The following is a 111,645-nucleotide window of genomic DNA, read 5'->3' as shown; positions in this document are numbered from 1 at the left end:
GCTGCAACGCCCGGTGTACCAGCCACGCGGCGCCTCGCCGACGACTTCGGTATGCAGCCGCACCGCCTCTTCAATGGCGGTACGCTCCTCGTCCTCGGGCATGTCCTTGTGCTCGACCCACTTCAACCCGTGCGAGGCGATCTCCCACCCCGCGTCCTTCATCGCCGCCACCTGTTCCGGCGACCGCGCCAGTGCCGAGGCGACACCGTAGATCGTCACCGGTATGCCGGCCCCGGTAAACAGCCGATGCACCCGCCAGAACCCGGCCCGTGCGCCGTATTCGTAGATCGATTCCATGTTCCAGTGGCGCTGGCCCGGCCACATCGCCGCGCCCGGAATGTCCGACAGAAACGCCTCCGAGGCCGCATCGCCGTGCAGCACGTTGTTCTCGCCGCCCTCTTCGTAGTTCAGCACGAATTGCACCGCCACCTTCGCGCCACCCGGCCACTTGGCGTCGGGGATGCGGGGGCCGTAGCCGATCATGTTGCGTTCGTATCGTGTCACGTCTGCCTCCAGAATTTGGGATACAGTAATTCAGAACAATCTTGAAAATTACCAAAAAGCGTTTGAAACACTCTTCAGAACTCTGGGTTTCCTTCCAGCGCCGGAAGGGGGCAGATTGGCGGCAGATGCAGGGGCGTCCGCGAAGGACCCCTTTTGTACAAAACCACATGCTGTTTTGTACAAATTGTACAAAACTCAGGAGGCCCAGATGTCCGGCTATCTCACCACCCACATCCTCGACACCGCGCGCGGCTGCCCGGCCGAGGGCATCCACATCATCCTATACCGCCTGTCAGGCGGCAGCCGCGAACAGATCGCCGAAACCGTCACCAACGATGACGGCCGCACCGACGCCCCGATCCTGCCCGCCGAGGACTTCGCCACAGGCACCTACGAACTGGTATTCCATGCCGGGGACTACCTGAAGAAGACCGGGCAAACGTCTGACAACATTCTGTTTCTTGATGAAATCCCGCTGCGCTTCGGGATGGATGACGCCGAGGCGCATTATCACGTCCCGCTGCTGCTGTCGCCCTACGGCTACTCCACCTATCGCGGCAGCTGAACAGCTCGCACGACAGTCCCGGACCTGATCCGGGACCTAAACTCCCCCTTATAACACCCTGTAGAGCCAAGATTTTCAGACCTCGGCTCCCTGCTCCATCCCGCGCACCTTGGCCCCCAGTCGCTCGATCATGAACTCCATGAACAGCCGCGTCTTCGGGTCTTGGTGTCGCCGGTGGGTGTACAGAAACGCCATCTGGATATCCTCCGGCGGCGACTTGCGCGCCACCGGCACCAGAGCGCCCGAGTTGAGGTGATCCACGATCTCGAAAACCGGTTTCAGAACAATGCCTTCGCCCGCCAGCGCCCAGTCCGTCAGGACATCGCCGTCGTCCGATTCGAACCGCCCCGAGACGCGAAACCTCTGGGTGCCGGCCTCGGTCCGAAGCCGCCACTGGAACTCCGGCGCGCCGGGATAGCGCAGGTTCAGACAGTTGTGCTTGTCGCGCACAAGCGCCTCGCCATCCTCCGGCATGCCCCGCGCGGCGATGTATTCCGGCGCCGCGCAGACCACCCGTTTGCAATCGGCTATGTTCCTGATCCGCAACGTGGAATCCTCTGGCTGCCCGAGGAAGAAGGCGACGTCCAACCCCTCCGCCGTCAGGTCCACGTTCCGATCGGTCAGCCGCAAGCGGATGTCGATCAGCGGATAATCCGTCGCAAACTCCGGCACCATCGGCGCAATCAACCGCCGTCCCACGCCCAGCGGCGCCGCAATATGCAGCACACCCTTCGGATTTTCGGTGATCGACGACACCTGCGCCTCGGCCTGGTCCACCGCCTCCAGAACCGCCACCGCCCCGCCATAAAAGGCTCGCCCCTGTTCCGTCGGCGTCAAGGACCGCGTGGTTCGCTGGAAAAGTCGAACGTTAAGATGCTGTTCCAACTGAGAAATCCGCGCCGACGTCACCGCAGGCGAGATCCGCAGATCACGCCCCGCAGCGGACATCGACCCAAGGTCATAGACACGGACAAAGGTACGGATATTGTCGAGATAGGACATTGTTCGTCAATTTTTGATGCAGATGCGCCTTTCTCTGCAATACAAGAAAAACGCGACTTCCGCTAGTCTGGCAAAAAAGACAGGAGTTCACCCATGTTCGAAGCTGCAATTCTCTGGGACTGGCTGGCCTTTGCGGTACGCTGGCTGCATGTCGTCACCGCCATTGCCTGGATCGGAAGTTCTTTTTATTTCATAGCCTTGGACCTCGGTCTTCAGAAGGCGCCGGACCTGCCGCCCGGTGCGCATGGCGAGGAATGGCAGGTCCATGGCGGCGGCTTCTATCACATCCGCAAGTTCCTCGTGGCGCCCGAAGCGATGCCCGAGCACCTGACCTGGTTCAAATGGGAAAGCTACGCCACATGGCTGTCCGGCGCGGCCATGCTGGCGATCGTCTACTGGGTCGGCGGCGAGCTCTACCTGATCGACGCCGCCAAGGCCGACCTCGCGCTGTGGCAGGGCATCGTGATTTCGGCCGCCTCGCTCACCATCGGCTGGATCGCCTACGACTTCCTCTGCAAGTCGAAATTGGGCGAAACGCCGACGCTGCTGATGCTGCTTCTCTTCGTCATTCTGGTCGCGATGTCATGGGGTTACAACCAGATCTTCACAGGTCGCGCGGCCCTGCTGCACATGGGCGCCTTCACCGCCACGATCATGACCGCCAACGTGTTCTTCATCATCATGCCGAACCAGCGCATCGTGGTCGACGACCTGAAAAACGGCCGCACCCCCGACTCGAAATACGGCAAGATTGCCAAGCTGCGCTCAACTCACAACAACTACCTCACCCTGCCGGTGATCTTCCTGATGCTCAGCAATCACTACCCGCTGGCCTTCGCCACCGAGTGGAACTGGCTGATCACCTGCCTTGTCTTCCTGATGGGCGTCACCATCCGCCACTACTTCAACTCGGTGCACGCCCGTCTGGGCGCGCCCAGTTGGACCTGGGCCGTCACGGTGATCCTTTTCATCCTCGCGGCATGGCTCTCGACCCAGCCGGCCTGGGGCACCTACGACGAAGCCGAGGCCCGCGCGCTCACCCCTTATGAGGAGAAATTCGCCCAGGCCCGGCACTTCGACGATGCCGCCAACATCGTCACCGGCCGCTGCTCCATGTGCCACGCCCGCGAACCGGTGTGGGAAGGCATCCGCTGGGCCCCCAAGGGCGTCTTCCTCGAAACCCCGGGGGATATCGCAAGCAATGCCCGCGCCATCTATCTCCACGCCGGCGTCACCCACGCCATGCCGCCCGCCAACATCACCGAGATGGCGGACGAGGAGCGCCAGACCCTGGTTGCCTGGTACAAGGCGGCAGACGCCTACTGATCCAGGTCCTTCTCTTGGCCGGAAATATCCCGGGGGTTTGGGGGCTGGCCCCCAATCGGACAAACCTGCGCGGCGCAGCCGCTCAATGTGAAAAGGGCGGCTCACAAGAGCCGCCCTGTCTCATTGCAGAACCAGGGGTTTACCCGGCCGCGGCAACCGCCCGCCGGGTCAGCACGCCAACCAGATGCGCGCGGTACTCGCCCGTGCCGTGCAGGTCGCTAATCATGCCGTCGCCCGACACCGACAGCCCCGACAGCGCGTCGCCCGAGAAGTTGGCGCCCAGCACCTGTTCCGCCTCGCTCCAGCGGAACACGCCGTCCTCCGAGGCGCCGGTGACGCCCACGCCGACGCGGTCCGCGAACTTCGCCACGAAGACCCCCACCAGCGGAAAGCGCGAGGCGGGCTGTTCGAACTTGATGTAAGCCGAGGTCTGCGGGATCGGGAACTTGACCGCCGTGACGATCTCGCCCTCCTCCAGCGCGGTGGCGAACATGCCTTGGAAGTAGTCCGCCGCCGCGATCTCGCGGGTGTTGGTGACAACGGTGGCGCCGGTGGCCATCATCGCCGCCGGGTAGCAGGCCGACGGATCGTTGTTGGCGACCGATCCGCCGATGGTACCGCGGTTGCGCACCGCCGGATCACCGATCTTGCCGGCGAGGTAGGACAGCCCCGGAAAGCTGTCGCTGGTCTCGCGCGAGATCGTGCCATGGGTGGTGCCGCCACCGATCTTCAGGCTGTCGCCCTCGCGTGTAATGCCCTTCAGTTCGTCGATGGCGGAAAGCGACACCAGCTTCGAGGGCATCGCCAGCCGTTGCTTCAGCGTCGGGATCAGCGTCTGACCGCCGCCCAGCGCCTGCGCGTCCTCGTCGGCCAGGGCCGATACCGCATCGGCCAGCGTTTTGGGCCGTTCAATCTCGAATGCATACATGGGTCAGCCCTCCCGTTGAGCGTCATGGATCGCCTGCCACACCCGGCTGGGCGTCGCGGGCATGTCGATGTGGTCGACCTTGTGGCCACCGGAGTTGAGCGCGTCGAGGATCGCGTTGATCACCGTTGGAGGCGAGCCGATGGCGCCGGCTTCGCCGCAGCCCTTCACCCCAAGCGGGTTATGCGTGCAGGGCGTCTGGCAGGAATGGTCGACGGTGTAGCTGGACATCGCCGGCAAGTCGTCGGCGCGCGGCATGGTATAGTCCATGTAGGAGGCCGACAGGAGCTGGCCATCGGCATCGTAGACGCAGTTCTCTAGCAGCGCCTGGCCGATGCCCTGGGCGATGCCGCCGTGGACCTGGCCCTCGACGATCATCGGGTTGACCACGTTGCCGAAATCGTCCGCCGAAACGAACTTCTCGATGGTGGTCTTGCCGGTCTCGGGGTCGACCTCGACCTCACAGGCATAGGCACCCGCGGGGTAAGTGAAGTTCGACGGATCGTAGAACGCCGTCTCCTCCAGCCCCGGTTCAAGGTCTTCCAGCGGGTAGTTGTGCGGCACATAGGCGGCCAGGCACACATCCCCCCAGGCCACCGACTTGTCGGTGCCCGCGACCGAGAACTGGCCGTCCTTGAGCTCGATATCCGCCTCGGAAGCCTCGAGCAGGTGGGATGCGATCTTCTTGGTCTTGGCGATGATCTTCTCGGTCGCCCGCACCATGGCCGAGCCGCCCACGGCGATCGAGCGCGAGCCGTAGGTGCCCATGCCCATCGGGGTGTTGGCGGTATCGCCGTGCACGATCTCGACCTGCTCCTCCGGGATGCCGATCATCTCGGAGATCACCTGCGGAAAAGCGGTCTCGTGGCCCTGGCCGTGGCTGTGCGACCCTGTCATGACAACCAGCCCGCCGGTGGCGTTGACCCGCACGGTGGCGCTTTCATAAAGGCCTGCACGGGCGCCCAGCTGGCCCACGAGGTTCGACGGCGCGATGCCGCAGGCCTCGATGAAGCAGTTGATGCCAAGACCGCGCAGCTTGCCCTTGGACTCGCTCTCCTGCCGCCGCGCGGCAAAGCCGTCACGGTCGATCAGTTCCAGCATCTTGTCCATGGTGGCGTGGTAATCGCCGGTGTCATAGGTCACAGCAACCGGCGTTTCATAGGGGAACTGGGTGATGAAGTTCTGCCGGCGCAGCTCTACCGGGTCGACCGCCAGTTCACGCGCCGCCTTGTCGATCACCCGCTCAAGCTGGAAGGTCGCCTCGGGCCGGCCCGCGCCACGATAGGCATCGACGGGCACGGTGTTGGTGAAGACCGCCTTGACGTTGGTGTAGACCAGCGGCGTCTTGTAGTTGCCCGCCAGCAGCGTGCCGTGCAGCCAGGTCGGGATCGAGGGCGCAAAGGTGCTGAGATAGGCGCCCATGTTGGCGTAAGTCAGACAGCGCAGCGCGGTGAAGTTGTTGTCGGCATCCAGCGCCAGTTCGATCTTGGTCACATGGTCGCGGCCGTGGGCGTCGGACATGAACGCTTCGGAGCGGGTCGAGGTCCATTTGACCGCCCGGTTCAGCGCCTTGGCGGCGAAGGTGCAGAAGGCCTCTTCCTGATAATGGAAGATCTTGGTGCCGAAGCCGCCGCCGACGTCCGGCGCGACCACCCGCAGCTTGTGCTCGGGAATGCCGAGGACGAAAGCGCCCATCAGCAGCCGGATGACATGCGGGTTCTGGCTGGTGGTGTAGAGCGTCGAGTCGCCGGTGCCGCGGCTGAAATCGCCCACTGCGACGCGTGGCTCCATCGGGTTGGCGACGAGCCGGTTGTTGACCAGTTCCAGCGTAGTCACATGCGCGGCCTTCTCGATGGCCTCGTCCACCGCCGGCTTGTTCTCTTCGACAAAGCCCCAGTCGTAGCAGAGGTTGTCTGCGAGATCGTCGTGCACCTTGGTGGCGCCATCCCGCAGCGCCGCCTTCATGTCGACCACGGCAGGCAGCTCCTCGATGTCGAGGACGATCGCCTCGGCGGCATCGCGCGCCTGTTGCAGGCTGTCGGCGACCACGGCGGCGATCGGCTCGCCCACGTGGCGTACCTTGTCGCGGGCCAGAACCGGGTGGGCCGGTTCCTTCATCGGTTCGCCGTTCTTGTCAGTCACCTGCCAACCGCAGGGAATGCCGCCCACACCTTCGAAATCCGTGCCGGTGAAGATGCGGACGACGCCGGGCATCGTGGCCGCGTCGGATGTATCGAGGTTGGTGATCGTGCCATGCGCCACGTCCGAGCGCAGGAAGTGGACATAGGCCTGTCCGTGTACGTTGATGTCGTCGGTGTAATTGCCGGCGCCGGTCAGGAAGCGCACGTCCTCGCGGCGCTTGCTGCTGGCTCCGATCCCATGATCCTTGGGCATGGTAGGTCCTCCCGAAAATGTTGTCGTGGACGATGGGTGACGATCACCCATCCTACGGGTCAGGCGGTGGGATGGGTGGTTTTACCCATCGCTGCGGTCACTCGGCGGCAACCGCCGGAACCTCCTGTCCCGAGGCCGCCATGATCGCCCGGACAATGTTGTGGTAGCCGGTGCAGCGGCAGATGTTGCCTTGCAGGTAGGTGCGCACCTCCTGCTCGCTGGGTTTCGGGTTCTCCTTCAGGAGCGCCGCCGCCGACATCACCATGCCCGGCGTGCAGAAGCCGCATTGCAGCCCGTGATAGTCCTGAAACGCCTGCTGGATGGTGCTGAGCGATCCGTCCGCCCCGGCCATGCTTTCGATGGTTTTGACTTCCGCGCCCTCGGCCTCGGCCGCGAACATGGTGCAGGATTTCACCGCCTCGCCGTTGACATGCACCACGCAGGCGCCGCACTGGCTGGTGTCGCAGCCCACGTGGGTGCCGGTCAGCCGCAGGTCCTCGCGCAGATATTCCACAAGCAGCGTGTTGCCCGCCACCTCTCCGCTCACGGATTTGCCGTTCACGGTCATTGATACCTTGGTCATCAATCCCTCCCTTGGTGTGTCTTTGGCTGCAATGGCCCGATCTTTACGAGATCAGGCGCTTGAACCAACCTTTTTTCTTGGTTTCGCCGTCCTCGGTGGCGACCGCTTCGGCCTGTTCCGGCTCTTGCGGGCCTTCGACCGCGTCCTTGAAATTCTCGAAGAACTGGTCGGCCATCTTCTTGGCGAATCCGTCGACGATGCGGCTGCCCAGCTGCGCCAGCTTGCCCCCGACCTTGGCGTCGACCTCGTAATGCAGGCGGGTGCCGCCTGCCTCCATCGGCTCAAGCGTGACGTCGGCCGCGCCCTTGGCAAAGCCAGCCGCCCCGCCCTTGCCTTCGCCCGAGAGCCTCAGGCTTTCGGGTTCGTTCATTTCTGACAGGGTGACGCGGCCCTTGAAGGTGGCCTTCACCGGGCCGACCTTCTGGGTCACCTTGGCCTCGAAACCCTCGTCGGGGGTGCCGGCCAGTTCCTCGCAGCCCGGGATGCAGGCCCTGAGCACCTCGGGGTCGAGCAAGCCGGCCCAGACGACCTGAGGCGGTGCGGAAATCTCGCGGGAATCGGAAAGTTGCATGTGTGATCAAGCCTCCTCGACATGGACCTTGGCCCCATTCGGACGCCGGGGCTATCCTACCAAAGTGCTGCAAGCCGCCCGGCGGGGGCACATGCGACCATTGGAGGGGTGTCGCGGTTTCGCGCAAGTCATAAAGTGGGTGCATGGCTTTTGCAGACAGAAAGATGACGGCAACCGTGTCCCTGACCCCGCTCGACAACCTGGCTGACGCGCTGGTCATCGATGACCACCCGCTGTTCTGTGAAGCGCTGGTGCTGACCCTACGGTCGATCTGCCCCAGCTGCCGGGTGCGCACCGCCTCCAGCCTCGCCGAGGCGCTGACCGTGATCGAGGGCCCCGAGGCCGTGCCCGACGTCATGCTGCTGGACCTGAACCTTCCGGACGTGAACGGGCTGGACGGGCTGATGCGCCTGCGCAGCGCCTCTGGCGGCAAATGCCCGGTGGTGGTGGTCTCTTCGATGGCCGACAATGCGATGATCGCCAAGGCGATTTCCGCCGGGGCCGCCGGTTTCGTGCCGAAGCACAGCCAGAAGCACGATTTTCACGAGGCGCTCGACGCGATCCTGAAGGGCGGCAGCTACACGCCGCAGAGTTACGTACCCGACGCCGAAGGCAGCGCGCAGGAAGACGCCGTGGCGCTGCTGGCGACACTGACCAACCAGCAGATGCGCATCCTGCAACTGATCTGCGAGGGCAAGCTGAACAAGCAGATCGCCTATGACCTGTCGATCGCCGAAACCACGGTGAAGGCGCATGTCACGGCAATCATGCGCAAGCTGGGCGTTCAGAGCCGGACACAGGCGGTGCTGGTGGCACAGGATGCGCGTTTCTCGGAAGCCTTGCAGGCCCCGCCGGAACAGGCGTAACCTGTAGCCTGCCCTGTCTGCCCCTGATATCCGGTGACCCACATCCTGGAGACGCTCAAGACCGCCGCGCATGATCCCGACGCCGAGGCCGCCGGCCTCTGCTGCGTGCAGGTATCGTTGCATGATCCCGATCCGGTCGGAGCCATTGCCGAACTGCTGGGAAACCGCAGGTTCGAGCTGGTGCTGCTGTTCATTGCCAACCGCAGCGATTTCACCCTGCTCTCGCGTCGCGCCCACGAATGCATCGACGCCCGTCATGTCGCCGCCTGCACCACCGCGGGCGAGATCGGGGCCGAGGGTTATGAGCATGACCAGATCGTCGCCCTGGGGTTGCTGCCGTCGCGGTTCCGGGCGGCCTGCTACATGATCGAGGGGCTTGACCGGATCGACGCGCAGGCCGAGATCGATCACCTGATCCGTACCCGCATCGAACTGGCAGATGCCGCGCCGGACCATGGCTCGGAGTTCGCCTTCCTCGCGGTCGACGGGTTGTCGCTGCACGAGGACGAACTGGCCGCCGTGCTTTCGACCGGGCTGGGCGCGGTGCCGCTGTTCGGCGGCTCGGCGGGCGACGGCAATGACTTTCGGCGCACCTTGCTGTCGCTCGACGGCGAGGTGCAGGACAACGCGGCGGTGATGTCTGTGGTGCGCTCGACCTGCGGGCTGCGCGTTTTCAGCCTCAATCACCTGACCCCCACCGAAACCAAGATGGTGGTCACCGACGCCGACCCCAAGAACCGCATCGTGCGCCAGATCAACGCCGAGCCCGCGGCGCGGGAATATGCCCGCATCGTCGGCAAAATCCCCGAGCAGCTGGATCAGTTCACCTTCGCCGCGCACCCGGTCGTGGTGCAGTTGGGCGGCCGCCACCACGTCCGCGCCATCCAGCGCGTCAACGAACATGGCGAGCTGGTGTTTTTTTCGGCAATCGACGAGGGCATGGTGCTGACGCTGGCCGAGACCGAAGCCATGGCGCCGCACCTTGACGCCGAGTTGGCGCGCCTGTCGGAGAGCCGCGCGCCCGGCATGATCCTCGGGTGCGACTGCATCCTGCGCCGGCTTGAAGCCGAACAGCTGCAACAGACCGGCGCGGTGTCGGACGTGCTGCGCCGCCACAAGGTGCGGGGTTTCTCGACCTATGGCGAACAGCTCGGCGGACTGCACGTCAATCACACCATGACCGGCGTCGCCTTCTATCCGCCGGATGGCGCGGCATGACGCTGATCAACCCGGCAGACAGCATCGAGCGGCAGAACGAGAAGCTGCTCCGAATCACCGAATCGCTGATGCGCCGGGTCGAGCAGCAGCAGGATCCGGCCGGCTTGGCCTATGCCCAGTTCGAACGCGCCGCCATGCTTGAGGATCAGGTCCGCACCCGCACGCTCGATCTCGAGCGCGCGCTTGACCTGCTTCACGACAGCAACCTGCGGCTGGAGCAGGCCAGCGCCCAGACCGAGGCCGCGCGCGACAACCTCGCCGATGCCATCGAAGCGGTGAACGAGGGCTTCGCACTGTTCGACGCGCAGGACACGCTGGTGCTAACTAACAGCCGGTTCTGCGAGGGGCTGCAGGACATCCTGCATCAGATCCGTTCCGGTCTGAGCTTCCGCGACTATGTCGATCTTATCAGCACTTCCGCTTACCTGACCCTGCCGGAGGGCGCAACCACCGCTGGCTGGGCCGCGATGCGCATGACGCGCCACCTGCGCCGGCAGGGCAGCGATTTGTTCAACGTACAACTGCGCGACGACCACTGGCTGCAGGTCTCCGAACGCCGCACCCGCACCGGCGGCACGGTGGTGCTGCAGACGGATGTGACCGAGTTGGTGCGGCTGGAGCGCGAGGAGCGCAGCCGGCTGGAAAGCCAGCAGACCCGGCTGATCACCGCGACGCTGGAACACCTCAATCAGGGGGTTTGCATCTTCGACGGCGACGCCCGGTTGATGGGCTGGAACACCCGCGTCGCCGAGCTTCTGAGATTGCCGCTGAACCGGATCTATCGCGGAGCCCGGTTCGATGCGATGGTCGACGAACTGCCGCGCGGGCTGACATTGTCCGAGGGCATGCGGCTCGACCGTCTGCGGGCCTGGGCGCTGCGTCCCGAAGGCGCCTTGCGGTTCGAGGCGACACAGGGCGCGGACCTGATCCTCGACACCTTTGCCCAGAAGCTGCCGGACGGCGGATTCCTGATTTCCTTCACCGACGTCACCGCCGAGCGCAACGCGGCGCGGGCGCTGCAGGAGATGAACGAACGGCTCGAGGCGCGGGTGGCGGAGCGCACCACCGAACTGGCCTCGGCCCTGTCTGCCGCCGAACGCGCCAATGCCTCGAAATCGCGCTTCGTTGCCGCCGCCAGCCATGACCTGCTGCAACCCCTGTCCGCCGCCAAGCTGTTCATAGACTCGCTTCAGGGCGAAGCGCTTTCGCCCGGTGGCCGGGACACTCTGGCCAAGGTCGGCTCGGCCCTCGGATCGGTGGAGCATATCATCGAGGCATTGCTGGACATCTCGAAGCTCGATGCGCGCCGGGCGGTTTTCGATATCCGCCCGATTAGCCTGTCACGCATCTTCTCGGCGCTGCACACCCAGCTTGAACCGCTGGCTGCGAGAAAAGACCTGTCGCTCACCGTGGTGCCGACCTCGCTCGAGGTGGAAAGCGACCCGTCCTACCTGCGGCGCATCCTGCAGAACCTGCTGGGCAACGCCGTGCGCTATACCGAAAAGGGCCGTGTGCTGATGGGCGTACGCCGCGCCGGCTCCGAGGTGAGGATCGAGGTCTGGGACACCGGCCCCGGTATCGCCGAGGAACATCAGGGCGAGATCTTCCGCGAATTCGCTCGCGTGAACGCGCCGGCCTCGGCCACCGAGGGGCTGGGCCTGGGGCTGGCCATCGTCGAACGTGCCTGCGCCGGGCTGGGCCACCGGCTGGACCTGCGCAGCGAGCCGGGGCATGGCACCATGTTCTCGGTCACCCTGCCCCTTGCGGGGGCGGCCGTCGCGCCGGACCCGGACGCCTCTGCCCCGCGACACCGGCCCCGCGCGCACGCCCGTGGCCAGATGGTTTTCGTGGTCGAGAACGACGAGACCATGCGCCGCGCCCTCACCATGGCGCTGGAGAGCAACGGGGCCGGCGTGATCGACGTGAGCAATGCGGCGGAGGCGCTCGGCCTGCTGGCCGAACTGGGGATCACCCCGGATGCGCTGTTGCTCGACGACGACCTTGGAACCGGCCTGTCCGGCACCGCGCTTTACGGCGAGATCACCCGCCGTCACGGGCCGATCCCGGCCCTCATCCTGTCGGCCAACCGTTCCGAAGACCTTCGTCGGCGCTGCACCGACCTTGGCGTGCCGCTTCTCCAAAAGCCGCTCGACACCGCCGAACTGGATCGCTTCCTGTCCGAACTTCCGTGACACCAGCGGCCTGATCTTCGTCTGTCCGCAAATCTTCGCGGGCACAGCCGCCATCGTCGGCCGGCCCCGTGCCTGCCCTTCGACCAAGGTCGCCCCCTGTTCCACAAGACAGCGCCTCGCAAGCTGCTAGACTGCGCCACGAAAGGAGCCATCATGCAAGGCATACCGGAAACCGCACTGGAGTGGCACCGCCAGGGCAAGGGCGCGGCCCTCGCCACGGTAATCGAAACCTGGGGCAGCGCGCCGCGCCGCACTGGCGCGCAACTGGCGATCAACGGCGAGGGTGAGATGGAAGGCTCGGTCTCGGGCGGTTGCGTCGAGGGCGCGGTTGTGGTCGAGGCGCTGGAAGCGCTGGAGACCGGCGCGGCACGGGTGCTGGAATACGGCGTCTCGGACGGCGATGCGTTTGCCGTCGGGCTGGCGTGCGGCGGCACCATCCGCGTATTGGTCGAACCCGTGGGCGCGGTGCTGCCTTCGGACATGCTGGCCGCGCTGGTCGAGGCCCGCGCGGCCCGGCGCCCGGCGGCCTATGTGGTGGACATCGCCAGCGGCGAACGGCGGTTGGACTTCGAGGGGCACGACACGCGTTTCCGCAGGGACCGGTCCGGCTTTGAGGAGGACGGCCAGACCTTCGTTGCCATCCACAATCCGCCGCTGCGGCTGGTCGTGGTGGGGGCCGTCCACATCGCACAGGCGCTGGTGCCGATGGCCCGCGAGGCGGGCTATGACCCGGTGGTCATCGACCCGCGCGAAAGCTTCGCTTCGCCGGCGCGCTTTCCCGACACACACCTCAGCCACGACTGGCCCGACGACGCGGTGGCCGAACTGGGGCTGGACGCGCGCTGCGCCCTTTGCCTGCTGACCCACGACCCCAAGCTCGATGATCCGGCGCTGAAAGCGGCCCTCAAGGCGGAGGTCTTCTATATCGGTGCGCTCGGCTCGACACGCACCCACGCCAAACGGCTTGAACGCATGGCCGCGGCAGGGTTCTCGCCGGAGGAGTGCGCCCGCATCCACGGGCCGATCGGGCTTGATATCGGCGCGGCCACGCCGGCGGAAATCGCGGTGTCGATCCTGGCCGAAATGACGCGGGTGCTGAGGACAGGCGCATGAAGTTCGGTCCGGTCCCGGTCGGCCAAGCCGAGGGCGCCGTGCTGGCGCATTCGGTGCAACTGGAGGGCCGCAGGCTGCGCAAGGGCGCGGTGCTGACCGCCGCGCAGGTGGCGGCGCTGGCGAGGGCTGGCGAGACCGAGATCATCGTCGCCCGCCCAGACCCCGGCGACGTGCTTGAAAACGCGGCTGCCGCCGAAGTGGCCGCCGCGCTGGTGCCGGACCCCGCCGGTGCGGGCCTGCGGTTGACCGAGGCCTTCACCGGCCGCGTCAACCTGCTGGCCGAGGGTCCGGGGGTGGCGGTGCTTGACGTGGCCCGGCTGGAGGCGCTGAACCGGATCAACCCGATGATCACGCTGGCGACGGTCCCGGCCTTCCAGCAGATGCGGGCGGGCGGCATGGTCGGCACGGTCAAGATCATTTCCTATGCGGTGCCCGAAGCGGACCTGCGCCGCGCCTGCGATGCCGCCCGCGACGCGGTGCGACTGGCCAGGCCCGTCCTGCGCAGTGCCACGCTGATCGTGACCGAGATTCCCGGCGGCGCGGGGGAAAAGGGCGTCCCGGCGATCCGTGACCGGCTTGGCGCACTGGACATGCACCTCGACGAGGTCATCGACGTGCCGCATCGGACGGCCGAAATCTCCCGGGCGCTGGCCGACGCAAAGAGCGATCTGACCCTGATCCTGACCGCATCGGCGACTTCCGACCCTGCCGATGTCGCGCCCGAGGCCGTGCGTCGCGCCGGAGGCCGGATCACCCGCTTCGGTATGCCGGTCGATCCCGGCAACCTGTTGTTTCTGGGTGAGATCGGCACTCGCCCGGTAATCGGTCTGCCCGGATGCGCCCGTTCACCGGCCCTGAACGGCGCCGACTGGGTGCTCGGCCGCGTGGCCTGCGGCATCGAGGTCCGGTCCGAGGACATCGCCGCCATGGCGGTGGGCGGGCTGCTTAAGGAGATTCCCACCCGCCCGCAACCGCGCCGCGGCGATCGTTAGCATGGGTGCTTCTTAGCCATCAAAGGCAACGAAAAAACCGCGCCCGATCAGGGGCGCGGTTCTGTCTTTCTGCCGGCGGCGGACGGCTCACTCGGTCGCGTTATCGCCCGCTTCGGCGCCGAGCGCGTCACGCAGACCCGAAAGCATCTGCTCCAACTGCTCGGGATCGTCCTTCGCGCCCTCGATATCGTCGAGAACGGCCATGAACACGGCAGCGCGCGCGGGCTCCATGTCGCTGGCTTCGATCAGCGCCAGAACCTTGGCGCGGTCATAGCCCTCGATGGTCAGCAGCTCCGCCTTCTCCGCCTCGGTCATCGCGGCGACCTCTTCGGCTGCCTTTTGGGCGGCATCGGCATCCCCTTCGGCGGATTGGTCTTCGCTCCGTGCGTCGCTGTCGGCCTCAGACGCAGTGTCGTCAGCGCGCGCTGCATCGGTGGTATCGGTGGCAGGCTGGTCCCCACCGTCAGCTGTGCCGGCGTCGTCCGTGGCAGGCTGGTCGCTGCCATCCGCCGTCGGAGCGGGGGCGGTCGCCGCTGCGGCGTCTTCCGAGGTCTGCGCGCCATCGACGGCGTCTTCAATGGCCTCGGCAAGGTCCTCCGAGGCTTCGCCCGCAGCTTGCAACGCCTCGGCCGCTTTGGCCAGCGCTTCCTGTTGCGCCTCGAGCGCTTCGGTGACCGAGGTCCGCGCCTCCTCATCGCTTCCACCGAGCACTGCGGCCAGGTTCTCGGCAACGCCTTCCGCCGTTTCGGCAACCTCTGCGCCCGCCGTTGCAGCCATCTCGGTCACGGTTTCCGTGGCCTCGTTCATGTCCTGCGCAAGCTCTTCGGTCGCTGCTGATCCGTCGGCCTCTGTTGCTGCCGTATCGCCGGTCGGTTCCTCGGCATCCGCACCGGTATCGGCCTCGGCTGCTGCGGTGTCTTCGGCAGGGCCCGTCTCGGCAGCTTCTTCGCCGGTCGCCGTGGCGGTGTCGGAAGCCATCGCTTCGGCGCTGTCGGCACCTGCGTCGCCAGCCTCGGCCTCGGCTTCCGCGTTCATCGCCGTGTCGGTCTCGGTCGCGTCCTCGGTGGTTTCGGCGTCAGGTGCGGTGGTGTCCGCGTCGGCCGGGGCCTCCGTTGTCTCCGCGCCGTCTTGCGCCTCTGCCGCTGCGGCGTCTTCGCCGGCCGCGGAGGGTTGTTCGGCCTCTTCAGTCGTGTCTGCCTGAGCGACCTCACGCGTTGCATCGTCGCCAGAACCCGGTTCCGTTGAAACAGCGCCTTCGGCGAGTTCGGTCTGGGTATTCTCCGTCACGTCTGTCGCATCCGCCTCGGTGGCTTCCGTGGCGTCCGTTTCTGCGGCCTCGGCAGTATTTTCCTCGGCCATGGCAGCGTCGGCTTCGGTTGCTTGCGCGGTCTCTGTGCCCTCATCGGCGGACTCCGCATCCGTAACGTCGGTGGTCTCCGAGCCCTCTTCGGCGGGTTCGGCGTCCGCGACCTCGGCGGTCTCCGCGCCCTCTTCGGCAGCGTCGGCTTCCGCAACCTCAGCAGTCTCCGCGCCCTCTTCGGCGGTATCGGCTTCCGCGACCTCGGCGGTTTCCGCGCCCTCTTCGGACTCCGCGACTTCGGCGGTGTCTTCCGTCTCGGTCTCGACCTCGGCCGCGGTTTCTTCGGTTGCGGCGGTGTCCTCGGCCACGACGGGCGCTGTTGCCCGGCTTTCTGTCACGGGCGTTTCGGGCTCATCGGCCCGGGTGAAATAGAAAACGGCGATGATGGCCACAACCGCGCCCCCCGCCCAGAGAATGCTTTTCATGTTCTCGTACCCCTGAAATTGAAAGTCTGTCGGACTGCGGAACTCCGCTGCCTTCTTACATAGAAGGGCCGCGGCGCAAGCAAAGCGTATACGCGCGGAAAACCGGAGACAGGCAGGCGAATCTGCGGATTCAGCGCTTGAAAGTGCCCTCGTGCCCAACTACCTTGCAGCCTCAATTTCGGTAATGATCAAAGGAACAAACCCATAGCCCGCAGACCGCACAACGCGCCGCCGACCCGTGATACCGGCCCCCGCGTCAACGAACGTATCCGTGCCACCGAAATCCGCCTGATCGGCGCTGAAGGCGAAAACGTCGGCGTGGTGTCGCCAGCCCGGGCAATGGACATGGCCGCCGAGGCCGGGCTCGACCTGGTGGAAATCTCGCCCAATGCGACCCCGCCGGTCTGCAAGATCATGGATTTCGGCAAGTTCAAGTACGAACAGCAGAAGCGGGAATCCGAAGCGCGCAAGAAGCAGAAGATCATCGAGGTCAAGGAGGTCAAGTTCCGTCCGAACACCGACACCCACGACTACGAGGTCAAGATGCGCAACGTCTTCCGCTTCCTCGAAAACGGCGACAAGGTGAAAGTGACCCTGCGGTTCCGCGGCCGGGAGATGGCGCACCAGAACCTTGGGCGCGAGTTGCTCGAGCGGGTGGCCGAGGACACCAAGGAAATCGGCAAGGTCGAGAACATGCCGAAGATGGAAGGCCGCCAGATGGTCATGATGATTGGGCCGCTGCCGCAGAAGTGACTGCACGGCCCGGCACGCAAGTCGGACCTTTCCACATGAACGACGAGACGCCGGGTTTGACGATCCGGCGTTTTTCGTTTCACGAAGCCCACGTCCGCCGCGTCACCCTCGGCGCAGCCAGATTGGAAAGACCACCGTGGACATTGCCTTGAAAGTTCTGGAAATCGTCGCCCCCGTCTTCGGGCTGGCGGCGGTGGGATTTGTCTGGGTGCGGCTGGGCTATGAGTACCGCGTGCAGTTCGTTACCCGGCTGGCCATGTCGCTGGCGGTTCCCTGCCTGATCTTCGTGTCGCTGATGCAGACCGAGATCGCGCCCTCGGCGCTTGGCGCTCTGACATTGGCGAGCCTTGCGGCCTATTTGCTGGTAACGCTGGTCATGTGGGCGGTGGTCAGGATCGGTCGGTTGGACAGCCAGACGTACCTCGCGCCGCTGATCTTCAGCAACACCGGTAACCTCGGCCTGCCCTTGGCGCTGTTTGCCTTCGGAGACCTCGGCCTTGGCTATGCGGTGGTGGTGTTGGCGATCTCGGCGGTGATCCAGTTCACCTTCGGCATCTGGCTGGTGTCAGGCGGAGGATCGCTGCGGCGGCTGGTGCAGGAACCGTTGGTAGGCGCGACGCTGCTGGGCGGGGTGTTCATGTGGCAGGGCTGGCAGACGCCGGTGGTTTTGACAAACATGCTGGAATTGATCGGCCAGATGGCGATCCCGATGATGCTGATCACGCTGGGGGTCGCCGTGGCGCGGCTGCAAATCGGGCGGATCACAGGGCCGCTGGTGCTTTCGGCGGTCAAGTTGGCGGTCTGTGCAGCCTGCGGCGTGGCCACGGGGCTCTGGTTCGGGCTGGAGCCGGTGGCCTTCGGCGTGCTGGTGCTGCAACTGGCGACGCCGGTTGCGGTGACGTCCTACATGCTGGCCGAGAAATACGGCGCCGACAGCGAGGCCGTCGCCGGGCTGGTGGTGGTGTCGACGCTGATGTCGGTGGCGGCGCTGCCGTTTTTGCTGGCGCTGCTGCTCTGAGTGTCGCGGGGCAAGACCCGTCGACGGACGTGCTTAACGCCGTCGATGGACTTGCCCCGGAAAGTGGTCAGTCGAGGAATGCTTTCTCCACGACGTAATGCTGCGGGTTGGAGTTTGCGCCTTCCACGAGGCCATACCCCTCCAGCATCTCCTTCAGCTCGAGGTTGAAGGCCAGATTGCCACAGATCATGGCACGGTCGGTCTCTGGCGACAGCACCGGCACCCCCAGATCAGCAAAGGCCTCGCCCGAGCGCATCAGGTCGGTGATCCGCCCCATCTTGGCGCTCTCTTCGCGGGTGGTGGTGGGGTAATACTTGATCTTCTTCCAGAAGCCTTCGCCGATCACTTCGTTCAGAAGCTCGTCGTCCTTGAGGCTCTCGATCAACTGGCGACCGTAGGTCAGTTCGCCGGCCTCGCGGCAGGTGTGGGTGATGACGATCTCGTCGTAATCTTCGTAGGTCTGCGGCTCGCGCAGGAGGCTGGCGAAGGGGGCAAACCCGGTGCCAGTGGCGAAGAACCACAGCCGCTTGCCGGGCAGCAGCGCATCGTGCACCAGCGTGCCCACCGGCTTGGGGCGCAGGATGATTTCGTCCCCCGGCTGGATGTGCTGCAGCTTCGAGGTCAGAGGGCCGTCCTGCACCTTGATCGAATAGAACTCCAGCTCTTCGTCCCACGACGGCGAGGCGATGGAATAGGCACGGAGCAGCGGTTTGACCTTGCCGGTTTCGGGGTGCGGATCGCCCATCAGTCCGATCATGACGAATTCGCCGGAGCGGAAGCGCAGGGATTGCGGCCGGGTCACGCGGAACGAGAACAGGCGGTCTGTGTAGTGCTGTACGTCCGTCACCTTCTGCGCGTCGGGCAGCGTGGGTACCTTGATGGCTTTGGCTTCGGTCACTTTGGTCAACTCGGTCATGTTTCGTCCTTGGCCGGTCCGGGCCGGTCCACTGTCATGTAATGAATTGGGCGGGGCAGCGGAAGGGTCGCAGTGTCGCGGGGACGCCGCGGCCCTTCCCTGCCACACGGGAGCAAGGGTCAGCCGCGGGCGCGCAGACGGGACTGGTAGTCGCCGGTCGTCCAGTCGGCACGGAACACCCACTGGTCCTCGGGCTGGCGTTGAGCGAGGTCGGCGGAAATCTCAACCTCATCGAAACCCGAGCGCCGCGCCATGGCGTATTGATCGGCCAGCACGTGGCCATGGGCGCGCAGCCGGCCCGAGTACCCCTTGAGCCTGAGCAGCCGCGCGAGGGTAAAGCCGCGCCCGTCGGCAAAGCTGGGAAAGTCGATACGGATCATCCGCAGAGTGGGCAGGTCGCCCACCACCTCTTCGATGTCGGCATCCGATGCCAGGTCCAGCGCCCCGGCGCCGTCGAAGCCTTCGGTCCAGTCGTCGGGCACGAAGCCCTCGTCTTGCACGATCACGTTGATAGTCATGCCGTTTCTCCTTTTCGCACCATCTTGCCGTTCACAAAATGGATGCCGCATTCTTCCTTGTCCTTGCCGCGCCAGCGTCCGGCGCGCGGGTCTTCACCCGGCGCCACCTTGGAGGTGCAGGGCGCGCAGCCGATGCTGGGATAGCCCTGCGCCACCAGCGGATGCCGCGGCAGGCGGTTTTCGTCCATGTAGGCGGCCACGTCGCCCGGGGCCCAATGCGCCAGCGGGTTGACCTTGATCCGGCCGGTGGCGTCCTCGATCTCGAAGAACTCCATCCGTGCGCGGCTGCCGGACTGGAACCGTTTTCGTCCGGTGATCCAGCCATCGAAGCCTTGGAGCGCTCCTTCCAGCACCTCGGTTTTGCGCAGGCTGCAGCAGGCGTCGGGATCGGTGAGGTGCAGCGCGCCGTGCGGGTCACGCTGGGCCACCTCGGCCTTGTCGGCGCGGATGATCTGAACGTTGCGCAGGCCCAGCCGCTCGGCCATCTCGGCCTGATAGACGAGGGTCTCGGTGAACAGCATCTGGGTGTCGATGAACAGCACCGGCGTATTGCGGTCGGCGATGGCCACGAGGTGCAGCAATGCCACCGATTCCGCGCCGAAGCTTGAGACCATGGCGATGCGCCCGAACTCGGGCCGCGTCAGCGCCGCCTTCAGCACAGAAGTCGCGCCGTGGTGGCGGAACTCCGTGTTGAGCGCGGCAATGGTATCGCGCAGGTCCTTTATGTCGGTGACATGGGTCACGTTGGGGAGCCTCCGGCGGGAGTTTACTTTGCAAGATGAAGGGGGCGGTTTCGCCCCCTCGCCAAGTGTGGGCGCGGGATTAGGCAGCCTTCTCGCGTGCTTCGGGATAGAGCAGCGCCTTAAAGGGCTCCATCCCGAGCCGACGGTAAGCCTGCAGGAAGGTCTCGTCGGGGCCATCGCGCAGGTCGAGGTAGCCCACGACCAGCCGTTCGATGGCCGGGATGATCTCATCCGCCGAAAAGCCGGGGCCGGCGCGGGTGCCGATGCTGGCGGTCTCGGTGCCGTCGCCGCCGAGGGTGATCTGGTAGTTCTCCACCCCCGCCCGGTCGAGCCCGAGAATGCCGATGTGACCGACGTGGTGGTGGCCACAGGCGTTGATGCAGCCGGAGATTTTGATCTTCAGCTCGCCGATCTCATGCTCCAGCTTAAGCTCGTCGAAGCGGGTGGCGATCTCTTGCGCGATGGGGATCGAGCGGGCGGTGGCCAACGCGCAGTAGTCCATACCCGGGCAGGCGATGATATCCGACACGAGACCGATATTGGCGGTGCCCAGCCCGGCAGTCTTGAGCGCCTGATAGAGCTGCGGCAGCACGTCCTTCGGAACATGCGGCAGGATCACGTTCTGCTCATGGCTGATGCGCAATTCGTCATAGGCATAGGCCTCGGCGAGGTCGGCCATGACGCGCATCTGCGCATCACTGGCGTCGCCCGGGGTCTTGCCGTGCGCCTTGAGCGAGATCGAGACAATGGCATGGTCGGCGCGGCGGTGCGCCGTGATGTTGGTGTCGATCCACGAGCGGAAGCCGGGGTTGTTGGTGTATTCGGCCTCGAAATCGCCGGTCGCGGCCTCGCGGAACTCCGGTGCGGCGAACTGCGGTTCGATCCGGGCCAGCATCTCCTGGTCGATTCCGCCGAACTGCGGTTTCAGCAGGGCGAAGCGATCTTCGATGAGGTAGCGGATCTTCTCGAGACCGTTCTCGTGCACGGTGATCTTGATGCGCGCCTTGTACTTGTTGTCGCGGCGGCCCAGCAGGTTGTAGACGCTGACGATGGCCTCGAGATAGGGCAGAAGGTCCGCCTTGGGCAGGAAGTCGCGGACCACCTTGCCCAGCATGGGTGTGCGCCCAAGCCCGCCGCCGACGTGGATGCGGTAGCCGCGTTCGCCGTGCTGCTCGGTGATCTCGACGCCGATGTCATGCGACTTGATCACGGCACGGTCGTTGGGCGCGCCGATCACCGCGATCTTGAACTTGCGCGGCAGGAACTGGAATTCCGGGTGGTCGGTGGACCATTGGCGGATCAGCTCGGCGGTGGGGCGCGGGTCCTCGATCTCGTCGGCGGCGGCCCCGGCGAAATGGTCCGAGGTCACGTTGCGGATGGTGTTGCCGGAGGTCTGGATAGCGTGAAGGTTCACCTCGGCCAAGGCGTCCAGCATGTCAGGGATGTCGCTGAGCTTCGGCCAGTTGTACTGGATGTTCTGGCGGGTGGTGAAATGGCCGTAGCCCTTGTCCCACTTCTCGGCCAGCAGGGCGAGCTGGCGCATCTGGGCCGAGTTCAGCGTGCCGTAGGGAATGGCCACACGCAGCATGTAGGCGTGCAGTTGCAGATAGACGCCGTTCATCAGGCGCAGCGGCTTGAATTCGTCCTCGGTCAGCGAGCCGTCGATGCGGCGTTCCACCTGGGCGCGGAACTGGCGGTTGCGCTCCGCGAGAAAAGCGCGGTCGAAGTCGGTGTAGCTGTACATGTCGTGTCCTTGCGTTTCGGCTGGGCGCGAAAATCCATCGATGGATTTTGCAAAATCCGTTGACGGATTTTCAGCGCTCCGCCTGTTTGCCGTGGAAATAGTTCGAGGGTCCGGTGCGGCGGAAATCCTCGCGGAAGTGGGTGGGCTGCGGCCGGCCGCCTTCGACCTTGACGTCGGCGAGGTAGACGCCCACCGCCTCGGCATGACGGGACGAGGCGTCCAGAAGGCGCAGTTCGGCGTCGGCCTCATCGGTCAGGACGGCGGCTTCCTCCAGCTTGCGGGTCCAGCTGTCGTCTTCGGTCAGGTAGATCACGTCGCCCTCGATCAGGGCGTTGGCGGTGACCACCTTCGGGATGAATTGACGGGGCATCAGGCAAGCTCCTGTATCAGGTCGGTCTGTTGTTGGGCCACCAGCGCCGCGGCACGCGGGGCAAGGCCGTAGAAGGTGAGCGCGGGGCCGGTCATCTCGGCCTTGGCGAGGTCTGTGGGCAGGTCGGCCAGGCAGGTTTCGACGATGCGTTGCTCGGCGCGAGAGGCGTTTTCGACCAGCGTCACCGGGGTCGCCGGGTCAGCGCCGTGCATCAGCAGGCGGCCCTGAATGAAGCGGGCGGATTTCTTGCCCATGTAGATCGCCGCGACCTCTCCTTCGCGGGCCAGGGTCCGCCAGTCGTGATCGGCAAAGCCCTTGGTGTCATGGCCAGTCAGGAAGCGGACCGAGGAGTTGCGGCCGCGTTTCGTCAGGCTCTGGCCGATGGCGGCGACAGCAGCGGAGGCCGAGGTGATGCCGGGGACGATGTGCCAGGAGATGCCGGCGGCGTCGACGGCATCGATCTCCCCGTCGAGCCGGCCGAAGACGGTGCTGTCGCCGGATTTCAGGCGCACGACCTGGGCGCCTTGGCGGGCGTGTTCGACGATCAGGGCGTCGATGTCTTCCTGCGCGGTCGAGGGGCCGAAGCCTTCCTTGCCGACATCAACAAGCGTGGCTTCGCGGCGGGCCAGTTCGAGGATCTCGGGGCTGATCAGCCGGTCATGGATCACCACGTCGGCCTCGTCCAGCGCGCGGCGGGCCTTGAGCGTCAGCAGCTCCGGATCGCCGGGGCCGGCACCGACGAAGGCGACATGGCCCTTGCGGGACTGGCGCGAGAGGTGGTCCGAGAGCAGCGTTTCCAGCGCCTCTTCGGCGCCGGCCTCGCCGCCTTCGTCATGGGCGCGCGGGCCTGCGGAGAAGTAGTAGTCGGCCCAGAAATCGCGGCGGGCGCGGCCATGCGGCAGGCGATCGGCCATCTTGCGGAACGCCTTGCCGATGCGCGCCAGAGGGCCCAGGCGGACCGGCAAGCGGGCCTCCAGATCGGCCTTGATGGCCCGCGCCAGCACCGGGGCCGCGCCCTCGGTACCGATGGCGACGGTCACCGGGTCGCGGTCGACGATGGCAGGGGTGATGAACTGGCTGTCGCCGAGGTTGTCGACGATATTGGCCAGCGCGCCTTCGGCGCGGGCGATGGTGGACGTTCGGGCGTCCTCCAGACCGTCCTCGTCAGCGGCATAGAACAGGCGGGCGCCGTCGACGTCGCCCTGCGCGAGGGGACGGCGGAAGAGGGTCAGGCGGCCGTCATCCGCCCATTGAACGATTTCGGGCGCGGGATCGGCGGCATGAACAACCAGCGCGGCCTCGGTTTTCATCAACAGGCGCAGCTTGGCCAGCGCCGCATCGCCACCGCCCGCGACAACCACACGCTGTCCGGCGAGGTTCACGAAGATCGGGAAATGCTGCATGGTAGGCTCCTGCGTGGTCTTGGCTTCGTATATAGGAAATTTTCCCAATTTTGCGCTAGGTGCTTGCAGGAATAAGGATGTTTGTTCTAAGCAAGGCAGCAAGACGGACAGATGTTTCCCGAAACCTGCAGAGGCCGAAACCATGGTGCGGATAGACGAGACTGACCGGAAAATCCTCAACGCGCTGCAGCAGGATGCAGGGCGATCACTGGACGAGATTGCCAAGGAAGTGGGGTCGTCCAAGACCCCGGTGTGGAACCGGATTCGCAAGATGCGCGAGGCCGGCATCATCGGCGCGCAGACCGTGCAACTGGATGCCGAGAAGCTGGGGTTCGAGGCCTGTTTCTTCGTTCTGATCCGCACCTCGGAGCATGACGCCGGCTGGCAGAAGGCGTTCCTGAAAGCGTTGCAGGAGCGCCCCGAGGTGCAGGAGGCGCACCGGCTGGCGGGCGATATCGACTATATCCTGAAGGTACGCGTCGCCAATGCGCGGGCCTATGACACCTTCTATCAGGCGCTGATTTCAGAGGTGAAGGTTCACAACGTGACGGCGCTTTTGTCGATGGAAGAGATCAAGTCGACCACGGCGCTGGCGTTGTGAGGAGAGTGCCGGGCTAAAGCCCGGCCTACATCGTTTTCCGTAGGCCGGGCTTCAGCCCGGCAAGCCCTGCGACTGCAAATCCGCCATCAGACGGGCCTTTTCACCCGGATCATCGGGTTTCGAGATTGCCTCGGCCAGCGCTTCCAGGCTTTCGATGGAGTGACCGGCGCGGAAAGTGTCGACGTGGGGCAGCATGGTTCGGATGCCGGTGGCGCGGGCGGCGAAGCCCTCCCACCGCAACAACGGGTTGATCCAAATCAGGTGGCGGGCGGACAGGTGCAGGCGCTCCATCGCGTTCTCCAGCATCCCGGGCGCGCCTCGGTCGAGGCCGTCGGTGATCAGGAGCACCACCGCCCCCTGCCCCATCACGCGGCGCGACCAGTCGCGGTTGAAGTCGTGCAGGCACTGGCCGATGCGGGTGCCGCCCTCCCAATCCTGCGCCTCGGCCCCGGCGGCGGCCAGCGCCGCGTCGACATCGCGGGTGGCAAGATGGCGGGTGATGTTGGTGAGCCGTGTGCCGAAGGTGAAGGCATGGACCTTCGCCCAGCCCGCCCCCTTTTCGTTCGAGACGGCGTGCAGAAAGTGCAGGATGGTGCGGGAATAGGTGCTCATCGAGCCGGAAATGTCGCAAAGCACCACGAGGTTGGGCCAGCGCAGGCGCGGCTGTTTGAGCGCCAGTTCGCGCAGTTGACCACCGCGCCGCATTGATAGGCGCAGGGTCTTTCGGAAGTCGTAGCGGTGACCGGTGTAGCTGGCGCGGGCGCGGCGCGACTTGATCGGCGGCACCGGCAGCGTAAGCCGGGCAATGAGGCGTCGTGCGCGGGCCATTTCGTCGTTAGACATCTGCTCGAAATCGAGGGTGCGCAGCTTTTCCTCGGCGCTCATGGTCAGGCTGGCGTCGATCTCGAGGACCGCATCCTCGTCGGGGCCGTCCGGCTGGTCGAGATCGGGCAGGTCGGCGCCGTCCAGCAGCGCCTCGGCGGCCCGTTTCTCGGCGGCCTGCGCGGTGCGGTCCTCCTGCACGCCGCGCATGGCTGGCAGGAGCATGGCCATCATATGCTCCATGTAGCGCGGATCGCGCCAGTAGAGCCGGAAGACCTGCGCGAAGACCGCCCGCTGCTCGGGCTTGTTGACGAAACAGGCGTGCAGCGTCCAGTAAAAGTCGCGCTTCTCGGTGAAACCGGCGGCTTCGACGGCACGGATCGCCTCAATCACCCGGCCCGGGCCGATGGGCAGGCCGGCCTTCCTGAGCGCGCGGGCGAAATGGGTGATGTTGTCGCTCAGGCGCGGGGTGTCGGGCAGATCAAGGGGTGCGTATTCAGGCATCTGGTGCGGCTTTCGGGGGCTCTGCCCGTCGTCCCTTATTCTTGACCCAATGGCGCCCGAAGGACCGATCTTCGGGAAACCGAGTCAGGCGGGTTCGAGAGAGGCGCGGGCCTCATCGAGAATGCGCTTGGCTTCGGAGCCCTGCAGGCGGGCGATATCGTCCTGATATTTCAGGATCGCGCCGAGGGTGTCGGAGATTACCTGCGGCGACAGCTCGATCACGTCAAGGGCGAGCAGGCACTTGGCCCAGTCGATTGTCTCGGCGACGCCGGGGCGTTTGAAGAGGTCCTCTGTGCGCAAAACCTGCACGAAGGCGACGATCTCGCGGCTCAGGGTCTCGGCGGCTTCGGGAACGCGGGCGTGGATGATTTCCATCTCGTGGGCGAAATCGGGATAGTCGACCCAGTGGTAGAGGCAGCGGCGCTTGAGCGCGTCGTGGACCTCGCGGGTGCGGTTCGAGGTCAGTATGACGATGGGCGGCTCGGGGGCCTTGATGGCGCCAAGTTCGGGGATGGTGACCTGGAAATCGGACAGGGCTTCGAGCAGGAAGGCCTCGAAGGGCTCGTCGGTGCGGTCGAGTTCGTCAATCAGCAGCACCGGCGGGCCGGCGGCGTCGGGCCGCATGGCGTCGAGCAGCGGGCGCTCTATCAGGTAGTCCGGACCGAAAAGCTCGGCCTTCAGCAGGTCGCGGTCGGTATGGCCGCTGGCCTCGGCGGTGCGGATCGCGACCATCTGGGCGGGGAAGTTCCATTCGTAGACCGCCGAAGCGGCATCGAGCCCCTCGTAGCACTGCAGGCGGATCAACCGGCGGCCCAACCCGGCTGCGATGGCCTTGGCAATCTCGGTCTTGCCGGTGCCCGGCTCGCCCTCAAGAAACATGGGCTTGCCAAGTTTCAGCGCCAGAAAGGTCACCGTGGCCAGAGCCCTGCCGCAGACGTAATCCTGCCGGGTCAGCAGCGATTGCACCGCGTCGATGCTGTCGGGTGTCTGGCTCATGGGATCCTCCTTGCGCTTAACAGCTACATGGGGGGGCCGTGGGGTCAAGGCGACAAAGGTCGCGGGCCTGCCGCGCCCACGATTGACGCAAGCCCGGCAAAATGCGATTCTTTTGCGAAAAGATAACCAGAGGCGGCTATTTCGCGGGTGATCCGCGATCGAGGGGCAGCGATGCAAAGGCAAAACCGTTCGGCGGGGGCGGCGCAAGAATGCGCATAACCGCCGTGACCTGCGTCAAGAACGAAGGGCCGTTCCTGCTGGAATGGATCGCCTACAACCGTGTCATCGGTGTAAGCGACCACCTGTTCTATTCCAACGATTGCACCGACGGGACCGACCGGCTGCTCGACCGGCTGGCGGAACACGGACTGGTCACGCATCTGCAGAACCCCGCGCAGGGGCGCAACTACCAGATGGAGGCGCTGAAAGACGCGCGCAAGCAGGCGGTGGTGCGCGAGGCCGACTGGCTCTGGGTGGCGGATGTGGATGAATTCCTCAACATCCAGGTGGGTGACCACACGATACCCGCGCTGATTGCAGCCTGCGGCGATCCGCAGGCGATTTCGGTGACGTTCCGCTTCTTTGCCAGTGGCGGGGTGGAGAAGTTTGCCGATGTGCCGGTGATCCAGCAGTTCACCCGTTGCCACAACCCGGACATCTGGTGCGCCGAAACCGCGATAGAGGTCAAGACACTGGTGAGAAAAGACTTTCCGGTGCAATACTACGGCGCCCACCGGCCGTTCTTCAAGGGCTCTCTGGCACGTGAAAAGCGGCCGAGCTGGACCGATGGCTCGGGCCGTGAGGTGCCGGAGAATTTCCTGCTGGCCGCGAACAAGCGGCGCATCCGCAAGTTCCCGGCAGCTGGCGCGCGCGGCTTTGCCACGCTCAACCACTACGCTCTACGCTCGCTCGACAGCTACCTCGTCAAGAACGACCGTGGCGACGTGAACCGCGACAATCGCGATTTTGATGACACCTACTGGCGCGAACGCAACGATGATGCCTGCGCGGATCGCTCGATCCTGCGGCTGCTGCCGAAGTTGCAAGCCCAGATCGCGGCCTTGAAGGCCCTGCCCGGAGTGGCGGAATTGCACGAGGACTGCGTGCACCTGCATCGGTCGCGACGCGATGCACTGCTTGCGCAAGACGGCTACAAGGTAATGCGCGACCAGTTGCGCGCGGCCCCGACCCTGCCGCCGGGCGAGGGCGAGTTGATGAACGAGCTGGGCGACAGCCCGCTCCTGGCGCTGCCATGAGCCGGCTGCGGGTCATCAATCTGGGACTGCCGAAGTCAGGCACGACGACACTGGCGCGGGCGCTGCGCAAATCCGGTCTGCATGTGGCCGATCACCGGATCAAGCCGGTGCAGACCGCTGACACCGCATTGCACGGACGGTTCGTGGGCGAGATGTTGTATGACGGTTATTTCCTGCGCGGCGACCCGCTGGAGGGGCTGGACGACTTCGACGGTTTCGCCGAGGTCAACGCGCTGAGGGGCGAGCGCTCGATCTGGCCGCAGTTCGATTTCGGGCTGATCGAGGCCATCCGCAAGCATCATCCAGGCACGCGGTTTCTGGCATCGTGGCGGGCGCCGCGGGATATCTCGGACAGCATGCTGCGTTGGTCCAACCTCGGGACCGAGCGTATTCCCGCAGCGGATATCCCCGGCCTGCCGGCTGGTTACGGGGTGACATCCCGCGAACGCGAGACCTGGATCGCGGGACATTACCGGGCGTTGGATCGGTTCTTCGACGGTGCCACGGATTTCCTGCAATACGACGTCGCCGATCCCATGGCCGCTGCCCGAATCGGCGCCTTCATAGGCCGCGATCTGCCCTGGTGGGGACGCACCAACGTCAACCGGGACAACCGGGCCAGCGAGGGCGCGTACCCATGAAGATCAGCCTGCACATCGGTCCGGACGTCTGGGCCACCACGCGCCTGCAAGAGGTGCTGGATGCCAAGCGAGGGCAATTAATCAGGCGCGGCATCCTCGTGCCGCGCACACCGGGGGCCAAGAACCACACGCGGCTTTTCATGGCGGCTTCGGACCCGGAGGTCATCGATGCATTGCGGTTCAACAGGGGCTATGCCGATCCGGAAGCGCAGGCGATGCTGCGCGACGACGTGACGACCGCGTTGCTCAAGGAGGTCGCCGCGCAGCCGGTCAGCCACCTGATCCTCACGGCGCATCAGTTCGGATCGTCGCTGGTGACCGAAAGCGCGTTGACCCGGCTGCGTGACATGCTGGTGCAGATCTCGACCCATATCGAGGTGATTGGCCATGTCGAATGTCCGGCGCGGATGCTGGTACGGCATTACGCGACTCAGGTGCTGGACGGGCGCACCCGCCCGCTCGAAATGGAGTTGCGGCTTGCAGAGAAGGACGATTGGTGGCGTGCCGCGCTGGCGACCCGGCCGGCGGCCCAGCCCGACTGCGGCCTGTTCCCCGAGGTACAGATGGCTCCGCCCTGGCTGGATTTCCTTGCGCTGCGGCAGCGCTGGGAGGGTGTCTTCGGCGCGGGGTGTTTCCGTTTCCGGCCGCTCGACCCTCAGGCGCTTGCTCAGACCGACGGCACTGAGGAGCTGCGTGCCACCTTTGGGCTCGATGGCATCGGCAAGCACGAAACTGCTGCCTTGCCCGAGCCTGTCGCCGCCGCCCATCTGGCACGCGCGCGCGCCTTCAACGACATTCTGACCCGCTTTCTGTCCCGTGGCGAGCATCAGGTGCCGCGGCTGCTTTGGCGGCGGCTGCTCGGCGAGGTCGGCGGCAGCGGTGCGCCGATAGCAGCGGGCTCTCTGGCAGCCATTGCCGAGCGTTTCGCGGACAACTCGGCGAAGCTTACCCTCGACGAGCCGGACCTTGCCCCGGTGCTGACGCCGGATGCGCCCCTGTCTCGCTGGCAGGAGACCGAGGCGCAGGACGGATTCCGCGCGTCGCAGTACCTGATGGCCGCCCTGCCCCGGATCGACCGAGCCACCCGCGCTGCTCAGCGGCAGCAGGCGGTCGAGGTCACTGGCCCCGACGCCGCAATACCCGGTCTGTCGAAACAGGCCGCGAAAATCATGCCCCGGCTCGCCAAGCAGAAGTTTCTGCAGTTGATGGGCGGGCCGTTCCAGCCGCACAACCTATTGGGCCGCGTCAACGAGGAAGAACTTGCCGCCGCCTTCACCCCTATCCCTCCGCGCAGGCTGGCGCCCGGGTCCACCGGCAACGTGATCGTCGGCTGCATGAAGAACGAGGGGCCCTACATCCTTGAATGGATCGCCTATCACCGCGCCATCGGCGTCGACAGTTTCCTGATCTATGCCAACGGCTGCGATGACGGCACGGACGCCATGCTTGCCCGGCTGCAAGAGATGGGACTGGTCCAGTACCGCGACAACGCCGGCTGGAAGGGTAAGTCGCCGCAGCAATATGCACTGAACCAGTCGCTGAAGGAACCGGTGATCCGCGATGCCGAGTGGATCATCCACATCGATGTTGACGAGTTCATGAACGTCCGCTGCGACAATGGCACCCTGCCCGATTTCCTGGCGCGGGTGCCCGATGCCACGAATGTCGCCATGACCTGGCGCCTGTTTGGGCACAACGGTGTCGAGCGGCTGGCGGATCGCTTCGTGATCGACCAGTTCGACGCCTGCGCGCCGAAGTTCTGCCCCAAGCCGCACACTGCCTGGGGCTTCAAGACAATGGTGCGCAACATCGGTGCCTACCAGAAGCTGTCCTGCCATCGGCCCAACAAGCTGATCCCGGAAATGGAGGGCCGCGTGAACTGGGTCAACGGCTCAGGCCAGCCGATGGGCGACGAGGTGAAGAAGAACGGCTGGCGCAATTCCAAGCGTTCCATCGGCTACGACCTGCTGCAGCTCAACCACTATGCCCTGCGCTCGGCCGAAAGCTTCCTGATCAAGCGTCAGAGGGGCCGCGCGCTGCATGTCGATCGCACCATCGGGCTGAATTACTGGATCCGGATGGACTGGAACGATGCCCGCGACATCACCATCAAACGCAACATTCCCAGGGTCCGGGCGGAATACGACAGGCTGCTGGAAGACCCCGAATTGCGCCGGCTGCACGAGGCCGCGCTCGACTGGCACCGCGCCAAGGCCGAGGAACTGCACGCCACGCCGGAATTCCGCGCGATCTACGAACAGGCCGTCGCTTTGCGGCTGACCGAAACCGAACGCGCCGCCTATGCGCTGTCGCTAGACATGGAGACCTGAGAGATGAACGCAGAAGTGCCCCGCCGCAAAGGCTTCATCCCCTCGCGTGGCATGAAAGTGCCGCGTCATCCCGACATCACGACCGGCCGCATCCGGGCCGCGCTGCGCGCCGACACATACGAGCGCAAGGAATGCGATGCGATCATGCGGGTGGTGCAGGAAGGCGACCGGGTGCTCGAGCTTGGCGGCGGCATCGGCTATGTCTCGACGCTGATGGCGACCCAGCGCAAGGTCGGGAGACTGGTCAGCTACGAAGCCAACCCAGCGTTGATCCCCCACATTCGGCGCATGCACGAAGCCAACGACGCCAGCCATGTCGAGTTGCGCAATGCCCTGCTGACACCCACGGCCTCCGATCCGGTGCCGTTTCACGTGCGCCGCAACATCCTGTCATCATCGCTCGACGGCAGCATTTCGCCCGAGGGCATCGTGCAGACCGTCATGGTTGACTGTCACGCCATCGGCCCGGTGCTGGAAGACGTGAAGCCCGATGTCCTGATCTGCGATATCGAAGGTGGTGAGGCCGACCTTCTGCCCGCCGGCGATTGGTCTTGCCTGCGCGCGGCGGTGATCGAACTGCACCCGCAATGGATCGGGCAGCCGGGCGTGCAGGCGGTCTTCGATGCGATGCAGCGCGCCGGCCTGACGTATTTTCCGCGCTCCTCCGAGGGCAAGGTCGTGGCCTTCCGCAAACCGTGGTGAGCTGATGCTGGCCACCGCCGTTCTCTGCCTGCGCGACGAGGGGGCCTTGCTGCTCGACTGGCTGGCGCATCACCGGGCCGTGGGATTTTCGCATGTGGTGATCTGCACCAACGATTGCTCGGACGGCACCGATGCAATGGCCGACCGGCTGGCAGCATCGGGTGGCGTGACCCATATCCGCAATGACGGACCCTACGACAAGGGCGGAATCCAGTTCACCGCGCTAAAGAGCGCCGGCAAGACCAAGGCGGTGCGGCAGGCCGACTGGCTGCTGGCGCTGGACATTGACGAATACGTCAACATTCACGCTGGCAAGCACCGGCTCGAAGACCTAATCGCCGCCCTGCCCGAGGCCACCGCCATCACCCTGACCTGGCGGCTGTTCGGCAATGGCGGCGAGGTCTCGTACCGCGACGAACCGGTGACGCAGGTCTTTACCAAAGCCGCGCCGCAGATCATGTACTGGCCGTGGCGCGCGGCGATGTTCAAGACGCTCTACCGCAACGACGGCAGCTACCGCCAATTGGGCGTACATCGCCCGCGCGGGCTGAAGGACGCCGCCACCCCGCGCTGGTTCGATTGCGAAGGGCGCGAGCTTGATACGCAATTTCACGACCGCCGGGTGTTCTCCAATTTCGGCCAGCCGATCCATCGCTTTGCCCAATTGAATCACTACGCCCTTGGCGCGATGGAGAGCTACGTGCTCAAGGCGGCGCGCGGCCGCGCGGTGCACTCCGACCATGACCTTGGCCTCGACTATTGGGTCGAGCGCAATTTCAATACCGACGAAGATGCCTCTGTCCTTGCCCTCGCCGACACGGTTGCCGAAGAACGTGCCCGCCTGATGGACGATCCAGAGCTCGCGCGCCTTCATGCCGAAGCGGTCGCGTGGCGCCACGCGAAGTTCCGGCACCTGGTCGAGCAGGAACCCTACCGCGCCCTTTTTGGCCGGCTCCTCATGACGCCGCCGTCCCGGCCTTTGCCGCGCGACACCGCCGCCAGCCTGATCGCGCATGCCAACCGCGGCAAGGCCCGCGAGTGAAGCTTGAGGCCATGCGGCAGGCCACCGTTCCCTGCATGGCTGTCAGCAAATCGCCCAGATCCTTGCCCCTTCCTTCAAATTTTCGCCTAAGTTCACACATACGATTGGAAAAAAGCGCGGGATCCGCCTGCGTGATCGAGGATGAGTGATGCAGGATACGCCGAATACTTTCGACGCGCCCATGGCTGCTTTGCCCAAGGTGAAGTGGTTCCGCGCGCTCAAGCATATCTCCGAGGAAGAAGGCTTCTACGCCCCGCTCGGCCCCAATCACGCTGCCGCCTTCGTCGAGGAGGGCGATACCCTTCTGGTGACCTTCGAAAGCCATCAGGGCATCCAGGCCCTGTCCGAGACCGGCCAGCCGCTGGGCTGGGACATGGTGCGTTCGATGGGGTGGTCGCATCTGGGTGTGATCTGCGACGGCGAGACGTGGTTTCGCAACGAAGAGGTCTATGCCTTTTTCGACGAATTGACGGATGACGGCTTCTTCGACGAATTCGACCGCGTGGTGTTCTATGGCGCAGGTCCCTGCGGCTACGCTGCGATGGCCTATTCCGTGGCTGCGCCGGGATCGACCGTGGTGGCGGTGCAGCCGCAGGCGACGCTCAATCCGGGGCTGGCCGGATGGGACGATCGCTTCACCGACCTGCGCAGCCTCGATTTCACCTCGCGGTACGGCTATGCGCCGGACATGGCGCAGGGGGCCTTGGCGACCTTCGTGATCTACGACCCGCGCGAGTCCCTCGACGCGATGCATGCGGCGCTGTTTCACGGGCCGCAAGCCACGCTGTTGCCGGTGCCCTTCTTGGGCGACACCATTCAGAGCGACCTGCTGCAGATGTCGGTGCTGTTTCGCGTGATCGCCAAGGCCGGAACCGGCAAGCTGACCCGCAAGGCGTTCTACAAGCTGATGCGCGCACGGCGAAGCCACACCTCGTACCTGCGCAACCTGCTGTCAGCGCTCGACCGCGACCGGCGCAGCGGGCTGGCGGAACGGCTTTGCCGGTTTGTCGTCGCGCGCCAGAACGCGCCGCGCTTCCGCCGGAGGCTCGACGAACTCGAGGCGAGGAAGCAGAAGGCGGGCTGACGCCACCTCTGCCCTCTGGTCCCTCCGTCAAGGCTGGTGTAAGCGACAGCCATGACCCAGAGCCTCACAATCCGCCGACCCGATGACTGGCACCTGCACCTGCGCGACGGCGCGATGCTGCGCGCCGTCCTGCCCGAAACCGCCCGCCATTTCGCCCGCGCGATCATAATGCCGAACCTGGTACCACCGGTGGTAACCGGGGCCGATGCGACAGCCTACCGCGACCGCATCCTGGCCGCGATGCCCGAGGGCGCGGATTTCACCCCGCTGATGACGCTCTACCTGACCGAGGACACCGACCCGGACGATCTGGCCGCTGCCCATGCCTCCGGCCTGATCACCGCCGTCAAGCTCTATCCCGCTGGCGCCACCACCAATTCCGCCAGCGGCGTCACCGACTTCGACAAGGTCCGCCCGGTGCTGGAAAAGATGGCCGAGATCGGCTGTCCGCTCTGTGTGCATGGCGAGGTCACCGACCCCGACATCGACATCTTCGACCGCGAAGCAGTGTTCATCGACCGCGTGCTCGACCCCGTCCGCCGCGCCACGCCCGGCCTCAAGGTGGTCATGGAGCACATCACCACGAAGAACGGCGTCGATTACGTCAAGGCGAACGACGCCGGACTGGGCGCGACGATCACCACACACCACCTGATCATCAACCGCAACCATATCCTCGTGGGCGGTATCAAGCCGCATTACTACTGCCTACCGGTCGCAAAGCGTGAAGACCACCGGCTGGCCCTGCGCGCTGCCGCCACCTCAGGCGACCCGCGCTTCTTCCTTGGCACCGACAGCGCGCCGCACACCGACCCCAACAAGGAAAGCGCCTGCGGTTGTGCCGGCTGTTTCACCGCTACCAACACCATGTCGCTGCTGGCGCATGTGTTCGAAGAGGAAGGCGCGCTTGACCGTCTTGAGGGGTTCGCCTCGCTCAACGGTCCTGCCTTCTATGGACTGCCGGCCAACAAGACGAAGATCACGCTCACCAAGGGCGAGGCGGTCAGCTTCCCCGACAAGATCGACACCGAGGACGGCCCCGTCACCGTCTTCGATCCGGGCTTCCCGGTGCATTGGCACGTCTCCTGATCTTCATCTAGCCAGATAAACTCCCGCCGGAGGCTCCCCCGGCCAGCCACAAGAGAAACCGCCAGCCATGATCCCGACCACCTATCCGCCCCGCGATGAAATCGCCCGCCTTACCGCCCGCATGCTGCTGGAAATCGGCGCCGTCAACTTCAACACTGATGAGCCCTACACGCTGGCCTCCGGCCTGCCCTCGCCCAGCTATATCGACTGTCGCCAACTGATCTCGTACCCGCGCATCCGGTCGACGCTGATGGATTTCCTGACTGTCACCGTGATGCGCGACGCCGGTTTCGAGGCCTTCGACAACATCGCCGGCGGCGAAACGGCGGGCATCCCCTTTGCCGCCATGGTGGCCGAGCGCATGGCGCTGCCAATGAGCTATGTCCGCAAGAAGCCCAAGGGCTACGGCCGCAATGCCCGCATCGAGGGCGCCATGTCCGAAGGCGAGCGCGTGCTGCTGGTCGAGGACCTGACGACCGACGGCGGCAGCAAGCTGAGCTTTGTAGACGCGATCCGCGAGACCGGCGCAACCTGCGGCCACACGGCGGTGATCTTCTATTATGGCATCTTCCCGGAAACCACGAAGACGCTGGGCGACCACGGCGTGCAACTGCACCACCTCTGCACCTGGTGGGACGTTCTGGCAGAGGCGAAAGCGCAAGGCAATTTCACCCCGGAGACGCTCGAGGAAGTCGAGACCTTCCTGCGCAATCCGCGTAAGTGGCAGGAAGCCAACGCAAAATAAATCCACCTGTGGATAGCTGGGGACAAGTCCCCCGCGAATCCCTAATCAAATCAACATTTGGCATGAGGCGTCGGATCGGCTACCATATCGACCGAGGCAACAAACCTATGCCGCTGGGTCAGGCAAGTTATCCCTGCGAAACGTCCACAGACTTATCAAGATGGATCGGCGGGGCACGCTTGGCTAGAACAAGCGTCAGGGACAAGGGACGGGCAGCAATAATATGAACGAGATCACTGCGATCAATCCGACCGGCGTGGACATCCAGGCCGAAGAAACGATGCCGCATTCGATCGAGGCCGAACAGCAGCTTCTGGGCGCGATCCTCACCAACAATGACATCTACGACCGCGTTGCCGCGATCATCGCGCCGCGCCACTTCTACGACCCCGTGCACGCCCGCATTTTCGAGATCGCAGCGGCGCGTATTGCGAAAAACAACCTCGCCTCCCCGGTCACGCTCAAGGCCTTCATGGAGGACGATGAGGGCCTCAAGGAACTGGGCGGCGCGTCCTATCTGGTGCGCCTCGCTGGGGCAGCGATTTCCGCTTTTGCGGTGCGCGACTATGCGCAGATGATCTATGACCTCGCGGTGCGCCGCGACCTGATCGGGCTGGGCCGCGACATCAGCGCCAAGGCGGCGCGGGTCGACGTGGCCTCCGAACCCAAGGAACAGATCGTCGAGGCCGAGCAGAAGCTCTACAAGCTGGCCGAGCAGGGCCAGTCCGAGGGCGGTTTCCAGTCCTTCCTGAAGGCCGTCACAGACGCGGTCAATCACGCCAACGCTGCCTATCAGCGCGAGGGTGGGCTTGCTGGCATCTCGACCGGGCTGATCGACATGGACAAAAAGTTGGGGGGGCTGCATCCCTCGGACCTTCTGATCCTCGCCGGGCGGCCGTCGATGGGCAAGACCTCACTGGCCACCAACATCGCCTTCAACGTCGCCAAGGCCTACAAGCGTGGTGAGCGCCACGACGGTTCCGAAGGCGCGATCGAAGGTGGGGTAGTGGGGTTTTATTCGCTGGAGATGAGCGCCGAGCAGCTGGCCGCGCGGATCCTTTCGGAAGCGTCCGAGGTGCCGTCGGAGCAGATCCGTAAGGGCGACATGACCGAGACCGAGTTCCGCCGCTTCGTCGATGCCGCCAAGGCGCTGGAGGCCTGCCCGCTCTACATCGACGACACGCCAGCCATTCCTATCGCGCAGCTTGCCGCACGGGCGCGGCGGTTGAAGCGAACCCACGGGCTGGACCTGATCATCGTCGACTACGTACAGCTGGTGCGCGGCACCGCCGACAACCGGGTGCAGGAGATCGCCGAGATCACGATGGGCCTCAAGGCCATCGCCAAGGAGCTGAACATCCCGGTGATCGCCCTGTCGCAGCTGAGCCGGCAGGTCGAAAGCCGCGAGGACAAGCGGCCGCAGCTGTCGGACCTGCGGGAATCCGGTTCGATCGAACAGGACGCAGACGTGGTGATGTTCGTGTTCCGCGAGGAATACTACGTCGAGCGCGAAAAACCTTCGGACGACCGTTTGGAGGAAGTCGCCGCGTGGCAGGAACGGATGGAGCGGCTGCACGGCAAGGCCGAGGTCATCATCGGCAAGCAGCGGCACGGACCGATCGGCTCGGTCGAGCTGAGCTTCGAGGGCCGGTTCACGCGCTTCGGCAACCTGGTCAAGCCATGGCAGCAGGACGGCGGCGGAGAAAACTTCTGACGATACGCGGATAATCGAGCGAGGGGCAGGCGCAGGTGCGGGCCGGACAGGGCAAGTCCGGCCCGCTTTTTATGGCGCGGGCGTCGGACCGGGGGCCAGCCCCCGGACCCCCGGAGTTTAAGGGCAAGATGAAGACAGGATCATCGTGGTGCCGAACGGTTGGCTGTGGTCCCAGGCGTCGGCATGGCCGTGCAGGTGCCGGGCGGCCTTGATGCAGCCCATGTGGGTGACGACCAGGCAGTTGCCCCGAGGCAGGGCTGACAGAGCGCGGTCCACGCGGTCGCGAAGCTGCGCAACGCTCTCGCCGCCATGGGCGCGGTAGTGCAGGAAATCGGCAGACCAGGCGTCGAGCGCGTCGCGCGGCAGCGCCGACCATACCTGACCCTCCCAGGTGCCGAAGTCCATCTCGGTCCAGTCGGGCGCAACCTGTGCCACGATGCCTGTATGGGTGCCGATCCTCTCGGCCAGCAGGCGACATCGGTCCAGCGGGCTGGTGAACAGGTGATCGATTTGCGGCAATGTTGCGAGGACTTCATTTGCCTCTTCGCTGAAGCTTTCGGCAAGGGTAAGGTTGCTGCGGCCGTAGCACGTGCCGGGGGTGACCTCGGGCGTGGTGTGGCGCAAAAGTGTTATGCGACCCATGCTAGCGCCCCGATATAGATCCCGCATTCCGCCAGTTGCTGGCTCGCGCCGAGGCAGTCGCCGGTGTAGCCCTTCAGGCGGCGGAGGTAGAGGCGCGCAAGCAGCCATGCGGCAAGCGCCCCGGTTGCAAGCGACGTGACGGCGAGGCCGGGACCGGCGACGATCATCAGCGTCAGGGCGACCAGCAAAGCGGTGATCGCGGCAATGCGCCAGGTTTCGGCTGTCACCTCCGGCGCGGCGAACTTGGCCCCGCTCTCGCGGGCATAACCATGGCGCGCGGCGATCAGCACCGGAACAAAGCGGCTGAGGCCATGCGCACAGACCAGCAGAGTGGCGCCAAGCCAGACCGGCAGGGCGGACAGCGCTGCCACCTTGAGTGCCAGCACCAGACCGAGGGCGAGCAGGCCGAAGACGCCGATGCTGCTGTCGCGCATGATCTCGAGGCTGCGGGCGCGGGTCATGCCACCGCCCAGACCGTCGGCGCAGTCGGCAAGGCCGTCTTCGTGCATCGCCCCGGTTGCCAGTAGCGTGGCAACGGTTGAAACCAATACCGCGACCGTGATTGGCAGAACGGTGGCGCAGACCAAAAGCACCGCAGCGGCGATGCCGCCGATCAACAAGCCGACCAGGGGATGCCAGCGCATGGATCGCGACTGTGCGGCATCGGTGAACGTCGCCGCATCCGGCACCGGCAGACGGGTGAGGAACTGCATCGCCAGCAGGATACTCTGCCGTTCCTCGCGCCAGTTCATCGGGCCCGATCCCCTATGCTTTGTCCGACACGCCCGCCTCGGCGAAGGAGGCCATGTCGTTGAGCATCGCGGCGGCGACTTTCACCAGCGGCCAGGCCAGCAGCGCCCCGGTGCCTTCGCCGAGACGCAAACCCAGATGCAGCAGGGGACGGGCCTCCAGCGCAGCCAGGATGGCGCCATGTCCAGCTTCGGCCGAATGGTGCGCGAAGACCATGGCGTCGCGGGTGCGGGGTGCCATGCGAACGGCCAGCAAGGCCGCGGCCGAGGCGATGAAGCCGTCGACCAGCACGACGCGTCTGGCTTCGGCGGCGGCGATCATCGCGCCGGTGATCATGGCGATCTCGAAGCCACCAAACTGGCGCAGGACCTCTTGCGGGGACAGCGTACTGGGCACCCGGGCGGAAGCGCGTTCCAGGATATGCTGCTTGCGCTTCAACCCGTCGTCGTCGACACCGGTTCCGCGACCGACGAGGTCGGCGACAGGCAGGTCCAGCAGGCGGTGCGCGATCAGCGTCGCCGCCGAGGTGTTGCCGATCCCCATCTCGCCGAAGGCCATCGCATCCCATGTGCCGGCGCGCGCGAGGCGAGCGCCCTCTTCCAGACCCTGCGCGCAGGCATCCACGCTCATGGCCGGCCCATGCAGTGACGATGCGGTGCCCTCACCCAGCGGCAGGTCGAAGACACCGGGCGTCGCGAAAGGGCCGCCCTTGACGCCGGCGTTGACCACCTGCAGCACGACATCGTTCGCACGCGCAAACACGTTTGCCGCGGCACCGCCGCCCGCGAAGTTCAGCACCATCTGCCGCGTGACCTCGGCCGGAAAGGCAGACACGCCGTCTTCGGCCAGGCCGTGATCGGCGGCGAAGATTGTCAGCTGGCAGGTGTCCATCCGCGGGGTCAGGCTGCCTTGCAGCGCGGCGATCTGTGCGGCAAGTTCTTCGAGCCGTCCCAGACTGCCCGGAGGCTTGGTCTTGGTGTCGATCTTTTGCTGAAGCGCGGCGGAGAAGGTATCTGTGATCTGTTCCATGACAATGGACTAGCCTCAGCGCCCCCGGCAGACAATCGCGAATGCGACCATGCGCGTCCAATTCGGCCTTGACCTCGCCCCCTGCCCGGCTCACCAAGCCTGCATGGCACAGGCGAAGCTGACAATCGACCTCGATGCGCTGCGGCACAACTGGCGCGCGCTCAATGCCCAATCGGAGACCGAGACCGCCGCGGTGGTCAAGGCCGATGGCTACGGGCTGGGTGTGGCGCGTGTCGGTCGGGCGCTGGCGCGCGAAGGCGTGCGGCGATTTTTCGTGGCGCTGGCCGAGGAAGGCGCGGCCCTGCGCGAGGCATTGGGACCGGGGCCGGAGATCTGCGTGTTCTCAGGCCATATGCCCGGCGACACCGACATGATCAGCGATCTTCGCCTGATCCCGATGATCAACAACATCGACCAGATGCTGCGCCATGTCGAGGCGCTGCCGGGCGCGCCCTTCGGCCTGCAACTGGACACCGGAATGAACCGGCTGGGGATGGAGCCCGCGGAATGGGGCGCACTGCGTGACATCGCGCTGGCGCAGAACCCGGTGCTGATCATGAGCCATCTGGCTTGCGCCGACACACCTGATCACCCGATGAACCCCTTCCAGCTTGAATCCTTTCGCGAGATGACTGACGGGCTCGAGGTGCCGCGCTCGCTGGCTGCGACGGGGGGCATCCTGCTCGGGCCAGAGTATCACTTCGATCTGACCCGCCCCGGCGTCGGGCTTTACGGCGGCCTGCCCTTCGTCGATGCAGCGCCCGTGGTCACGCTCGACCTGCCGGTAATCCAGGTGCGCGATGTCTCGCCCGGCGAGGTGGTCGGCTATGGTGCCGACTTTACCGCAAAACGCCTGACGCGGATCGCCACTGTTGCGGCCGGCTATGCCGACGGCATCATTCGTGCGATGGGGCCAGAGGCCAGCCTGATGGCGGGCGAGACGCGCTGCCCGGTCGCGGGCCGCATTTCCATGGACCTGATCGGGGTGGACGTGACCGAGGCGAAAGAGGTCCCCGATACCTTGGAGTTGATCGGACGGCATCAGTCGATTGACACCGTCGCCGGCTGGGCCGGCACCATCGGCTATGAAGTCTTGACGTCGCTGGGGGCCCGGCTGAACCGGGTCTATCGCGGCGAATGACCCCGCTGCATCACGGACCTGACGCGACCCTGTGCAGGACGGCGCGATGAACGGTTTCCTCCAACCGAACCCTGCGGTGCTGGCTTTGCTCAGCCTGCAGACGTTCCTGTATCTGCCGATCCTCGGAATACTGGCGGCGACGCGGGTCGGCACATCGCGGGGGCCGGCGCGACTGCTTGCGGCGGCTTCTCTCGTACTGTCACTTGTCGGCATGGCCGCACACTTCGGACCACCGCTGCTGAAAATTTACACCGGTCCGTTGCCGCAGGTCGCCTCGATGCTGACCAAGACCGCGGGCGGAATGGCGCTACCGCTGGCGGCCTCGCTGCCACTGCTTGTCTCGGTCTTTGTCGCGGGGCGGCGATGGAAGTGGATCGACGCATTGCACGTGCTGCTGATACTCAGCCTTGTCGGGCTCTGGGGCTGGACGCGGGTGGTCTGAGGGTGGACCGCGCGGCAAAGTGGCTGAACCTGTCGTTGCTGGTGCTTTTTCCCATTGCCTGGTTCGCGCCGCTCATGCAGGCGGGGCTCCTGCCACTGTTCGGGCTGGAACAGATCAGCGTTGTTACCGGGTTACAAGCGCTGTGGTCGACTGACGTGGTTCTGGCACTGATCGTGACGGTTTTTGCGCTCTTCGCGCCGTACCTCAAGACCATCGGGCTGGCGCTTGTCCATTTCGACCTGGCCGATCGCCGGTTGCTGCCTGCCCTGACCATTCTAGGCAAGCTGGCCATGGCCGATGTCTTCCTGATCGCCCTATACATCACCGTCGTGAAAGGAATCGGTGTGGGCCGGATCGAGACGCAATGGGGTCTTTACCTGTTCACCGCATGCATTCTGGCGTCAATCGGCTGCGCGCTCGTCACGAATCGTGTCGAATCGAAATAAAATTCACAACTTTGGTAAAAAGATTCGACTTCTTAAAATATCCCCTAGGTCAATACGTCGCGGCTCGGCATAATCGTTAAGGCCGCTTCCTGATCAATTTAGGGGGACCAGATGCGTAATTACCGTGCCGTTCTACACCTGACAACTGTCGTATTTCAAATGGTCTTCATGACGGTTTTCGCCGTCACAGGACTGATTTTGCTTGGCTTTTCCATTGCAGCCGCCTTTGGGGCGGTGCCTTGGCTGAACCTGCCGCTCCAGTTTGGCGAAAACCCGCCGATCGAAGCCGGATGGATGGTTCAGATCGCCGTCACCGCGCTCGTGCTCGGGCTGGCCGTCTACCTGCCCGCGAACCATCGCATTCTCCGGCTGGAGACCTCGCACCGCCGCTTCGCCATCAACATGGCGGATGTGGCCCGCGCTTATGATGCGGTCCATCAGGCCGACCGTAATGGCGTGTTCGAAATGAAGTCCGAATTCGATGCTGTGCGCGAACGTATGCTCTTCCTGCGCAACCACCCCGACCTCGGCGATCTGGAGACAGACCTGATGGAGGTCGCCGCGCAGATGGGTTCGATCAGCCACGAGCTGGCCGAGATCTACAGCGACGAGAAGGTCGACCGCGCCCGCGCCTTCCTGACCCAGCGTCAGCAAGAAGTGAAGCTGATGGAAGACCGGCTTGAAGAGGCCAAGGTCATCGCCAATGACATCCATCGTTGGGCGATGCGCGTCGAGATCGAGGAAGACGTGGCCCGGTCCGAGATCCAGCGCCTGCGGGACCTGCTGTTCGATGTCCTGCCGGAAATGGACCCTGCCGCAGAAGAGGCCGAGACTGACGCCACCATCACCAGCCTTGCTTCCAACGGTCGCATGATTGACATCGCGTCACGACAGGCGGCGGAATAACGCCCGCTGCACACACACGCTTGGCAAGACCCCGGCCATGAGGCATGAGACCTCATGGCCAAGACACGACAGACCTTTTCCTGCAATGCCTGCGGCAATGTCACGACCAAGTGGTCGGGCCGCTGCGAAGCCTGCGGCGAATGGAACGCAATTTCCGAAGACACGGGTATATCCACCGGCCCCGCCGGCAAGTCGCTGGGCGAGGCGCGCGGTCGCGCAGTGGCGCTCTCGGACCTCTCCAGCGAAGAGGCCCCCCCGCCCCGAACCATTTCGGGCATGGACGAGCTTGACCGGGTGCTGGGCGGCGGCCTCGTACCCTCCAGCGCCATACTCGTCGGGGGCGACCCCGGGATCGGAAAGTCGACGCTGCTGTTGCAGGCGGCGGCTAAGTTCGCCGACAGCGGGCTGAAGACAGTCTACATCTCGGGCGAAGAGGCCAGCGCGCAGGTGCGGATGCGGGCCCAGCGGCTGGGACTGGCGCAGGCGTCGGTCAGGCTGGGCGCCGAGACCAACCTGCGCGACATCCTGACCACGCTGGAGAAGGAAAAGCCGCAGCTTGCCATCATCGATTCGATCCAGACGATGTGGGCCGACAACGTGGGGTCCGCCCCCGGCAGCGTCAGCCAGGTCCGCGCGGCGGCACATGAGCTGACGTCCTTTGCCAAACGCAAGGGTATGTCGGTGATCCTTGTCGGTCACGTCACCAAGGACGGCCAGATCGCCGGTCCGCGCGTTGTCGAACACATGGTCGACACCGTGCTATATTTCGAGGGCGAGCGCGGCCACCAGTTCCGCATCCTCCGCGCGGTCAAGAACCGCTTCGGACCGGCGGACGAAATCGGCGTCTTCGAAATGACCGGGCGCGGGCTGCACGAGGTCACCAACCCCTCGGCCCTGTTTTTGTCGGAACGCGGCACGCCTGCCCCCGGCTCGGTGGTCTTTTCGGGTATCGAGGGCACACGACCGGTGCTGGTCGAGTTGCAGGCGCTTGTCGCGCCCTCGCCCCACGCGCAGGCCCGGCGCAGCGTTGTCGGCTGGGACGGAAGCCGGCTTGCGATGATTCTTGCCGTGCTCGAGGCGCGCTGCGGCATCCCTTTCGCGGGTCTGGATGTGTATCTGAACGTCGCCGGCGGCATGAAGGTCAGCGAACCGGCCGCAGATCTGGCTGTGGCCGCAGCGCTACTCTCGGCGCGCGAAGATGCGGCATTGCCGCCTGAAACAGTGGTTTTCGGAGAAATCAGCCTATCTGGTGCGCTGCGGCCGGTCAGTCAGAGCGAAAACAGGTTGAAAGAAGCGGCCAAACTTGGTTTTACGTCGGCGATTGTGCCAGAGGGCGGCAAGGCAACCGGCGACGGCGGGCTGAGCCTCAACCGGATGGCGGATCTGACCGCCTTAGTGGGCGAAACGTTCGGGGCCGGGTAAGGCTCCATTGAGGCAGTGAAGGGCAGGACATGGAAGGTTTCACTCTGGTAGACGGCATCGTCGCCATCGTTATCGTGCTCTCTGCACTTCTGGCATATTCGCGTGGCATCGTGCGCGAGGCCATGGCCATCGCGGGCTGGATCGCTGCCGCGATCCTCGCCTTCATTTTTGCGCCGCAAGTGGAACCGCTGGTCAAGGAAATCCCGGTGGTGGGCGATTTCATCCGCGATAGCTGCGAGTTGAGCATCATCACGGCCTTCGCCGCAGTCTTTGCGCTGGCGCTGGTAGTGGTGTCGCTGTTCACGCCGCTGTTTTCCTCGATCGTCCAGCGCTCGGCCCTTGGTGGGCTGGATCAGGGGCTGGGCTTCCTGTTCGGCGTCGCGCGCGGCATCCTGCTCGTGGCGATTGCGTTCTTCGTCTACGAGACGGTGATTACCAGCCAGGACATCCAGATGATCGACGACAGCCGATCGGCACAGGTGTTCGGCAAGATGACCGCCGCGATCGAAGAGCAGAACCCCGAGCAGGCGCTGGGCTGGGTCACCACTCAGTACGAAGAGCTTGTCGGCGTCTGCGATACCCCGGCCGAATAATCATTGATCGGACGCCAGAAAGGCGTCCACGGCATCCATCATTTCCGCAAAGGCCCTCTCGTCGGGCAGGAGCAGGTGATTGACGCTGTCGAGCATGTGCAGTTGCGCGTCCGGCAGAAGACGCGCCAGCAGCTGCCCCTGCGAGAACGGATGCAGGCTGTCCTGCCCGCAATGGGCAAGGAACACCGGCACCTGCACTTGCGGCAGGATATCCTTGACGTCGAAGCGCGATATGACCTCGCGCACCTCTACCGCCCGTTCCGGCGTGGCCGAGGCGATCTGCAGGTCGACGAAGCTGCGCACCTGTTCCTGTGACGCCGAGGGCATGAAGAACGAGGCGAACGACTGCATGTAGCCGCCATCCGGTTGCGCCCAGCCTTTGCGAAGCATGGTGCCGATGGCCTCGGTCATCAGCTTGCCCTCGCCGTCGTCACGCACCCGACTGCCCTCGGCAAAGCCGCCGTAGGAAAAGATCCGCGTCACCCGGTCGGGGTATCGGGCTGCGAAGGCACAGGCCACGGCCATGCTCTGCGAGGTGGCGAAGATCGGAAACCGCTCCAGCCCGGCGGCATCCGCGACCGCCAGCATGTCGTCCACGAAGGTTTCGAGGGTCAGCGGTCCGCAATCCGGCGGTGACATGCCGGTACCGCGCAGATCGTAGCGCACCAGCCTGCGCCCGCGCCCCAGCCGTTCCAGCCACGGCCCCCAGATCGGGCTGGCAACATCCATCTCGAGGTGGGTGAGCCAGTGCCCGGCACGCATCAGCGGCGGCCCCTCACCTGATTGTGTCCAGGCGATCCCGCTGCCGTCCCGTGCGCTGGTCATCCGCACCACCGGCGGCGGCGCGGCGGGCGCCTGAACGGACGTCGACGGTTCGGTCTGGTCTATCCGTTCCACCTCGGCCACGCATTGCAGACCGACGCAGGTGACGGTGCGGATGATGCGCTGGTCGTGTCCGGTATCACCCACCGCGGCACGCGCGGCGCTGATCCGGGCGCTGATTGTCGCCTCGGACACGATGCGCCCGCCCCAGACCCGATCGATGATCTTGTCGCGGGTCACCACCGTGCCCGCCCGCCGCACCAGAAGTTCCAGCAGCGCGAACACCTGCGGCTCGGTGTGTACCTCTTCGCCGTCCCGCCGCAGCGCGTGACGTTCGATATCAAGGCAACATCCGGCAAAAGCGAATTCCATGTGCCGATTAAACCGCAGGCTCAGGGGTTTGGCAAAAGCATTCAGGTGCAAATCAGGGCCATGGCAAGCCATCAGAAGGGTTTCTCAAGACAGTCTTCAAGCCGCGTGGACCGCCGGGTGGCAAGCTGGTGTCAGACAGAAAGGACCCCGCCATGACCCGCTTTACAGACCCCGATATCCGCCTGCGCCCCGATGGTTCGATCGACACCGCCTATTACATGGACCGAGGCCGCCGTCTGCGCAGCGAACAAGCCCACAAGTTGGCCAGATCGCTGATGCCCGAAAAACGCGGCCGAGCGCACGGCTGGCTGCGCCCGGCCTATTGATCGGACCTCCGATCGGGCCGAGCCGCCCCGGTTCCGGCCCGCCTGGCCCGTCCGCCGAAACCCTTTGCAGACGCTGAGGATCTTCGGCGCGGCGGGCCGACCGCGCAATCCAAGCGCGAAATTCGCGCGTCCGAGCCTCCTATGGCAGACTCAGAGAGGGCGAACACATTCCGTCCGTGTGATAGTTCCGTGACATGTTCGCGCTCAGGGCTTAAGACACCCCCGTAAGCGAACAAGGATTCGGAGCCCGCCTTGGACCAGGCCCAAATGCCCCCCGCCCATCCCTTTGATGATGACAAGCTGAAAGAGGAATGCGGCGTCTTCGGCGTTGTCGGCGTAACCGACGCCGCGAACTTCGTCGCCCTCGGCCTGCACGCGTTGCAGCACCGCGGGCAAGAGGCCGGCGGCATCGTCGCACACCACCCCGACCACGGGTTCAACTCGGCCCGGCGCTTCGGCTACGTCCGCGACAATTTCACCAAACAGTCGTTGATGGAGACGTTGCCCGGGTCACTGGCCATCGGTCACGTGCGTTATTCCACCGCGGGATCGAAGGGCCAGACTGCGATCCGCGACGTGCAGCCGTTCTTCGGCGAGTTCTCGATGGGTGGTGCCGCCATCGCCCACAACGGCAACATCACCAATGCCGAGGCACTGCGGCGGGAGTTGATCGAGCGTGGGTCGATCTTCCAGTCGTCGTCGGACAGCGAATGCATCATCCATCTGATGGCACGGTCTTTGCAGCGCCGGGTGCCTGAACGGATGCAGGATGCCCTGCGCCGGGTCGAGGGCGCGTTCTCCATCGTCGCCATGACCCGCACCAAGCTGATCGGCGTGCGCGATCCGCTGGGCGTGCGCCCGCTGGTGCTGGGCAAGATCGGCGACGAGGGCTATGTGCTAAGCTCCGAGACCTGCGCGCTGGACATCATCGGTGCGCGGCTGGTCCGTGAGGTCGAGCCAGGTGAAATGGTGGTGGTCGAAGGCGGTCAGGTGCATTCGCACCGCCCCTTCGCGCCGGCCAAGTCGCGGTTCTGTATCTTCGAACACGTCTATTTCTCGCGTCCTGACTCGATCCTCGGAGGCCGCTCCGTATATGAAACCCGCCGCCAGATCGGCGTCGAACTGGCGCGCGAGTCACCGGTCGAGGCCGACCTGGTCTGCCCGGTGCCCGACAGCGGCACCCCGGCCGCGATCGGCTTTGCCCACGAATCGGGCATCCCCTTCGGCATGGGCATCATCCGCAACCAGTACATGGGCCGGACCTTCATCGAACCGACCGAGCAGATCCGCAACATGGGCGTGCGGCTGAAGCTGAACGTCAACCGCGCGCTGATCGAAGGAAAGCGGGTGATCCTGGTCGACGATTCCGTTGTGCGCGGCACCACCTCGCGCAAGATCAAGGAAATGATCCTTGATGCCGGCGCCGCCGAAGTACATTTCCGCATTGCCAGCCCGCCTACTGCCTGGCCCTGTTTTTACGGCGTAGATACCCCGCAGCGCGAAAAGCTGCTGGCCGCGACCATGTCCGAGGACGAAATGCGCGATCACCTTTCGGTCGATTCGCTTAAGTTCATCACCCTCGACGGGCTGTACCGCGCCGTGGGTGAGGCCGAGGGCCGCAAGAAGGAGTGTCCGCAGTACTGCGATGCCTGCTTCTCCGGCGAATACCCGGTAACCCCGGCCGACATGATCGAAAAAGGCTTTGAAATGAAGGCTGCGGAGTAACGCTCCGCAGCTTTTCAAGCACCCGTCCAGCGCGACGCAACGCCGCAATAAGCGACAACCTGCCAAAGCTTACGCTGCGTCGCAGCACCTTCCCGCCTATGCACAACCTGACGCTTCTCATATGCGAAAGGGTTCCTTAAACGCCTTTTGGCATCATCGCTTTGCGACGACCTGATCTTAAGGTCAGCGATGGATGTACAGCTGGGGAAAACCAAATGTCACAGAACGTTAAGATCACGCCTGAAACCCGGGCGGCGGCCACTCAGGCAGCCGAACTGCCCCTGATGGAAACCGTATTGCTTGGCACGATCACCACACCATCGGGACCCAAAGCCATTCTGCGCAATGGCTATGGAGGCGTCGAAACTGTGGGCATCGGCGCACAGATCAACGGCGGCGAGGTGACCGCGATCCGTGATGGCGAAGTCTTCATCTCGCGCAGCGGTCTGGGTCTCAAGCTGACCATCCCGGGGTCCTGAACCGGCAACCTTTCAAAAGCGGCGGCCCGAGGGATACCGCCGATTTCGTTCTAACGGGCGCGCGGCAGCGTCCGCCCACCGCGCCCACGCCTGCCTTCCGGAAATTCACTTGCTTGCCCGCCTGATCCCGCGCGACGGCTTGACCTCGGCGCGCAACCGGGCAAAGACCGCGCCATGACCGAGAAAACCGTCCTCATCACCGGCGCCTCCCGCGGGCTTGGCGCTGCGCTGGCCGAAGCGCTGGCGCCCACCCATCACGTGATCGCCGTTGCCCGCACCACCGGGGCGCTGGAAGAGCTCGACGACCGCATCCAGCGCGCCGGGCACAAGGCGACGCTGGCGCCGATGGACATCACCACCGAAGCCGCGATGGCGCAGCTTTGCCGGTCGATCCACGATCGCTGGGGCGGGCTCGACCTGTGGTGCCACACGGCGGTGCATGCCGCGCCGCTGACCCCGGCCGATCACCTCGATCTCAAGGACTGGCAGAAGAGTGTCGAGATCAACGTGACCGCGCTGGCCAGGCTGGTTCCCTTCGTGGCGCCGCTGCTCGGCCGCGAGGGACAGGCGCTGTTCTTTGACGATCCGCGCGGTGGCCAGAAGTTTTTTGGGGCTTACGGGGCCACCAAGGCCGCGCAGATTGCGCTTGTGCGCAGCTGGCAGGCCGAGACCGCCAACATCGGTCCGCAGGTCCACATCCTCACCCCCGACCCGATGCCCACCGCCACTCGGGCGCGGTTCTTCCCTGGTGAAGACAGCGGGCACCTGACAGCGCCGCGCGATGCTGCGGCCGGGCTTCTGCGCAACCTTGACCTGACCTGACACGCCGGCGCCCGTTCCGTTGATGGATCGGGACCTGCTCCGCCTTGCTCCTCGGGGCCTGCTCCACTAAGCAGAACCCGGGACTCCGGGGAACGACATGCGCATTCTCATCACAAACGACGACGGTATCAACGCGCCGGGCCTCAAGGTCCTGCACAGCGTCGCGACCGAGCTTGCCGGTCCCGACGGCGAGGTCTGGACCGTTGCGCCGGCATTCGAGCAATCGGGCGTGGCGCATTGCATTTCCTATACCCACCCGATGATGGTCAGCCAGATGGACGAGCGCACCTTCGCCACCGAGGGCAGCCCGGCGGATTGCGTGCTCGTGGGCCTGCACGACGTGCTAAAGGACAATGCGCCCGACCTTGTCCTGTCAGGTGTGAACCGCGGCAACAATTCAGCCGAGAACGCGCTTTATTCCGGAACGCTTGGCGGCGCGATGGAGGCCGCTCTGCAGGGCCTGCCCGCGATGGCCCTGTCGCAGTACTACGGGCCCGGCAACCGCGAGCTAGCCGATCCGTTCGACGCTGCCCTCATGCATGGGGCCGAGACTGTGCGTCGTGTACTGAGCGCGCAGCTGGTCAACAGGTCCGACTACCGGCTGTTCTACAACATCAACTTCCCGCCTGTTGCAGCGGCCGACGTCAAGGGCACCCGCGCCGTGCCCCAGGGCCTGCGCAAGGACACCTGCTTCAGTTGCGAGCCGCACCTGTCGCCCTCCGGCCGGCGTTTCCTGTGGATCCGCGGGGGCGACCAGCGGGCGGCGGTAGCGTCCGACAGCGATGCCGGGGTCAACCTCGACGGCTACATCTCGGTCACACCGATGCGGGCCGATCTGACCGCGCCCGACGCGCTTGACGGTTTGAGGGCCGCTTTCGCATGACGCCCGAGGCCGAACGCAAGATGCAGTTCCTTTACACCCTGCGTTCGCGCGGGGTGACGGACAAGCGCGTGCTGACGGCGATGGAAAAGATCGATCGAGCGGAGTTCATCCAGGGGCTCTTCACCGAGCGCGCCTATGTCGACATGCCTCTGCCGATCGCCTGTGGCCAGACCATATCCCAGCCCTCCGTTGTGGGACTGATGACGCAGGCGCTTGATGTGCAGCCGCGTGACACGGTGCTCGAGGTCGGCACCGGCTCGGGTTACCAGGCCGCGATCCTCAGCCACCTTGCCCGCCGCGTCTATACCGTCGACCGTCACAAACGGCTGGTGCAGGGCGCGCGCGGCGTGTTTGACAAGCTGGGCCTGACCAACATAACCGCCTTCACTGCCGACGGCTCTTTCGGCCTACCCGATCAGGCGCCGTTCGACCGGATCATTGTCACTGCCGCTGCCGAGGACCCCCCCGGCCCGCTGCTCACACAGCTTCGCGTCGGCGGGATCATGGTGCTTCCGGTCGGGCAGTCCGATGCCGTGCAGTACCTGATCCGTGTGCGCCGCGACGAAGACGGGCTGCATTACGATGAAATCTGCGCCGTGCGCTTCGTGCCTCTCGTCGAGGGGCTTGGGCGCGACGCCTGATGTATGTATAAACGGTTAACTCTAAAATCCGGGATAACCGGACGATTGTTCGAGGATATCGAGATGTGGACTTTCCCGCCCCGTAGCCCCCTGATCGCGGCAGGGTCCGCGCTTGTGCTGATTGCCGGCTGTGACGGCCTGCCGCGGGATTTCGACCTGCGGGGCAAGATCGGCGAAAGCGCCTATGACACATCCAGTGCCGCGCAGAACGCCACGGCCGACCGGCCAAGCCCCGATGAACGCGGCATAATTTCCTACCCCAATTATCAGGTCGCGGTGGCGCGGCGCGGCGATACACTAGGCGCGCTGGCGACTCGGATCGGCATCAATGTCGCGGACCTCGCGCGTTTCAACGGAATGCGCGCCGACGATCCGCTGCGCGCCGGAGAGATCGTCGCGCTGCCCTACAAGGTCACGGAGCCTGCCAGCGGACCGATCCGGCCCGCCGGTGCCGACCGCATCACCGAGATCGCCGGACGCGCCATCGACGCTTCGGCGGCCACGCCGGTCAGCACAAGCGAACTTCCGCCGGCTCAGACCGGGGCCGAGCCGGTGCGCCACCAGGTCGAACGCGGCGAGACCGCCTATACCATCGCGCGGCTCTACAGTGTCTCGGTGCGCTCGCTGGCCGACTGGAACGGCCTTGATCAGGAATTCACCGTGCGTCCTGGCCAGTACCTGCTGATCCCCACGGTGCGCGAGGCCGCCAGCCGCGCGATTTCAGCAGCGCCTTCGCAGCCGGGCAGCGGTTCGCCGACGCCAACGCCGCCCAGCGCGACCCAGCCGCTGCCGGCCGAGACGCCCGTGGCGGCCGCCACCCCTGTCGAGACACCGCCCTCACCCGACCTTGGCAGCCAGCAAACCGAGGCCAGCAAGCCCGCCTCGCGGATGCAGATGCCGGTCTCGGGTTCGGTGATCCGGGAATATTCGAAGGGCCGCAATGACGGCATCGACATCGCCGCCAGCGCCGGCACCCCGGTCAAGGCCGCTGATGCAGGAACCGTGGCCGCAATTACCGCCAACGCCGACCAAGTGCCGATCGTGGTGGTGAAGCATGCCAACAACCTGCTGACGGTCTACGCCAATGTGTCGGATATCACCGTCAAGAAGGGCGACACCGTCAGCCGCGGCCAGACGCTCGGCAAGGTCGCGGTCGGCGATCCTGCTTACCTCCACTTCGAGGTCCGCGACGGGTTCGAGAGCGTCGACCCGCTGCCTTACGTGCAATAAAGCCGCTGGATTGAGGAACCTCCGCAGTGCGGAGGTTCGCCCATCATGGCTGCCCTACAGCGACACGCCGCGCCGTCCGGCCAGGTCGGTAAAGAACTGCCAAGCCACGCGGCCTGAGCGGCTGCCCCGCGTGGCTTGCCATTCTATCGCCTGGTCCCGCAATGCCTCGTCTGACACTTCGACCCCATAGGCGTCGCAGTATCCCCGAATCATCGACAGGTACTCGTCCTGCGAACAGGGGTGGAAACCCAGCCACAGCCCGAAACGATCCGACAGCGAGACCTTCTCTTCGGTCGCCTCCGACGGACTGATTGCGCTGGCCCGCTCGTTCTCGATCATGTCCCGCGGCATCAGGTGGCGCCGGTTCGAGGTGGCATAGAAGACCACGTTCTCCGGCCGTCCTTCGATGCCGCCATCCAGCACCGCCTTCAGCGACTTGTAGTGCTGATCGTCATGGCTGAAGCTCAGGTCATCACAGAACAGCACGAAACGCACTTCGCGCCCCCGCAGCAGGCCCAGCAGACGCCCGACCGAGGGCAGGTCTTCACGCTGCAATTCAACGATCTTGAGCGCCTCGCCTTGCCGCAGCACCTCGGCATGGACGGCCTTGACCAAGGAAGATTTGCCCATGCCCCGCGCGCCCCAAAGCAGCGCGTTGTTGGCGGGCAGACCCTTTGCGAACTGCATCGTGTTGGCCAGCAGGGTATCCCGCGCCCGGTCGACACCGATCAGCAGCCCCAGTTCGACCCGGCTGACCTCCGGCACCGGTTGCAGCCTGTCCGGCTCCACGTGCCACAGGAAAGCGTCTGCCGCGTCGAAATCCGGGGCTTCGGTCGGCGCCGGGCTCATCCGCTCCAGCGCCGCCGCGATCCGCGCGAGATCAGCGCTCATCTGTCGCCGCCCAGTTTCGGGTCCTCGTCGTCGTCATGCTCGAATTCCTCGGCCAGAGGGTCATCGGCGAAGGCGTCGAAATCCTCGTCCTCTTCTTCGTCCTCGAACCACAGACCCTGCGCTCGCAGTTCCTTCTCGCGTTTGGCCTCGACCCGGCGCACGAGGAAGATCGACACCTCGTAGAGCCCGTAGACCACCACGAAGAGGATCACCTGTGTGATCACGTCGGGCGGCGTTACCAGCGCAGCCAGCACCAGGATTGCCACCACAGCATATTTGCGCACCGCGCCCAGCCCCTCGGCGCTGACCAGCCCGGCCTTGCCCATCAAGGTCAGCAGCACCGGCAGCTGGAAGCAGAGCCCGAAGGCCACGATGAACTTGATCGTCAGGTTCAGATATTCCTGGGCCGAGCCCTGGAACACTACCGAAAGGCCCTGCGTCACCTCTTCGCCCACCACGGCCTCGCCCTCGGCGCCGAACTGCTGGAACCCGAGGAAGAAGTCGTAGGCCAGCGGCGTCACCACATAGAAAGCAAACGACGCGCCGAGGAAGAACATGAAGGGCGAGGCGATCAGGAAGGGCAAAAAGGCACCCTTCTCGGACTTGTAGAGCCCGGGCGCCACAAACCGCCACAACTGGTTGGCAATGAAGGGAAAGGCCAGGATGAAGCCGCCCAGGAACGATACCTTGATCGCGACGAAGAAGCCCTCTTGCGGCGAGATGAAGATCAGGTCGCAATCCTGCCCGCGATCGGCCAGCACGGTGCAGAGCGGCGCGGTCAGGAAGTTGAATATCGGCGTCGCCACGGTGAAGCAGATCACCATGCCGATGATGAAATACACCACCGAGTGGATCAGCCGCGTGCGCAGTTCGGCCAAATGCTCGATCAGCGGGGCCGAACTGTCCTCGATCTCGTCATGTGGGCTCATGCGGGTCTGTCCGTCTCGTCCTTCACCGCCGCTTCCGCGGCATCGGCAGCCTTCAGCGCTTCATCGGCTTCGCGCTTTTTGCGCTCGGCGGCGGCGCGGGCCGTGGCGGCTTTGATCTTGCGGGCGTTCTCGGCGCGCTCGGCGGCCTCGGCGGCGTCCGCCTCGTCGTCGTGGGCCTCTTCGACTGGGCTGTGCCGCTTCTGGCTCTCGCGCAGCTCGGCCAGCGGATCGGCCACCTGCCGCGCCGCATCCTTGACCCCGTCCATGGCCGAGCCCAGCGGATTGGCGGCGCTCTTCATCGTCTTCTTGAGATCGCTCACCCCGGCTTCGTCGGCCGCATCGTTCATCGCGCGCGAGAATTCGCGCGCCATGCCCTTGGCTTTGCCGACGAACTGTCCCGCCTTGCGAAACAGCACCGGCAAGTCCTTCGGGCCGACAACGATCAGCGCCACGACGCCGATGACCAGAAGCTCGGACCAGCCCAGATCAAGCATCGGGGCTTACACCTTGTCCTTGTCGCTGGGCGGGGTGACGTCCTTGGCATGCTCGCCGGTGTGATCCACGTGATCGGCGTGCTTGCTCTTGTCGTCAAGCTCGTCGTCGCTGTCCTTCACGCCGCGCTTGAAGGCTGTGATGCCCTTGCCGACCTCGCCCATCAGGGACGAGATCTTGCCGCGCCCAAAGAGCACCAGCACCACGACAGCAATCAGCAGAAGGCCGGGAAGACCGATATTGTTCAGCATCTCTCAAAACTCCGTTGTCGGACCCGGGCCGCAGGCCGGCCCCGGGGATGCCCTGTCTTAAAGCCTGCGCGGGGTCCGTAAAAGCGTCAATTGCCGGGGTTTCGGGGTTAATTGAGATCGCCGCCTCACGCTTTTTGACATTAAACTGTCAACTGCCAGAATACTGTCAGAAACCTTGTTCTGAATGTCCTCGAATCACCATGAAACGCGCCGACCGTTTGTACCGATTGATGGAGTCCCTGAAGGACGGTGCCCTGCACCGCGCCGAGGACCTGGCACGCGATCTGGGCGTGTCGGTGCGCACCATCTACCGCGATCTCGACACGCTGATCGAAAGCGGGGTGCCGGTGATCGGTGAACGCGGCCTGGGTTACTCGGCGCAGGCGGCCATAACCTTGCCGCCGATCAACCTGACCGAGACCGAGCTGGAGGCGCTCCACCTCGCGCTCGCCATTCTGCACGAGGCTGACCAAGGCGCACATTCTGCTGCCGCAGCCACGCTGCTTGAACGGATCGACGCACTGCTGCCCGAAGACCGCACGGCCCCCGCGCAGTTCGCCTTTGCCGCCTATCCCTTTGAATCCGCCGCCCGCGGTTTCCGACACATGCCGGCCTTCCGCGCAGCCATCCGTGCCCGCCAGAAACTTCGCGTCGCCCTGTCGGACGGGACCGAGCACCTGCTGCGCCCGCTCGACCTGCGCTATTGGGGTCGCATCTGGGCCTGCACCGGGTGGAGCGAAACCGCAGGGGACTTCCTCGACTTCCGTATCGACCAGATCGAGACGCTCACGCCCGTGCCCGGCCTTTTCGTGGATGAACCGGGAAAGCGGCTACAGGACCACCGCGCATCCGGCGCGCGGGACTGAAACTCAGTATACAATGATTTCCAAAAGGTCTCGGGCGAAGCGCGTCCGAACTGCAGATCGGTGCAGGGTCAGCTTAACTTCGGAAACACGAAGCACCTGTCGCGCCGGATAGTCAGCCACAGCGCCGTTCCCGGTTTCGGCAGGAACACATTGGGCACCGTCGCCTTCAGCATCGAGCCATCGTGATCCATGCGGAACTCGACAAGGCTCTCCTTGCCCATGAACCGTGCCCGTTCAACCGTGCCCCGCGCCGCGATCCCGTGCTGGGCGGTCGGCTGCGGCCCCTGCCCCGCGCGGTCGAAATCGATGCCCACATGTTGCGGCCGGAACACGATCTCCACCTGCGCGCCGTCCGGCAGACCAGGAGCAAGGAAATCGCCAAACGGCGTCTCTGCCAGTGCGCCCTGAACTTCGCTCTCAATCACATTGATGTCGCTGAAGAAAGCGACCGCCGCCTTGTCCGCCGGCGAGCGGTAGATGTTGTAGGGCGCGCCCTGCTGCACGATCTTGCCGTCGCGCATCAGCGCGATTTCATCGGCCATGCGCATTGCCTCTTCCGGCTCGTGCGTGACCAGCAGGACGGCGGTGTCCTCTTCCTTGAGCACCGCCAGCGTCTCGTCGCGAATACCGTCGCGCAGCCGGTTGTCGAGTCCCGAGAACGGCTCGTCCATCAGCATGATCTTGGGTTGCGGCGCCAACGCCCGGGCCAGCGCCACGCGCTGCTGCTCGCCCCCGGACAGTTCGTGCGGGTAATGGTCAATGAAGCGCTCGAGCCCGACCTTGGCCAGCATCTCTGCCGCCCGCGCCCGCGCTTTGGCGCCCCGCTCCTGCAAGCCGAAGGACACGTTCTTGCCGACGGTCAGATGCGGAAAAAGCGCGAAGTCCTGAAACATCAGTCCGATCGAGCGCCGCTCCGGCGGCACGCGGAACACGGTGTCGCAGATCAACTCACCATCGACGTGGATCTGCCCGGCATCCTGCATGTCGACGCCGGCGATCATCCGCAGCGTCGTCGACTTGCCGCAGCCCGAGGGCCCCAGCAGGCAGGTCACTTGGCCCGGCTGGATTTGCAGCGACACATCGTCCACCACCCGCCGCCCATCGAAGTCACGGACGAGATTACGGATTTCCAGTCGGGGAGGAGCGGTCACTGGGGGCAATGCGGCCTCATGCAGGTTTCCGATCAAAACAATCGGCTATCAGCGCAGATAACAATCCCTGCCCCGACCCGCAAGGCTCAGGCCGTGCGCCGCTGGACCCCGCCAAGCACGGCAGCGAAGCCCACCGCCAGCACCGCCACGCATATCACGAGAAGCTGCTCATACTTGTGCCCTTCCGGCAGGAGCGCCATGGCAAGCTCGCTGCCGCGGGCAAAATACAACCCGGCCCCCAGCATGGCGGCCCCGAAACTCACCAGATAGGACCAGACCGCGATCCTGCGTCCCGCAATCAGGCCGACAACCAGTACCGGCGTCAGGAACATGCTCGCGGTGCCACTGACGGCCACCGCGTCGAACAGGCTCTGGTTGCCCCAGAACGTCAGCGCCATGCCCAGCGCCATAAAGACGACCATCACCAAGCGCCCGCCGGCCATGCTGCGCGGCGCGAGGCGCAGTTCTTCGACCGCCAGCCGCGCCGCGCTCGACAGCGCCGAGTCAAGCGTGCTGAGCGCGCTGACCAGCAGTGACACCATCAGCGCCGCAAAAACCCATCCCGGCAGGATCGCGCCCCATGTGCCGATCAACTCGCCCTCGTATTCCGCGCCCGCCAGTGCCGCCTGAATGCCGAACAGCCCGAAGGCAAATATGCAGGCCGAGGAGATCCAGAAGGCATGCAGGAAAGACCGCCGCGTGGTGTCACGGTCAGCGATAAAGCCGCGGTCCATCATCACCGGGTCATGCGCCGGGTAGGAGAACACCTGAAGAAACGCCACCAGAAGCAGAACCTGCCCATTGTAAGCCCCTGCCGTGCCCTCTGCCGTCAACACCGCGCCGATATCGAAGCCCGGGGCCGTCACAAGCGCCACGAAGGCAAGCCCGAATACCACAAGAAAGACCGTCATTTGCAAGACGTCCGTGCGCAGTGCCGCGCTCAGCCCGCCCCACGCGCTGTAGGCCAGCCCGATCAGCGCCACCGCCAGCATTGCCCCTTCCCGAGCGAAACCGGCTTCGGGCAGCAATGCGGCAAAGATCAGCCCGACCACCAGCAGGTTTGCGAAGACTTCCGACAGAAGCCGCAGCGCGATGACCAGATTGTAGCACGCAGTGCCCGATGCCCCGAACCGCGCCGACAGCCAGAACTGCACCGATGCGGCGCCCGTCGCGCGCAGCCGCGCGACGATCAGCCCGCCGGTCAGGAATGATCCGTAATAGGCAGTGTAGGCCAGCACGCCCCAGATGCCGTAGAAATAGCCAAGGATCGCGGCGTTCATCAGCGAGCGCGCGAAAATCCAGGTCGTCACCTGGCTCAGCACCAGCACCCAGAGACCCGGCGCCCGGCCCTCGGCGCCTTCGCCTCCGAAAAAGCCCTCGACGGTGGCGCGGCGCGGCGCGGCCAGCAGGCTCGCCAAAAGGATCAGGCCGAAAAGGCCAGCAACGTAAAGGGTTTGCAAAGGGCTGTCTCCGATGAGTGAGCTTTCGGAATAGCAGCGCCCCCGCTGCCCGCACAGGGCGTTTCAGCGGCCTTACGGCCTTGTGAACCGCCGCGAGGTGACGACGGGGGCCGCAGCCCCCACCCGTCCTCACATGGTTGTATTTACCGCGCCGCCGTCCAGCAGAACATTCTGCCCGATAATGAAGCCGGCATATTGCGAACACAGGAAGGCGCAGGTGGCACCGAATTCCTCGGCCGTGCCGTACCGACCTACCGGGATGGTCTCGTAGCGTTGCGCCTTGGCCTCCTCGACGCTGATCCCCTTCTGGCTGGCCACGCCTTCATCCAGCGACACCGCCCTGTCGGTCGCATGAATCCCCGGCAGCAGGTTGTTGATCGTCACCCCCTTGCCGGCCACCTGCCGCGATGTCCCCGCCACGAAGCCGGTCAGCCCGGCACGCGCCGAGTTGGACAGCCCCAACACCGGGATCGGAGACTTCACCGATTGCGAAGTGATATTGACCACCCGGCCCCAACCGCGCTCCATCATACCGGGCACCAGAGCCTGGATCATTGCGATTGGCGCCAGCATGTTGGCGTCCAGCGCCTTAACAAAGTCCTCGCGGTTCCAATCTTGCCACATGCCGGGGGGCGGGCCACCGGCGTTGTTGACCAGGATGTCGACCTCGCCCGCCGCATCCAGCACCTTCGCACGACCCTCTTTTGCGATGATATCCGCGGCCACAGCGGTGACTTCGACACCATGTGCCTTGCGAATCGCGTCGGCGGTTTCATCCAGCGCATCGGCGCCGCGGGCGTTGATCACCAGATTGACGCCGGCCTCGGCGAGGGCCATCGCGCAGCCGCGCCCCAGCCCCTTTGAGGCCGCACAGACCACCGCGCGCTTGCCTGCAAGTCCCAGATCCATAACGATAACTCCCTGTTTTACTTGATGCAGATTCCGGCCTAGTCTGGCCGCTGCCGGGAAATTGCCCGGCGCCAATCCCTTTGGTGCCATATTCCGCGCGGATAACAAGCCCCGCGCGACTGAATAACGCGCGCTTCGGTGATGGAGATGTACATGCCTCGCGGAACCCCGCAGACGCTCTCGGTCTTTCGGTCCGACGATCTGACCGTTGTGGACGGCGCAAATCTCGGCGACGTGCTGGGCAACGGTGACGAGTTGCAGCACGACGACGTCTATCACCTTGCCGAGGACGCGATCCCTGCGGACCTGTCGGTGCGCCAGTCCGGGCCCCGCCGAATGGAACTGACCGAGGCCACGCGCCTTGGACAGGCGGGCGCCGGGTGCCACATCGACTGCTGCATCACCTTCATGGGCAACGACGGCGCCACCGTCGACCTGATCGTTCTTGTGGAGGTCGATGACGACGGCATGGTCGCGGCGGTCTATGCCCTGCCGCTGGGCAGCCTTAAGGCGAAGACCGATTACCGGATCATCGGCATCGACACCCAGACCCCCGAGCGACGTTTCGCCGAGGTCGCTTGTGTCTCCTTCACGCGTGGCACCATGATCACCATGGCCTCGGGCGCGCAGACACCTGTCGAGGACCTTCGCGAGGGCGATTTGGTCCTGACCCGTGATCACGGGCCGCAGCCGGTGCGCTGGATCGGCCAGTCAACCACCCGCGCGACCGGTGAGGGGGCCCCGATCCGCATCCTCGCCGGAACGCTGAACAATGCCGACGACCTGCTGGTCAGCCCCGATCACCGGCTGTTCGTCTACCAGCGCCGTGACGCTCTGGGCGCCGGTCGGTCCGAGGTGCTGGTCAAAGCCCGCCATCTGGTGAACGGCGACACGGTTCGCCGCGTCCAAGGCGGGTTTGTCGATTACTTTCAGCTGCTCTTCGACGACCACCAGATCATCTATGCCGAGGGCATTGCTGCCGAGACCTTGCTGGTCGATACCCGCACCCGCGCGGCGCTTCCCGAAGCACTCGACAAGAAACTTGGCACGGCATCGCGTGTGCACGACAACCGGCTGAGGGAAGAATTCGAACTGAGTGAGAGCCTCGCCCGGCGCCCGGACGCAGTCGAACTCCTCCGCCGCGCCTCTACCCGGTAACACTGCGCGTTAAGACCTGCTTGGGACTGATCTTGAGCTCTCTGTTCAGGTCCAAGAAAACGGGCTTACCTCCGCAATGCCTCGATCAGCTCATCCTTTGTCATGTCGCTGCGACCGTCGATGTCCAATTCCTGCGCGCGGTCATAGAGCTCTTCTTTCGTCCAGTCCTCGAAGGGCGGTTTCTTACCCCCCTTCTTCGAGGGCTCCTGCTTGTCATTGGCCTGTGCATTGGCGATGCGCGCCGCCTTTTCCTTGGACGCACCCTCTTCGCGCAGGCTCTTGTAGGTTTCTTCGTCCTTGACGCTTGGGTTGGGCATGGTGTCCTCCTTCGCTTGACAGGTGAACAACGCGCGAGGCTTGCGAGCCGTTCCTTGCCAGCGCCCGCGCCACCGGCTAAAGCGGCGCCATGCTCGACGCTTTGCCCAACCGCCCCGATCTGCCGCCGGAAATTGCCCGGAGGCGCACCTTTGCCATCATCTCGCACCCCGATGCGGGCAAGACCACGCTGACCGAGAAGTTCCTGCTCTACGGCGGCGCGATCCAGATGGCCGGACAGGTGCGCGCCAAAGGCGAGGCGCGGCGCACGCGGTCGGACTTCATGCAGATGGAAAAGGATCGCGGCATCTCGGTCTCGGCCTCGGCGATGTCTTTCGACTATCGCGACTATCGTTTCAACCTAGTAGACACCCCCGGCCACTCGGATTTCTCCGAGGATACCTATCGCACGCTGACCGCGGTGGATGCCGCGGTGATGGTGATCGACGGCGCCAAGGGGGTCGAGAGCCAGACGCAGAAACTGTTTGAAGTCTGTCGCTTGCGCGACCTTCCTATCCTGACCTTCTGCAACAAGATGGACCGCGAAAGCCGGGACACCTTCGAGATCATCGACGAGATCCAGGAGATGCTGGCCATTGACGTGACGCCGGCCTCGTGGCCGATCGGCATGGGCCGGGACTTCATCGGCTGCTACGACCTGCTGAACGACCGGCTGGAACTGATCGACCGCGCCGACCGCAACAAGGTTGCAGAATCCATCGAGATCAACGGGTTGGACGACCCTCTTCTTGCGGAACACGTGCCGGCTGCACAGCTTGAGACATTCCTCGAAGAGGTCGAGATGGCCAAGGAACTGCTGCCCACGCTAGACCCGCAATCGGTGCTTGAAGGTCACATGACCCCGATCTGGTTCGGGTCTGCCATCAACTCCTTCGGCGTCAAGGAACTGATGGAGGGCATCGGCAACTACGGTCCCGAACCGCAACCGCAGCGCGCCACCCCGCGTGAGATTTCCCCCGAGGAAACAAAGGTTTCCGGATTCGTCTTCAAGGTTCAGGCGAACATGGACCCCAAGCACCGCGACCGGGTGGCTTTCGTCCGGATGGCCAGTGGCCACTTCAAACGCGGCATGAAGCTGACCCATGTGCGCACCAAGAAACCGATGGCGGTGTCGAACCCGGTGCTGTTTCTCGCCTCCGACCGCGAACTGGCGGAAGAAGCCTGGGCCGGCGACATCATCGGCATCCCCAACCACGGCCAGCTGCGCATCGGCGACACTCTGACCGAGGGCGAAGCCCTGCGTGTGTCGGGCATCCCCTCCTTTGCGCCGGAACTGCTACAGACCTGTCGCGCCGGCGACCCGATGAAGGCCAAGCATCTTGAAAAGGCTCTGATGCAATTTGCCGAGGAAGGCGCGGCCAAGGTGTTCAAGCCCGCCTTCGGCTCGGGCTTTATCGTAGGGGTCGTTGGGGCGCTCCAGTTCGAAGTTCTGGCCAGTCGGATCGAATTGGAGTACGGCCTGCCGGTTCGGTTCGAGCCGTCGCAGTTCGCGTCGGCCCGCTGGGTCACGGGCGACAAGGCTGCGGTCGAGAAGTTCACCGCCGCCAACAAGCAGCACATAGCCCATGACAACGACGGCGACATCGTCTACCTGACCCGGCTGCAATGGGACATTGACCGGATCGAGCGTGACTATCCTGACGTGACCTTGTCGGCCACCAAGGAGATGATGGTCTAAAAACCGCCATGATGCACCGTTAGGCTCCGGCAATTGCCAGTTGCCGGAAAAACCTACACAGTCGCGCCATGAGTGATGAGTCCACCCGCAAGCCAACATTTGAAGGCGGCATCGACGGCGTCCTGCAACAGATGGAGGGCCGGCGCGAGCCGCTGACCTTCTCCAAGGGCGAGGCGCTTTTGCCGCTTGACGTGGAGCTCGCGCCGCTGAAGACCGCCCTCGTCCCGCAGCCCGGAGACGACCCGGAACGCGCCGGGCCGGTCAAGTCGTCCAATCGCCGCAAAGCGCTGGAAATCCGCGAGGAACTGGCCGGCAAGCCCGAGCTTTGCGCGCTTCATGGCCTTTTGATCGCCCACCTGCGCAAACGCGGCCAGCCCGAGCACACCGCTGCGCTCTTCCACCGGCTCTGGGCAGAGGAAGCCGACTTCCTGCTGGCGCACCTCGACCAGCGTTGGCTAGTCTCTGCCCTCACCACTTTCGGTGACCACGGCGAAACCGACGTTCAGCGCCGCATCGGTCAGGCGATGACGGTGCTTTTTGGCACGATGAAGCTCTACGAGAGCGAGCGTCGCTACTCCGGGACGCCGGCCGACCGGCCCTTCCCGCTAAAAGGCAAGGACACCGGTCCGCTGCCGATGCAGATGGACGCATTCCATCTGCCCGCCGGGGGGCTTGACGTGAACATGTTGGGCCGGCTGTGGCTGGATGCCGCCGAGGACGCGGTGCTCAAACCTCTCGCGCATCACCTGCTCGACCTTCTGATCCACGACCCGCGCACTGTCTTCCGCCGCTTCCGCATCATGCGCAAACGCAGGGAAAAGCGTGACGCCACCAAAGCGGGTGAGAAAGATGGAGGCCCCGAGCCAAAGGTCACCGCCCCGGTCCCCCACGCCCCGCCGCGACGTGGTCCGCCGCCCACCTGGGGCGTCGTCTGCACCACCAATGCCGCCCTGTCCGACGTCGCCCGCTTCGCCGCGCATTACCTGTCGCTGGGCGCTTCGCAGGTCACGATCTACCTCGACAGACCGGAGCGCGAGATCGAAGGTTTCTTGGCCGCGCATCCGCAGGTTCAGGTCACCCCCTGCGACGACGCATATTGGCAGGCCGCGGGCAAACCCCGCCCCGAGGCGCACCAGCTGCGCCAAGCCCACAACGCCACCCGCGCCTACCGCGCCTGCGCGTTGGATTTCCTCGCTCATGTCGACACCGACGAATTCCTCATCTCGGAAACCGAGGTCTCACGCGGGCTCCGCTTTGTCCCCGACACCTGCGCCCAGGCCCGCGTCCGCCCGGTGGAGCTGCTGGCCCCACTGGATGGCCCGCCCCGCCACTTCAAGCAGACCCACCGGCAGGCCGGCCAGAAACGCGCCGTGCTGGATGCGATCTATCCCGGCTACGGCGCTTACCTAACTGGCGGTTTCATCAGCCACACCAGCGGCAAGGTATTTGCCCGCACCCGCATCCCCGATGCCCGTCTCGGCATTCATGGGCTCAGGCTGGCGGGCGCAAGCGTCGGCAACGAGACCGAACTTCCCAAGATGAAGCTTGCGCACTTCCACACTGACGGGTTCGAGCATTTTCGCGAACGGGTGATGTTTCGCCTGACCCGTGGCTCCTATCGCAAGCCCGAGGACGACGACGCCATGCGCCTTGCGGACGTTCTCGATTTCGTGCTCGAGACTGAGGGCGAACACGGACTTCGCCACTTCTTCGACGAGGTTTGCACCGACAGTCCCGAGTTGCGCACCCGGCTCGAAGCACACGACATGCTTTTCACCCATGCGCTTGATCTTGACGCGCAGGTTGCGCAGGTCTTTGGCCCCGCAGCGCTGGACGGCGCCGCATGACCCGCTGGGGCATCGTTTCGACGGTCAAGGCACCCGGATGCGACATCCTCAATTTCGCGGCCTATCATCTGGAGCGAGGTGCTCATCGGGTCTACCTCTATCTCGATGCGCCCGAGACTGCAGTTTACGACCGGCTCAAGGCCCACCCAAAGATCAAGGTCGTCGCCTGTGATGATGCTTGGTGGAAGAAACGGAACGGACGCCCCGACAAGCACCAATCCCGCCAGTTTCTCAACGCCCGCCACGCATATAACCGCAAGACCGAGGTCGACTGGCTGGCACATATCGACGTCGACGAATTCCTCTGGCCTGCGCGCCCCATTGCCGAACAACTGGCAGCGCTGCCCCCTGATTGCCTCTGCGCCCGCGTCCGACCGATCGAGGCCCTCGCCGCGCCTCCCGGCGACGACCGGCCGGAGACCGCATTCAAGGCCTTTCACCTCTGCCCCGCCGACCGCCGCCGTGCGTCCGAGACGGTCTTTCCGACGTTTGGCCGCCACCTTTCGGGTGGCTTTCTCAGCCATGTTGCGGGCAAGATGTTCTATCGTACCGGGATCGACGGGCTGCAGGTCAAGATCCACAACGTGCTGTTCAACGGCACGCAGAACCCCGGCGAATGCCCCCTGCCCGAGACCGAGCTCTGCCATCTGCACGCGCAAAGCTGGGAGGATTGGCAACGCACCTATACCTTCCGGATGCAGAAGGGCTCTTACCGGGCCGAGCTGAAACCGCAGGTGAATCGCGTCGCCGGCGGGCTGTCGCTTCATCAGCTCTTCTCGCGGATTGAGGCCGAGACCGGCGTGGCCGGGCTCCGCGCTTTTTACGACGAGGTCTGCGTCGCCCATCGCGAAGTCTGCACCCGACTTGAGGCCGAAGGGCTGCTTCGCCGTCATGATCTGGCGCTGGACGCGGCGCGGACGGCGCAATTTCCCGAATAAGGCCTGGAAACAATCCCTGTGCGCAGAGGTCTTTGTACAAGACCTCGCTACAAAACGGACAAATTGCCTCATTTTCATCTGCCGCAGTGCCGCAAGATTGACCGCGGCGGGATTGAGCGCTACATACCCCGCGCGGGGGAATGTAACTGCGCCAATGCAGGGCCATACGGGCCGCCCCCAATCAGACGTACGGGCCGAGTGGTGTCCGTAAACATCGGACGCTAATGACCAAATTCTCTGATCTGGATCTCAATCCAAAAGTCCTCAAAGCCGTCGAAGAAGCCGGCTATGAAACCCCCACCCCCATTCAGCTGGGCGCCATTCCTGCGGCGCTGCAGGGCCGCGACGTCCTTGGCATCGCGCAAACCGGCACCGGCAAGACGGCAAGCTTTACGCTGCCGATGATCACCATGCTGGCCCGCGGTCGCGCCCGGGCGCGGATGCCCCGGTCGCTGGTGCTCTGCCCGACACGGGAACTGGCCGCGCAGGTCGCTGAGAACTTCGACACTTACGCCAAGCACGTGAAGCTGACCAAGGCTCTGCTGATCGGTGGCGTGTCGTTCAAGGAGCAGGACCTCCTGATCGACAAGGGTGTCGACGTGCTGATCGCCACCCCCGGCCGGTTGCTGGACCATTTCGAACGCGGCAAGCTGCTTTTGACCGGCGTGCAGGTCATGGTGGTGGACGAAGCCGACCGCATGCTCGACATGGGGTTCATCCCCGATATCGAACGCATCTTCTCGCTGACGCCCTTTACCCGCCAGACGCTGTTCTTCTCGGCAACCATGGCCCCCGAGATCGAGCGCATCACCGACACCTTCCTGTCGGCTCCCGAGCGGATTGAGGTTGCCCGTCAGGCCACCGCCTCCGAGACCATTGAACAGGGCGTCGTCATGTTCAAGGCCTCGCGCCGCGACCGTGAAGGCAGCGAGAAGCGCAAGGTCTTGCGCGCCCTGATCGAGGGCGAGGGAGAGAAGCTGACCAATGCGATCATCTTCTGCAACCGCAAAACAGATGTGGATATCGTCGCTAAATCGTTGAAGAAATATGGTTTCGACGCGGCTCCGATCCATGGCGATCTGGACCAGTCGCAGCGCACCCGCACGCTTGACGGTTTCCGCAATGGCGAGCTGCGGATCCTCGTGGCTTCGGACGTCGCGGCCCGCGGACTGGATGTGCCGGCGGTGAGCCACGTATTCAATTACGACGTGCCGAGCCATTCCGAGGACTACGTGCACCGCATTGGCCGGACAGGCCGCGCGGGTCGCGAAGGCAAGGCGATGATGATCTGCACGCCGAAGGACGAAAAGAACTTCGACGGCATCGAGAAGCTGATCCAGAAGGAAATTCCGCGGATCGATAACCCGCTGAAAAACGAAGAGCGTCCGCGTCGCAGCGCTGCCAGTGACGAGCCGGTGAAAGCGGAGGCCTCGAAGGCCGAGACCCGCGCTGAAGCGCCTGCCGAACGCAAGCCGAAGGCGGAAAAAGCCAAGCCTGCTCAAGAGCCGCGTGAGCGTTCATCGTCGCGGGGTGGCCGTGGCCGGTCCCGCTCGGGCGGTGGGGGCGACAGCAAGGTGGTCGGGATGGGCGATCACATGCCCCAGTTCATCGCGCTCAGCTTCGACGAACGCCGCGCCGGTTGAAATCTGTGGCGGGATGGGTGCTGAGCACCCATCCCTCACGGCTCAGACCAGTTTTGCATCCATGGTGATCTCGGCTGTCAGCAGCTTAGAGATCGGGCAGTTTTCCTTTGCCCCGTTGGCCGCCGTCATGAAATCTTCTTCGCTGGCATTGGGGACTTTCGCCTCAACGTTGAGGTGAGACTTCGTCACCGCAAAGCCACCATCCTTCTGCTCCAACGACACCGTTGCCTTGGTCGAGATATCGTCTGGCGTGAACCCGGCATCGCCCAGCACCATTGAGAGCGCCATCGAGAAGCAGCTGGCATGGGCCGCTGCGATCAGCTCTTCCGGGTTGCTGCCCGGTGCACCCTCGAAGCGTTTGTTGAACCCGTAGTTCACCTTGTCCAGCACGCCCGACTCGGTCGACACCGTGCCGTTGCCGTCCTTGAGGCCACCCTTCCAATTCGCGGAACCGGATTTCTTGATCATGTCATGTCTCCTGCAGTCACACGGTCACAACGACCGCTCCGCCCTGACAATAGGACGGAGCAACGCCTTTACACCCCTGCACCACAGGTTTTTTGTCAGCTCAACCGGCTGACGATCACCGTGACCTCGGGCTTCTTGCCGATCTCGCTGTTCGTGGTGTTGCGTGCGATGCGGCGCATGTCCTCATCGAGCTTGTTGTCATCGGTCAGCGTGCGGTCCCCTGCCCGCCCGAGGTACTGCGACAGGTCTTCTTCAAGGATATCCACCAGCGGGGCCTGGCTCTTGCCGATCTCCGGCAGCCCCATGACCTCGCACCAGGGATTGCCGAGCGGCTCGTCGTCCTCGTCGAGGATCACTGTCACGATCACATGCCCGTTCAGTGCCATGCGGATACGGTCCCGCACGATACCGTCGAGCGCGCCGACCTGAATCTCGCCATCGAGGTAGACGCGGCCGGTTTCAACGAACTCCACCACCTCGGGACGATTCCCGGACAGGTTCAACATCGTGCCATTGACCGCCAGCGCAGCCGCGCGGCCCTTGCCGTGCGTCAGCTTGACATGCTCGCGCAGGTGACGGTGCTCGCCGTGCATGGGGATGACCATCTGCGGCTGGACGATATCCTGCATCCGCTCCAGGTCCGGTCGGTTGGCGTGCCCGGACACGTGATAGAGCCCGGTCGAATCGTCCACCACATCCACTCCCTTCTCGGAAAGCTGGTTGATGATGCGGATCACGCCCTTTTCATTGCCCGGAATGGTCTTGGAGGAAAACAGGAACAGATCGCCCTCCTGCAACACCAATCCATTGTACTTGCCGCGCGCCAGCTGCGCCGAGGCTGCCCGACGTTCGCCCTGGGACCCCGTCACCAGCAGCATCAGGTTTTCACGCGGGATCTGGCTGGCCTCTTCCGGCGGCACCACCTTGGGGAAGTCAGTCAGTACGCCGGTTTCGATGGCGGCTTCGATCATGCGCCGCATGGCGCGGCCCAGCAGCACGATCGAACGTCCCGCCCGCTGCCCTGCCTCGGCCAGCGTCTTCACGCGCGCCACGTTGGACGCGAAAGTGGTGGCGCAGACCATGCCGGGGGCGGAGGCCACAAGCTTCTCGATCTCGGGGCCGACGGAGTTTTCCGAGCGCCCGGGATGCAGCGAGAACACGTTGGTGGAATCGCAAACCAAGGCCTTCACGCCCGGCTTCGCCACCTCGGCCCAGAGGTCGGGGTCGAAGGGCTCGCCCACCACCGGGGTCTCGTCCAGCTTGAAGTCGCCGGTATGCACGACGCGCCCGTCCGGCGTGTCTATCACCAGGGCCGAGCTTTCCGGGATCGAGTGCGAGATCGGCAGGTAGCTTACCGAAAACGGCCCCGCCTCGGTTGTCTCGGGCCAGGGCGATACGGTGGTCACTGTCGCCTCGGGCAGGCCCTTTTCAGCCATCTTTCGGCGCGCGATATTGGCAGTGAAGGCGCGGGCATAGACCGGCGCTCCAAGACGTTCCCAGAACTGGTGCACGGCGCCCACGTGATCCTCGTGGGCGTGGGTGATGAAAATCGCCTCGAGCCGGTCCTTGCGCTCGACCAGCCAGGTCATGTCGGGAAAGATCAGGTCGATACCCGGGGTCCCGTCCATGTCAGGAAAAGTGACGCCCAGATCGACAAGGATCAGACGCTCCTGACCCGGTTTGCCATAGCCGTAGACATAGGCATTCATGCCGATTTCGCCCGCCCCGCCGAGGGGCAGGTAGATGATGCGTTCACTGCTCACTGATCATATCCTTGTTGTAGGCATGGATCACCGTCAGCCCATGCATCGTCAGGTCTTCTTCGATGGTGTCAAATAGCATCTGACCCTGCGCGAACAAGGGCGCAAGCCCGCCGGTGCCGATGATCCGCATCGGCCGCGCGTATTCGTCGCGGATGCGGCGGGTGATGCCCTCGACCAGACCGACATACCCCCAGAACACCCCCGACTGAATGCACTGCACGGTATTGGTGCCGATTACCTTGTCCGGCTGGCTGATGTCCACGTGCGGCAGGGCGGCTGCGCCCATATGCAGCGCCTCGAGGCTGAGGTTCACACCGGGCGCGATCACGCCGCCGACATAGGCACCGTCCTCGGCCACCACATCGAAGGTGGTCGCAGTGCCGAAGTCGACGACAATCAGGTCGCCGCCATGGCGGTCGAAGGCGCCGGCGGTATTGACCAGCCGGTCCGGCCCCACCGCGGTACCCGCATCGACTCGCGGCGGGATCGGCAGACGGCATTCGGGCTTGCCCACCACGATGGGCCGGCAGCCGAAGAACCGGTCGGCGAAGACCCGCAGGTTAAACACGACGCGTGGCACCGTCGTCGAGATGATGACCGCGGTGATGTCGGCGTCGATTCCGTAGTGTTTCACCAGCGTCGAATACCAGGTGAAATAGGCATCCGCCGTGCGCGCGTGGTGGGTCGAGGTGCGCAGGGTGCAGAGGAACTTCGTCCCGTCCCAGATCGAGAAGACGGTGTTGGTGTTGCCGCAGTCGATGCACAGAAGCATGGGTTCTGCCCCTTTTCAGAAATAGACGTCCGCTGCGGGGATCGCCACACGCGACTGTGCGGTCTGCAGGACGAGGTTGCCGGTGGCGTCGATGTCGAGGAAGGTGCCGACAGTCTCGGAATTGCCGGTTCGCGCCGTGATCACCTCGCCCAGCTTCGCCGCACGCGCCAGCCAAGCCTCGCGGATAGGCGTGAAACCATAGGTCGCGAAGCTGGTTTCGTGCCGGGCATAGGCCTCGGCCAGCGGGGTCAGGAAATCCTCCGCGCTGATCGCAACCCCGGTCTCGGACAGCAGGGACACCGGGCGGTGCGCACCGGCCTCCACCGCGTCAAGGCGCGGGGCCTTGGCCAGGTTGACGCCGATCCCGATTGCCAGAGTGCCGAGGCCGATCCGCTCGAGCAGGATGCCGGCCACCTTGCCGCCGTTCAGAAGCACGTCGTTGGGCCACTTCATCGCAAAGCCTTCGGTTCGGCCGGAGACGACGACAAAGGCGTCGTAGAGCGCCAGCGCCGCCACGAAGGACCGCAGTGCCGCCTGCATCGGAGCGCCCGGATCCGGAAGCACCAATGTCGCCGCGAAGTTGCCTTCGGGATCAGCCCAAGGCCTTCCGCGACGCCCCTTGCCCGCGGTCTGCCGCAGCCCGAGGATCCACTCGGGCCCGGTCAGGTCCGCGGCTCGGCGCACCGCTTCGGCATTGGTGCTGTCCACCTCGTCCAGCACGTGCCGCACATATCCTTCAGGCCATACCGGGTCCTTCATCTTGCCAGGTAAACTCCCGCCGGAGGCATCCGAGGGCAGCCCCCCAGATCAGACAGTTCAGTTGACAAGCGTCGCCGCCGCAGTCGCCGCCACGCCCTCAATCCCGAAAAGGTTGACGACACCGATCAGCATCGCCGCCGCGCTCGCCATCAGGAAGCCGTAGAGCACCGGCGACTTGTTTCGGTCCAGCACCTCGTCCGGCTCGTCCCCGAAGTACATGTAGAACACGATGCGCAGGTAGTAGAAGGCGCCGATCACCGAGGCCACCACGCCGGCGATGGCCAGCCAGAACAGATCGGCCTCGACGGCGGCCCGCAACACGTAGAACTTGCCGAAGAAGCCCACCAGCGGCGGTACGCCGGCCAGCGAGAACAGCAGGATCAGCATCGCCAGCGCCTTACCCGGCTCACGTCGCGAATACAGATGCAGCGAGTCGATCGAGGTCACCGGAGCGCCGTCCTTTTCCATCGACATGATGAAAGCGAAGGTGCCGACATTCATGGTGACGTAGATCGCCATGTAGATCAGCATCGCCTGCACGCCGAACGCCGTCCCGGCGGCAAGACCCATCAGCGCATAGCCCATATGAGCAATCGAGGAATAGGCCATGAGCCGCTTGATATTTTTCTGCCCGATGGCCGCGATACCCCCAAGGAACATCGACAGGATCGACAGGAACACCACGATCTGCTGCCAGTCGCCTGTTATGCCGCCAAAGGCGTCATGCAACACGCGGGCAAACAGCGCCATTGCCGCAACCTTGGGCGCGGTGGCGAAGAAGGCAGTAACCGGGGTGGGCGAGCCTTCGTAGACGTCGGGCGTCCACATGTGAAACGGCACCGCCGAGACCTTGAAGGCGAAGCCGCAGGCCATGAACACCAGGCCGAAGAGCAGCCCGAGCGAGACCTCGCCCCCGGTCGCCTGGATGATACCGGCAAACAGGGTGGTGCCCGTATAGCCGTAGGTCAGCGAAGCACCGTAGAGCAGCAGGCCCGACGACAGGGCGCCGAGAACGAAGTACTTCAACCCGGCCTCGGTTGATTTCACGCTGTCACGGCGCAGGGCGGCCACGACGTAGAGCGCCAGCGACTGCAGTTCCAGCCCCATGTAAAGCGCCATCAGGTCGCCCGCCGAGACCATCATCATCATGCCGACCACGGCCAGCGCGATCAGCAGCGGGTATTCGAATTTCAGGATGCCGCGTGCGGCCATGTACCCCTGGCTCATCACCAGCACGGCGGCGGCGGACAGAAGCAGCGTCACCTTGGCGAAACGCGCGAAGGCATCGTCGACGAACATGCCGCCGAAGGCCAGATGGGTGCCGTCGCCGCTACCGCCGATCCAGAAGGCCGCCACCACGAAGAGCCCCGCGGTGACCCATGTCAGCACGCCGGCAATGCCGTCCTTGGCGGTATAGACCGCCCCTACCAGCGCGAGCATGGCGTAGACCGAGATCACGATCTCGGGGAGGATGATGTTGAGATCAGCCTGGATCATGCTCCGGCCCCCTTAGTGTCCGGCAACCTGGATCGCATCCGCGGATGCGGCCAGTGCCGTCTGGTAATTGCCCACGAGCGCCTCGACCGAGGGCCCGATGATGTCGGTGACAAGCGCCGGATAGACGCCCAGCAGGATCGTCATCACCACCAGCGGTGCGAAGATCGCCTTTTCGCGGCGGGTCATGTCGGTGATGGTGCGAAGGCTTTCCTTGATGAGGTCGCCGAACACGACCCGGCGGTAGAGCCAGAGCGCATAGCCCGCCGAGAGGATCACGCCCGAGGTCGCGGTCGCTGCGACCCATGTGTTGACCTGGAAGATGCCCATGAGCGTCAGGAATTCGCCCACGAAGCCGGAGGTGCCCGGCAGGCCGACGTTCGCCATGGTGAACAGCATGAAGATCAGCGCATAGGCCGGCATACGGTTCACGAGGCCGCCGTAGGCGTCAATCTCGCGGGTGTGCATCCGGTCGTAGATCACGCCGACACACAGAAAGAGCGCGCCCGAGATGAACCCGTGCGAGATCATCTGGAAGATCGCGCCGTCGATGCCCTGCTGGTTGGCGGCGAAGATGCCGGCTGTCACGTACCCCATGTGCGCGACAGACGAATACGCGATCAGCTTCTTCATGTCCTCCTGCACCAGCGCCACCAGCGACGTGTAGACGATGGCAATGGCCGACATCCACAGCACCAGCGGCGCAAGCACATCAGACCCCACTGGGAACATCGGCAGGCTGAAACGCAGGAAACCGTAGCCGCCCATTTTCAACAGGATCGCCGCCAGCACCACCGAGCCTGCGGTCGGCGCCTGCACGTGCGCGTCGGGCAGCCAGGTGTGGACCGGCCACATCGGCATCTTCACCGCGAAGCTGGCAAAGAACGCTAGGAACATCAGCGTCTGCACGCCGCCCACCACGTGAATACCCAGGACCGAGAAGCTCTCGGACCCGAATTCGTGGTTCATCAGAGTCGGAATGTCTGTGGTGCCGGCCTGGGCGAACATGGTCACCATCGCCACCAGCATCAGCACCGAGCCGAGGAAGGTATACAGGAAGAATTTGAACGAGGCGTAGATCCGGTTCTTGCCGCCCCAGATTCCGATGATCAGGAACATCGGGATCAGCCCGGCCTCGAAGAACAGGTAGAACAGCACCAGATCGAGCGCCATGAAGACCCCGAGCATCAGCGTTTCCAGAACGAGGAAGGCAATCATGTATTCCTTGACCCGCACCTTCACATCCCAGCTTGCGGCGATGCAGAGCGGCATGATGAAGGTGGTGAGCAGCACAAACAGCACGCTGATGCCGTCGACGCCCATCTTGTAGTTCAGGCCCAGCAGCCACTCGCCCTCTTCGACGAACTGGAAACCGGTGTCGTTGGGATCGAACTGCGCCAGGATGAACAGCGAGATCAGGAAGGTTGCCGAGGTGGCGATCAGCGCCAGCCACTTGGCATTGCGGTTGGCGGCCTCGTCCTCGCCGCGCAGGAAGACGCCCAGGATCAGAGCACCCAGCGCAGGGATGAAGGTGACAATGGAAAGCAGGTTGTCCATCAGTGCGCTCCTCCGCCGATGGTGATCCACGTAATCAGGATCACGACCCCGATCACCATGGCAAAGGCGTAGCTGAAGATGTAGCCGGTCTGGAAGCGGCCGGCGAGACGGGTGAAAAACGGCACCACGCCCATCGAGACTCCGTTTATGGTGCCGTCGATGGTGCCCTCGTCGCCGCGTTTCCAGAAGAACCGGCCAAGCGCCTTGGCGGGTTGCACGAAGATCGCGTCATAAGCCTCGTCGAAGTACCATTTGTTGAGCAGGAACAGGTACAGCGGGCGCTGCTGCTCGGCCAGCTTGCGGGGCATCGCGGGGTTCAGGATGTAGAACCAGAAGGCGACGCCGAACCCGATCAGCATGGCGATGAAGGGTGACAGCTTGACCCAGGTCGGCACGTAATGCGCCTCATGCAGCACGGTGTTTTCCGGTGCCATGTAGATCGCGGCCTCGCCTGGTTCGCTTTCCATCACGTAGTGCAGGTCCGATGCCTTGGGGCTGCGCTCCTTGACGGCCTCGACCAGTTCGGCCGTGGGTTCGCCGTATTTGCCGCCGAAGAACTTCACGACCTCGTTGGGCTTGCCGAAGTACGCGCTGTACCAGATGGCGCCGGCAAACACCGAGCCGACGGCCAGAACGCCCAGCGGTATCAGCATGACCATCGGGCTTTCATGCGCATGCTCGTGCGTGTGCTTGTCGCCGCGCTGCTTGCCGTAGAAGGTCATGAACATCAGACGCCAGGAATAGAAGCTAGTGAACAGCGCCGCGACCACCAGCGCCCAGAAGGCAAAGCCCCCGGCGGTGCCGACATAGGCGCTTTCGATCACCGCATCCTTCGAGGCGAAACCGGCAAAGCCGATCCAGCCGGTCAGCGGGATGCCGACGCCTGTGATCGCCAGCGTGCCGATCATCATCGCCCAGAAGGTATACGGGATCTTTTTGCGCAGATTGCCGTAGTTCCGCATGTCCTGTTCGTGGTGCATCGCATGGATGACCGAGCCGGCGCCAAGGAACAGCATCGCTTTAAAGAAGGCGTGGGTGAACAGGTGGAACATCGCCACCGAATAGACGCCGACGCCGGCGGCCACGAACATGTAGCCCAGCTGGCTCATGGTTGAATAGGCGATGACGCGCTTGATGTCGTTCTGAACCAGCCCAATGGTGGCGGCGACAAAGGCCGTGGCCGCGCCCATGAAGGTAATGAAGGTGGTGGCCTCGGGCGCGAACTCCATCAGCGGCGACATGCGGCAGACCAGGAAGACACCGGCGGTGACCATGGTTGCGGCGTGGATCAGCGCCGACACCGGCGTCGGGCCTTCCATCGCGTCCGGCAGCCAGGTGTGCAGGAACAACTGCGCCGACTTGCCCATCGCGCCCACGAACAACAGGAAGGCGATCAGATTGGCGGCGTTCCACTCGGTCCAGAGAAACTCGAGCTGGATATTGGCGAGCTCGGGTGCTGCGGCGAAGACGTCGTCGAATTTGATCGAGTCGGTCAGGTAGAAAAGGCCGAAGATCCCCAGCGCGAAGCCGAAGTCGCCGACGCGGTTGACAACGAAGGCCTTTATCGCGGCGGCATTGGCGGACGGTTTGCGGTAGTAGAAGCCAATCAGCAGGTAAGAGGCGACACCCACGCCCTCCCAGCCGAAGAACATCTGGACAAGGTTGTCCGACGTGACCAGCGCCAGCATGGCGAAAGTAAAGAACGACAGGTAGGCGAAGAAGCGCGGCTTGTAGACCTCACCTTCGCGCCACTGCGGGTCATGGTCCATGTAGCCGAAACTGTAGAGGTGAACCAGCGCCGACACCGTCGTCACCACGATCAGCATGATCGAGGTCAGACGGTCCAGACGTATTGCCCAGTCGGTCGACAGCGAGCCGCTCTCGATCCAGCGCAGGATCTGGATGTGCTGGGTGTCCGCGCCGTGGGTGAGGAAAACGATCCACGAAAAGGCGCAGGCCAGAAACAGCAACCCGGTGGAAATCCACATGGCACCGCGTTCACCGACCAGCCGCCAGCCGAAGCCTGCGATGATCGCGCCCAAGAGCGGGGAAAAGAGGATGATGCTTTCCATGTCTCTACCCCTTCATCACGTTGACGTCTTCCACGGCAATGGTGCCGCGGTTGCGGAAGAAGCAGACGAGGATGGCAAGCCCGATCGCCGCCTCGGCCGCCGCGACCGTCAGCACGAAGAGCGTGAAGACCTGCCCCACGAGATCACCCAGATACGCAGAAAAGGCGACGAGGTTGATATTGACCGCCAGCAGCATCAACTCGATCGACATGAGCAGGATGATCACGTTCTTGCGGTTGAGGAAAAGGCCGAAAATGCCGATGACAAACAGCGTCGCCGCCACCGTCAGGTAATGTTCAAGTCCTATCATCTGTCGTCCCTCCGGGCCTCTGCCCGCGTTGGTCGTTGTCTTCGCCAGGCCCACAGGCCCATTCGTCCGGCCCCATGCGGCCCGGTGTCATTCCATCTTCAGCAGCCGAGGCCCTTGCAAAGGGCGCGGCCGAACCCATCGACTGTGGCGCTACCGGCTTTTTCCAAGCCTTCGCGAACCTCCCACACCAGGTTCCGGCCGTCTTCGCTGGTCCAGATCCAGTAGAGCACGCCCAGTATCACGAAAAAGATCAGCATGTTCGTGGCTACGCGCATGATCCCCGGTCCCTCTTTCAGTCTCGTGCCGCGTCTTCCTCTTCACGTTCCTGCGGGATCTTCCCGCCGTCTTTGCTGTTGCCGTTCCCGAAATTGGGTCCGTCCTGTCGGTGTAGTCTTGCGCCGCCCCTCGGCAGGAGGTCCGGATCAGGTCCGGGGCGGGGTCAAGCCTAAAGCCCCTGCCCCGGCTTCACGTCCTTCAGTTCCATCGCTTTGGCCGGGTCTCGGTACATCTGCGCCAACACGTCCTGACGTTTGACATCGGTGCGGTGGCGCAGGGTCAGCACGATGGCGCCCACCATGGCAACCAGCAGGATCAGACCGGCAAGTTGGAACAACAGGAAGTAGCGGTCGTAAAGGATCACCCCCAGCGCGTGCGTGTTGTGCACGTCGACCGGCGTCACGTGCGCCCGAAGCCCTTCCGCCGCCTCGGAGCTGGTCCAGCTGCCGACTGCCATGCCGACCTGCATCAGCAGCACCACGCCAATCAGCAACGCGAGCGGCATGTATTGCGCCATCTCGGCCTTCAGTTCGGCAAAGTCGACATCGAGCATCATCACCACGAAGAGGAACAGCACCGCCACGGCGCCGACGTAGACGATGATCAGCAGCATCGCCACGAACTCCGCGCCCAGCAGGACAAAGAGCCCCGCCGAGGACAGGAACGCGAGGATCAGCCAGAGCACCGAGTGCACCGGGTTCCGCGCGATCACGGTGAACAGGCCCCCGGCAATCGTGCTGAGTGCGAACAGGTAGAAGGCGAACACCATCATGTTGCGTCATCCTCTTTGTCATCGTCCATGACGTCGCGGGCCAGTTCCATGGCCCGGTTCATCGCAGGAAGGCCGGCGAACATCGACATCTGCGCGATGGTCTCGGCAATTTCATCCTTGGTGGCGCCGGCCTCGCGGGCGTGGCGCACCGTCATGCGGAACGGCGTTTCCGCTTGCGCGCCCTGCATCGTCAGGCCGGCCAGCGTCAGCAGCAACCGCGTCTTGGCGTCCAGCCCCTCTTTCGAGATCCCGCGACCGAAAGCCATCTCCATCATCTCTTTCGGCATGGTCGGCCAGAGCGTCTCGAACCCCTTGGGCGAGAATGTCTCGAGCGCCGGATTGAAGGCCTTGGCCATTTCCTGCGCTTGGCTCATCATCAGCTCGAATGGGGTCTTTGCGTCACTCATCTGTAGGGCGCGTCCACGGCGAGGTTTGCAGCGATCTCGGCTTCCCAGCGTTCGCCGTTTTCCAAGAGCTTGGCCTTGTCGTAGAACAACTCTTCGCGGGTTTCGGTGGCGAATTCGAAGTTGGGGCCTTCCACGATGGCATCGACCGGACAGGCCTCCTGACAGAAGCCGCAATAGATGCATTTGGTCATGTCGATGTCATATCGCGTGGTGCGGCGACTTCCGTCCTCGCGCGGCTCGGCGTCGATGGTGATCGCCTGCGCCGGGCAGATCGCCTCGCACAACTTGCAGGCGATGCAACGCTCTTCGCCGTTGGGATAGCGGCGCAGGGCGTGCTCGCCGCGGAACCGGGGCGACAGAGGCCCCTTCTCGTGCGGATAGTTCAGCGTCGCCTTGGGGGCGAAGAAATACTTCAGCCCCAGCTGGAAGCCCTTGATGAAGTCGGCCAGCAGAAAGTACTTCGCCGCGCGACCGTAATCGATATTTGCCATCAGTCTTTCCCTTCCGCGACGCTATCGTCCGTCTTGCGGCTGTCGGACCCGTTCGCCACGGTTGCCGTCGGCGCTTTGGCCTCTGCCTCCTGCTTAGCCGCCCAGCGGAAGATCGCTGCCGCGACTTCGTTCTGCTGCGGTAGCGGATTGCCGGCCTCGTCATAATCCGGCAGCCCGCAGTCGGTGACCACGAAATCGGCCAGCGCGATCATGTCGATGTATTTCGCGTCGAGGATTGCGTCTTTCAGTTTGGACATCTCAGCCTCCTACGGTCCAGCGGGCATAGGCGCCCCAGAACCAGTCGAACTTGGCGGCGAAGGCCACGAAGACCACCCAGACCAGGCTGAACGGCAGGAACACCTTCCAGCCAAGGCGCATCAACTGGTCATAGCGATAGCGCGGGGTGATTGCCTTCACCATTGCGAAGATGAAGAAAAAGAATGCCATCTTGCCGACCATCCACAAGGCGCCATCCGGCAAGCCCGGGATCGGAGACAGCCAGCCACCGAAGAACAACAGCGAGATCAGGGCGCACATCAGGAAGATGGCGATGTATTCGCCGGCCATGAACAGCAGGAAGGGCGTCGCGGAATACTCCACCTGATAACCGGCGACAAGCTCGGACTCCGCTTCCGGCAGGTCGAAGGGCGGGCGGTTGGTTTCTGCGAGGCAGGAGATGATGAACAGGAACACCATCGGGAAGTGCGGCAGCCAGTACCACGAAAAGAACCCGAAGCGGCCGTCCTGCGAATGAACGATGTCACCGAAGTTCAGCGAACCGGTCGAAATGATGATGCCGATGATGATCAGGCCGATCGACACCTCATAGGAAATCATCTGCGCGGCCGAACGAAGCGACCCCAAAAACGGGTATTTCGAGTTCGACGCCCAGCCGCCCATGATCACACCGTAAACCTCGAGCGAGGACATGGCGAAGACGTAAAGGATGGCGACGTTGAGGTCCGCCAGCACCCAGCCGTCGGCAAAGGGGATCACAGCCCAGGCGATCACGGCGAGGACAAAGGACATCATCGGCGCGAGGAAGAACACCGTCTTGTCGGCGCCGGCAGGGACCACGACTTCCTTCACCACGTATTTCAGCGCGTCGGCCACCGATTGCAGCAACCCGAAGACGCCCACCACGTTGGGACCGCGACGCATTTGCACCGCCGCCCAGATCTTGCGGTCGCCATAGACGAGGAACAGCAGCGAAATCATCACGAAGCCCAGCACCAGCAGGCACTGCGCGAGGATCGTGAGGCCAATTCCGATCGGGCTTGTTACAAAGAATTCAGACATGGTCCCTCACACAGTCGGAATGCCAAGCGCACGGCACTCTGCCACCGCGACCTCGGCATCTATCTTCTTCAGTCCATCCGGCAGCGACGGCGAGATGGTGTAAACCGCATCGCCCCGCCAAAGGCCAGCCTCTTCTTTTGTCGTCGTGCGCACATGGCGCGCAAATCCGTAGCCGCGGATCAGCGTATATTGCGCCGCGGCGCATTCAGCGTAGTCACCCACATCGTCAGCATCGCGGGCGCCGGTCATCTCCACGTGGAAACTGACCAAGTCACCTTCGAGCAAACGAGTCTCGATGCCCTTGTAGACGGGCTCGAACGGGATGTCCTGCGCGGTCTCAGGCATATCGCACCCCGCAAGCATTGTTGCAGGCAGCAGCGTCGCCGCTATCCAGGTATGCCGGATCATTCCGCAGCAATTCGCTTCTCCGTCCGGGCCTTGTGGGCCGCGCTCAGTTCCGCCATCAGCGCGCTGGAGCGAGCGATCGGATTGGTCAGATAGAAATCACTGACTGCGCCGCGGAAATCGGCATCGCCCATCTTTCCGGCTTCGATCGGCTGCCAAGCATTTTCGGCCACCTCGTCGATCTTGCCCAGATGCGGTACCGCCTTGACCAGCGCCTGGCGCAGCTGCGCAAGGCTGTCGAAAGGCAGTTTCGCGTCCATCTCGCCCGAAAGCGCCCGCAGGATCGCCCAGTTTTCCTTGGCTTCGCCCGGGGCGAAACCGGCACGCAAGCTCAGTTGCGGACGGCCTTCGGTGTTGACGAAAAGCCCGTTCTCCTCGGTATAGGCCGCACCCGGCAGGATCACGTCGGCACGGTGCGCGCCGCGATCGCCGTGGCTGCCCTGATAGATCACGAAGGGCCCCTCACCGATTTCAATCTCGTCCGCGCCGAGGTTATAGACCACGTCGGCGCCGTCCATGGCGGCGTCCATGCCGCCTTCGGTCACCGCGCCCACGTCCATCGCGCCGACGCGGCTGGCCGCCGAATGCAGAACGAGGAACTTGGATTCCGTGTTGGCGGCGAACTCCATCGCCTTGCCCAGCACCGCTGCGCCATCGGCCTCGCGGATCGCGCCCTGACCGACGATCACCAGTGTTTCGCGGCCCAGCGCATCCGAGTTGTCGCCCTTGACCAATTTGTCCAGGGCCGCGCGGTCGCTGCCAAGGTGGAAATAGTCGAACGTCAGATCGACCGCCTCGCCCACGACGCCTACCTTGGCCCCACGCGCCCAGGCCTTGCGGATGCGGGCGTTCAGCACAGGGGCCTCGACCGCAGGGTTGGTGCCTATCAGCATGATGGCGCCGGCGGTGTCGATATCCTCGATCGACGCGGTGCCGATATAGCCCGAGCGATTGCCAGCTGGCAATTTCGCTCCGTCGGTGCGGCATTCGACGTTGCCGCCCTGCCCCTCGACCATTTGTTTCAGTGCAAAGGCGGCCTCAACCGGGACCAGATCGCCCACGAGGCCGGCGACTTTCGACGCGCCCTTGATGGCGTCAGATGCCTTGGCGAGTGCCTCGCCCCATGTGGCGGGACGCAGCTTTCCGTTCTCGCGGATGTAAGGCTTATCAAGACGTTGGCGGCGCAGACCGTCCCAGACGAAGCGGGTCTTGTCAGAGATCCACTCTTCGTTCACGCCGTCATGGTTGCGTGGCAGGATGCGCATGACTTCGCGGCCCTTGGTGTCGACGCGGATGTTTGACCCTAGGGCGTCCATCACGTCGACGGTCTCGGTTTTCGACAGTTCCCAGGGCCGCGCGGTGAAGGCATAGGGTTTCGACACCAGAGCGCCCACCGGGCAGAGGTCAATGATGTTGCCTTGCAGGTTCGAATCCAGCGTCTCGCCCAGGTAGGCGGTGATTTCGGCATCCTCGCCGCGGCCGGTCTGGCCCATCTGGGTGATGCCCGCGACCTCGGTCGTGAAGCGCACGCAGCGGGTGCAGGAGATGCAGCGGGTCATGTGGGTCTCGACCAGCGGGCCGAGGTTCAGATCGTCCACCGCACGCTTGGGTTCGCGGTAGCGGCTGAAGTCCACCCCGTAAGCCATCGCCTGGTCTTGCAAATCGCATTCGCCGCCCTGGTCGCAGATCGGGCAGTCCAGCGGGTGATTGATGAGCAGGAACTCCATCACCCCTTCGCGGGCCTTCTTGACCATGGGCGAATTGGTCTTGACCACCGGCGGCTGGCCTTCCGGGCCGGGGCGCAGGTCGCGCACCTGCATCGCGCAACTCGCAGCGGGCTTCGGCGGGCCGCCCACGACCTCGACAAGGCACATGCGGCAGTTGCCGGCGATCGACAGACGTTCGTGATAGCAGAAGCGCGGCACCTCGATCCCGGCCTGTTCGCAGGCCTGGATCAGGGTCATCGCCCCGTCCACCTCGATCTCGTTGCCGTCGATGATGATCTTCTTCAGGTCGCTCATGGCTCTCACTTCGCTCTCAGGAAGGCGCCGATCTGGCTGTCCTTCGCAATCTCTTCGCGGCCCAGCGCGCAATAGGTCTCGGGCTCACCCGCCTTGACGCCGCCCCGTGTCATATAGGCGCTGGCCTCACCCTCGAGCCGGCGCCGGTCCTCCTTGGATTCCACGAAATCCTCGATCTCTTGGTCGCTGTAGCCCATCTCACGCGCGGTACGCTCCAGCCCGCGCACAAAGGACCAGCCGGCGATCATCCGTGCGCTGATCGTCGGGCAGGCAATGCGGATCTGATCGGCAATCATCACCGCGCGCAGACCGTCATTGATCGGCTTGACCTCGGACAGCGGTTGCAGGGCCAGCGCGGGGCTGGCCAGCAGCAGGGATATGAGCGTCAGGCGTTTCATTCGAGGCAGGTTCCCCGCAGGATGACTTTGTCGCCGGTGACAGGCAGCGTCTCTGCCTGCGGGTCGATCTCCCATTCGATATCGGAAATGCCGAACCAGCTGATGCAATATTTCGTGCCTTCGTAGCGCACCGCCTCTCGCACACCCGCCATACTACGCGAGGCCGGGCCCGCAGAGGCGATGAAGTGGCGGCGATCGGCCCTGTCCACAGGCTTTGCGGTGCCACGAAAGACCTGTCCGTCGAAGGTGATGCGCTTGCCATCTTCGCCGCTGCTGCCCTGAAACAGCCCGCAGGCCGAAAGGGCCAGCGCGCCGGTCAGAACCAGGGAAAGGGGTCGCATCATCGCGTTCACTCCGCCGCCATGGCGCCCATGCGCCCGGTTTTTTGTGCCTTGATGCGGTCTTCGATCTCTTCGCGGAAGTTCTTGATCAAACCCTGGATCGGCCAGGCCGCCGCATCGCCCAGGGCGCAGATGGTGTGGCCCTCGACCTGCTTGGTGACGTCGAACAGCATGTCGATTTCCTCGACCTCGGCCTCGCCCCGCACCAGCCGCTCCATCACCCGCATCATCCAGCCGGTGCCTTCGCGGCAAGGCGTGCACTGGCCGCAGCTTTCGTGCTTGTAAAACTTCGACAGACGCCAGATTGCCTTGATGATGTCGGTCTGCTTGTCCATCACGATCACCGCCGCCGTGCCGAGGCCGGAGCCCAGTTCATTGCGGAGGTAGTCGAAATCCATGATAGCGTCTTTCATGTTCTCGCCGCGCACGCAGGGCACGGACGAGCCACCGGGGATCACCGCCAGAAGGTTGTCCCAGCCGCCGCGTATACCCCCACAGTGCTTGTCGATCAGCTCCTCGAAGGAGATAGACATAGCCTCTTCTACCACGCAGGGATTGTTGACGTGGCCCGAGACCGCGAACAGCTTGGTGCCCGCGTTGTTGGGACGGCCGAAGCCGGCGAACCATTCCGGGCCGCGCCGAAGGATGGTGGGCACCACGGCGATGGATTCGACGTTGTTCACGGTCGTGGGACAACCGTAGAGGCCCGCTCCCGCCGGGAACGGCGGCTTCATCCGGGGCATGCCCTTCTTGCCTTCGAGGCTTTCGATCAGGGCGGTTTCCTCGCCGCAGATATAAGCGCCGGCGCCGTGCGTCAGGTAAATGTCGAAGTCCCAACCCGACCCTGCGGCGTTCTTGCCCACAAGACCCGCGTCATAGGCTTCGTCGATAGCGATCTGCAACGCCTCGCGCTCGCGGATGTATTCGCCGCGGATGTAGATATAGCAGGCGTGGGCCTGCATCGCGAAGCTGGCGATCAGGCAGCCTTCGACCAGCGTATGCGGGTCGTGACGCATGATCTCGCGGTCCTTGCAAGTGCCGGGCTCGGATTCGTCGGCATTGACCACAAGATAGGCCGGGCGGCCATCGCTTTCCTTGGGCATGAACGACCACTTGAGACCCGTCGGGAAACCCGCGCCGCCACGACCGCGCAGCCCGGACGCTTTCATCTGGTCGATGATCCAGTCGCGGCCCTTGGCGATGATGTCGGCGGTGCCATCCCAATGGCCGCGCTTCTTGGCGCCGTCCAGCGTCCGGTCATGCATCCCGTAGATGTTGGTAAAGATCCGGTCCTGATCCTGCAGCATGAGCCCTGCCACCTTCCTACTTGTCCTGACGCTTGCGCCAGATCTGATAAATGTTGACGAACGCCCAGATGAACGCCGCCAAGGCCAGAAGGTCGACCAGCAGCGCGAAGCGCCCGGGAAGACCGATCCTCGGCCCGATGAACTGGGCCGCGAGCCAGATCAGCATCGTACCGGCGATCACCAGCGCTGTGAGGCGCCCCTGCCGTGCCAGTGCCTGTTCCGCGTCGCGGTCCATCCTGTTTCAGCCCCCGTCGTCACGCACCCTTGGTGCCGGTGTCGCCGTTAGCGAGGTCGCGGGCCTGTTCGACCCAGTTGTCACGCTCTACCCGGCCCTTGAAGCCTTCGAGGTTGTGATCGACCCAGGCCACCTCGTCCGCGCTCCAGTTGGCGATCTGGTCGAAGTGGTAGAAGCCGAGATCATTGCACAGTTTCGCAAGCTTCGGCCCGATTCCCTTGATCTTCTTGAGGTCGTCTGCCTTGCCGTCGCGTGGCGCATCGAGCGTTTTCGGCTTGGAGCCGAGCTGGGCCGTGTTGTCCTCGGCAGAGCGCTGCGACGACGTATTGGCGTCTTCGGAAATGCCCGGTTTTGCCTCCACCGTGTCCTCGGGCGCGACCGTGTCGATATCAGAGACCTTGGGCTCGCTGTCGCTGGGCGGACGGCCGGTCTCCATGGCATGCGCCTCGCGGGTGTCGATGCCGGTCTCGTCCGCCGGAACGCCCTCGGCCGGGCGCGGCTCTTTCGTCTTCGCGTGCAGCGATTGCGCAGGCGCGTCGCCGTGGTTGGCCCCCTTCTGCCAAGATGCAGAGAGCGGGACCTCGGTGCCATCAATACGCTTTATGGTGTCGCCGATGTCGGTCGCCAATTGCGCGGAGGCGTTATACTTGTGCTTACCGTCCTGATGATCCTTGAGGCTGGTCAGCCCGGACGCGGGCTCCGATGTATAGCGCCCGTTTTGCGGCCCCGGTACCGGCACGTTGCCCGCCGCCATCTCGTCGATGATCTCGGCCAGACGCTCGGTGGTCAGGTCCTCGTAGTAATCCTTGCCGATCTGCGCCATCGGCGCGTTGGCACAGGCGCCCAGACACTCGACCTCTTCCCACGAAAACTTGCCGTCGGCGGACAGCTGGTGCGGCTTCGCGGCGATCTTGTCGCTGCACACGGCCATCAGGTCCTCGGCGCCGCAGATCATGCAGGAGGTGGTGCCGCAGATTTGAATATGCGCAACGCTACCAACCGGTTGCAGCTGGAACATGAAGTAGAAAGAGGCCACTTCGAGCACCCGGATATAGGCCATGCCCAGCATCTCGGCCACGTATTCGATGGCCGGACGGCTCAGCCAGCCTTCCTGCTCCTGCGCGCGCCACAGGATTGGGATCACGGCGCTTGCCTGACGGCCCTCCGGATATTTCGTCACCTGTGCCTCGGCCCAGGCCAGGTTGGCCTCGGTGAATTCGAAGCTGTCGGGTTGATCGGGATGCAAACGTCGCAGCATCAGGCTTTTCCTTCCGCAACCAGACGGCAACCGGTCAAGACCTGGTATTGCCCGCCCAGAAATTCGCTTATCGCGGCAAAGACCGCTTGAGTGTCCGTGTTGTCGGCACCGAGGTCCGACGGCGTGATGTCCAGAAGCCGCTTTGACAGGCCGCGCACGCGCTGTGCCAGGTAGGCGCGGTACTTGTCGAGGCTTTCCAGCACGCTGGCCTTGGTCAGCCCGGCCTCAAGCGCGTCGAGACGCGGCACCACATCGCGGTGAAACCGCGCCAGACGGGCGGCACTGGTGATCTCGATCTGCGGGGGCCAGACATCCGAGGTCATCATTTCCGGAACCGCGGCACGCAATTCGCGATCGAGTTGCGCGGCGGCGTCGAAATTGTCGAAGCAGAGGTCCAGCTTGCGTTCGAGGAACCGCGTTTCGGACGCCTGCACAAAGGAGGTCCGCGCATAAAAGGCCTGCACAGCGACAAACAGCGCCGCTACCAGAGTCGAGGCCGCCAGCACCACGGTCGAGGGATCGCGCCCTCGTGTCGGAGTTCCGGTCATGCCCGCCCCCCTTCATATGTCCGCGCATCCCGGATCATGCGGCACAGGCCCCGCTGGTCAGCCGTACGCCGCCGTTGTCCAGCCGCTCCGCCTCGTTCCGCGCAAGCTTGCGGCCGAGGATCGTCTTGACCTCTTCACGGGTCAGGTTGGCCTGAAACTCGACCGCACCGAAATCAGCCTCGGACACCATGCTGCAGCCCAGCGTCGCCACCGCCTCGTCGAAACTGGCAGCCTCGACGCGCGCCGCTCCGCCCGGCACCTCGGTGCAGGCGGACAGCGCAGCCAGACCGGCCAGCCCGTATGCGAGGCGCGTATGGCTCACCGGTCGATTTCTCCGAAAACAACGTCCATGGTGCCAATGATCGCCGCTACGTCGGCCAGTTGGTGGCCGCCCGCGACATAATCCATGGCCTGAAGATGCAGGAAGCCCGGCGCGCGCAGTTTGGCGCGATAGGGTTTGTTAGTGCCGTCGGCCACAAGGTAGACGCCGAATTCGCCCTTGGGCGCTTCCACTGCGGCATAAACCTCGCCCGCTGGTACGTGGAAGCCTTCGGTATAGAGCTTGAAATGGTGGATCAGTGCTTCCATCGAGGTCTTCATCTCGCTGCGCGACGGCGGGGTGATCTTGCCACGCGCCAGAATCTCGCCCTGCCCGTCCGGCGCGCGCAGCTTGGCAATCGCCTGGTGGATGATTTTGAGCGACTGGCGCATCTCTTCCATGCGGACGAGGTAGCGGTCAAAGCAGTCGCCATTCTTGCCGACTGGGATCTGGAATTCGAACTCGTCATAGCATTCGTAGGGCTGCGCGCGACGGAGGTCCCAGGCGAGGCCGGAGCCGCGCACCATGACACCGGAAAAGCCCCAGTTCTGAATGTCTTCTTCGGTGACCACGCCGATATCGGCATTGCGCTGCTTGAAGATGCGGTTCTCGGTCAGCAAGCCGTCGATGTCGTCTAGCACCTTTGGAAATTCGTGCGCCCAAGCCTCAATATCGTCGATCAGGTCTGGCGGCAAGTCTTGGTGCACGCCGCCGGGCCGGAAATACGCCGCGTGCAGGCGCGCGCCGCAGGCCCGCTCGTAGAAGATCATCAGCTTCTCGCGTTCCTCGAAGCCCCAGAGCGGCGGCGTCAGCGCGCCCACGTCCATGGCCTGCGTGGTCACGTTCAGCAGGTGGTTCAGGATGCGCCCGATCTCGGAATAAAGCACCCGGATCAGCGAGGCGCGGCGCGGGACCTCCACCCCTGTCAGCTTTTCGATCGCCAAGCACCAGGCATGCTCCTGGTTCATCGGTGCCACATAGTCCAACCGGTCGAAATAGGGCAGGTTCTGAAGGTAGGTGCGGCTCTCCATCAGCTTCTCGGTGCCGCGGTGGAGCAGACCGATATGCGGGTCGCAGCGTTCCACGATCTCGCCGTCGAGTTCCAGAACAAGCCGAAGAACCCCGTGCGCCGCAGGGTGTTGCGGGCCGAAGTTGATGTTAAAGTTGCGGATCTTCTGTTCCCCGGACAGGGCGTCATCGAATCCCTTGGTTCCGTCCATCATGTGATCCAATCCATTCCTTGCCGCGCCTTCGCGACAGTGTCGTTCCCTAATGTAGCCATGCCGGCGGCACCTTGTCGGTGTAGCGCTCGAATATGAACGCATAGGTTTCGTCAAGCGCTTGCCGGGCCTTTTCTCGTGCTGACGAACTTAGCCCGCTGCGGTTACCCACACCGGCGTTGCGCTGCGCGTCGAAATCGGCCGCGAGGTGATCCACGCCGACGAAATGTGCGACATCAGCTACTGTTTCCGGCTCGAACAGAGTCTCGAAGAAAGCGACATGGCATTTGCACCCGGCTGCCTCGAGCGCCTGTATCGTTTCATCATAGCGAGACCGCCTGAAATCCGGATCATGCGGGTTGTCGCAGGCCTCGAGCAACATCCTTTCAAGACCCTCGAACTTGGGCTCTCGCGTCAGCACTGCACGCATCTTGTGGCGCATGCCGGACCACAGCCGTTCCACGGGGTCGCGCATCAGGAAAATGAAGCGGACATCATCATGCACCGCTTTCATTTCGGCAAAGGTCGCCGACGTGCAGAGCGCATAGGAGGGCGTGAAGTCGATCACGATACTCTCCGCGCGGCGACCGAATTCGAGGCAGGGCAGATAGCGGCGATGGTCGTCCGGATTATAGCCGAAGGGCGAACCCTGCCGCGGTCTCTTCGACGCGAGCACACGGTCGATCCGATCCCACAGGGTGTAGGGATAGCGCACGCTGTCCCAGTAATGCACCTCTTTCCGCCAGGAATAGATCGCCGGGTGCTGCTCCAGCGTCCAGGCAAGCCAGGACGTGCCGGCCTTTTGAGCGCCGAGACCGATCACCACACGCTCCAGCGGCACTGACGGACCCGACAGCGCCCGAAACATGCCACGCACGGCCTTGTCGACGTGTTTCAGGCCCCTGCCACCCGGCACGCCCGACGGTAGTTTTGCAGACACCGCGCTCATGCGATACCCCGCTGTTCCAACGGTCGCCGCGTGTCGCGGACGGGGCCAATCCGTGCGCCGGCGTCGCAACTGCCGGACGGAACTGCCGAAATTGCCAGACGGCCGCTCATCGCTTCTCCAGTTCCTGAAGCTTGGTGGCCATCAGCCACAACAGGATGATCGTGCCCAGCGGGATCAAGCAGGCCAAAGCCCAGAGCTTGTCGTACCCGAAGTGCGGCAGAAGCTTCATCATCGGAATGACGGTCAGGACGGCGAGGACGATCCAGATCAGCGTACCCATCACTTGGCCTCCTTGCTGACATGGCCGTCGGGCGCGGTCTTGTCATCACCGGGCAGGATGTATTCCGCGCCCTCCCAGGGGGACATGAAGTCGAACTGCCGGTATTCCTGAACCAGCGAAACCGGCTCATAGACCACGCGCTTCTGCGCCTCGTCATAGCGCACCTCCGTATAGCCGGTGGTCGGGAAGTCCTTGCGCAGCGGATATCCGCGGAATCCATAGTCGGTAAGGATCCGCCGCAGGTCAGGGTGACCCGAGAACAGGATGCCGAACATGTCGAAAACCTCGCGCTCGAACCAGTCGGCCGAGGGGTGGATGCCGGTGATTGAGGGCACCATGTCCTCTTCGCGCACGTGGACGCGCAGGCGGATGCGGTGGTTCTGGTACATCGACAGGAAGTGATAGACCACATCGAAACGCTTCTGCCGCGCCGGGTAGTCGACCGCGGTGATATCGACCAGCGACGAGAACTGGCAATTCGGATCGTTCTTGAGAAACTCCACCAGCCCGGTCAGATTGGCCAGCGAGGCCTCGACATTCAGTTCGCCACGATCAACCGACCACGACAGGATGCAGTCGGGCCGTTTCATCTCGATATGCGCGCCAAGCTCTTGCATTGCTGTGGTCATGCCGGTGCCCCTTACCTGGTAATCGTGCCGGTGCGGCGGATCTTGCGTTGCAGCTGCATCAGCCCGTAAAGCAGCGCCTCGGCCGTCGGCGGGCAGCCGGGCACGTAGATGTCGACCGGCACGATCCGGTCGCAGCCGCGCACCACGGAATAGCTGTAGTGGTAATAACCGCCACCGTTGGCGCAGGAACCCATGGAGATCACGTAACGCGGCTCGGGCATCTGGTCGTAGACCTTGCGCAGCGCCGGCGCCATCTTGTTGGTCAACGTGCCGGCGACGATCATCACGTCCGACTGCCGCGGGCTGGCGCGCGGCGCAATCCCGAAGCGCTCGGCATCGTAGCGCGGCATCGAGGTGTGCATCATCTCGACCGCGCAGCACGCCAGGCCGAAGGTCATCCAATGCAGGCTGCCGGTGCGCGCCCAGTTGATGATGTCTTCGGTCGAGGTCAGAAGGAAGCCCTTGTCCTGCAGCTCGGCGTTGAGCGCCTCGGTCCCGGCCGGAAAGCCCGAAGGCTCCAGTGCGGCCTGCGCCGAAGGGCCGGATTTCACGCGGTCCGACTGAAAGCCCACACCCTGGGTTTCGCTGACGTCAGGAGCCGGGGTCCGGGTATCCTCTACTGCCATTCCATCGCCCCTTTCTTCCACTCGTAGGCAAAGCCAAGGGCCAGCACAGTCAAAAACACCATCATAGACCAGAAACCCACCATGCTGACATCCCGGAAGCTCACGGCCCAGGGGAACAGGAAGGCGATCTCGAGGTCGAAGATGATGAAAAGGATGGACACCAGATAGAACCTGACATCGAACTTCATCCGGGCGTCATCGAAAGCGTTGAACCCGCACTCGTAAGCCGACACCTTCTCGGGGTCCGGGTTGCGGACGGCGAGGATGACGGCGGCGAGGATGAGGACAATACCAAGTCCGATGGCGACGGCGAGAAAGACCAGGATGGGAAGGTATTCCCTGAGCATCTCTTCCACGGGGTAGGCTCCTTTCCGGCACACGGCTGAAACGCGCGCTATAATGGCTCGCTTGGCTTGGACCGGGTTTATCCCTGCGCCGCAGGGGGGTCAATGGAGGGGGGGAACATTTTGAACTTTGAATACGTGGTGCCAGGCGTTGAAAAATTAACGATTTTAAAAGCGTACGGGGCGTTTAGTAAAAATTCTCTGATGATCCGGCTGGACCGCATCCGAGTGAGCCCGCAAGCGCCTTGTTTGCGCTCACATCAACAAAGGCTGCGCTGGCCTCAGACCACCATGACGGCCACCCGCAGCTTTGCCTATTGTCAGGCCCAAGCCGGTTTGCGCTTGTCGAAAAAGGCGGTGATACCTTCCTGCGCTTCCTCGCTATCCCAACGTGCCGCCAAAGCATCGGTGGCGAGGTCCATCTCGTCCTGGCTCACCCCACCGCCCAAGGCACGGATCAGTGCTTTCGCCTCGGCGACCGCCCCGGGGGCGCACGCGAGATAGGGTGCCACTTCTGCCTCTATCGCAGCGTCGAGCGCCTCAGCGGTAACAGTGCGCGCCACAAGACCGAGTTGCACGGCCTCGCGGGTGTCGAAGATCCGGGCCGACATGAACACCCGCCGCGCTATGCCCGGCCCCATGCGGCGCAGCACGAATGGCCCGATGTTGGCCGGAATCAGCCCCAGCCGGGTCTCGGTGAAGCCGAACTTGGCGCCCTCGACGGCCACGACGGTGTCACAAACCGAGATCAGCCCCATGCCGCCGCCGAAACTGTTGCCCTGCACCCGCCCGATCAGCGGCTTCGGCAGCGTATCCAAGGCATTCAGCATTGCCGCCAGCTTGGCGCTCTCGCGCCGCCGCGTGTCGCTGTCCATCTCGAACTGCGCCCGCATCCAGGCGAGATCCCCGCCAGCGCAGAAGCTCTTGCCTTCGGCGGCCAAGACCAGCACGCGGACCGCGTCATCCTCGCCCAGCGCCTTGCAGGCGTCGACCAACTCGGCCAGCATCTCGGCCGACATGGCATTGTGCTTTTCGCTCCGTGCCAGCCAGAGCGTCGCCACGCCGCGGTCGTCGGTTTCGATTCTCAGGGTCTGATACATCTCGCGTCCCTTTCCTTCCGCACAAAATACCTTTGAAGGGAGTTTTCAAAAAATCTTCTGGAGATTTTTCCTCACCCGGCCCGCATCGCGCGCGCCATCTCCGCCGCTTCGGCGATCACCCCAAGGTCCAGCCCGGTCTCGTAGCCCAGAGCCGCGACCCGTTCTGCCACCCTCTCGGTCGCCACGTTGCCGGCCGCGCCGGGCGCATAGGGACAACCGCCAAGGCCGCCCACCGCGGCGTCGAACACCCGCAGGCCCCTGTCCAGCGATACCTCGATATTCTCGAGCGCCAGCCCGCCGGTGTCGTGATAGTGGCCGGCCAGCTTGTCTGCGGACAACTCCTTCAGCACCGCGTCCAACATGGCCGCGATCCCTTCGGGCGTCGCCCGCCCGATGGTGTCGCCCAGCGAAACCTCGTAGCAGCCCATGTCGCGCAGGGCCGCCACCACCCGAGCCACCTGCCCCGGATCGGTCGGACCGTCATAGGGGCATTCCACCACGCAGGAGACATAGCCGCGCACCGGCAAGCCCTTTGCCCTTGCCGTCTGGGCCACCGGAGCGAAGCGTTCCAGGCTCTCGGCCACCGAGGCGTTGATGTTGGCCTTCGAGAACCCTTCCGACGCCGACCCGAAGATCGCCACCTCGTCGGCCTGCGCCGCCAAGGCACCTTCCAGCCCGCGCATGTTCGGCGTCAGCGCCGCATAGGACACGCCCTCGGCACGACGGATGCCGGCCAACACGTCGCCCGAGTCCGCCATTTGCGGCACCCATTTCGGGCTGACGAAGCTGGCACATTCGATGCGGCGGAACCCCGCCCGGCTGAGGCAATCGACTAGGGCGATCTTCTCGGCGGTGGGAATCAGGCGCATTTCGTTCTGCAGGCCGTCGCGCGGCCCGACCTCGAATATCTCGACGTAGTCACCCATGCTCAAACCTCCGGCAAAGGATAGAAGTCCTGCGAATAGAGGTCCTGCTTTCCATCCCGCGCCTTGGCCCGCTGGTAACCGTCCCTTGCCTTCAGTCGGGTCCAATAGGCGTTCAGGGTTGGGAATTCATCGAAGTGCACGTAGAAGCGCGCCAACTCGAACCCGTAGGCAAACATGATGTCCGCCGCCGAGAAGCCCGACGGCAGCAGGTAGTCGCCCTCCATCCGCGCGTCCATCGCTCGCAGAGCCGCCCGCAGCCGCGCCGTCAACAGCTTGATGACGACGGGCGAGGCATCTTTCGGATCACGCAGGAACACCCGGTTGAGGTTCAGGTTCTCAACCAGGCACCCCACCGTTTCGGAATACGCCAGCATCTCGAGATACCGTGCCCGCTCTGCAGTTCCGGGCTCGGGCTGCAAGGCGCCGTGGCGCTCGCAGAGCACTTGCAGGATCGCACCGCTTTCGAAAAGCACCTCACCGTCATATTCAAGCGCCGGCACCCGCCCGGCCGGCGACAGCGCATAAAACTCCGGTGTCCTCATCGAGCCGTCGCGGATCGAGTAGTACGAGACCTCATAGTCCAGACCCAGCTCTTCCAGCAGCCACATCACCCGCAGCGAGCGGCCCAGCGGCACATGGTGCAGGCGGATCATGCCTCGGCCTCTTCCAACCGTACCAGAGCCGCGCCTGCGGTCACCTGCGAACCGGCGGTGACAAGAACCTCGGCCACCACGCCGTCGCGCGGCGCCGTCAGCGAATGCTCCATCTTCATCGCTTCCAGCACCGCCAGCCGCTCGCCGGCGCTGACCGCCTGCCCGGCCTCGACCTCGACCTTCTGCACCAACCCAGGCATCGGCGCTTCGATCACCGAGGCATCCGAGCCAGCCTCTGCTGCCCGGTCCAGCGCCCGGATCACCCGATAGGCCCGCCCGTAGTCCGCGAACACCGTCACAACGTCATCCGCGACGGCGACGGGCCAAGCGCCCTTGCCGTCCAGTGTCCAGCCGCCGGCCCCGCGCCGGCACTCGACAACCTCACCATCGGCCTCGACCGCGCACGCCCCTGGACCGATGACCCGCAGACGCACGGTGTGACGCTCCTCGCCCTCGTCGAGTACGAGCGTTCGGGACAAGGGTTGCCACAGGCTGAAGCCGGTCTGCCAACCGCGATCCTCCCAAAGATCCGCCGCCACCAGCGCCGCCTGAGCCAAGGCCCGTCGGTTTTCGCCGAGTGCCGCCGCCAGCCGATCGATGTTGCGCGCGATCAGCCCGGTGTCCACCTCGCCGCGTCCGAAGGCCTCGTCCGCCGCCAAGGCACCCAGAAATGCAAGGTTCGTCACCGACCCTGCCACTTCGGTGCGCGCAAGCGCCTGCCGCAACCGCTTCAGGGCGATCTCACGCGTCGGCCCGCGGGTGATTAACTTAGCAATCATCGGATCGTACCACGGCGAAATTTCGTCGCCCGAGCGCACCCCGGTGTCGGCCCGCGCGCCTTCGGGGAAATGCACATGCGTCAGCACCCCGGTCGCAGGCAGGAATCCTGCCGGCACATCCTCTGCGTAAAGGCGCGCCTCGAAGGCATGCCCGTCGATCGTGAGTTCCTCCTGCGTGGTCTCCAGCGCCTCGCCGGCCGCGACCCGGAGTTGCCATTCCACGAGGTCGACGCCGGTGATCGCCTCGGTCACCGGATGCTCGACCTGAAGGCGCGTGTTCATCTCCATGAACCAGAAGCCATCCGTGCGCAGCCCGTCCGAGCCGTCGACGATGAACTCCACCGTACCTGCGCCCTTGTAGCCGATCGCCTCGGCCGCGCGCACCGCAGCCTCGCCCATGGCGCGACGGACCTCCTCGGTCATGCCCGGTGCCGGGGCCTCCTCGATCACCTTCTGGTGCCGCCGTTGCAGCGAACAGTCCCTTTCGAACAGGTGCACGGCCCTCTCGCCGTCGCCAAAGACCTGCAACTCGATATGACGCGGCATGGAGACGAATTTCTCGATCAGGACGGCGTCGTTGCCAAAGGCCGTCCGTGCCTCTGCCTTGGCCGAGTCCAACGCCCGGTCGAAAGCGCCCTCATCCTCGACCAGCCGCATCCCCTTGCCGCCGCCGCCGGCAACCGCCTTGATCAGGACGGGATAGCCGATCTCCGCCGCGCGCTCCTTGAGGCCCTCCTGGGAGGCGCCGTGATAGCCCGGCACCACCGGCACCCCGGCCTCTTCCATCAGCGCCTTGGCGGCGTCCTTCAGCCCCATTGCCCGGATCGCCTGCGCAGAAGGGCCGATGAACACCAGCCCGGCCGCCTCGACCGCTTCGACGAAATCGGGGTTTTCCGACAGGAAGCCATAGCCGGGGTGGATCGCCTGGGCACCTGCTGCCTGCGCCACCTCAATGATCTTGCCGCCCTTGAGGTAGCTCTCGGCCACTGCCGCCGGGCCGATGCAATATGCCTCATCGGCCATCTCGACATGGGCCGCCCCGGAATCGGCCTCGGAATAGACCGCCACGCAGCGCACCCCCAGCCCTTGCGCCGTCCGCATTACCCGACAGGCGATCTCGCCCCGGTTGGCAATCAGGATCGTGTCAAACATCAGTCTTCTCTCCCATGCCCCCGGCCTCTTCTTTTCGAAGAAAGCCCCTCAGGGGTTTGGGGGCAGAGCCCCCTTGATTACATCCGGAACACGCCAAAGCGCGTCTCTTCGATCGGCGCATTCAGGGCTGCCGAGAGGCTCAGCGCCAGCACGTCCCGCGACTTCCGGGGATCCACGATGCCGTCGTCCCAAAGCCGGGCCGAGGCATAAAGCGGATGCGACTGCTCCTCGAACATCTCCAGTGTCGGTCGCTTGAAGGCCTCTTCCTCGTCGGCACTCCAGCTTCCGCCGCCGCGCTCGATGGAATCGCGCTTCACGGTCGCCAGCACACCCGCGGCCTGCGCGCCCCCCATCACCGAAATCCGGCTGTTGGGCCAGGTCCAGAGGAAACGCGGCTGATAGGCCCGCCCTGACATGCCATAGTTGCCGGCACCGAACGAGCCGCCTACCAGCATGGTCACCTTTGGCACCGAAGTCGTAGCCACCGCCGTCACCATCTTGGCCCCGTGCCGGGCGATGCCTTCGTTCTCGTATTTCCGCCCGACCATGAAGCCAGTGATGTTCTGCAGGAAGACCAGCGGGATCTTCCGCTGAGAGCACAGCTCGACGAAATGCGCGCCTTTCTGCGCGGCCTCGGAAAACAGCACGCCGTTGTTGGCCACGACGCCGACATGCACGCCCTTCACTTCGGCAAACCCGGTGACAAGGGTTTCGCCGAAGCGCGGCTTGAATTCGTCAAAGCGCGACCCGTCCACAAGCCGCGCGATCACCTCGCGGATGTCGTAGGGCGTGCGCAGGTCCGCTGGCACCACGCCGAGGATCTCCTCGGGATCATAAGCCGGGTCCTCGCCGCCCTGCAGGATGGGTGCTCCGCAACCGTTGCCCAGCGAGGACACCGCCCGCCGGGCCAGCGCCAGCGCATGGGTATCGTCCTCCGCCAGATAATCCGCCACGCCCGACAGCCGGGTGTGCACGTCGCCGCCGCCCAGGTCCTCGGCGCTCACCTCCTCACCGGTTGCCGCCTTCACCAGCGGCGGCCCGGCCAGGAAGATGGTTCCCTGCTCGCGGACGATAATTGTCACGTCCGACATCGCCGGCACGTAGGCGCCGCCGGCCGTGCAGGACCCCATCACCACCGCGATCTGCGCGATCCCCTTGGCCGACATCCGCGCCTGGTTGTAGAAGATCCGTCCGAAATGATCGCGGTCGGGGAACACCTCGTCCTGATTGGGCAGGTTGGCCCCACCTGAATCCACAAGGTAGATGCAGGGCAGCCGGTTCTCCTCGGCAATTTCCTGTGCGCGCAGGTGCTTCTTGACCGTCATCGGATAGTAGGTGCCGCCCTTCACCGTGGCGTCGTTGCACACCACCATGACCTGTCGGCCCGAAACCAGACCGATCCCGGCAATCGCCCCCGCGGCGGGCGCTGCGCCGTCGTACATGCCGTGCGCTGCTGTCGCGCCGACCTCAAGGAACGGCGACCCGGCATCCAGCAAGTTCGCCACGCGTTCACGGGGCAACATCTTGCCGCGATCCATGTGCCGCTTTCGCGCCTTTTCGCCGCCGCCCGCTGCTGCCAGTTCGGCCGCCTCGCGCACCACGCGCAGGGCCTCGAGATGGCCTTCTCGATTGGTCCGGGCCTCGTCCGAGCCGGCCACGAAACTCGATTTCAACTTCATCCTGTCTCTCCCCGGCGGTCCCTGCCGCCTTCAATTCCTGCGGCGCTTGCCGCCCTAGTCCTTTTCGTCCGGCCTGGACCTCGGTCGCATCGACGGCGCCTGTCGCGCCCATCCCGCCGCCACCGCCGGCTCTGCCACGCCCAGATACCGTGCCACCTGCCAGGCCAGTACCGCGTTCTGAAGCCCGTTGCTCGCCTCGCGCGCCTCGCACCACGTCTTGATCGGATCGTCCGCGCCGGCGCAGTCCGGACCGGCCGAAATTCCATGGGCGAGGTCATGGGTCTGCACGTAGAGACGGATCGGAAAGCTGTCCGCCTCGCCGTCAACTGTCTCCGGGTCGGGCAAGTGCGTCAGAACCTGCTGGTGCAGCGCTGCCTGCTGTCGGGTCAGGGCCTGCTGACAGGCGATCGGCGCCCCAGAGCGATCGCAAAGCGTGATCCCGATATTGCCGCAGTATTCGACGCCCAGCACATTCCAGAGCTGGAAGTCGGGAGCGTCGAGGTCACGTTCGCGGTGCACCTTCAGCCGCCATTCGAAGCGGTCGACCTCGATATCCATGCAGGTCTGGAATGTGGGCAGGTCAGCCTCCTGCGCCGTAAGCGCGCTGCCCATGAGCACGGCTGACAAGACCCAGCCACTACGCATTGCACACCTCAGCCGCGGCACGGGCCTTCAATGCCTTGCGGATGACCTTGCCTGTCACGGTCATGGGCAATTTGTCAACGAAGGCGATTTCCCTTGGATATGAGTAGCTTGCCAGTCGATCCTTCACCCATGCCTGAAGGTCCTTTTCGGAGACGTCAACGCCGGGCTTCGGCACCACATAAGCCTTTACAATTTCGTGCCGGATTGGATCGGGTTTTCCCACCACACCGCACGTCGCGACACCGGGATGGGTCAGCAGGCAATCCTCTATTTCCGCCGGTCCGATCCGGTAGCCGCCAGACGAGATCACATCGTCCTCGCGCCCCACAAAGCGGATGTAGCCGCCTTCGATCACGCCCCGGTCTCCTGTCAGCATCCAGTCACCGCGAAACTTGTCGGCCGTTTCCCTGGGCTTCTGCCAGTAGCCCAGCATCATCGAGGCAGCACCCCGGCGCACCGAGATATCCCCCTCGCCCTCGCATGGTGCGCCGCGCTCGTCGATGACCGCGACGTCGGACCCCGGCGCAGCCCTGCCGATGGCCCCTGGCTTCGGTTCGAAAAGGCTCGCGCAGGAACTGGCCACCATGTTGCACTCGGTCTGGCCATAGAATTCGTTGATCGTCAGCCCGAAGGCGCGGCGCCCCCAATCGAGCATTTCGGCACCCAGCGGCTCACCACCCGAGGCCACGCTGCGCAGCCCCGGCAACGTGACATCCGCCGCTTTCAGCATCCGCAGCGCCGTGGGCGGAAAAAACACGTTCCGGACCGAGCCTTCGTGGCAGATCCTCATGCACTCATCCGCCGTGAACTTCTGCATCCGGCAAGCCACTACCGGCACGCCCAGCGCCAGTCCGGGCATAAGCACGTCGAAGAGCCCGCCAATCCAGGCCCAGTCGGCCGGAGTCCACAGACAATCCCCGGATTGACCCAGGAAATCATGGCTCATCTCCACCCCCGGCAGGTGCCCGGTCAAAACCCGATGCCCATGCAAAGCGCCCTTGGGTTTGCCCGTCGTCCCAGAGGTATAAATCAGCACCGCCGGCGTCTCCGGTCCGGTCTCGGCCATGCCGACCGGGCCCGCCGCCGGCAGGTCAGCCACCAGAACCGGCTCTGCCAGATCACCCAGCAATTGGGCGCCCTCCGTATCGGTCAGCACCACCGCCGACCCAGCATCGCCAATCCGGCTGGCCAGAGCGTCATGCTTGAATAGCTTGAACAAGGGCACCGAGATCGCGCCGATTTTCCAGCACGCCAGATGTGAGGCCGCGCACCACGGGTCCTGTCCCAGCAAAATTCCCACGCGGTCCCCGGGCGACACGCGACCAGCAAGGAAGGCTGCCACGCGGTCAACCATCGCTCGCAATTCGCCATACGTCACGTCACGCCGCCCAGCCGAGAGGTCGATGATCGCCACGGCCTCATCCCGCTGCGATAATGCCTGCGCAGCAAGGTTTAGCCGCTCCGGCAGGTTCCAGCGAAAACCGTCACGCAATGCGTCGTATGATGAGGCGGGCGTCAGCATCAGGCACGGTAATCCGGGTTTTCGTAGTCAAAACGGCAGCCGGCCTCGAAAGCCTTGCGGTCATTGCCCTCATTTGGGTAGCCGCCGGCATCGCGCAGCATCTTTGCCGCGTGCATCAGGTTCCACGTCATGATCGTGGTGTTGCGGCGGGTGAAATCATTGTCGAAGCCCGCCGGCGGGCCATCGTCCTGCTCATCGCCATAGGACGGCCCCGGCCCGGCCTCGCCGATCCAGCCGCAATCGGCCTGCGGCGGGATGGTGTAGCCCAAGTGCGACAACGCGAAGCCCAGCGTCATCGCCACATGCTTGATCCCGTCTTCATTGCCAGTGATCACGCTGCCGCCGACCTTGCCGTAGAACACCGACTGGCCCTTGTCGTTTAGCTCGCCCGACATGCCGTAGAGCCGTTCGATCAACACCCGGCAAACCGAGCTTTCTTCGCCTAACCACAATGGCGTCCCAACCACCAGGATCTGTGCCGCCTGAACCTTCTTCCACAGGTCAGGCCAGTCGTCGCGGTCCCAGCCGTGTTCCGTCATATCGGGAAACACCCCCGGCGGCACCACGTGATCGAGCAGATGCACATGCTCTACCGCCACGCCGTTCTTTTCCATGATATCCGCCGAGGCACCCATCAGAAGACGGGTGTGGCTTTTGGCGCCGTCTTTCTTGAGCGAGGTGTTGATATAGAGCGCACGCAGGCCCGCGAAGCGCTGATCCGTGTCTGTCATGTATAAACCCTCCCGGTTCGGGCCAACCCTAGCATGGGTGCCCTACTCTCCCAGATCCTTCTTCAACTGCTCCAGTTCGCGGTCCAGGAAGAACGAGGTGATCGACCGGATGACGACAAGCAGCCCCAGGAACAGCAGGTCCGAGAAAGCGAGGCTCAGCGCGGTGTGGATGATGTCGGACACGATGAACAGTTCCAGCGAGGCCAAGATGTAGCGGCCCAGCTCGATACGCTCGCGGTTGGTCTTGTTGACACGCTCGGAGCCGCTGCGGAAAATTTCTGCCTTACCGACGCCCAGGATGAAGCGCACGGCGCCCAGCAGGATCAGCAGCACGGCGAAGATGTCGACGATGGCGGCGGCCCACTCCAGCAGTTCCACCAGCCAGTGAAACTGGCCGTGCAGAATGCCGCCCTCGAGTTCCATTTCAACAAGACTGCCCATGACTACCCTTTCCTGTGACGCTGATGGCGGTGCCGCCCCTCCCGGGCCAACCGCCTGCGCCGATGGCTGGTTCCTGCCGGTCCCTTCAGCCCATCCGCGCCATCATCTCGCGCCCGATCAGCATTCGGCGGATCTCGGAGGTGCCGGCCCCGATCTCCATCAGCTTGGCATCGCGGAAAATGCGGGCCACCGGGGTTTCATTCATGAAGCCCGCGCCGCCCATGGCCTGTACCGCCTGATGCGCCACCACCATCGCCTCTTCGCTGGCATAGAGGCAGCAGGCGGCAGCGTCCTGACGGGTGACCTCACCCCGGTCGCAGGCTTTGGCGACCTCATAGACATAGGCCCGGGCCGAGTTCATCTTGGTGTACATGTCCGCCAGCTTGCCCTGCATCAGCTGGAAGTTCCCGATCGGCTGGCCAAATTGCTTGCGCTCGGCCATGTAAGGCATGATTTCGTCGAGGCAGGCCGCCATGATGCCGGTGCCGATACCCGCCAGTACCACGCGTTCGTAATCCAGCCCCGACATCAGGACCCGTACGCCCTTGCCCTCTTCGCCCAGCACGTTGTCGAAGGGCACTTCCACGTCCTCGAACACCAACTCGGCCGTGTTCGATCCGCGCATCCCCAGTTTGTCGAAGTGCTGCGAGGTGGAAAAACCCTTCATCTCCTTTTCGATTAGAAAGGCGGTTATACCCTTGGACCCGGCCTCGGGGTCGGTCTTGGCATAGACCACCAGCGTGTCGGCGTCCGGACCATTGGTGATCCAGAACTTGTTGCCGTTCAGGCGATAGTGATCATTGCGCTTTTCGGCGCGCAATTTCATCGACACCACGTCGGACCCGGCGCCGGCCTCCGACATTGCCAACGCACCGACATGTTGGCCCGATACCAGCCGCGGCAGGTACTTCTGCTTCTGTTCGTCAGAGCCGTTCAGCTTGATCTGGTTGACGCAGAGATTGGAATGCGCACCGTAGGAGAGCGAGACAGAGGCCGAGGCGCGGGCGATTTCCTCGACCGCTATGACATGCGCTAGATACCCCATACCGGCGCCGCCGAATTCCTCGGGCACGGTCACGCCCAATAGGCCCAGTTCGCCCATTTCCTGCCAGAGCTCGTTGGGAAATTCGTTCTTCGCGTCGATCTCGGCCGCCATGGGTTTCACGCGGTCCTGCGCCCAGCGGTGCACCATCTCGCGCAGTGCGTTGACGTCTTCGCCCAGATCGAAATTCATCACGGCTGTGTACATTGACGGCTCCCCCCGATTCCCGGGCTCATTTATTGAACACTCGTTCATTTAACGCGGCAGCATCCGGCCTGTCAAGCCAACACGAAAACAGGCGGCCCCGGAAGGCCGCCTGCTGGTTCGTGAGTGTGTGGGGGTGTGATTTTCAGTCGTTTAGCGAACGACGTAAACGATGGTGCGGTCCTCCGGTTCCACGAGGACCGGTTGGCCGTTGACGTAGACGTAGCGGTATTCGGACTCGGGGATCTCAGCCAGTTCCACGGTCTCGGGCAGGATCGCACCGGTCACCACTTCACCTTCCAGATAGATCGGCTCAAGCGTGTTGGTGCGGACGTAGGTCACGACCTCTTCATCGGGTTGTGCCAACGCACCGGCGGTGCCAGCAGCCATACCACCAACGGCGGCGCCAACGGGACCGGCGATCAGAGCGCCTGCGACGGCGCCAACGGTGCCGGCGCTGACGAAGGCTTCGCCGTCGTTGGAGTTGTCGTAGGTCACGCTTTCCACGACGATCTCTTCCGAGACCACGGGCGCCATGGTGTCATTCAGCGATGCGGTCAGGTACTCGCCATAGGCCCAGCCTTCCTGGCCATCGTACATGACTTTGCACCAGTTGCTGGCGTCGATGCAGCCTTCCACGTCGGCTGAAGCGTCGCCATCGATCACGCCGATGATCTCATACTGGGGCCCGGGGCCTGCGCGCAGGTTCAGGTCGGTGGTAGCGGTTGCCGTGGTTGCGGCCAGAGCAGGACCTGCGGTGAGTGCCACAAGCGAGGTGCTTAGAATTGCGTTACGAAAGAACATGATTGTCCTCCTTCACTTTCTGTTTGGACGCGGCGCAGGGATGCGTCGCGTTCGAGGGGACAATCACGTTCAGGGGGTTTCTGTTCCGCGCAATTTTGACAGCCGATCCTGAATCTGCCCACTAGCGAAAAGACGCCTAAATCAGCACAGTTGGAAGCCGAAGTTCGCTCATGCCACGAAGTGTGATGGAACCTTTTGCACGGGTGCCTTGGCAGCACGACGGAACTCCGCCGGTCTGCCCGCGTTGCGATTTCGACAGACACTCAAAGGACATGATATGACACAGACCCTGCAAGATGCCTTCTGGGATCGGATGGACGACGTTCGCGCCGGAATGTTTCGTCTGGCGGGCGGACGCGCCCTGCCAATGTCGCCGTACGCCCGTCGCGACGATGGTGCGATTTGGTTCATCACGGCCGATGGCACTGACGTGGCCAAGGCCGCCGAAACGGGCAGCACCGCAGAGTTCATCGTGGCCGACCCGAAGGCGCATATCTATGCGGACATCAGTGGGCGTGCGCAGTTGGTGAACGACCCCGCGAAGCTTGACGAACTGTGGAACGCCGTCGCCGCCGCTTGGTTTGAAGACGGCCGGAAGGACGATGACATACGGCTCGTCAGCTTTACGCCGGAGACTGCCGAGGTCTGGGCGACCGACGGGGCCGCCTCGTTCCTATACGAGGTCGCCAAGGCCAACGTCTCGGACGACACCCCCGACATGGGGACACATGGTACCGTACGTTTCACCTGACACCCGGTGCGCCGATTGAAGGCCGCGCACATTATCACAAGGACATACCATGCACGTTTTTCTTCGCCGTCTCGCAGCAGTGCTGCTGGTGCCGAGCCTGGCCATGCCGCTTTCGGCCCAGCAAGTGGGTGAAATCGACGTGGACTGGGTTGGCAACGATATCATCATCGAGGCGGTCGCCGACCCCGAGGTTGAAGGCGTTACCTGCCACCTGGCCTATTTCGAGCGAGGCCTGATAGACCGGCTTTCCAAGGGCAACTGGTTCGAGGATCCCTCGAACGCATCGATTGCATGCCGACAGACCGGCCCGATCCGCATCGGCAACATCGAACGCGACGAGGAGGGCGAGGATGTTTTCCGCACATCGCGCTCGATCATCCTGAAGTCGCTGCGCGTGAAGCGCATTTTCGACGAAGCCAACCAAACCCTGATCTACGTGGCACATGCACGCGAGCTGACGGACGGGTCCGCCAAGGTCTCGATGTCGACGGTGCCGCTGTATAACTCTGGCGCGACGGTGACCGACTGACCGAACCGCGCACTCTTACTGCGCGCCGGTTCCCAGCAAACGCTCCGCCACGTCGGGCAGATCGTCGAAGTGCTCCAGCAACACCTCCGGCTCCAATGCGGCCATGTCGTCGCCAGACGGGCCGAAGGTGACGAGCACGCAAGGCACGTCCGCGGCCCGCGCGGTGTCGCGGTCAGTCACGCTGTCGCCGATCAGGATCGAATTCGCCAGTGCGCCGCCTGCCCGTTCGACCGAAGCGATATAGGGCATCGGGTGCGGTTTGCGTTCAGGCAGGGTGTCGGCGCCGATCAGCGACTGAAATTCATCGCGGATACCGAGCGCTATAAGAAGCTTGTGCGCCAGCGCTTCCGGCTTGTTGGTGCAGACGCCCAGCCGGAATCCAGACCTTGTGAGCGCCGTCAGCATCGCATCCACGCCGGGATACAGTACCGTTTCGGCATCGAGACTTGCCTCGTACTCCTCAAGCAGCTTCGGATACCAGACGTTCACCGCCTCATGATCATCCGCGCGCCCCAGCCTCGCCATGCCGAGGCTCAACATCGCCCGCCCGCCGCGCACCGCCACGCCGCCGTCGGTTGCCTTGTCCAGAACATCGCCGGCCCCCATCGCCCGGAAACAGGCATTCGCCGCGTTGATCAGATCACCGCTGGTGTCGGCCAGCGTGCCGTCGAGGTCAAAGATCACCGTGCGCATGGATTCCAGGCTCCTGACATATACAGTCATTGATTGTGAGGTCCGCGACCTTGCGGCCCCCGTGTCAGCGGATAAAACGGGCCCGAGGCAATTACAAAGAGAAACCGTTATGAGCACCGCCCTCGTCATCCTCGCCGCCGGCAAAGGTACACGGATGCAGTCCGATCTGCCGAAGGTGCTGCACAAGGTCGCCGGAGCGCCACTGCTGGCGCATGCCATGGCCTCCGGCGCGGCGTTCGAACCCGAGCGGACGGTCATCGTCACCGGTCATGGCGGTGCCGCCGTGGAAGCCGCCGCAAAAGAGATCGACGAAACCGCGACATGCGTCGAGCAGACCACGCAATTGGGTACAGGTCATGCGGTCTTGCAGGCGCGTGACGCCTTGGCCGGTTTCTCAGGCGACGTAATCGTTCTTTACGGGGACACCCCGTTCATCCGCCCCGAGACGCTTCAGGCCATGGCGGAAGCGCGTCAGCACCATGACGTGGTCGTGCTGGGCTTCAAAGCCGCCGATCCGGGCAAGTACGGCCGGTTGGTGATGGACGGCGAAGACCTGCACAAGATCGTCGAGTTCAAGGACGCGTCAATCCGCGAGCGGGCCATAGACTTCTGCAATTCGGGCGTTGTGGCCGCCCGCGCCGAGACGCTTTTTGCCTTGCTGGACAAGGTCGGCAACGACAATGCCTCGGGCGAATACTACCTGACCGACATTGTGGCGCTGGCCCGCGACGCGGGCCTGTCCGCCACCGCCGTTGCCTGCGCTGAGGCCGAGACCATGGGCGTCAATTCCCGCGCGGACCTTGCCGCAGCCGAGGCGGCCTTTCAGGCCGGCGCCCGCACGCAGCTGTTGGAAAGTGGTGTGACGCTGCACGCGCCCGAGACGGTCTATGTCTCGCTCGACACCCATATCGGCCCCGACACCGAGATCGAGCCCAATGTCGTCTTCGGTCCCGGTGTCACGATCGAGAATGGCGCGCATATCCGCGCCTTTTCACACCTCGAAGGCTGCCATGTCAGCCGCGGCGCCGTCGTCGGACCCTACGCCCGCCTCCGTCCGGGCGCCGAACTGGGTGAGGATGTCCGCGTCGGCAACTTCGTCGAGGTCAAGAACGCGGTGCTTGACGAAGGCGCCAAGGTCAATCACCTGACCTACATCGGCGATGCCCATATCGGCGAAAAGACCAACGTCGGGGCCGGCACCATCACCTGCAATTACGACGGTGTCTTCAAGCACCGGACCGAGATCGGCAAGCGCGCATTCATCGGCTCCAACACAATGTTGGTCGCACCGGTGAAGGTGGGCGACGAGGCGATGACCGGATCGGGCACAGTGGTCACAAAGGACGTCCCCGATGGTGCCCTCGCTTTGGGCCGGGCCGATCAGGTCAACAAACCCGGCCTCGCGCGAAAATTGTTGGAAATGTTAAAGTCCAAGAAGGTCAAGCAGGCCGGGAGCAAGTCATAATGTGCGGTATTGTAGGGTATCTTGGCGGGCACGAGGCCGCGCCAATCCTTGTCGACGCTCTGAGACGGCTGGAATACCGTGGGTATGACAGCGCCGGAATTGCTACCGTTCATGAAGGCCAGCTTGACCGCCGCCGCGCGGTGGGCAAGCTGGTGAACCTGTCCGACAGGCTGGTCCACGAGCCCCTGCGCGGCCGGTCGGGCATTGGCCACACCCGTTGGGCGACGCATGGGGCGCCTTCGGAAACCAATGCGCACCCTCATCGCACAGGCAGCGTCGCAGTGGTGCACAACGGCATCATCGAAAACTACCGTGCGCTTCGCGAAGAGCTGAACGAGCTCGGCTATTTCACCGAGACGGAGACCGACACCGAGACCGTCGCCCTGCTGACCCATCACCACATGCGCAAAGGCATGGCGCCGGTGGAGGCGTCGTATGCCACGCTTGACCGGCTAGAGGGCGCGTTCGCCCTGGCCTTCCTGTTCGACGGCGAAGAAGACCTGATGGTCGCCGCCCGCAAGGGATCTCCGCTGGCTGTCGGCCATGGCGAGGGTGAGATGTACGTGGGTTCCGACGCCATCGCGCTGGCCCCTTTGACCGACAGGATCACCTATCTCGACGAAGGCGACCGCGCCGTCATCACCCGCACCAGCCTCGAGATCCGGGATGCAAACGGCAACCTTGCCAACCGGGCGATGAAGACAGTCTCGCTGGCCGATGCGAACGTCGACAAAGCCGGCTACAAACACTACATGGCCAAGGAAATCGCCGAGCAGCCTGCGGTGATCCAGAACGCCATCACGGAATACCTGAACGAGGCCGGCACCGGGCTGGTCTGGCCCGAGGGTGTGCCGGATTTCGCCAAGGTCGAGCGCATGACCATGGTTGCGTGCGGCACCGCCTTCTATGCCTGCCTGACCGCGAAATACTGGTTCGAGCGCATCGCCCGCATTCCCGTCGAGGTCGATATCGCCTCGGAGTTCCGCTATCGCGAGCCGCCAATCGGCCCCAGCACCACCGCTCTGTTCGTCAGCCAGTCGGGCGAGACTGCCGACACCCTCGCCGCGCTACGCTATGTCCGCGACAAGGCCGAGCACGTTCTGTCGGTGGTCAACGTCCCCGAAAGCTCCATCGCCCGTGAAAGCGACACCGCCCTGCCAATCCACGCGGGTGTCGAGATCGGCGTCGCTTCGACAAAGGCCTTCACCTGTCAGCTGACCGTGCTGTTGCTGCTGGCCCTGAAGGCTGCCCATGACCGTGGCGAGATCGGCGATGAGGCGCTTCAGGACAAGCTGGCGCTGCTGCGGGCCCTGCCGGGCCAGATCAACGACGCGCTGACGCTGAGCGACACGCTCAAGGAAATTTCGCACGACCTGTCCAAGGCGCGCGACGTGCTGTTCCTTGGGCGGGGTCTGATGTACCCTCTGGCGCTCGAAGGCGCCCTCAAACTCAAGGAAATCAGCTACATCCACGCCGAGGCTTACGCCTCCGGAGAGCTGAAGCATGGCCCGATCGCGCTGATCGACAACACCGTACCTGTGGTGGTCATGGCGCCACGCGACTCGCTTTACGACAAGTCGGTGTCGAACATGCAGGAGGTCGTGGCCCGCGAAGGCAAGGTCGTCCTGATCAGCGATGCGAGGGGCGTAAAGGAAAGCGGCGAGGACGTTTGGCACAGTCTGGCGCTGCCCGCCGTGTCCGAGATCCTGACGCCCATCCTCTATGCCATCCCGGCACAGCTTCTGGCCTACCACACCGCCATTGCGAAGGGCACGGATGTCGACCAGCCGCGCAACCTCGCAAAGTCGGTCACGGTCGAATAGATGGGCAAGCAGTTCGACGCCCTCACCGAAGCGCACCGAGCCTTCATCGAAGATCAGCACATCTTCTTCACCGGCACCGCCGCGCCGCAGGGGCGGGTGAATGTCTCGCCCAAGGGCATGGACAGCCTGCGTGTGCTTGGCCCGAACCGCATCGTCTGGCTCAACATGACCGGTTCGGGCAACGAGACTGCGGGCCACCTCGCGCAGGATCCGCGCATGACCTTGATGTGGTGCTCCTTCACCAAGCGTCCGCAAATCCTGCGCACCTATGGCACGGCCCGCATGATCCAACGCAACCATCGGGACTGGGCGGACCTTGAAGCCCGGTTCGGAGAGCGGCTCGGCGCGCGCCAGTTCTATGACCTGAGCATCGATCTGGTGCAGACCTCCTGCGGCTATTCGATCCCCTTCTTCGATCACGCTGGCCCTCGCGAGACGCTTGAAAAGTGGACCGAGGACAAGGGACGCGAAGGTATCCGCAAGTACTGGGACACCCGCAATCGCAAAACCATCGACGGATTGCCCACCGGCGTGGAAGCGAACCTCGAATGACACCTGAGGAAGCCCTGTCCGGGCTGCACAGCCACGCCGACGAGGCCCGCGCTATCGACATGGCTGCCTATCACAAGGTCGCGCGCAGCTACCTCGGCGTTGCCAATCCGGTCATCAACGATCTGACACAGGCGTGGCGGCAGCAGTTGACGGTCGACGAACGTGTCGCACTGGCCGACGGCCTCTGGCAAACCAACATTCACGAGGCCCGCATTGCCGCTGCCAAGCTCCTCACCCAAGCCCGTCTCCGCCCGGACGAGGCGGCCTGGCGGCTGATCACCTCGTGGGTGCCGGAGTTCGACGCCTGGGCCATCGCCGATCATGCCAGCATCGCTGGACAGAAACGGCTGATGGCCGATCCGTCGCGCTTGGACGAGGTTGAAAGCTGGATCCGGTCCGATCAAATGTGGACAAGGCGTGCGGCGCTGGTGATGACCTTACCTTGGACCAAGATCCGTCGCCCGAAACCCGAAGATATCGTGACACGGGATCGCATCCTCGGATGGGCCGAAGGCTATCTCGATGATCCGGACTGGTTCATGCAGAAGGCGGTGGCTTGGTGGCTCCGCGACCTGTCGAAACACGCGCCTGACATGACGCGCGATTTCCTCGTCCGTCACGCGGAGCGGATGAAATCCTTTGCCCGCCGCGAAGCTGGCAAGTACCTCAGTTCCGATACACCCTGAGCTCGGGCAGCCCTGTCAGCGGCGCGCCGATCAATCGCATGGCCGCCAGCGAAATCCGGCTGCCGGCAGAGGCCGGACCGTCGATCGGGATCAGGTCCACCTGGGCCGATTGCCCGGTCTGCGCAAACTCGACCCGGCCGGTCGCGCGCGCATCGACCAGCGGCGTCTCGAGCCAGAAACCCGGCTTCGCCGGATCGCCAAGCGTGGCAATGGTGGTGCCCAGCAGCATCTCGCCCGCAGGATCGGGCGCTGCCGCGGCTGCAACCCGGTCTTCTTCCGTGGTGGTATCGAATTCCTCGACCGTGACTGCCTCTGGCGGCGGCAGCGCAACTTCCGGTGCTGGCACGTTTCCAATCGGCTCGGCCGGCACCGGTGCCGCCCGCTCCCGAGATTCCATGATCCCGCCAAGCCCGGCCATCTGACCGCAGCCGGCAAGCAGTGAAAGCGCCGCGGCGCCCAGTACTATCCGCTGTCTCATGGCTTGCAAGGTACGCCATTGGTCGCCTTCGTCAACGTCACATTACCCTTGTTCAGCAACTCCCCGCCGCTTAGGTATGAGATATGACCCCGCAACTCATCGACCCCTTCCTGCGCCCGATCTCCTACCTGCGCGTCTCGGTCACCGACCGCTGCGATTTCCGCTGCGTCTATTGCATGGCCGAGAACATGACGTTTCTTCCGAAAAAGGAACTCCTGACGCTGGAAGAGCTGGATCGCATGTGCTCGACCTTCATCGGCCTCGGCGTCGAGAAGCTGCGCATCACCGGCGGCGAACCTCTGGTGCGTCGCGACATCATGACCTTCTTCCAAGCCATGACCCGCCACCTCGACAGCGGCGCGCTGAAGGAACTGACCCTGACCACCAATGGTAGCCAGCTGGAGCGCTTCGCGGACCAACTCTACGCCGCGGGCGTTCGGCGCGTGAACGTCTCGCTGGACACGCTCGACGAGGACAAGTTCGCCCGCGTCACCCGCTGGGGCCGCCTGCCGCAGGTGCTGCGCGGCATCGACGCGGCGCAGAAGGCCGGGCTCAGGGTCAAGATCAACACCGTCGCCCTGCACGGCTTCAACGAGGACGAACTCTTCACCCTCACCGACTGGTGCGCGCAGCGCGGCATGGACCTCACCTTTATTGAGGTCATGCCGATGGGCGACCTCGGCAATGAGGACCGCGTCGGCCAGTACTGGTCGCTCGACGATCTGCGCGGCCAGCTGGCACAGCGCTACACCCTGACCGACCTGCCCGAGCGCACTGGCGGCCCGGCCCGCTACATGCGGATCGAGGAGACCGGGCAGAAAATCGGGCTGATCACCCCCCTCACCCACAATTTCTGCGAAAGCTGCAACCGTGTGCGCCTGACCTGCACCGGCGAGCTTTTCATGTGCCTCGGACAGGAGGACAACGCCGACCTGCGCGCCGCCCTGCGCAACCACCCGGGCGACAATGCGCCTCTGGAAGAGGCGATCCGCAGCGCCATCGCCCGAAAGCCCAAAGGCCACGACTTCGACTATTCGCGTCAACGCGCCGATGGGCAGGTCTCGCGTCACATGAGCCACACCGGCGGTTGAACTTTCAGCCTCACCGCCGGAATTTTCGGGCGAGATGAAGATCAGCGGCGCTCATCTTGCTTGTTTAGCTGGACAAATCCCCTTCAGAGGGCCGCTCTGCCGCTCTTGGGCAGCACTGCGGTACGTCACCCTGCGAATATCTGAAGAAGCACGAAACTGCGCGCAATTCCGGTGCGCCGCCATTGGACCTTTCAGCGATACCCTCAGGCCCAGGCGGCCCCGAGGTCGGCACGCGACCGGTGGATCCAATGGTCCTTGAGCCAGGCACAGGGCTTCGAATAGCGAATGAGCGAGCCGGTGTAGCCCTCCACGGCATCGGGCATCTTCGGGCGGCCATGAAAGCACACCACCCGTGCGTCCTTGGGCAGGCGCGGCGCGGCGACGTAGTTGCGCGGGAACGGGTTGCAATCGTACTTGTAGCTCACCACCCAGTCGCCGGGGATATAGTCGAATACACCGTTATCCATCGCCTTGTGCGAGGTATAGCGCTGTTCGGAGCCGCGCGCGGTCTCGACCTCTTCGTAGGGGTTCGCAGCCAGATCCTCGTAGAGGAAACCATGTACCTCCGGATCGAAGCGAAAGACCGAGCCGTGCCCCGTTGGCCGGCCCTTGCGCGCTTCCGTCCAGTCGTGGCGCATGGCAATTTTGCCCGGCGACATCTGCCAGATCGGCGTCAGGTCGCCGGTGATCACCACGTCGAGGTCGAAGCCCAGCACCGGCCCCTCAAGATCAGGCACCAGCCCGGGCCGAAACAGCGAGACCTTGCGCATCGCGCCCTGTCTGTTGGCCACAGCCAAAGCCGCCTTCATTGGCTCGGCAAAGGGTTCCACCGGCAAATCAAGCACTTCGATATCGGGATGCAGCCCGTCGCTGTCCTCGGTCATGCACAGAAACCGCACAGGCGCCGCGATGTTGCGACGTACCCCGGAATACAGACGGTTGACGTATTCCGGGCCGAACAGGGTGCCCCACTTGATGCACATGATGTTGGCGTGATCGGCCATGCCCGGCTCCTTCGCGGCTGTCCATTCACCGCATACCCCGGATGAAATTGCCACACCACCCAACTGCGTGACATTTCTGCACAGGCAACACAATTGTGCGCGTGCAGAAAATTTGGTAATTCTGTTAGCGCTAACCAAACCCGAGAGCGAGGGGGACATACGATGACCGAGGTTCAAGCAACCGACCAGGCAGCGATCGCGGAAGCTGCCTTTTACCTGTGGCAGGACGAAGGCCAGCCGCATGGCCGCGATCAGGAATTCTGGCTGCGGGCCGAGGCCGCGCTGACCACGCCGAAGCCCAAGGCGCGCCGGGCTCCGGCCAAGAACGCTGCCCCGAAGAAGGCCGCAGCCAGAAAACCATCACAGAAGGCCAAGACAACGGCCAGTGCCGCGGATAAACCCGCCGGCAAGGCACCTGCAAAGGCGCGCGCGAAGGCTGCTGCGAAGGCCTGAGCACTCCGGCGGACGGCCTACGGCCTGCCGTCCGCCTAAGCGCTTGATCCGGCACCCACGCCGGGCTACTCTGCCGACATCCGAAGTTTCAGCGCAGGAGGGCTTCATGGAACTTGCAAGCACCCTGCGGGCCGCGCTCTGAGCGCCGCCCGGGACGAGACACGCTTGGCACACAAGCACGCGATCCTTCTGAACCAGGACAAATCCATTGACTGACAGAACCCTAACCGACCTTGGATGGTCGGACCACTTCGCGCGGCAGCTCTCCGACGCAGACGCCGCACTGATCCCTGCCCGCGTCGCCGAAGTCCACCGCGACCGAATTTCCGCGATCACGCCAGAAGCCACCATCGACCTGCATCCGCGCGAAGCCAGCGGAGCCTTCGCGGTGGGCGACTGGATTCTCACCGACGGCACCTCGGCATTGCGGCGGCTGGAGCCCTTCACCGACCTCACACGCCGCGCCGCCGGGCCGGGCGTTGGCGCGCAGCGGATCGCTGCCAATATCGACACCATCGGCATCGTCACCAGTTGCAACGACGATTTCAACGTGCCCCGGCTGGAGCGCTACCTCGCCATGGTATCTGCTGCCGGCTGCCTTCCGCTGGTGATCCTGACCAAGCCCGACAAATCAGACGCGCCCGAGGAGTATTTGCGCCGGGCCGAGCGCTTGTCGCCGCTGGTCACCGCGCTGGCGATCAATGCCAAGGACCCCGAGGATGCGGCGCGCCTGACACCGTGGTGCAGCAAGGCGCAGACATTGGCCCTGGTGGGCTCGTCTGGCGTCGGCAAGACCACGCTGCGCAACGCGCTGACCGGCGAGACCGCGGCCACCCGCGATATACGCGAGGACGACGCCCGAGGTCGGCACACTA

At 64.2% G+C, this 111,645-nt stretch carries 117 protein-coding genes (2 of these 117 cut by a window edge); 47 read left to right on the top strand and 70 right to left on the bottom strand.

Going from position 1 to position 111,645, the window contains the following annotated elements; all coding sequences use genetic code 11:
* Positions 1-504, bottom strand: partial view of an allantoinase PuuE gene (gene puuE / locus AC04PT_RS01085; protein ID WP_482871636.1) — the 5' end (the start) only. The gene continues 912 nt to the left of window position 1, outside the view; only the first 504 of its 1,416 coding nucleotides appear in the window; the start codon lies at positions 502-504; its stop codon lies off the left edge, out of view.
* 208 nt (positions 505-712) lie between these two features.
* Between puuE and uraH the strand changes: the two genes are divergently transcribed.
* On the top strand, positions 713-1,069 hold the full coding sequence (gene uraH / locus AC04PT_RS01080) for a hydroxyisourate hydrolase (RefSeq protein WP_482871635.1): 357 nt from the start codon (positions 713-715) through the stop codon (positions 1,067-1,069).
* Between the two features lie 75 nt (positions 1,070-1,144).
* On the opposite strand, the gene AC04PT_RS01075 is transcribed toward uraH, so the two are convergent.
* A complete protein-coding gene (locus AC04PT_RS01075) occupies positions 1,145-2,071 on the bottom strand; it encodes a LysR family transcriptional regulator (protein WP_482871634.1) in 927 nt (308 codons plus the stop codon).
* A 93-nt stretch (positions 2,072-2,164) separates the two neighbouring features.
* Between AC04PT_RS01075 and AC04PT_RS01070 the strand changes: the two genes are divergently transcribed.
* Entirely contained in the window at positions 2,165-3,397 is a 1,233-nt protein-coding gene (locus tag AC04PT_RS01070; RefSeq protein ID WP_482871633.1) for a urate hydroxylase PuuD, read from the top strand.
* Between the two features lie 139 nt (positions 3,398-3,536).
* Here the strand turns inward: AC04PT_RS01070 and AC04PT_RS01065 are convergent, their stop codons facing one another.
* From AC04PT_RS01065 to AC04PT_RS01050, 4 genes are all read right to left on the bottom strand, one after another.
* Positions 3,537-4,325: an FAD binding domain-containing protein gene (locus AC04PT_RS01065; RefSeq protein WP_482871632.1), complete on the bottom strand. Its 789-nt coding sequence runs from the start codon at positions 4,323-4,325 to the stop codon at positions 3,537-3,539.
* Positions 4,326-4,328: 3 nt separating this feature from the next.
* Positions 4,329-6,716 carry a xanthine dehydrogenase family protein molybdopterin-binding subunit gene (locus tag AC04PT_RS01060; RefSeq protein WP_482871631.1) on the bottom strand — a complete coding sequence of 796 codons (2,388 nt, stop codon included), beginning with the start codon at positions 6,714-6,716 and terminating at the stop codon, positions 4,329-4,331.
* 97 nt (positions 6,717-6,813) lie between these two features.
* Positions 6,814-7,299, bottom strand: a complete 486-nt coding sequence (locus AC04PT_RS01055) for a (2Fe-2S)-binding protein (RefSeq protein ID WP_482871630.1) — start codon at positions 7,297-7,299, stop codon at positions 6,814-6,816.
* Positions 7,300-7,342: 43 nt separating this feature from the next.
* The gene (locus tag AC04PT_RS01050) at positions 7,343-7,870 is read right to left on the bottom strand and encodes an SRPBCC family protein (RefSeq protein WP_482871629.1); all 528 of its coding nucleotides are present in this window, start codon (positions 7,868-7,870) and stop codon (positions 7,343-7,345) included.
* 164 nt (positions 7,871-8,034) lie between these two features.
* Between AC04PT_RS01050 and AC04PT_RS01045 the strand changes: the two genes are divergently transcribed.
* The 5 genes from AC04PT_RS01045 (at position 8,035) to AC04PT_RS01025 (ending at position 14,251) form a co-directional block, all read left to right on the top strand.
* Positions 8,035-8,736, top strand: coding sequence for a response regulator transcription factor (locus tag AC04PT_RS01045; RefSeq protein WP_482871628.1), 702 nt, complete (start codon positions 8,035-8,037; stop codon positions 8,734-8,736).
* Between the two features lie 105 nt (positions 8,737-8,841).
* Entirely contained in the window at positions 8,842-9,954 is a 1,113-nt protein-coding gene (locus tag AC04PT_RS01040) for an FIST N-terminal domain-containing protein (RefSeq protein WP_482872424.1), read from the top strand.
* A complete protein-coding gene (locus AC04PT_RS01035) occupies positions 9,951-12,146 on the top strand; it encodes a hybrid sensor histidine kinase/response regulator (protein WP_482871627.1) in 2,196 nt (731 codons plus the stop codon). The genes AC04PT_RS01040 and AC04PT_RS01035 overlap by 4 nt, the downstream gene beginning before the upstream one ends.
* A 153-nt stretch (positions 12,147-12,299) precedes the next feature.
* Entirely contained in the window at positions 12,300-13,259 is a 960-nt protein-coding gene (locus AC04PT_RS01030) for an XdhC family protein (protein ID WP_482871626.1), read from the top strand.
* Positions 13,256-14,251: a molybdopterin-binding protein gene (locus AC04PT_RS01025; RefSeq protein ID WP_482871625.1), complete on the top strand. Its 996-nt coding sequence runs from the start codon at positions 13,256-13,258 to the stop codon at positions 14,249-14,251. The genes AC04PT_RS01030 and AC04PT_RS01025 overlap by 4 nt, the downstream gene beginning before the upstream one ends.
* Positions 14,252-14,338: 87 nt before the next feature.
* On the opposite strand, the gene AC04PT_RS01020 is transcribed toward AC04PT_RS01025, so the two are convergent.
* On the bottom strand, positions 14,339-16,036 hold the full coding sequence (locus AC04PT_RS01020; protein WP_482871624.1) for a midas domain-containing protein: 1,698 nt from the start codon (positions 16,034-16,036) through the stop codon (positions 14,339-14,341).
* A gap of 204 nt (positions 16,037-16,240) precedes the next feature.
* On the opposite strand from AC04PT_RS01020, the gene infC reads away from it, so the two are divergent.
* A complete protein-coding gene (gene infC, locus AC04PT_RS01015; RefSeq protein WP_482872423.1) occupies positions 16,241-16,789 on the top strand; it encodes a translation initiation factor IF-3 in 549 nt (182 codons plus the stop codon).
* Between the two features lie 136 nt (positions 16,790-16,925).
* Positions 16,926-17,807 carry an AEC family transporter gene (locus tag AC04PT_RS01010; protein WP_482871623.1) on the top strand — a complete coding sequence of 294 codons (882 nt, stop codon included), beginning with the start codon at positions 16,926-16,928 and terminating at the stop codon, positions 17,805-17,807.
* Positions 17,808-17,874: 67 nt separating this feature from the next.
* Here AC04PT_RS01010 and AC04PT_RS01005 read toward each other — a convergent pair whose 3' ends face one another.
* From AC04PT_RS01005 to cysG, 6 genes are all read right to left on the bottom strand, one after another.
* Complete coding sequence (locus AC04PT_RS01005) at positions 17,875-18,723, bottom strand: ferredoxin--NADP reductase (protein WP_482871622.1); 849 nt, start codon at positions 18,721-18,723, stop codon at positions 17,875-17,877.
* Between the two features lie 119 nt (positions 18,724-18,842).
* Positions 18,843-19,235 (bottom strand): DUF934 domain-containing protein, encoded by a 393-nt coding sequence (locus tag AC04PT_RS01000; RefSeq protein WP_482872422.1) that lies wholly within the window; start codon positions 19,233-19,235, stop codon positions 18,843-18,845.
* 2 nt (positions 19,236-19,237) lie between these two features.
* Positions 19,238-19,984 (bottom strand): phosphoadenylyl-sulfate reductase, encoded by a 747-nt coding sequence (locus tag AC04PT_RS00995; protein ID WP_482871620.1) that lies wholly within the window; start codon positions 19,982-19,984, stop codon positions 19,238-19,240.
* 79 nt (positions 19,985-20,063) lie between these two features.
* Positions 20,064-21,728: a nitrite/sulfite reductase gene (locus AC04PT_RS00990; protein ID WP_482871619.1), complete on the bottom strand. Its 1,665-nt coding sequence runs from the start codon at positions 21,726-21,728 to the stop codon at positions 20,064-20,066.
* 70 nt (positions 21,729-21,798) lie between these two features.
* Entirely contained in the window at positions 21,799-22,098 is a 300-nt protein-coding gene (locus tag AC04PT_RS00985) for a DUF2849 domain-containing protein (protein WP_482871618.1), read from the bottom strand.
* Positions 22,098-23,501 carry a siroheme synthase CysG gene (gene cysG / locus AC04PT_RS00980; RefSeq protein WP_482871616.1) on the bottom strand — a complete coding sequence of 468 codons (1,404 nt, stop codon included), beginning with the start codon at positions 23,499-23,501 and terminating at the stop codon, positions 22,098-22,100. Before cysG ends, AC04PT_RS00985 begins: the two co-directional genes overlap by 1 nt.
* 142 nt (positions 23,502-23,643) lie before the next feature.
* Between cysG and AC04PT_RS00975 the strand changes: the two genes are divergently transcribed.
* On the top strand, positions 23,644-24,102 hold the full coding sequence (locus AC04PT_RS00975) for an Lrp/AsnC family transcriptional regulator (protein ID WP_482871615.1): 459 nt from the start codon (positions 23,644-23,646) through the stop codon (positions 24,100-24,102).
* A gap of 51 nt (positions 24,103-24,153) precedes the next feature.
* On the opposite strand, the gene AC04PT_RS00970 is transcribed toward AC04PT_RS00975, so the two are convergent.
* Entirely contained in the window at positions 24,154-25,428 is a 1,275-nt protein-coding gene (locus tag AC04PT_RS00970) for a vWA domain-containing protein (protein ID WP_482871614.1), read from the bottom strand.
* Between the two features lie 84 nt (positions 25,429-25,512).
* The gene (locus AC04PT_RS00965) at positions 25,513-26,424 is read right to left on the bottom strand and encodes an AAA family ATPase (RefSeq protein WP_482871613.1); all 912 of its coding nucleotides are present in this window, start codon (positions 26,422-26,424) and stop codon (positions 25,513-25,515) included.
* 209 nt (positions 26,425-26,633) lie between these two features.
* On the opposite strand from AC04PT_RS00965, the gene AC04PT_RS00960 reads away from it, so the two are divergent.
* The 9 genes from AC04PT_RS00960 (at position 26,634) to AC04PT_RS00920 (ending at position 37,027) form a co-directional block, all read left to right on the top strand.
* A complete protein-coding gene (locus AC04PT_RS00960) occupies positions 26,634-27,680 on the top strand; it encodes a glycosyltransferase family 2 protein (RefSeq protein WP_482871612.1) in 1,047 nt (348 codons plus the stop codon).
* The gene (locus tag AC04PT_RS00955) at positions 27,677-28,321 is read left to right on the top strand and encodes a hypothetical protein (protein ID WP_482871611.1); all 645 of its coding nucleotides are present in this window, start codon (positions 27,677-27,679) and stop codon (positions 28,319-28,321) included. The genes AC04PT_RS00960 and AC04PT_RS00955 overlap by 4 nt, the downstream gene beginning before the upstream one ends.
* A complete protein-coding gene (locus AC04PT_RS00950) occupies positions 28,318-30,651 on the top strand; it encodes a glycosyltransferase family 2 protein (RefSeq protein ID WP_482871610.1) in 2,334 nt (777 codons plus the stop codon). The genes AC04PT_RS00955 and AC04PT_RS00950 overlap by 4 nt, the downstream gene beginning before the upstream one ends.
* A gap of 3 nt (positions 30,652-30,654) precedes the next feature.
* Positions 30,655-31,353 (top strand): FkbM family methyltransferase, encoded by a 699-nt coding sequence (locus AC04PT_RS00945; protein ID WP_482871608.1) that lies wholly within the window; start codon positions 30,655-30,657, stop codon positions 31,351-31,353.
* A gap of 4 nt (positions 31,354-31,357) precedes the next feature.
* Complete coding sequence (locus tag AC04PT_RS00940; protein ID WP_482871607.1) at positions 31,358-32,395, top strand: glycosyltransferase family 2 protein; 1,038 nt, start codon at positions 31,358-31,360, stop codon at positions 32,393-32,395.
* Between the two features lie 148 nt (positions 32,396-32,543).
* Positions 32,544-33,479, top strand: coding sequence for a phosphoadenosine phosphosulfate reductase (locus tag AC04PT_RS00935; RefSeq protein ID WP_482871606.1), 936 nt, complete (start codon positions 32,544-32,546; stop codon positions 33,477-33,479).
* 51 nt (positions 33,480-33,530) lie between these two features.
* Positions 33,531-34,568, top strand: coding sequence for a dihydroorotase (pyrC, locus tag AC04PT_RS00930; RefSeq protein WP_482871605.1), 1,038 nt, complete (start codon positions 33,531-33,533; stop codon positions 34,566-34,568).
* 67 nt (positions 34,569-34,635) lie between these two features.
* Positions 34,636-35,313 (top strand): orotate phosphoribosyltransferase, encoded by a 678-nt coding sequence (locus AC04PT_RS00925; protein ID WP_482871604.1) that lies wholly within the window; start codon positions 34,636-34,638, stop codon positions 35,311-35,313.
* 223 nt (positions 35,314-35,536) lie between these two features.
* Positions 35,537-37,027: a replicative DNA helicase gene (locus AC04PT_RS00920; RefSeq protein WP_482871603.1), complete on the top strand. Its 1,491-nt coding sequence runs from the start codon at positions 35,537-35,539 to the stop codon at positions 37,025-37,027.
* A 117-nt stretch (positions 37,028-37,144) separates the two neighbouring features.
* On the opposite strand, the gene AC04PT_RS00915 is transcribed toward AC04PT_RS00920, so the two are convergent.
* From AC04PT_RS00915 to cobT, 3 genes are read right to left on the bottom strand one after another with little or no spacing between them, the layout of a single operon-like run.
* Complete coding sequence (locus AC04PT_RS00915; protein ID WP_482871602.1) at positions 37,145-37,669, bottom strand: histidine phosphatase family protein; 525 nt, start codon at positions 37,667-37,669, stop codon at positions 37,145-37,147.
* Positions 37,657-38,421, bottom strand: coding sequence for an adenosylcobinamide-GDP ribazoletransferase (gene cobS / locus AC04PT_RS00910; RefSeq protein ID WP_482871601.1), 765 nt, complete (start codon positions 38,419-38,421; stop codon positions 37,657-37,659). The genes AC04PT_RS00915 and cobS overlap by 13 nt, the downstream gene beginning before the upstream one ends.
* A gap of 13 nt (positions 38,422-38,434) precedes the next feature.
* Entirely contained in the window at positions 38,435-39,448 is a 1,014-nt protein-coding gene (cobT, locus tag AC04PT_RS00905; RefSeq protein WP_482871599.1) for a nicotinate-nucleotide--dimethylbenzimidazole phosphoribosyltransferase, read from the bottom strand.
* A 103-nt stretch (positions 39,449-39,551) separates the two neighbouring features.
* Between cobT and alr the strand changes: the two genes are divergently transcribed.
* The 6 genes from alr (at position 39,552) to AC04PT_RS00875 (ending at position 44,398) form a co-directional block, all read left to right on the top strand.
* Positions 39,552-40,589 carry an alanine racemase gene (gene alr, locus AC04PT_RS00900; RefSeq protein WP_482871598.1) on the top strand — a complete coding sequence of 346 codons (1,038 nt, stop codon included), beginning with the start codon at positions 39,552-39,554 and terminating at the stop codon, positions 40,587-40,589.
* A gap of 46 nt (positions 40,590-40,635) precedes the next feature.
* Positions 40,636-41,031: a hypothetical protein gene (locus AC04PT_RS00895; protein WP_482871597.1), complete on the top strand. Its 396-nt coding sequence runs from the start codon at positions 40,636-40,638 to the stop codon at positions 41,029-41,031.
* Positions 41,032-41,033: 2 nt separating this feature from the next.
* Complete coding sequence (locus tag AC04PT_RS00890; RefSeq protein WP_482871596.1) at positions 41,034-41,477, top strand: paraquat-inducible protein A; 444 nt, start codon at positions 41,034-41,036, stop codon at positions 41,475-41,477.
* A 168-nt stretch (positions 41,478-41,645) separates the two neighbouring features.
* On the top strand, positions 41,646-42,383 hold the full coding sequence (locus AC04PT_RS00885; protein WP_482871595.1) for a DNA repair protein: 738 nt from the start codon (positions 41,646-41,648) through the stop codon (positions 42,381-42,383).
* A gap of 54 nt (positions 42,384-42,437) precedes the next feature.
* The gene (radA, locus tag AC04PT_RS00880) at positions 42,438-43,805 is read left to right on the top strand and encodes a DNA repair protein RadA (RefSeq protein ID WP_482871594.1); all 1,368 of its coding nucleotides are present in this window, start codon (positions 42,438-42,440) and stop codon (positions 43,803-43,805) included.
* Positions 43,806-43,834: 29 nt separating this feature from the next.
* Positions 43,835-44,398, top strand: a complete 564-nt coding sequence (locus tag AC04PT_RS00875) for a CvpA family protein (protein WP_482871593.1) — start codon at positions 43,835-43,837, stop codon at positions 44,396-44,398.
* Here the strand turns inward: AC04PT_RS00875 and AC04PT_RS00870 are convergent, their stop codons facing one another.
* On the bottom strand, positions 44,399-45,592 hold the full coding sequence (locus AC04PT_RS00870; RefSeq protein ID WP_482871592.1) for an alpha/beta hydrolase: 1,194 nt from the start codon (positions 45,590-45,592) through the stop codon (positions 44,399-44,401). It lies immediately after the preceding gene.
* A gap of 152 nt (positions 45,593-45,744) precedes the next feature.
* Between AC04PT_RS00870 and AC04PT_RS00865 the strand changes: the two genes are divergently transcribed.
* The 7 genes from AC04PT_RS00865 to AC04PT_RS00835 all read left to right on the top strand — a co-directional run bounded on the left by AC04PT_RS00865 (position 45,745) and on the right by AC04PT_RS00835 (position 51,698).
* Positions 45,745-45,918 carry a hypothetical protein gene (locus tag AC04PT_RS00865; RefSeq protein ID WP_482871591.1) on the top strand — a complete coding sequence of 58 codons (174 nt, stop codon included), beginning with the start codon at positions 45,745-45,747 and terminating at the stop codon, positions 45,916-45,918.
* A 267-nt stretch (positions 45,919-46,185) separates the two neighbouring features.
* Positions 46,186-47,643 carry an amidophosphoribosyltransferase gene (purF, locus tag AC04PT_RS00860; RefSeq protein ID WP_482872421.1) on the top strand — a complete coding sequence of 486 codons (1,458 nt, stop codon included), beginning with the start codon at positions 46,186-46,188 and terminating at the stop codon, positions 47,641-47,643.
* 215 nt (positions 47,644-47,858) lie between these two features.
* A complete protein-coding gene (locus AC04PT_RS00855; RefSeq protein WP_482871590.1) occupies positions 47,859-48,122 on the top strand; it encodes a hypothetical protein in 264 nt (87 codons plus the stop codon).
* 174 nt (positions 48,123-48,296) lie between these two features.
* Positions 48,297-48,944, top strand: a complete 648-nt coding sequence (locus tag AC04PT_RS00850) for an SDR family NAD(P)-dependent oxidoreductase (protein ID WP_482871589.1) — start codon at positions 48,297-48,299, stop codon at positions 48,942-48,944.
* Positions 48,945-49,041: 97 nt separating this feature from the next.
* Positions 49,042-49,827 carry a 5'/3'-nucleotidase SurE gene (gene surE, locus AC04PT_RS00845; protein WP_482871588.1) on the top strand — a complete coding sequence of 262 codons (786 nt, stop codon included), beginning with the start codon at positions 49,042-49,044 and terminating at the stop codon, positions 49,825-49,827.
* Complete coding sequence (locus tag AC04PT_RS00840; RefSeq protein WP_482871587.1) at positions 49,824-50,468, top strand: protein-L-isoaspartate(D-aspartate) O-methyltransferase; 645 nt, start codon at positions 49,824-49,826, stop codon at positions 50,466-50,468. The genes surE and AC04PT_RS00840 overlap by 4 nt, the downstream gene beginning before the upstream one ends.
* 63 nt (positions 50,469-50,531) lie before the next feature.
* Entirely contained in the window at positions 50,532-51,698 is a 1,167-nt protein-coding gene (locus AC04PT_RS00835; protein WP_482871586.1) for a LysM peptidoglycan-binding domain-containing protein, read from the top strand.
* Between the two features lie 54 nt (positions 51,699-51,752).
* Here the strand turns inward: AC04PT_RS00835 and AC04PT_RS00830 are convergent, their stop codons facing one another.
* The 4 genes from AC04PT_RS00830 to tatA are packed head-to-tail and all read right to left on the bottom strand — an operon-like array spanning position 51,753 to position 54,261.
* The gene (locus AC04PT_RS00830; protein WP_482871585.1) at positions 51,753-52,589 is read right to left on the bottom strand and encodes an ATP-binding protein; all 837 of its coding nucleotides are present in this window, start codon (positions 52,587-52,589) and stop codon (positions 51,753-51,755) included.
* Positions 52,586-53,518 (bottom strand): twin-arginine translocase subunit TatC, encoded by a 933-nt coding sequence (gene tatC / locus AC04PT_RS00825; RefSeq protein ID WP_482871584.1) that lies wholly within the window; start codon positions 53,516-53,518, stop codon positions 52,586-52,588. Before tatC ends, AC04PT_RS00830 begins: the two co-directional genes overlap by 4 nt.
* Positions 53,515-54,012, bottom strand: a complete 498-nt coding sequence (gene tatB, locus AC04PT_RS00820; protein ID WP_482871583.1) for a Sec-independent protein translocase protein TatB — start codon at positions 54,010-54,012, stop codon at positions 53,515-53,517. The genes tatC and tatB overlap by 4 nt, the downstream gene beginning before the upstream one ends.
* 6 nt (positions 54,013-54,018) lie before the next feature.
* Positions 54,019-54,261, bottom strand: coding sequence for a twin-arginine translocase TatA/TatE family subunit (gene tatA / locus AC04PT_RS00815; protein ID WP_482871582.1), 243 nt, complete (start codon positions 54,259-54,261; stop codon positions 54,019-54,021).
* 230 nt (positions 54,262-54,491) lie between these two features.
* Here tatA and AC04PT_RS00810 point away from each other — a divergent pair, with 230 nt between their 5' ends.
* Positions 54,492-55,127: a helix-turn-helix transcriptional regulator gene (locus AC04PT_RS00810; RefSeq protein ID WP_482871581.1), complete on the top strand. Its 636-nt coding sequence runs from the start codon at positions 54,492-54,494 to the stop codon at positions 55,125-55,127.
* A 68-nt stretch (positions 55,128-55,195) separates the two neighbouring features.
* On the opposite strand, the gene AC04PT_RS00805 is transcribed toward AC04PT_RS00810, so the two are convergent.
* From AC04PT_RS00805 to AC04PT_RS00795, 3 genes are all read right to left on the bottom strand, one after another.
* Entirely contained in the window at positions 55,196-56,320 is a 1,125-nt protein-coding gene (locus AC04PT_RS00805) for an ABC transporter ATP-binding protein (protein WP_482872420.1), read from the bottom strand.
* A gap of 44 nt (positions 56,321-56,364) precedes the next feature.
* Positions 56,365-57,738: an SLC5/6 family protein gene (locus tag AC04PT_RS00800; RefSeq protein WP_482871580.1), complete on the bottom strand. Its 1,374-nt coding sequence runs from the start codon at positions 57,736-57,738 to the stop codon at positions 56,365-56,367.
* A gap of 129 nt (positions 57,739-57,867) precedes the next feature.
* Positions 57,868-58,647 carry an SDR family oxidoreductase gene (locus tag AC04PT_RS00795; protein WP_482871579.1) on the bottom strand — a complete coding sequence of 260 codons (780 nt, stop codon included), beginning with the start codon at positions 58,645-58,647 and terminating at the stop codon, positions 57,868-57,870.
* A 147-nt stretch (positions 58,648-58,794) separates the two neighbouring features.
* On the opposite strand from AC04PT_RS00795, the gene AC04PT_RS00790 reads away from it, so the two are divergent.
* Positions 58,795-59,805, top strand: coding sequence for a Hint domain-containing protein (locus tag AC04PT_RS00790; RefSeq protein ID WP_482871578.1), 1,011 nt, complete (start codon positions 58,795-58,797; stop codon positions 59,803-59,805).
* A 65-nt stretch (positions 59,806-59,870) separates the two neighbouring features.
* On the opposite strand, the gene AC04PT_RS00785 is transcribed toward AC04PT_RS00790, so the two are convergent.
* Positions 59,871-60,122 carry a DUF7218 family protein gene (locus AC04PT_RS00785; protein WP_482871577.1) on the bottom strand — a complete coding sequence of 84 codons (252 nt, stop codon included), beginning with the start codon at positions 60,120-60,122 and terminating at the stop codon, positions 59,871-59,873.
* An 89-nt stretch (positions 60,123-60,211) separates the two neighbouring features.
* Between AC04PT_RS00785 and AC04PT_RS00780 the strand changes: the two genes are divergently transcribed.
* From AC04PT_RS00780 to AC04PT_RS00765, 4 genes are all read left to right on the top strand, one after another.
* Complete coding sequence (locus AC04PT_RS00780; RefSeq protein ID WP_482871576.1) at positions 60,212-61,819, top strand: peptide chain release factor 3; 1,608 nt, start codon at positions 60,212-60,214, stop codon at positions 61,817-61,819.
* Positions 61,820-61,887: 68 nt separating this feature from the next.
* Positions 61,888-63,666, top strand: coding sequence for a glycosyltransferase family 2 protein (locus tag AC04PT_RS00775; RefSeq protein WP_482871575.1), 1,779 nt, complete (start codon positions 61,888-61,890; stop codon positions 63,664-63,666).
* On the top strand, positions 63,663-64,604 hold the full coding sequence (locus AC04PT_RS00770; RefSeq protein WP_482871574.1) for a glycosyltransferase family 2 protein: 942 nt from the start codon (positions 63,663-63,665) through the stop codon (positions 64,602-64,604). The genes AC04PT_RS00775 and AC04PT_RS00770 overlap by 4 nt, the downstream gene beginning before the upstream one ends.
* A gap of 224 nt (positions 64,605-64,828) precedes the next feature.
* Positions 64,829-66,247 carry a DEAD/DEAH box helicase gene (locus AC04PT_RS00765; protein WP_482871573.1) on the top strand — a complete coding sequence of 473 codons (1,419 nt, stop codon included), beginning with the start codon at positions 64,829-64,831 and terminating at the stop codon, positions 66,245-66,247.
* Between the two features lie 42 nt (positions 66,248-66,289).
* Here the strand turns inward: AC04PT_RS00765 and AC04PT_RS00760 are convergent, their stop codons facing one another.
* The 40 genes from AC04PT_RS00760 to AC04PT_RS00565 form a co-directional block, all read right to left on the bottom strand.
* Positions 66,290-66,715 carry an OsmC family protein gene (locus AC04PT_RS00760; RefSeq protein ID WP_482871572.1) on the bottom strand — a complete coding sequence of 142 codons (426 nt, stop codon included), beginning with the start codon at positions 66,713-66,715 and terminating at the stop codon, positions 66,290-66,292.
* Positions 66,716-66,810: 95 nt separating this feature from the next.
* Positions 66,811-68,478: a ribonuclease J gene (locus tag AC04PT_RS00755; protein WP_482871571.1), complete on the bottom strand. Its 1,668-nt coding sequence runs from the start codon at positions 68,476-68,478 to the stop codon at positions 66,811-66,813.
* Positions 68,468-69,250 carry a type III pantothenate kinase gene (locus AC04PT_RS00750; RefSeq protein WP_482871570.1) on the bottom strand — a complete coding sequence of 261 codons (783 nt, stop codon included), beginning with the start codon at positions 69,248-69,250 and terminating at the stop codon, positions 68,468-68,470. Before AC04PT_RS00750 ends, AC04PT_RS00755 begins: the two co-directional genes overlap by 11 nt.
* Before the next feature lie 15 nt (positions 69,251-69,265).
* Complete coding sequence (locus AC04PT_RS00745; protein ID WP_482871569.1) at positions 69,266-70,009, bottom strand: biotin--[acetyl-CoA-carboxylase] ligase; 744 nt, start codon at positions 70,007-70,009, stop codon at positions 69,266-69,268.
* Between the two features lie 57 nt (positions 70,010-70,066).
* Positions 70,067-71,506 (bottom strand): NADH-quinone oxidoreductase subunit NuoN, encoded by a 1,440-nt coding sequence (gene nuoN, locus AC04PT_RS00740; protein ID WP_482871568.1) that lies wholly within the window; start codon positions 71,504-71,506, stop codon positions 70,067-70,069.
* 12 nt (positions 71,507-71,518) lie between these two features.
* Positions 71,519-73,060: an NADH-quinone oxidoreductase subunit M gene (locus AC04PT_RS00735; RefSeq protein ID WP_482871567.1), complete on the bottom strand. Its 1,542-nt coding sequence runs from the start codon at positions 73,058-73,060 to the stop codon at positions 71,519-71,521.
* The gene (nuoL, locus tag AC04PT_RS00730) at positions 73,060-75,132 is read right to left on the bottom strand and encodes an NADH-quinone oxidoreductase subunit L (protein WP_482871566.1); all 2,073 of its coding nucleotides are present in this window, start codon (positions 75,130-75,132) and stop codon (positions 73,060-73,062) included. The genes AC04PT_RS00735 and nuoL overlap by 1 nt, the downstream gene beginning before the upstream one ends.
* Before the next feature lie 4 nt (positions 75,133-75,136).
* Positions 75,137-75,442, bottom strand: a complete 306-nt coding sequence (gene nuoK, locus AC04PT_RS00725) for an NADH-quinone oxidoreductase subunit NuoK (protein WP_482871565.1) — start codon at positions 75,440-75,442, stop codon at positions 75,137-75,139.
* A 98-nt stretch (positions 75,443-75,540) separates the two neighbouring features.
* Complete coding sequence (locus AC04PT_RS00720; protein WP_482871564.1) at positions 75,541-75,717, bottom strand: hypothetical protein; 177 nt, start codon at positions 75,715-75,717, stop codon at positions 75,541-75,543.
* A gap of 170 nt (positions 75,718-75,887) precedes the next feature.
* Entirely contained in the window at positions 75,888-76,490 is a 603-nt protein-coding gene (locus AC04PT_RS00715) for an NADH-quinone oxidoreductase subunit J (RefSeq protein ID WP_482871563.1), read from the bottom strand.
* Positions 76,487-76,897: a carboxymuconolactone decarboxylase family protein gene (locus tag AC04PT_RS00710; RefSeq protein WP_482871562.1), complete on the bottom strand. Its 411-nt coding sequence runs from the start codon at positions 76,895-76,897 to the stop codon at positions 76,487-76,489. The genes AC04PT_RS00715 and AC04PT_RS00710 overlap by 4 nt, the downstream gene beginning before the upstream one ends.
* Complete coding sequence (gene nuoI, locus AC04PT_RS00705) at positions 76,894-77,388, bottom strand: NADH-quinone oxidoreductase subunit NuoI (RefSeq protein ID WP_482871561.1); 495 nt, start codon at positions 77,386-77,388, stop codon at positions 76,894-76,896. Before nuoI ends, AC04PT_RS00710 begins: the two co-directional genes overlap by 4 nt.
* Positions 77,388-77,645: a hypothetical protein gene (locus AC04PT_RS00700; protein WP_482871560.1), complete on the bottom strand. Its 258-nt coding sequence runs from the start codon at positions 77,643-77,645 to the stop codon at positions 77,388-77,390. Before AC04PT_RS00700 ends, nuoI begins: the two co-directional genes overlap by 1 nt.
* Position 77,646: 1 nt before the next feature.
* Positions 77,647-78,687: an NADH-quinone oxidoreductase subunit NuoH gene (gene nuoH, locus AC04PT_RS00695; protein ID WP_482871559.1), complete on the bottom strand. Its 1,041-nt coding sequence runs from the start codon at positions 78,685-78,687 to the stop codon at positions 77,647-77,649.
* Positions 78,688-78,693: 6 nt separating this feature from the next.
* Entirely contained in the window at positions 78,694-79,050 is a 357-nt protein-coding gene (locus AC04PT_RS00690; protein ID WP_482872419.1) for a hypothetical protein, read from the bottom strand.
* A gap of 41 nt (positions 79,051-79,091) precedes the next feature.
* Positions 79,092-81,113 carry an NADH-quinone oxidoreductase subunit NuoG gene (nuoG, locus tag AC04PT_RS00685; protein ID WP_482871558.1) on the bottom strand — a complete coding sequence of 674 codons (2,022 nt, stop codon included), beginning with the start codon at positions 81,111-81,113 and terminating at the stop codon, positions 79,092-79,094.
* 5 nt (positions 81,114-81,118) lie between these two features.
* Positions 81,119-81,511: a DUF5333 domain-containing protein gene (locus tag AC04PT_RS00680; protein ID WP_482871557.1), complete on the bottom strand. Its 393-nt coding sequence runs from the start codon at positions 81,509-81,511 to the stop codon at positions 81,119-81,121.
* Positions 81,508-81,852, bottom strand: a complete 345-nt coding sequence (locus AC04PT_RS00675) for a hypothetical protein (protein WP_482871556.1) — start codon at positions 81,850-81,852, stop codon at positions 81,508-81,510. Before AC04PT_RS00675 ends, AC04PT_RS00680 begins: the two co-directional genes overlap by 4 nt.
* Before the next feature lie 8 nt (positions 81,853-81,860).
* Positions 81,861-83,159, bottom strand: coding sequence for an NADH-quinone oxidoreductase subunit NuoF (gene nuoF, locus AC04PT_RS00670; protein WP_482871555.1), 1,299 nt, complete (start codon positions 83,157-83,159; stop codon positions 81,861-81,863).
* 16 nt (positions 83,160-83,175) lie between these two features.
* Positions 83,176-83,394, bottom strand: coding sequence for a DUF5337 domain-containing protein (locus tag AC04PT_RS00665; protein WP_482871554.1), 219 nt, complete (start codon positions 83,392-83,394; stop codon positions 83,176-83,178).
* A 19-nt stretch (positions 83,395-83,413) separates the two neighbouring features.
* The gene (locus AC04PT_RS00660) at positions 83,414-84,652 is read right to left on the bottom strand and encodes an NADH-quinone oxidoreductase subunit E (protein WP_482871553.1); all 1,239 of its coding nucleotides are present in this window, start codon (positions 84,650-84,652) and stop codon (positions 83,414-83,416) included.
* On the bottom strand, positions 84,652-85,200 hold the full coding sequence (locus AC04PT_RS00655) for a hypothetical protein (RefSeq protein WP_482871552.1): 549 nt from the start codon (positions 85,198-85,200) through the stop codon (positions 84,652-84,654). The genes AC04PT_RS00660 and AC04PT_RS00655 overlap by 1 nt, the downstream gene beginning before the upstream one ends.
* A 34-nt stretch (positions 85,201-85,234) precedes the next feature.
* The gene (locus AC04PT_RS00650; protein ID WP_482871551.1) at positions 85,235-85,522 is read right to left on the bottom strand and encodes a hypothetical protein; all 288 of its coding nucleotides are present in this window, start codon (positions 85,520-85,522) and stop codon (positions 85,235-85,237) included.
* The gene (locus AC04PT_RS00645; RefSeq protein ID WP_482872418.1) at positions 85,519-86,739 is read right to left on the bottom strand and encodes an NADH-quinone oxidoreductase subunit D; all 1,221 of its coding nucleotides are present in this window, start codon (positions 86,737-86,739) and stop codon (positions 85,519-85,521) included. The genes AC04PT_RS00650 and AC04PT_RS00645 overlap by 4 nt, the downstream gene beginning before the upstream one ends.
* 49 nt (positions 86,740-86,788) lie before the next feature.
* Positions 86,789-87,607 carry a hypothetical protein gene (locus tag AC04PT_RS00640; RefSeq protein ID WP_482871550.1) on the bottom strand — a complete coding sequence of 273 codons (819 nt, stop codon included), beginning with the start codon at positions 87,605-87,607 and terminating at the stop codon, positions 86,789-86,791.
* Positions 87,608-87,794: 187 nt separating this feature from the next.
* The gene (locus AC04PT_RS00635) at positions 87,795-87,968 is read right to left on the bottom strand and encodes a hypothetical protein (RefSeq protein WP_482871549.1); all 174 of its coding nucleotides are present in this window, start codon (positions 87,966-87,968) and stop codon (positions 87,795-87,797) included.
* Complete coding sequence (locus AC04PT_RS00630) at positions 87,968-88,597, bottom strand: NADH-quinone oxidoreductase subunit C (protein ID WP_482871548.1); 630 nt, start codon at positions 88,595-88,597, stop codon at positions 87,968-87,970. Before AC04PT_RS00630 ends, AC04PT_RS00635 begins: the two co-directional genes overlap by 1 nt.
* Positions 88,598-88,608: 11 nt before the next feature.
* Complete coding sequence (locus AC04PT_RS00625; protein WP_482871547.1) at positions 88,609-89,223, bottom strand: NuoB/complex I 20 kDa subunit family protein; 615 nt, start codon at positions 89,221-89,223, stop codon at positions 88,609-88,611.
* Positions 89,214-89,579 carry an NADH-quinone oxidoreductase subunit A gene (locus tag AC04PT_RS00620; RefSeq protein ID WP_482871545.1) on the bottom strand — a complete coding sequence of 122 codons (366 nt, stop codon included), beginning with the start codon at positions 89,577-89,579 and terminating at the stop codon, positions 89,214-89,216. Before AC04PT_RS00620 ends, AC04PT_RS00625 begins: the two co-directional genes overlap by 10 nt.
* Positions 89,580-89,887: 308 nt before the next feature.
* Entirely contained in the window at positions 89,888-90,667 is a 780-nt protein-coding gene (locus AC04PT_RS00615; protein WP_482871544.1) for a crotonase/enoyl-CoA hydratase family protein, read from the bottom strand.
* 71 nt (positions 90,668-90,738) lie between these two features.
* Positions 90,739-91,593 carry a hydroxymethylglutaryl-CoA lyase gene (locus tag AC04PT_RS00610; RefSeq protein ID WP_482871543.1) on the bottom strand — a complete coding sequence of 285 codons (855 nt, stop codon included), beginning with the start codon at positions 91,591-91,593 and terminating at the stop codon, positions 90,739-90,741.
* Between the two features lie 2 nt (positions 91,594-91,595).
* Complete coding sequence (locus AC04PT_RS00605; RefSeq protein WP_482871542.1) at positions 91,596-92,246, bottom strand: glutathione S-transferase family protein; 651 nt, start codon at positions 92,244-92,246, stop codon at positions 91,596-91,598.
* Complete coding sequence (locus AC04PT_RS00600; RefSeq protein ID WP_482871541.1) at positions 92,243-94,177, bottom strand: acetyl/propionyl/methylcrotonyl-CoA carboxylase subunit alpha; 1,935 nt, start codon at positions 94,175-94,177, stop codon at positions 92,243-92,245. Before AC04PT_RS00600 ends, AC04PT_RS00605 begins: the two co-directional genes overlap by 4 nt.
* Before the next feature lie 77 nt (positions 94,178-94,254).
* Positions 94,255-95,856 carry a carboxyl transferase domain-containing protein gene (locus tag AC04PT_RS00595; protein ID WP_482871540.1) on the bottom strand — a complete coding sequence of 534 codons (1,602 nt, stop codon included), beginning with the start codon at positions 95,854-95,856 and terminating at the stop codon, positions 94,255-94,257.
* Between the two features lie 54 nt (positions 95,857-95,910).
* Positions 95,911-96,468: a hypothetical protein gene (locus AC04PT_RS00590; RefSeq protein ID WP_482871538.1), complete on the bottom strand. Its 558-nt coding sequence runs from the start codon at positions 96,466-96,468 to the stop codon at positions 95,911-95,913.
* Positions 96,469-96,493: 25 nt separating this feature from the next.
* On the bottom strand, positions 96,494-98,023 hold the full coding sequence (locus AC04PT_RS00585; protein WP_482871537.1) for an AMP-binding protein: 1,530 nt from the start codon (positions 98,021-98,023) through the stop codon (positions 96,494-96,496).
* Complete coding sequence (locus AC04PT_RS00580) at positions 98,023-98,754, bottom strand: flavodoxin family protein (RefSeq protein WP_482871536.1); 732 nt, start codon at positions 98,752-98,754, stop codon at positions 98,023-98,025. The genes AC04PT_RS00585 and AC04PT_RS00580 overlap by 1 nt, the downstream gene beginning before the upstream one ends.
* Before the next feature lie 42 nt (positions 98,755-98,796).
* Complete coding sequence (locus tag AC04PT_RS00575; protein ID WP_482871535.1) at positions 98,797-99,195, bottom strand: DUF1622 domain-containing protein; 399 nt, start codon at positions 99,193-99,195, stop codon at positions 98,797-98,799.
* 85 nt (positions 99,196-99,280) lie between these two features.
* Positions 99,281-100,444, bottom strand: a complete 1,164-nt coding sequence (locus tag AC04PT_RS00570) for an isovaleryl-CoA dehydrogenase (protein ID WP_482871534.1) — start codon at positions 100,442-100,444, stop codon at positions 99,281-99,283.
* A 150-nt stretch (positions 100,445-100,594) separates the two neighbouring features.
* A complete protein-coding gene (locus AC04PT_RS00565) occupies positions 100,595-101,245 on the bottom strand; it encodes a DUF1236 domain-containing protein (protein ID WP_482871533.1) in 651 nt (216 codons plus the stop codon).
* Between the two features lie 277 nt (positions 101,246-101,522).
* Between AC04PT_RS00565 and AC04PT_RS00560 the strand changes: the two genes are divergently transcribed.
* Together AC04PT_RS00560 and AC04PT_RS00555 are read left to right on the top strand one after the other, a co-directional pair.
* Positions 101,523-101,996, top strand: coding sequence for a pyridoxamine 5'-phosphate oxidase family protein (locus tag AC04PT_RS00560; protein ID WP_482871532.1), 474 nt, complete (start codon positions 101,523-101,525; stop codon positions 101,994-101,996).
* A 49-nt stretch (positions 101,997-102,045) separates the two neighbouring features.
* Complete coding sequence (locus tag AC04PT_RS00555; protein WP_482871531.1) at positions 102,046-102,525, top strand: CreA family protein; 480 nt, start codon at positions 102,046-102,048, stop codon at positions 102,523-102,525.
* A gap of 15 nt (positions 102,526-102,540) precedes the next feature.
* On the opposite strand, the gene AC04PT_RS00550 is transcribed toward AC04PT_RS00555, so the two are convergent.
* Positions 102,541-103,218 (bottom strand): HAD-IA family hydrolase, encoded by a 678-nt coding sequence (locus AC04PT_RS00550; RefSeq protein WP_482871530.1) that lies wholly within the window; start codon positions 103,216-103,218, stop codon positions 102,541-102,543.
* A 109-nt stretch (positions 103,219-103,327) separates the two neighbouring features.
* On the opposite strand from AC04PT_RS00550, the gene glmU reads away from it, so the two are divergent.
* The 4 genes from glmU to AC04PT_RS00530 are packed head-to-tail and all read left to right on the top strand — an operon-like array spanning position 103,328 to position 107,744.
* Entirely contained in the window at positions 103,328-104,683 is a 1,356-nt protein-coding gene (glmU, locus tag AC04PT_RS00545) for a bifunctional UDP-N-acetylglucosamine diphosphorylase/glucosamine-1-phosphate N-acetyltransferase GlmU (RefSeq protein ID WP_482871529.1), read from the top strand.
* Positions 104,683-106,506, top strand: coding sequence for a glutamine--fructose-6-phosphate transaminase (isomerizing) (gene glmS / locus AC04PT_RS00540; protein WP_482871528.1), 1,824 nt, complete (start codon positions 104,683-104,685; stop codon positions 106,504-106,506). The genes glmU and glmS overlap by 1 nt, the downstream gene beginning before the upstream one ends.
* Positions 106,507-107,058: a pyridoxamine 5'-phosphate oxidase family protein gene (locus AC04PT_RS00535; protein WP_482871527.1), complete on the top strand. Its 552-nt coding sequence runs from the start codon at positions 106,507-106,509 to the stop codon at positions 107,056-107,058. It begins immediately after the preceding gene.
* Entirely contained in the window at positions 107,055-107,744 is a 690-nt protein-coding gene (locus tag AC04PT_RS00530) for a DNA alkylation repair protein (RefSeq protein WP_482871526.1), read from the top strand. Before AC04PT_RS00535 ends, AC04PT_RS00530 begins: the two co-directional genes overlap by 4 nt.
* Here AC04PT_RS00530 and AC04PT_RS00525 read toward each other — a convergent pair.
* Entirely contained in the window at positions 107,725-108,222 is a 498-nt protein-coding gene (locus AC04PT_RS00525) for a hypothetical protein (RefSeq protein ID WP_482871525.1), read from the bottom strand. The genes AC04PT_RS00530 and AC04PT_RS00525 overlap by 20 nt on opposite strands.
* Before the next feature lie 83 nt (positions 108,223-108,305).
* On the opposite strand from AC04PT_RS00525, the gene moaA reads away from it, so the two are divergent.
* Positions 108,306-109,313, top strand: a complete 1,008-nt coding sequence (gene moaA / locus AC04PT_RS00520) for a GTP 3',8-cyclase MoaA (protein ID WP_482871524.1) — start codon at positions 108,306-108,308, stop codon at positions 109,311-109,313.
* Positions 109,314-109,516: 203 nt separating this feature from the next.
* Here the strand turns inward: moaA and AC04PT_RS00515 are convergent, their stop codons facing one another.
* On the bottom strand, positions 109,517-110,317 hold the full coding sequence (locus AC04PT_RS00515; protein ID WP_482871522.1) for a glycosyl transferase: 801 nt from the start codon (positions 110,315-110,317) through the stop codon (positions 109,517-109,519).
* A 162-nt stretch (positions 110,318-110,479) separates the two neighbouring features.
* On the opposite strand from AC04PT_RS00515, the gene AC04PT_RS00510 reads away from it, so the two are divergent.
* Together AC04PT_RS00510 and rsgA are read left to right on the top strand one after the other, a co-directional pair.
* The gene (locus AC04PT_RS00510; RefSeq protein ID WP_482871521.1) at positions 110,480-110,770 is read left to right on the top strand and encodes a DUF2934 domain-containing protein; all 291 of its coding nucleotides are present in this window, start codon (positions 110,480-110,482) and stop codon (positions 110,768-110,770) included.
* A 208-nt stretch (positions 110,771-110,978) separates the two neighbouring features.
* Positions 110,979-111,645, top strand: the 5' portion of a protein-coding gene (gene rsgA, locus AC04PT_RS00505; RefSeq protein ID WP_482871520.1) for a ribosome small subunit-dependent GTPase A. Its footprint extends 368 nt past the window's final position; 667 of the gene's 1,035 nt are visible here — the first part of the coding sequence; it begins with the start codon at positions 110,979-110,981; its stop codon lies beyond the right edge, outside the window.

Source organism: Litorisediminivivens sp. KMU-197, assembly GCF_056858395.1.
This window is presented reverse-complemented; position numbering and strand designations above follow the sequence as displayed.

Bases quoted from the DNA above. Each gene is read 5' to 3' on its own strand.
- AC04PT_RS00720 (WP_482871564.1), bottom strand. From the start codon at position 75,717: ATGCGCGTAGCCACGAACATGCTGATCTTTTTCGTGATACTGGGCGTG.
- nuoL (WP_482871566.1), bottom strand. From the start codon at position 75,132: ATGGAAAGCATCATCCTCTTTTCCCCGCTCTTGGGCGCGATCATCGCA.
- AC04PT_RS00775 (WP_482871575.1), top strand. From the start codon at position 61,888: ATGAGTGATGAGTCCACCCGCAAGCCAACATTTGAAGGCGGCATCGAC.
- cobS (WP_482871601.1), bottom strand. From the start codon at position 38,421: ATGAACTGGCGCGAGGAACGGCAGAGTATCCTGCTGGCGATGCAGTTC.
- AC04PT_RS00590 (WP_482871538.1), bottom strand. From the start codon at position 96,468: ATGGGCAGCGCGCTTACGGCGCAGGAGGCTGACCTGCCCACATTCCAG.
- AC04PT_RS00535 (WP_482871527.1), top strand. From the start codon at position 106,507: ATGGGCAAGCAGTTCGACGCCCTCACCGAAGCGCACCGAGCCTTCATC.
- AC04PT_RS00625 (WP_482871547.1), bottom strand. From the start codon at position 89,223: ATGGCAGTAGAGGATACCCGGACCCCGGCTCCTGACGTCAGCGAAACC.
- AC04PT_RS01055 (WP_482871630.1), bottom strand. From the start codon at position 7,299: ATGACCAAGGTATCAATGACCGTGAACGGCAAATCCGTGAGCGGAGAG.
- AC04PT_RS01030 (WP_482871626.1), top strand. From the start codon at position 12,300: ATGCAAGGCATACCGGAAACCGCACTGGAGTGGCACCGCCAGGGCAAG.
- AC04PT_RS00585 (WP_482871537.1), bottom strand. From the start codon at position 98,023: ATGCTGACGCCCGCCTCATCATACGACGCATTGCGTGACGGTTTTCGC.
- AC04PT_RS00530 (WP_482871526.1), top strand. From the start codon at position 107,055: ATGACACCTGAGGAAGCCCTGTCCGGGCTGCACAGCCACGCCGACGAG.
- glmU (WP_482871529.1), top strand. From the start codon at position 103,328: ATGAGCACCGCCCTCGTCATCCTCGCCGCCGGCAAAGGTACACGGATG.
- AC04PT_RS00795 (WP_482871579.1), bottom strand. From the start codon at position 58,647: ATGGATCTGGGACTTGCAGGCAAGCGCGCGGTGGTCTGTGCGGCCTCA.
- AC04PT_RS00525 (WP_482871525.1), bottom strand. From the start codon at position 108,222: ATGAGACAGCGGATAGTACTGGGCGCCGCGGCGCTTTCACTGCTTGCC.
- AC04PT_RS00975 (WP_482871615.1), top strand. From the start codon at position 23,644: ATGGTGCGGATAGACGAGACTGACCGGAAAATCCTCAACGCGCTGCAG.
- AC04PT_RS00865 (WP_482871591.1), top strand. From the start codon at position 45,745: ATGACCCGCTTTACAGACCCCGATATCCGCCTGCGCCCCGATGGTTCG.
- AC04PT_RS00955 (WP_482871611.1), top strand. From the start codon at position 27,677: ATGAGCCGGCTGCGGGTCATCAATCTGGGACTGCCGAAGTCAGGCACG.
- AC04PT_RS01075 (WP_482871634.1), bottom strand. From the start codon at position 2,071: ATGTCCTATCTCGACAATATCCGTACCTTTGTCCGTGTCTATGACCTT.
- AC04PT_RS00690 (WP_482872419.1), bottom strand. From the start codon at position 79,050: ATGCTTGCGGGGTGCGATATGCCTGAGACCGCGCAGGACATCCCGTTC.
- AC04PT_RS00570 (WP_482871534.1), bottom strand. From the start codon at position 100,444: ATGTACACAGCCGTGATGAATTTCGATCTGGGCGAAGACGTCAACGCA.
- AC04PT_RS00635 (WP_482871549.1), bottom strand. From the start codon at position 87,968: ATGGGTACGCTGATCTGGATCGTCCTCGCCGTCCTGACCGTCATTCCG.
- nuoN (WP_482871568.1), bottom strand. From the start codon at position 71,506: ATGATCCAGGCTGATCTCAACATCATCCTCCCCGAGATCGTGATCTCG.
- AC04PT_RS00765 (WP_482871573.1), top strand. From the start codon at position 64,829: ATGACCAAATTCTCTGATCTGGATCTCAATCCAAAAGTCCTCAAAGCC.
- purF (WP_482872421.1), top strand. From the start codon at position 46,186: ATGCCCCCCGCCCATCCCTTTGATGATGACAAGCTGAAAGAGGAATGC.
- tatB (WP_482871583.1), bottom strand. From the start codon at position 54,012: ATGCTTGATCTGGGCTGGTCCGAGCTTCTGGTCATCGGCGTCGTGGCG.
- AC04PT_RS00885 (WP_482871595.1), top strand. From the start codon at position 41,646: ATGACGGTTTTCGCCGTCACAGGACTGATTTTGCTTGGCTTTTCCATT.
- AC04PT_RS00950 (WP_482871610.1), top strand. From the start codon at position 28,318: ATGAAGATCAGCCTGCACATCGGTCCGGACGTCTGGGCCACCACGCGC.
- AC04PT_RS00715 (WP_482871563.1), bottom strand. From the start codon at position 76,490: ATGATGGTGTTCGCCTTCTACCTGTTCGCACTCAGCACGATTGCCGGG.
- AC04PT_RS00550 (WP_482871530.1), bottom strand. From the start codon at position 103,218: ATGCGCACGGTGATCTTTGACCTCGACGGCACGCTGGCCGACACCAGC.
- AC04PT_RS00595 (WP_482871540.1), bottom strand. From the start codon at position 95,856: ATGAAGTTGAAATCGAGTTTCGTGGCCGGCTCGGACGAGGCCCGGACC.
- AC04PT_RS00515 (WP_482871522.1), bottom strand. From the start codon at position 110,317: ATGGCCGATCACGCCAACATCATGTGCATCAAGTGGGGCACCCTGTTC.
- AC04PT_RS00925 (WP_482871604.1), top strand. From the start codon at position 34,636: ATGATCCCGACCACCTATCCGCCCCGCGATGAAATCGCCCGCCTTACC.
- AC04PT_RS00700 (WP_482871560.1), bottom strand. From the start codon at position 77,645: ATGTCCAAACTGAAAGACGCAATCCTCGACGCGAAATACATCGACATG.
- AC04PT_RS00915 (WP_482871602.1), bottom strand. From the start codon at position 37,669: ATGGGTCGCATAACACTTTTGCGCCACACCACGCCCGAGGTCACCCCC.
- AC04PT_RS00555 (WP_482871531.1), top strand. From the start codon at position 102,046: ATGCACGTTTTTCTTCGCCGTCTCGCAGCAGTGCTGCTGGTGCCGAGC.
- glmS (WP_482871528.1), top strand. From the start codon at position 104,683: ATGTGCGGTATTGTAGGGTATCTTGGCGGGCACGAGGCCGCGCCAATC.
- AC04PT_RS00660 (WP_482871553.1), bottom strand. From the start codon at position 84,652: ATGCTGCGACGTTTGCATCCCGATCAACCCGACAGCTTCGAATTCACC.
- AC04PT_RS00575 (WP_482871535.1), bottom strand. From the start codon at position 99,195: ATGGGCAGTCTTGTTGAAATGGAACTCGAGGGCGGCATTCTGCACGGC.
- pyrC (WP_482871605.1), top strand. From the start codon at position 33,531: ATGACCCAGAGCCTCACAATCCGCCGACCCGATGACTGGCACCTGCAC.
- AC04PT_RS00830 (WP_482871585.1), bottom strand. From the start codon at position 52,589: ATGAGCGCTGATCTCGCGCGGATCGCGGCGGCGCTGGAGCGGATGAGC.
- nuoG (WP_482871558.1), bottom strand. From the start codon at position 81,113: ATGAGCGACCTGAAGAAGATCATCATCGACGGCAACGAGATCGAGGTG.
- AC04PT_RS00790 (WP_482871578.1), top strand. From the start codon at position 58,795: ATGTACATGCCTCGCGGAACCCCGCAGACGCTCTCGGTCTTTCGGTCC.
- nuoH (WP_482871559.1), bottom strand. From the start codon at position 78,687: ATGTCTGAATTCTTTGTAACAAGCCCGATCGGAATTGGCCTCACGATC.
- AC04PT_RS00870 (WP_482871592.1), bottom strand. From the start codon at position 45,592: ATGGAATTCGCTTTTGCCGGATGTTGCCTTGATATCGAACGTCACGCG.
- AC04PT_RS00875 (WP_482871593.1), top strand. From the start codon at position 43,835: ATGGAAGGTTTCACTCTGGTAGACGGCATCGTCGCCATCGTTATCGTG.
- AC04PT_RS01065 (WP_482871632.1), bottom strand. From the start codon at position 4,325: ATGTATGCATTCGAGATTGAACGGCCCAAAACGCTGGCCGATGCGGTA.
- uraH (WP_482871635.1), top strand. From the start codon at position 713: ATGTCCGGCTATCTCACCACCCACATCCTCGACACCGCGCGCGGCTGC.
- nuoI (WP_482871561.1), bottom strand. From the start codon at position 77,388: ATGGCAAATATCGATTACGGTCGCGCGGCGAAGTACTTTCTGCTGGCC.
- AC04PT_RS01035 (WP_482871627.1), top strand. From the start codon at position 9,951: ATGACGCTGATCAACCCGGCAGACAGCATCGAGCGGCAGAACGAGAAG.
- AC04PT_RS00750 (WP_482871570.1), bottom strand. From the start codon at position 69,250: ATGCTTCTGTGCATCGACTGCGGCAACACCAACACCGTCTTCTCGATC.
- AC04PT_RS01020 (WP_482871624.1), bottom strand. From the start codon at position 16,036: ATGAAAAGCATTCTCTGGGCGGGGGGCGCGGTTGTGGCCATCATCGCC.
- AC04PT_RS01025 (WP_482871625.1), top strand. From the start codon at position 13,256: ATGAAGTTCGGTCCGGTCCCGGTCGGCCAAGCCGAGGGCGCCGTGCTG.
- AC04PT_RS00645 (WP_482872418.1), bottom strand. From the start codon at position 86,739: ATGGACGGAACCAAGGGATTCGATGACGCCCTGTCCGGGGAACAGAAG.
- cobT (WP_482871599.1), bottom strand. From the start codon at position 39,448: ATGGAACAGATCACAGATACCTTCTCCGCCGCGCTTCAGCAAAAGATC.
- AC04PT_RS00675 (WP_482871556.1), bottom strand. From the start codon at position 81,852: ATGCGACCCCTTTCCCTGGTTCTGACCGGCGCGCTGGCCCTTTCGGCC.
- AC04PT_RS00935 (WP_482871606.1), top strand. From the start codon at position 32,544: ATGCAGGATACGCCGAATACTTTCGACGCGCCCATGGCTGCTTTGCCC.
- alr (WP_482871598.1), top strand. From the start codon at position 39,552: ATGGCACAGGCGAAGCTGACAATCGACCTCGATGCGCTGCGGCACAAC.
- AC04PT_RS01070 (WP_482871633.1), top strand. From the start codon at position 2,165: ATGTTCGAAGCTGCAATTCTCTGGGACTGGCTGGCCTTTGCGGTACGC.
- AC04PT_RS00735 (WP_482871567.1), bottom strand. From the start codon at position 73,060: ATGGACAACCTGCTTTCCATTGTCACCTTCATCCCTGCGCTGGGTGCT.
- AC04PT_RS00985 (WP_482871618.1), bottom strand. From the start codon at position 22,098: ATGCCCCGTCAATTCATCCCGAAGGTGGTCACCGCCAACGCCCTGATC.
- AC04PT_RS00810 (WP_482871581.1), top strand. From the start codon at position 54,492: ATGGAGTCCCTGAAGGACGGTGCCCTGCACCGCGCCGAGGACCTGGCA.
- AC04PT_RS00510 (WP_482871521.1), top strand. From the start codon at position 110,480: ATGACCGAGGTTCAAGCAACCGACCAGGCAGCGATCGCGGAAGCTGCC.
- AC04PT_RS01050 (WP_482871629.1), bottom strand. From the start codon at position 7,870: ATGCAACTTTCCGATTCCCGCGAGATTTCCGCACCGCCTCAGGTCGTC.
- AC04PT_RS00610 (WP_482871543.1), bottom strand. From the start codon at position 91,593: ATGGGTGACTACGTCGAGATATTCGAGGTCGGGCCGCGCGACGGCCTG.
- AC04PT_RS00840 (WP_482871587.1), top strand. From the start codon at position 49,824: ATGACGCCCGAGGCCGAACGCAAGATGCAGTTCCTTTACACCCTGCGT.
- AC04PT_RS00780 (WP_482871576.1), top strand. From the start codon at position 60,212: ATGCTCGACGCTTTGCCCAACCGCCCCGATCTGCCGCCGGAAATTGCC.
- AC04PT_RS01045 (WP_482871628.1), top strand. From the start codon at position 8,035: ATGACGGCAACCGTGTCCCTGACCCCGCTCGACAACCTGGCTGACGCG.
- nuoF (WP_482871555.1), bottom strand. From the start codon at position 83,159: ATGCTGCAGGATCAGGACCGGATCTTTACCAACATCTACGGGATGCAT.
- AC04PT_RS01060 (WP_482871631.1), bottom strand. From the start codon at position 6,716: ATGCCCAAGGATCATGGGATCGGAGCCAGCAGCAAGCGCCGCGAGGAC.
- AC04PT_RS00770 (WP_482871574.1), top strand. From the start codon at position 63,663: ATGACCCGCTGGGGCATCGTTTCGACGGTCAAGGCACCCGGATGCGAC.
- AC04PT_RS00895 (WP_482871597.1), top strand. From the start codon at position 40,636: ATGAACGGTTTCCTCCAACCGAACCCTGCGGTGCTGGCTTTGCTCAGC.
- AC04PT_RS00970 (WP_482871614.1), bottom strand. From the start codon at position 25,428: ATGCCTGAATACGCACCCCTTGATCTGCCCGACACCCCGCGCCTGAGC.
- AC04PT_RS00785 (WP_482871577.1), bottom strand. From the start codon at position 60,122: ATGCCCAACCCAAGCGTCAAGGACGAAGAAACCTACAAGAGCCTGCGC.
- AC04PT_RS00665 (WP_482871554.1), bottom strand. From the start codon at position 83,394: ATGGACCGCGACGCGGAACAGGCACTGGCACGGCAGGGGCGCCTCACA.
- AC04PT_RS00940 (WP_482871607.1), top strand. From the start codon at position 31,358: ATGCTGGCCACCGCCGTTCTCTGCCTGCGCGACGAGGGGGCCTTGCTG.
- AC04PT_RS00760 (WP_482871572.1), bottom strand. From the start codon at position 66,715: ATGATCAAGAAATCCGGTTCCGCGAATTGGAAGGGTGGCCTCAAGGAC.
- AC04PT_RS00605 (WP_482871542.1), bottom strand. From the start codon at position 92,246: ATGATCCGCCTGCACCATGTGCCGCTGGGCCGCTCGCTGCGGGTGATG.
- tatC (WP_482871584.1), bottom strand. From the start codon at position 53,518: ATGAGCCCACATGACGAGATCGAGGACAGTTCGGCCCCGCTGATCGAG.
- surE (WP_482871588.1), top strand. From the start codon at position 49,042: ATGCGCATTCTCATCACAAACGACGACGGTATCAACGCGCCGGGCCTC.
- AC04PT_RS00710 (WP_482871562.1), bottom strand. From the start codon at position 76,897: ATGAGTGACGCAAAGACCCCATTCGAGCTGATGATGAGCCAAGCGCAG.
- AC04PT_RS00960 (WP_482871612.1), top strand. From the start codon at position 26,634: ATGCGCATAACCGCCGTGACCTGCGTCAAGAACGAAGGGCCGTTCCTG.
- AC04PT_RS00630 (WP_482871548.1), bottom strand. From the start codon at position 88,597: ATGACCACAGCAATGCAAGAGCTTGGCGCGCATATCGAGATGAAACGG.
- AC04PT_RS00850 (WP_482871589.1), top strand. From the start codon at position 48,297: ATGACCGAGAAAACCGTCCTCATCACCGGCGCCTCCCGCGGGCTTGGC.
- nuoK (WP_482871565.1), bottom strand. From the start codon at position 75,442: ATGATAGGACTTGAACATTACCTGACGGTGGCGGCGACGCTGTTTGTC.
- AC04PT_RS01005 (WP_482871622.1), bottom strand. From the start codon at position 18,723: ATGACCGAGTTGACCAAAGTGACCGAAGCCAAAGCCATCAAGGTACCC.
- AC04PT_RS00965 (WP_482871613.1), bottom strand. From the start codon at position 26,424: ATGAGCCAGACACCCGACAGCATCGACGCGGTGCAATCGCTGCTGACC.
- AC04PT_RS00615 (WP_482871544.1), bottom strand. From the start codon at position 90,667: ATGTATCAGACCCTGAGAATCGAAACCGACGACCGCGGCGTGGCGACG.
- AC04PT_RS00920 (WP_482871603.1), top strand. From the start codon at position 35,537: ATGAACGAGATCACTGCGATCAATCCGACCGGCGTGGACATCCAGGCC.
- moaA (WP_482871524.1), top strand. From the start codon at position 108,306: ATGACCCCGCAACTCATCGACCCCTTCCTGCGCCCGATCTCCTACCTG.
- AC04PT_RS00835 (WP_482871586.1), top strand. From the start codon at position 50,532: ATGTGGACTTTCCCGCCCCGTAGCCCCCTGATCGCGGCAGGGTCCGCG.
- AC04PT_RS00680 (WP_482871557.1), bottom strand. From the start codon at position 81,511: ATGAAACGCCTGACGCTCATATCCCTGCTGCTGGCCAGCCCCGCGCTG.
- AC04PT_RS00600 (WP_482871541.1), bottom strand. From the start codon at position 94,177: ATGTTTGACACGATCCTGATTGCCAACCGGGGCGAGATCGCCTGTCGG.
- AC04PT_RS00745 (WP_482871569.1), bottom strand. From the start codon at position 70,009: ATGAAGGACCCGGTATGGCCTGAAGGATATGTGCGGCACGTGCTGGAC.
- AC04PT_RS00640 (WP_482871550.1), bottom strand. From the start codon at position 87,607: ATGTTTCGGGCGCTGTCGGGTCCGTCAGTGCCGCTGGAGCGTGTGGTG.
- AC04PT_RS00655 (WP_482871552.1), bottom strand. From the start codon at position 85,200: ATGACCGGAACTCCGACACGAGGGCGCGATCCCTCGACCGTGGTGCTG.
- AC04PT_RS00565 (WP_482871533.1), bottom strand. From the start codon at position 101,245: ATGTTCTTTCGTAACGCAATTCTAAGCACCTCGCTTGTGGCACTCACC.
- cysG (WP_482871616.1), bottom strand. From the start codon at position 23,501: ATGCAGCATTTCCCGATCTTCGTGAACCTCGCCGGACAGCGTGTGGTT.
- AC04PT_RS00560 (WP_482871532.1), top strand. From the start codon at position 101,523: ATGACACAGACCCTGCAAGATGCCTTCTGGGATCGGATGGACGACGTT.
- radA (WP_482871594.1), top strand. From the start codon at position 42,438: ATGGCCAAGACACGACAGACCTTTTCCTGCAATGCCTGCGGCAATGTC.
- AC04PT_RS00580 (WP_482871536.1), bottom strand. From the start codon at position 98,754: ATGACAGACACGGATCAGCGCTTCGCGGGCCTGCGTGCGCTCTATATC.
- AC04PT_RS00945 (WP_482871608.1), top strand. From the start codon at position 30,655: ATGAACGCAGAAGTGCCCCGCCGCAAAGGCTTCATCCCCTCGCGTGGC.
- tatA (WP_482871582.1), bottom strand. From the start codon at position 54,261: ATGCTGAACAATATCGGTCTTCCCGGCCTTCTGCTGATTGCTGTCGTG.
- AC04PT_RS00855 (WP_482871590.1), top strand. From the start codon at position 47,859: ATGTCACAGAACGTTAAGATCACGCCTGAAACCCGGGCGGCGGCCACT.
- AC04PT_RS00990 (WP_482871619.1), bottom strand. From the start codon at position 21,728: ATGTACAGCTACACCGACTTCGACCGCGCTTTTCTCGCGGAGCGCAAC.